Below are 114,509 nucleotides of genomic sequence, written 5' to 3' on the forward strand. Positions count from 1 at the left end.
AGGTGGACACGAACAGGGCGTTGCCCAGGCCCCAGCCGGCCCGGAAGCCGACGAGTTCGCCGACCGAGCCCGACGTCCCGGACAGGGCGGCGAAGACGACGACCAGGGCGAGGCCGAGGAGCAGGGTCTTCTTGCCGCCGATGCGGCTGGAGACGAAGCCGGTGACCAGCATGGCCACGGCGGTGATCAGGAAGTACGAGGTGAAGAGCAGCGACACCTGGCTCGGCGTGGCGTGCAGTCCGCTGGCGATGGACGGCAGGATCGGGTCCACCAGGCCGATGCCCATGAAGGCCACGACGGACGCGCCGGCCGTGGCCCAGACGGCCTTGGGCTGGCGCAGGATGCTGCGTGCCCCTTCGTCGAAGGGGTCCTCTCCGCTCATGTCGATCGCTCTCCTCTTCGAGCTCTCCAGATGGTTGCGTTATACACAAGATAAGTTAGGGACGCTAATGAATGCAAGTTACATCTAGTTTTGCCCGGTGAATGGGCATGCTCACTGGCGGACGGGTGATCGTCCTTGACGCGGCACCGACCGGAGAGGACCGTTGAGCGCTATGAGGGGCGAACCCAGTTGTCCGAAGTGCGGAGGGCGGGTCAGGGCGCCCGGACTCTTCGCCGACACCTGGCAGTGCGACGTGCACGGCGCCGTGCACCCGCTCCAGCCGGTCGTCCCGCCCAGCGTCGAGGCGCTGGGCGTCGTCGTGCACCGGTCCGAGGTGCCCGTCTGGATGCCCTGGCCGCTGCCGGTCGGCTGGCTGTACACCGGCGTGGCCTACGCGGGCGACGACCGCAGCGGCGGCCGGGCCACCGCCGTCGCCTGCTCGGGCCCCGGGCCGCTGGGCGGCATCGGCGAGCTGCTGCTGGTCGCCGAGGAGCTCGGCGTGGGGCTCGGCGCGCGCTACGCGGGCATCGCGGGACCCGACCCCGGAGCGTCCCTGCGCATGGACCGGGCCCCGGCCGTCAAGGTCCTCGCCGCCGGCCGCCCCACCCCGCTGTGGCACGTCGGCGACACCCCCGACGACCGCGCGGTCTTCGCGGGCGAGGCGCGCGGCCTGTGGCTGTGGGCGATCGTCTGGCCGGAGCGCTCCGGGCTGCTGATGTACGACGAGCTGGTCCTCACCGACCTGCGCGACGCGGGCGCCGAGGTGGAACTGCTGCCCTGCGGCGCGCTCACCCCGCGGCTGCTGACCAGGGAGCCCTGAGGGGAGCCCGGGCAGGGGAGGCCTGAGCGGGGGAGGCCTGAGTGGGCGGGCCGGAGCGGGCGGGTTCGCCCGTTAGGATGGAATGTCCCCCGTCCACCCCGAGCCCCCGGAGTCCGCGTGCGCATCGACCTGCACACCCACTCCACGGCCTCGGACGGTACGGACACCCCCGCCGAGCTGGTGCGCGCCGCCGCCGCGGCCGGGCTCGACGTCGTGGCGCTCACCGACCACGACACCACCCGCGGCCACGCCGAGGCGGTCGCCGCGCTCCCCGCGGGCCTGACCCTGGTCACCGGCGCCGAGCTGTCCTGCCGGATCGACGGCGTCGGGCTGCACATGCTCGCCTACCTCTTCGACCCGGACGAGCCGGAGCTGGCGCGCGAGCGCGAGCTGGTGCGCGACGACCGGGTGCCCCGCGCCCGCGCCATGGTCGCCAGGCTCCAGGAGCTGGGCGTCCCGGTCACCTGGGAGCAGGTCGCCCGGATCGCCGGGGACGGCTCGGTGGGCCGCCCGCACGTGGCCACCGCGCTGGTCGAGCTCGGGGTCGTGCCCGACGTCTCCGCCGCCTTCACGCCCCAGTGGCTGGCCGACGGGGGCCGCGCCTACGCGGACAAGCACGAGCTGGACCCCTTCGACGCGATCCGGCTGGTCAAGGCCGCCGGCGGCGTCACCGTCTTCGCGCACCCGCTCGCCGTCAAGCGCGGCCGGGTCGTGCCCGAGGACGTCATAGCGCGGCTCGCCGCCGCCGGCCTGGACGGCATCGAGGTGGACCACATGGACCACGACGAGCCGACCCGCGCCCGGCTGCGCGCGCTCGCCGGGGACCTCGGCCTGCTCGCCACCGGCTCCAGCGACTACCACGGCAGCCGCAAGACCTGCCGGCTCGGCGAGTACACCACCGACCCGGAGATCTACGGCGAGATCACGCGCCGCGCCACGGGCGCCTTCCCGGTGCCCGGCGCCGGCGGACCGCTCGCCTGAGCCCCGCCCCACCCCGCTTCCCGGGTCCTCCCGGGCCTCCCCTCCTCACGGCGCGCCCGAGCGGGCCCGCCCCCGGTCCCGTACGTCCGTACCTCCCGCGCAAGGCCTCACCGTGTTCGACTTCGCCCTTTTCGGCTCCCTGTTCCTCACCCTGTTCGTCATCATGGACCCGCCCGGGATCACCCCGATCTTCCTGGCGCTGACCGCGGGCCGCCCCGCCAAGATCCAGAAGAAGATGGCCTTCCAGGCGGTCTGCGTCGCCTTCGGCGTGATCGCCGTCTTCGGCCTCGTGGGCCAGCAGATCCTGGACTACCTGCACGTCTCCACCCAGGCGCTGATGATCGCGGGCGGCGTGCTGCTGCTGCTGATCGCGCTGGACCTGCTCACCGGCAAGAACGACGAGCCGCAGCAGTCCAAGAAGGACGTCAACGTCGCGCTCGTCCCGCTCGGCATGCCGCTGCTCGCCGGACCCGGCGCGATCGTGCAGGTCATCCTGGCCGTGCAGCACGCGAGCGCGCTGCAGCAGGTGTCGGTCTGGGCGGCGATCCTCGCCATCCACGTGGTGCTGTTCCTGGCGATGCGCTTCTCGCTGGTGATCATCCGGCTGATCAAGGACGGCGGTGTCGTCCTGGTGACCCGGCTCGCGGGCATGATGCTCTCCGCGATCGCCGTGCAGCAGATCATCAACGGCGTCACCCAGGTGATCCAGGGCGCCTGACCCGCGCCCTCCCCGCCGTACGCACCACTGCGCCCCCGTACTGATTCCGGTCGAGCCGGAGTCGGTGCGGGGGCGCGGTGTGTGTGGGGGCCGGCGGCGTTACGACGCCGTGGTGTCGGCCGGCCGGATCATGATGCGCTGGCCGATCGCTGCGGCCTGTTGCACGATCCGGTTGACGGAGGCGGCGTCCACGACGGTGCTGTCCACGGCGGAGCCGTCGACGTCGTCGAGTCGCAGGATTTCGAAGCGCATGGGCTTCTCCCTTCGTCCGGAGTTGATCCTCCTGGTGGAGAACTGAGAACTGCTGCGTGCCGGAGCACCTGGGTGCCGCGGTACACCAGTCACAACGACATGCACCCTGCAAACATTCCCTACGCTAAAGAAAATTTTCGGGTGACTAATTACTGACTGGTAAGACGCTGCCGTGCTAGCGGTCCGGCGGGCGCCGTCGGACAATGGGCGCCGTATGAACAACGACCACGACCCCCAGGGGCACACGCCCGGCCTCGGCACCGTCGCCGCCCGCCTGGAGCGCACCAACGAACTCCTCCAGCGCATGCTCGCCGAGGTGGCCAAGACCCCCTCGACACACGCCATCTTCGTCGACGCGGGTTACGTCTATGCTTCGGCCGGGTTGCTGGTCGCGGGCACCGAGGACCGGCGCAACTTCGACCTCGACGCCGAGGGGCTCATCGAGGCCTTCATCGACAAGGCCCGCACCATCTTCGCCGACAGCAGACTGCTCCGCGTGTACTGGTACGACGGCGCCCGGCGCCGCATCCACACCGCCGAACAGCAGTCCATCGCCGAGCTCCCCGACGTCAAGGTCCGGCTCGGCAACCTCAACGCCAACAACCAGCAGAAGGGCGTCGACTCCCTGATCCGCACGGACCTGGAGTCCCTCGCCCGCCACCGCGCCATCAGCGACGCCGCCCTGGTCGGCGGCGACGAGGACCTGGTCTCCGCCGTCGAGGCCGCCCAGGGCTACGGCGCCCGCGTCCACCTGTGGGGCATCGAGGCCGCCGAGGGCCGCAACCAGGCGGAGCCGCTGCTGTGGGAGGTGGACAGCCAGCGCACCTTCGACCTGGACTTCTGCCGTCCGTACGTCACCCGCCGCCCGGTCACGATGTACGAGAACGAGGGCGAGCCGCTGCCCTCGCGCGACGAGGTCCGCTTCCTCGGCGCCCGGATCGCGGCCACCTGGCTGGGGGAGCGGGGCCGCGACCAGCTCGCCGAGCTGCTGCCGGGCCACCCCTACCTGCCCGGCCCGGTGGACCAGGACCTGCTGAACCAGGCGGAGAAGGAGCTGGGCCGCTCGCTGCGCGGCCACGCCGGACTGCGCCGGGTCCTGCGCGACGGCTTCTGGCAGCAGCTCCAGGCCCAGTTCTAGAACACGGCCCTGGTCCCGGGCGCCGGGCCGTGTTCTAGCCTCGGCACATGAGCAGGCCTCCCACCTTCACCCCTCCGCCGTGCGCCCGGGCCGGTCAGCTGGACACCGACCGGGGCCCCTTCGCCGTGCTGGACGCCCGGCCCGGCGGCGCGCGGCGCGGCACCGCCCTCCTGCTGCCCGGGTTCACCGGCAGCAAGGAGGACTTCATCGCCCTGCTCGAACCCCTCGCCGACGCCGGCTACCGGGTGGTCGCGGTCGACGGGCGCGGGCAGTACGAGTCCGCGCCCCCGGCCGACCCCACCGGCTACGACCGGCGCGAGCTGGCCCTGGACGTACTGGCCCAGGCCCGCGCCCTGGACGCCCCGGTCCACCTGGTCGGGCACTCGCTGGGCGGCCAGATCGCCCGCGCGGCCGTGCTGACCGACCCCTCGCCCTTCGCCTCGCTCACCCTGATCGCCTCGGGACCGGCCGCCCCCGCCCCCGTACAGCTCCAGAAGATCAAGCTGCTGAGCGACGCGCTGGCGGTCATGGGGATGGCCGAGGTGTGGGCCGCGATGCAGGCCATGGACCCGCCGGAGGAGACCGCCACCGACGGCCCGGCCCTGCGGGCCCGCTGGCTGCGCCACGACCCGGCCCAGCTGCTGGCCACCGGCGCCCAGCTGACCGCAGAGCCGGACCGGGTCGCGGCGCTGGCCGCCGTGCCGCTGCCCACGCACGTGCTCTCCGGGGTGCGGGACGACACCTGGCCGGTACCGCTGCTCGACGACATGGCGCGGCGGCTCGGTGCCGAGCGCACGGTGATCGACGGCGCCGAGCACTCGCCCAACACCGACCGCCCCGCCGAGACCGCCCGGGCCCTGGCGGCCTTCTGGGACCGCTGAGCGCATACGGGAAGGGCCCGTACCCCGGCTGGGGTACGGGCCCTTCCCGTCGGGCGGGGGTGCGGATCACGCCTCGGGGGCGACCGCCTTCTTGGTGGCGCGGCGGCGGCGCGGCGCGGGGGCCTCGCCGTCGGTGGCGGCCTCGGCGACCGGGGCCGCCTCGGCCGTCTTCTTGGTGGCGCGGCGACGCGTCTTGGGCGCCTCGGCGCCCTCGGCGGTCTCCACCGCCTCCACGGCCTCCACGGCCTTCTTGGTGGTGCGACGGCGCGTCTTCGGCGCCTCGGCCTCGACGGCCTCGGCGACCGGGGCGGCCTCGACGACCGCGGCGGCCTTCTTGGCCGTACGACGACGGGGCTTGGCCTCGACGGCCTCGGCCGTGTCCACCGCCTCCACGGCGGCGGCAGGCGCCTCGGCGGCCTTCTTGACGGTCCGGCGGCGGCGCGGCTTGGCCTCCTCGACGGCCTCGGCCGGCTCGGCGACCGCGACCGGGGCGGCCTCGACCACCGCGGCGGCCTCGACGGCCTCCGCGGCCTTCTTCGCCGGGCGGCGGCGACGCGGCTTCTTCGGCTCCTCGGCGGCCTCGGCCGGCGCCTCGACGACCGGGACCTCCACGACCGGGGCCGGGGCGACCGGGGTGACCGGCGCGGCCTCGACGACCGCGGCCGGGGCGCCCGAGCGGGTGCGGCGGCGACGGCGCGGCGTGCGCGGCCCGTCCTCCGCCGGGGTCTGCTCGACGGCGGCCGGGGCGTCCGTCACGACCTCGTCCGACGAGGACCCGCCACGGGTGCGGCGGCGCTGGCGCGGCGTCCGGGTGCGCTCGGGGCGCTCCTCGGTACGCACCGGGGTACGGCCGCCGCGGGCGCGGCGCCCACCGGGCTCGCCCAGGTCCTCGAGCTCCTCCGCGTCCAGACCGGCGCGGGTGCGCTCGGCCCGGGGCAGGACGCCCTTGGTGCCCGCCGGGATGTCCAGCTCCTCGAACAGGTGCGGGGAGGTGGAGTAGGTCTCGGCCGGGTCGTTGAAGCCCAGGTCCAGCGCCTTGTTGATCAGCTGCCAGCGCGGGATGTCGTCCCAGTCGACCAGCGTGATCGCGGTGCCCTTGGCGCCCGCGCGGCCGGTGCGGCCGATGCGGTGCAGATAGGTCTTCTCGTCCTCGGGGGACTGGTAGTTGATGACGTGCGTCACGCCCTCGACGTCGATGCCGCGCGCGGCCACGTCGGTGCAGACCAGCACGTCCACCTTGCCGTTGCGGAACGCGCGCAGCGCCTGCTCGCGGGCGCCCTGGCCCAGGTCGCCGTGGACCGCGCCGGAGGCGAAGCCGCGCCGCTCCAGCTGCTCGGCGATGTCGGCCGCCGTGCGCTTGGTGCGGCAGAAGATCATCGCGAGCCCGCGGCCGTTGGCCTGCAGGATGCGGGAGACCAGCTCCGGCTTGTCCATGGAGTGCGCGCGGTAGATCCGCTGCGTGATGTTCGCGACGGTCGCGCCCGTGTCGTCCGGCGCGGTGGCGCGGATGTGGGTGGGCTGCGACATGTAGCGACGGGCCAGGCCGATCACGGCGCCCGGCATGGTCGCCGAGAACAGCATGGTCTGGCGCTTGGCCGGGAGCAGCTGGATGATCTTCTCGACGTCGGGCAGGAAGCCCAGGTCGAGCATCTCGTCCGCCTCGTCCAGGACCAGGGCCTTGACGTGGGACAGGTCCAGCTTCTTCTGGCCCGCGAGGTCGAGCAGCCGGCCGGGCGTGCCGACGATCACGTCGACGCCCTTGCGGAGGGCCTCGACCTGCGGCTCGTAGGCGCGGCCGCCGTAGATGGCGGTCACGCGGACGTTGCGGACCTTGCCGGCGGTCAGCAGGTCGTTGGTGACCTGGGTGCACAGCTCACGGGTGGGGACGACCACCAGCGCCTGCGGGGTGTCGGTCAGCTGCTCGGGCTTGGCCCGGCCGGCCTCGACGTCCGCGGGGACGGTGACGCGCTCCAGCAGCGGGAGGCCGAAACCGAGCGTCTTGCCGGTGCCGGTCTTGGCCTGCCCGATGACGTCGGTGCCCGAGAGCGCGACGGGGAGGGTCATCTCCTGGATGGGGAACGGGGAAACGATGCCGACGGCTTCGAGCGCCTCGGCGGTCTCGGGAAGGATTCCGAGATCCCGGAAAGTCGTAGTCAGGGTGCTGCCTCTTCTGTGAGACGCGGCGCGAGGCGAACGTCGGGGGTCGTACCGTGCCGGAAGCCTCCGGCCGATCGAAAGATCACAACCGGGTGGCGCGGGACCACTGCCGTCGCTCGAGCGTCGTGCCGCTGAGGGCCCCTCCTGCGCGTGGAGCACACGGAGGGCTGTCGGGTCGGAGCCGATCGGGCCACCGACCGGGCATCCTCATTCGGATGGCCCGCGAAGCGGAGGGACGCGATCGAATCGAACGTGTCCGAATACTCAGCGGGCGCATTACCACTGTACCCCGGAATCGCGCAGGTGTGTCGGGCGAATTCCCGAGGGGGATGGTGCGGGGGACGTGGCCACGGTGACTGACCAGGGCCTTACGCCGTGCGCGGAGCGGGCTATTGTGCGCTCCATGGAGACGTCTGACAACGCTGCTGAACACACCGGGATCGCCGCCCAGGACTGGTCCGCGGCCGCGGCCCACCCGCAGTACCGCGCCGCCGTCGTGGACCTGCTCGGCGCCCTCGCGTACGGCGAGCTCGCGGCCTTCGAGCGGCTCGCCGAGGACGCGAAGCTCGCGCCCACGCTGGGCGACAAGGCGGAGCTGGCGAAGATGGCCTCCGCCGAGTTCCAGCACTTCGAGCGGCTGCGCGGACGTCTCGCCGCGATCGGCGAGGAGCCGACCGCCGCGATGGAGCCGTTCGCCCGGGCGCTGGACGACTTCCACCAGCAGACGGCCCCGTCGGACTGGCTGGAGGGCCTGGTCAAGGCGTACGTGGGCGACTCGATCGCCTCCGACTTCTACCGCGAGGTCGCGGCTCGGCTGGATTCGGACACCCGCGGCCTGGTGCTCGGCGTGCTCGACGACACCGGCCACGGGAACTTCGCCGTCGAGAAGGTGCGCGCCGCGATCGACGCGGACCCGCGGGTGGGCGGACGGCTCGCGCTGTGGGCGCGCCGGCTGATGGGCGAGGCGCTGTCGCAGGCGCAGCGCGTGGTCGCGGACCGCGACGCCCTGTCGACGATGCTGGTGGGCGGCGTGGCCGACGGCTTCGACCTCGCCGAGGTGGGGCGGATGTTCTCCCGGATCACCGAGGCGCACACCAAGCGGATGGCGGCCCTGGGCCTCGCGGCCTAGGGGTCGTGCCCGTCAGGCCCGGGCCGCCGATCGGCGCAGCCGGGCCGCCGGGCGGAGCAGCAGGGACAGCAGGACGGCTCCGACCGCGACCGCGCCCACCAGGGTGGCGAGCGGGTGGCCGGGGCCGAGTGCCGCGTGGGCCAGGTAGGCCCCGAAGAGCGTGCCGACGGCGCCGGCCGCGAGGACCGTGCGCCGGGCCGGGAGTCGGTGCGGCAGGCGGTGGGCGGCGGCCCAGCCGAGGGCCAGGCCGAGCAGGGCGGAACCGAGGGCTTCCAGGAACACCGGGGGTCACCTCGCAGACGGCGGGGCGGGCAAATCGGTCGTAGGCGGTACTACCCGGAGCCCGCGGAAGGCAACCCTCCCGTACTGCCAACGAGTCATCCCGCACGGCTGTACGGGAACGGTGTCCGCATGCGAGTGGGGCCCGGCCGGTGTCTCCACCGGCCGGGCCCCACTCGTACGCGTCCCGGTCGCCCTAGAGGGCGCCGAAGCCCACCCGGCGCTGGGCGGTCTCGCCGAGCTCCACGTAGGCGATCTTGTCGGCCGGGACGAGGATCCTGCGACCCTTCTCGTCCGTGAGGCTGAGGAGCTGGGCCTTGCCCGCCAGCGCGTCGGCGACGGCGCGCTCGACGTCCTCGGCGGACTCCCCGCTCTCCAGAACGATCTCCCGGGGCGCGTGCTGCACGCCGATCTTGACCTCCACGGCTATGTCCCTCCGAACGGTCAGCGATGCGCGGCCACCCGCGCCGTACGCTGCACACATTAGCCCGGAGAGGGGACGCCCCAGGCCCGCCCCGGCAACGCCAGGAGCGAACACGCCGGGGTCAGTGGCCGTCGGTGCCGTGCAGCGGGAAGCCCGCGATGCCGCGCCAGGCCAGCGAGGTGAGCAGCTCCACCGCCTTGTCGCGGGGCACCGGGGACGAGCTGGAGAGCCAGTAGCGGGCCACCACCTGGGAGACCCCGCCCAGGCCCACGGCCAGCAGCATCGACTCGTCCTTGGACAGGCCGGTGTCCTCGGCGATGACGTCCGAGATCGCCTCGGCGCACTGCAGGCTGACCCGGTCCACGCGCTCGCGCACGGCGGGCTCGTTGGTCAGGTCCGACTCGAAGACCAGCCGGAAGGCGCCGCCCTCGTCCTCCACGTACGCGAAGTAGGCGTCCATGGTGGCCGCCACCCGCAGCTTGTTGTCCGAGGTGGACGCCAGCGCGGTGCGCACCGCCTGGAGCAGCGCCTCGCAGTGCTGGTCGAGGAGGGCCAGGTAGAGGTCGAGCTTGCCGGGGAAGTGCTGGTAGAGCACCGGCTTGCTGACGCCCGCGCGCTCGGCGATGTCGTCCATCGCGGCCGCGTGGTACCCCTGGGCGACGAACACCTCCTGGGCCGCGCCGAGGAGCTGGTTGCGTCGGGCACGGCGCGGCAGGCGCGTGCCCCGCGGGCGTGCCGCCTCTGTCTGCTCGATGGCTGTCACGCCGCCTCCCAATGTCGATCCGTGCGCGCTGTGCGCCGCGGTCGCCATCGTACTTTTGGGTAACCGGCTCGTGCGCGGTGCGGACGCAGAATTTCACGGACCGGACGCTTGCGGTAGCCGGAGATTGCACGGTAAAGCGAACAAATCAGCGGTAGTCGTCCTCGTCGAGCGCGACCACCCTCGCCTGTTCCGTCAGGTCGCCCACGTCGGCCGTGGCCGGATCGAGGCCGGTCAGCGGCTCGTCGGTGGCCGGCACCAGGTCGGCCTGCTGTTCGGCGGCGTCCGCCTCGGGGGTTTCCACGTCGGTCGCGTCCACGGGCTGTTCCGGTCCGCCGAACGTCTCGGGCTCCGTCGGGTCCACTGTCATCACCGGCTCCCCTCCTACGGGGTTCTGGGCTGCACTTACGAGCCTAGGAGGTACCCGGGTACCCCGCTACGCGATCCTGTGACGGCGAACACACGAGCTGCTGCGTGATCGTCTCGTAACATTGCCCCCATGTCTTCGACCGAGCTGCCGGAAACCCGCACCCAGGACCCGGCTCCCCGGGTCCGCGCGGTCCGGGTCGCCAAGGGCGAGCGGCTGCGCTCCGTCTCCCTGCCCGGGCTGACGCTCTCCGTGCGCTCCCGGCCCCCGGCCGCGACCGGGCTGCCGCCCGCGCTCTACGTGCACGGCCTCGGCGGCTCCTCGCTGAACTGGTCGGCCCTGATGCCGCTGCTCGCGGACACCGTCGACGGCGAGGCCCTGGACCTGCCCGGCTTCGGGGACTCCCCGCCGCCGGACGACGGCGACTACTCGGTCACCGGCCACGCCCGCGCGGTGATCCGGCTGCTCGACTCCGGCGGGCGCGGCCCGGTCCACCTGCTCGGCAACTCGCTGGGCGGCGCGGTGGCCACCCGGGTCGCCGCGGTCCGCCCCGACCTGGTGCGCACCCTGACCCTGGTCTCCCCGGCGCTGCCGGAGATCCGGGCGCAGCGCTCGGCCTGGCCGACCGCGGTGCTCGCGGTGCCCGGGGTGGCGCGGCTGTTCGCCCGCGTCAGCCGGGACTGGACGCCGGAGCAGCGGGTGCGCGGCGTGATGTCGCTCTGCTACGGGGACCCGGCGCGGGTCACCGACGAGGGGCTGCGCGAGGCGGTCGAGGAGATGGAGCGCCGCCTGGAACTTCCCTACTTCTGGGACGCCATGGCACGCTCGGCGCGCGGCATCGTGGACGCCTACACGCTGGGCGGGCAGCACGGCCTGTGGCGCCAGGCGCAGCGCGTCCTCGCACCCACGCTGCTGGTGTACGGGGGACGGGACCAGCTCGTCTCGTACCGCATGGCGGGCAGGGCCGCCGCGGCCTTCCGGGACTCCCGGCTGCTCACGCTCCCGAACGCCGGGCACGTGGCGATGATGGAGTACCCGGAGACGGTCGCCCAGGCCTTCCGGGAACTGATCGACGACAGCGGCAGGAGCTGATCCGGGGCGTGGGACGACACAGCCGAAAGGGCCCCGTGCCCCAGGGTCCGCCATCCGGTCCCGACACCGGACCGGTGCCCGGCATACCCGACGGCGCCGCCGCGGCGCCGCAGCTGCCCGGGACGGGCCGCAGGCGCCGGGCGCCGGGCGCGCAGGACGACCCCGGGGCGCGCGAGCGGGTGCGCGGCGGACACCCCGAGCACCACGAGCCCGGCGGCGGCTGGGGCGCACCGCCCCGCGAGCACCAGCAGCGCTACGGCGACTGGCACGGCACGCCCCGCCCGGCTCCCGGCCAGGGCGAGCGGCCCCGCGTCCCCGGCCAGCGACAGGCCCCGCACGCGGGCCCCGTCCACCAGGTCCCGGCGCCCGTCCCCGCCCCCCGGCGCGAGGCCGGGTCCGGGGAGACGGCCCCGGAGGCCGTGGACGTCAAGGACGCCGAGGACGCCAAGGACAAGGAGCGGGGCAAGGGCGGCAAGGGCCGCACCCTGACCGGCATCGCGGCCGCCGCCGTCACCACCGTGCTCGCGGTCGTGGTGGCCGGGCAGGTCGCCGCCGACGACCCGGACACCACGACGGCCTCGCGGGCGGCCGGGGACGCCCCGGACCGCGCGGGCGCCGGGCCCGCCTCCCGCTCGGACGACCGCAAGACCCCGCAGGGCGAGAGCAAGCCGGCCGTTCCGGCCACGTACGAGCAGCTGATGGCCGCGCAGTTCCCGATCGACCCGAAGCTGAAGGCGTCGGGGCAGTTCGAGACCGTGCCCGGCTTCGAGAAGGCGCCCGGCAAGGGCGAGCGGATCGCCTACCGGATCGACGTGGAGAAGGGGCTCGGCCTGGACGGCGCGCTGTTCGCCAAGGCGGTCCAGCGCACCCTGAACGACCCGCGCAGCTGGGCGCACGGCGGGGCGCGCACCTTCGAGCGGGTCTCCTCCGGCGACGCCCGGTTCGTGATCACGCTGGCCAGTCCCGGCACCACCGCGGTGTGGTGCGCCAAGTCCGGCCTGGACACCTCCGAGGACAACGTCTCCTGCGACTCGGCGGCCACCCCGCGCGTGATGATCAACGCGTTCCGCTGGGCCCAGGGCTCGCCGACGTACGGGGCGAAGGCGATGTTCACCTACCGGCAGATGCTCATCAACCACGAGGTCGGGCACCGGCTCGGGCACGGGCACGTGAACTGCCGCACGCCCGGCGCGCTGGCCCCGGTCATGCAGCAGCAGACCAAGTCCCTGGACATCGACGGGATCACGTGCAAGCCCAACCCCTGGGTGTACCCCACCGGTTGAGACCGCTCCCGGCCGCATTCGGGACACCCGTCCACATAGTGGGACGGGTGTCTCAGGAATGCGTGATCGCGCGTTGACATCGCGCAGGCGTTCGTTCATATTTCTCGGCATGTCGCCCCGTCACACCACCTCCGAGCGCGCCGCCATCGAGCTGGCGCTCATCGGTGTGACCGCGCACAGCGTGGCCGACATCCACTGTCGCTGACGCCGCCCGAGCGCGCGTCGGCCCTTCGTGCCGTCCCCTTTTCCCGCGCCCGGTTCCTCCCGTTCGCAGGCGCGGCCCCCTCGTGGCGTTCACGTGACTTCCCTGTCGTACGACCGGATCCTCCGGTGTCGACGTCTGCGCGGAATCGAATCTGTCGAGTTCCCGTCTTCCGCCCGCAGCAGTACACCGAGAGGCTTTCCCGATGCGTCAACCGTCCGCGATAACCCGCCGCCTGGCAGCGGCCGCCGTCACCCTCGCCGTGGCCTCGGGCGCCGTCGCCTGCGGCCCCGAGGACAAGGACGCCAAGGGAGCAGCCGGCGCCGAGGGCGCGCCCCGGAAGGGCGGCACCCTGCGCATCCTCAACAGCGAGCCGCAGAGCGACTTCGACCCCGCGCGCCTCTACACCTCCGGCGGCGGCAACGTCCCCTCGCTGGTCTTCCGCACGCTGACCACCCGCAACCGGGAGGACGGCGCCGAGGGCACCAAGGTCGTCCCCGACCTCGCCACCGACACCGGCCGTCCCAACAAGGACGCCACCGAGTGGACGTTCACCCTCAAGGAGGGCCTGAAGTACGAGGACGGCACGCCGATCACCACCGCCGACGTCAAGTACGGCATCGAGCGCTCCTTCGCCGCCGAACTCTCCGGCGGCGCCCCCTACATGCGCGACTGGCTGGTCGGCGGCGACGCCTACCAGGGCTCCTACAAGGACCCCAAGGGCCTGGCCTCCATCGTCACGCCCGACGCCAGGACGATCGTCTTCAAGCTGAAGAAGCCCGAGGGCGAGTTCCCGTTCGTCGCCACCCAGACGCAGTTCGCGCCGGTGCCCAAGGCCAAGGACAAGGGCGCCAAGTACGAGGAGCACCCGGTCTCCTCGGGCCCGTACAAGGTCGTCAAGAACGAGAACGACGGCGAGCACCTGGTCCTGGAGCGCAACCCGAACTGGGACCCCAAGACCGACGAGGAGCGCAAGGCCTACCCCGACCGGGTCGAGGTCACCTCCGGCCTGGACGCCGCCGTCATCAACCAGCGGCTGACCACCTCCTCGGGCGCCGACGCCGCCGCCGTCACCACCGACACCAACCTCGGCCCGGCCGAGCTGGCGCAGATCGGCTCCGACAAGTCGCTGGAGAAGCGCGTCGGCACCGGCCACTTCGGCTACACCAACTACCTGGCGTTCAACCCGACGGTGAAGCCCTTCGACAACGCCAAGGTCCGCCAGGCCATCTCGTACGCGATCAACCGCACCAGCGTGGTCAACGCGGCGGGCGGCTCCGCGCTCGCCGAGCCCGCCACCACCTTCCTGCCCGACCAGAAGGCGTTCGGCTACACGCCCTACGACCACTTCCCGGCGGGCAAGTCCGGCGACCCGGCCAAGGCCAAGGCCCTGCTGAAGGAGGCCGGTTACCCCAGCGGCCTGAGCATCACGCTGACCCACTCCACCGCGCAGAACCGCGAGACCGGCCCCGACACCGCCACCGCCGTGCAGGAGGCGCTCAAGCAGGCCGGGATCACCGTGAAGCTGGAGGGCCTTGAGCCCAACGCGTACAACGAGAAGCGCTGGGCCGGCAAGGGCTCCCCGGGCTTCTTCATCTCCCGCTGGGGCGCCGACTGGCCGGCCGGCGGCCCCTTCCTCGCGCCGATCTTCGACGGCCGCCAGATCGTCACCAACGGCTCCAACTACAACCACGCGCTCCTGAACGACCCCGCGGTCAACAAGGAGATCGACGAGATCAACAAGCTCACCGACCTCAAGGCCGCCGCCGTCCGCTGGGGCGCCCTGGACAAGAAGATCGGCGAGCAGGCGCTCGACGTCCCGCTGTTCCACCCGGTCTACAAGCGCCTGGTCGGCAAGCAGGTCAAGAACGTCGTCATCAGCGACTGGACCGGTGTCCTCGACGTCTCGCAGGTCGCGGTCAAGTGACCGCGCTGCAGGAGACCCTGGCGCCCGCGACGGGAGTTCCCGCCGCGGGCGCCGCCCGCCAGGTCTGGCGACGGCTGCGCACCCGGCCCGCCGCGCTCGCCGCGGCCGCCGTACTGGCGCTGCTCGTCGTCCTCGCCGTCGCCGCGCCGCTGCTCGCGGCGCTGGAGGGCCAGGACCCGGACACGTACCACGACGCCCTCGTCGACTCCGCGCGCGGCGGCGTCCCGCTCGGCTCCTTCGGCGGGGTCGGCGCCGAGCACTGGCTCGGCGTCGAACCGGGCACCGGCCGCGACCTGTTCGTCCGGCTGCTGTACGGCGCCCGCGTCTCGCTGCTCATCGCCCTCGGCGCGACCGTCGCCCAGGTCCTGGTCGGCATCGTCATCGGGCTGGCCGGCGGGCTCGGCGGACGCTGGCTCGACGCCGTCCTCGGACGCGCCACCGACGTGATGCTCGCCCTGCCCATGCTGGTCGTCGCCATCGCCCTGACCGCCGTGGTGCCCGCCGACTTCCCCCGGCCGCTGCTGCTCATCCTGGTCATCGGCCTGCTCGGCTGGGGCGGCACCTCGCGCATCGTGCGCGCCCAGACGCTCAGCCTCAAACGGCTCGACTTCGTCGCCGCCGCCCGGCTCGGCGGCAGCGGGCCCTGGCGGGTGGCGCGCCGCGAACTGCTGCCGTCGCTGGCCGCGCCCGTCATCACGTACGCCTCGATCCTGGTACCCACCAACATCGTGGTCGAGGCGTCGCTGTCCTTCCTCGGCGTCGGCGTGAAGCCGCCCACGCCGTCCTGGGGGCAGATGCTGTCCACGGCGCAGATCTGGTTCCGCGCCGACCCCATGTACGTCCTGCTCCCCTCCGGGTTCCTGTTCGTGACCGTGCTCGCCTTCACCGTCCTCGGTGACGCGGTGCGCACCGCGCTGGACCCGCGCGAGGCGAGCCGGCTGCGCGTCGGCACGCGCAAGGAGAAGAAGGTGTCATGACGCGCTTCGTACTGAAGCGGCTGATCGGCGCGGTGCTGGTGCTGTTCGCGCTCTCGGTCCTGGTCTACGGACTGTTCTACGTCCTGCCCGGCAACCCCGCCCAGATCGCCTGCGGGGAGAAGTGCACCCCCGCCCAGGTGGCGCAGGTGCGCGAGCGGCTCGGCCTGGACGAGGGGGTGTGGGCCCAGTACGCCCACTTCCTGGGCGGCCTGTTCACCGGCCGCGACTACAGCGCCGGCGTCGGCGTGCTGCACTGCGACGCCCCCTGCCTGGGCCTCTCGTACAAGAACGGCCAGCCGGTCACCGCGATGATCGTGGAGAAGCTGCCCGCCACCGCCTCGCTGGCCCTCGGCGCGCTCGTCGTCTGGACGGTCGTCGGCGTCGGCACCGGACTGCTCTCCGCGGTCCGCCGCGGCGGCCTGACCGAGCGCGCGCTGACCGTGGTCACGCTCGCCGCGACCGGCATGCCGGTCTTCATCCTGGGCCTGCTGCTGATGATGGCCGTCTGCGCCTACCTGGAGTGGCTGCCCTTCCCCTCCTACGTCGGGCTCACCGAGGACCCCGAGCAGTGGGCCTGGAACATGCTGCTGCCCTGGGTCACCCTGGGCTTCTTCGAGTCCGCCAAGTACGCCCGGCTGACCCGGAGTTCGACGCTGGAGACGCTGGCCGAGGACCACATCCGCACCTTCCGCGCCTACGGCGTGGGGGAGCGGGCCGTGGTGGCCCGGCACGCGCTGCGCGGGGCCTTCCCGCCGGTGATCGCGCTCAGCGCCTACGACCTGGGCACCATGTTCGGCGGCGCGGTGCTCACCGAGCGGCTGTTCAACATCCCCGGCCTCGGCAACGCCCTGATCACCGGCGTGCGCCAGGTCGACCTGCCCGTCGTGGTCGGCGTGGTGATGCTCCTGGGCGTGGCCGTGGTGCTCGCCAACGTGCTCGCGGACGTGCTGTACGCCGTGGCCGACCGAAGGGTGGTGCTGGCGTGACGACGCCCCTGGTGGAGGTCGACGGCCTCACCATCGAGTTCCCGGCCGAGGACGGCGCGCTGCGCGCCGTGGACGACCTGTCCTTCACCCTCGCGCCCGGCGCCGCGCTCGCCCTGGTCGGCGAGTCCGGCAGCGGCAAGTCCACCGTCGCGGGCGCCCTGCTCGGCCTGCACGCCGGCACCGGCGCTCGGGTCACCGGGACGGTACGGGTCGACGGCACCGACCTCGCCACCGCCACGCCCGCCGCGCTGCGCCGGCTGCGCGGCGCCACCGCGGCCATGGTCTTCCAGGACCCGCTGTCCTCGCTCGACCCCTACTACGCCGTCGGCGACCAGATCGCCGAGGTCTACCGGGTGCACACGGACGCCTCCAGGAAGGCCGCCCGCGCCCGGGCCGTGGAGGTCCTGGACCGGGTCGGCATCCCCGACGCGGCCCGGCGCGCCCGGCTGCGCCCGCACGAGTTCAGCGGCGGCATGCGCCAGCGCGCCCTGATCGCCATGGCGCTCTCGCTGCGGCCCAGGCTGCTGGTCGCCGACGAGCCGACCACCGCCCTCGACGTCACCGTCCAGGCCCAGATCCTGGACCTGTTGCACGAGCTGCGCCAGGAGAGCGGCATGGGCCTGCTCCTGGTCACCCACGACGTGGGCGTCGCCGCCGAGAGCGCCGACGAGGTCCTGGTGATGCGCGGCGGGCGGGCGGTGGAGCGCGGACCGGTGGGCCGGGTACTGGCCGGGCCCACGCACGCCTACACCAAGGAGCTGCTCGCCGCCGTGCCCCGGCTCGACGCGCCGCGCGCCGCCACCGCGCCGGTCACCGGCGAGCCGCTGCTCGAAGCGGTGGACCTGCGCCGCGAGTTCGGCCGCGGCAAGGCCCGTACCGCCGCCGTCGACGGGGTCTCGCTGAGCGTGCGGGCCGGCGAGACGCTCGGCGTGGTCGGCGAGTCCGGCAGCGGCAAGACCACCCTGGGCCGGATGCTGGTGCGGCTGCTCGACCCGAGCTCCGGCCGGATCCGTTACGAGGGACGGGAGATCGGCTCACTGTCGGAGAAGGCCCTGCGGGCGCGCCGCCGCGAGCTCCAGATGGTCTTCCAGGACCCGGTGTCCTCGCTCAACCCGCGCCGCACGGTCGGCGAGTCGGTCGCCGACCCGCTGCGGGCCGCCGGGGTCCTCGACGACCGCGCGGTCCGCGCCCGGGTGCAGGCGCTCCTGGAGCGGGTCGGCCTCGACCCGGACCGCGCCGACCGCTACCCGCACGAGTTCAGCGGCGGCCAGCGCCAGCGCGTCGGCATCGCCCGGGCCCTCGCCGCCGAACCGCGGCTGATCGTCTGCGACGAGCCGGTCTCCGCGCTGGACGTGACGACCCAGGCGCAGGTGATCGAGCTGCTCTCCTCGCTCCAGCGCGAACTCGGCCTGGCGCTGGTCTTCATCGCCCACGACCTCGCCGTCGTGCGCCAGGTCAGCGACCGGGTCGCGGTGATGCGCCGGGGCCGGATCGTGGAGCAGGGCACCGTCGAGGAGGTGTACGGCGCGCCGTCCGACCCGTACACCCGCAAGCTGCTCGCCGCCGTGCCCGCGCTCGACCCGGAACTGGCCGCCGAGCGGCGCGGCGCCCGCAGGGCCCTGCGCGACGAACTGGCCGCAGCCTGACCGAGCGTAATCAAAACTCCCCCTAGCGCGACGGAACGCGACCAGGGAGCGAAAGTTACGTGCATTCACCCCTTCTGGTGGCGCGACGGACAACCGTCCATCGCGCCACCTGCATCTCCGCTTACGTTCTTCCCGCTGCGGGTGGCCCGGTGCGAACGGCCCCCGCCCACGAGGAGGATCGGGGGTGTGCTCGTGCGGATCGGACTGCTCACCGACGGCGGATATCCGTACGCGGCGGGAGAGGCCGGAGTCTGGTGCGACCGGCTGGTGCGCGGGCTCTCGGGCCACGAGTTCGACGTCTACGCGCTCGGCCGGGGCCCCCGCCAGGAGGCGGCGTCCCGCGTCCCGCTGCCGCCCAACGTGCGCAGAGTGCGCACCGCCCCGCCGGGGGAGCCCGGGCACGACACCCGCACCCTCGGCCGCCGCGAACGCCGCAGCTTCGCCCGGCACTTCGCCGCACTGGCCGGCGCCGTCTGCCGCCCCGGTGCCGACGGCTTCGCCGACGCGCTGCACGGCCTCGCCGAACTCGCCCGCGACCACGGCGGCCTGCCCGCCGCGCTGCGCTCCGAGGACGCCGTGCGCGCCGTGGAGTCCGCCTGCCGCGCGCCCGGCGCGCACCGCGGCGTCCAGGGCGCTGCCGTCCCCGACTACCTCGCCTTCACCGAGCACCTGGAGCGCGCCCTGCGCCCCCTCTCGCTCGACTGGTACGACGAGGACGGACTCGGCGGCGCCGACCTCTGCCACGCCGCGACCGGCGGGACGGCGGCCCTGCCCGGCCTGTTGGCCAAACGCTTCTTCGGAGTCCCGCTGCTGGTCACCGAGTACGGCGTCCAGCTGCGCGCCCACTACCTGAAGGACTCCGGCGAGAACCCCCGGGTGCGCGCCCTGCTCGCCGCCTTCCACGGCGCCCTCGCCGCCGAGGTCTACGCGAGCGCCGACACCGTCACCCCCGGCAACGTGCACGCGCGGCGCTGGCAGGAGCGGTGCGGCGCCGACCGGGCCAAGCTGCGCACCGTCTACCCCGGCATGGCCGCCGACCGGTTCGCCGCCGTCGGCGAGGGCCCCGACGCCGCCGACCCCGCCACCCTCGTCTGGGTCGGCCGGATCGAGCCCGCCAAGGACCTCGTCGCCCTGCTGCACGCCTTCGCCGAGGTCCGCAAGGAGGAGCCCGCCGCCCGGCTGCGGCTCATCGGCGCGCCCGTGCGGGACGCCGGGTCCGAGGCGTACCTCACCCACTGCCGCGCCCTGGCCGCCCAGCTCTTCCCCGACGAGGCCGCCGACGCCCACGCCGTCGGCGACAACCCGGTCTCCTTCGAGGAGATCGGCGGGCCCGAGGCTCCCGAACTCGCCGACGCCTACGCCGCCGGGGCCGTCGTCGTCCTCTCCAGCGTCGTCGAGGGCTTCCCGGTCAGCCTGGTCGAGGCCATGTTCTGCGGGCGCGCCACCGTCTCCACCGACGTCGGCGCGGTCGTCGAGGTCATCGGCGGCACCGGCCTGGTCGTCCCGCCGCGCAACCCGCGCGCCCTCGCCGACGCCTGCCTGGCCCTGCTGCGCGACCCCGAGCGGCGCGGCCGGCTCGGCGCGGCCGCCCGCGCCCGGGCCCTGGAACTCTTCACGGTGGAGCAGAACCTGGCGGCGTTCCGCGGCATCTACCTGGAGGTCATCTCGCGCGCCCCGGTCCGCCGCGAGGCCGAGGGCCTGGACGCCGACGGCGCCCCGCTGCCCTTCGCCCACCCCGCCGAGGCCCACGTCCCGGGCCGCTGGGCGTCCCCGGGACGCGCCCACGGCCGGTTCGACCGGCCCGTCGCCGCCGCAGTGGGAGAGACCGATGGCTGAGCCCGCGCAGGACACCCGGGAGGCGCCCGCCGCGCCCCGCACCCCCCGGCGGGGGCCCGCCGACCCGGTCAAGGCCCTGCTGCACCGCCACCGCGAGCTGTGCGAACGGGCCGTGGACCCGCTGGAGATCGCCGCGGGGCTGGAGGCCCACGGCGTCACCGACCGCACCGCCGCCCGCTTCCGCCACCGCGACGTCTTCTCCCTCGCCGAGGAGCTGTACGCCCGCGTGCCGCGCGGAAACGAACCGGCACCCCGGACCCCGGCCCCGCCCGGGCGGCAGCGGCCCGGCGCCTGGGCCGCGCTCACCCTGCTGCCCGGAGCCGTCTGCGCCCTCACCGTGCTGGCCCTGCGCACCACCACCGGCGGCCCCCGCGTCGCCCTCGCCACCACCGGGGTCCTGGCCCTCGCCGCCGCCCTGGCCGCGAGCGTCCGGCGCGGCCCGCTGCGCGCGCCCGGCCGCGCCGTCCCCGCCGCCTGGCTGTGGACCGGCTGGCTGCTCGGCTACGCGCTGGCCGGGGACGGACTGCTGCGCGCCCTGCTCAGCGGCGGGCCCGACACGCTCTGGCCGCTCACCCCCGCACCGGTCCTCGCCCTGGCCCTCGCCGTCGCCCCCGCCGCCTGGAGCGCCCGGCTGTTCGCCGCCCGGGCCCGGCGCAGGCTGCTCGCCAGCCGTGGCCTGGACGACTTCGCCTCCGGGGTCCGCCCGCTGCTCCTGGCCACCGTCGCCCTCCAACTCGGCTGCACCGCCGGGCTGCTCGCCCTGGTGGCCCTGGTCCTCGGCCCGGTCGCCGCGCTGCCGGCCGGAGCGCTGGGCGCCCTGCTCTTCACCGCCCGGCTGCTGACCGTGCACGGCTCCGCGCGGGCCGCCGCCACCGGGCTCGCCGCCGCCTGCGCCGCCGAGGCGCTGTCCCTGGCCGCGGTGCTCGCCGGACGGCTGCCCGGCTGCCACGCCCTGGCCGCCCCGGTGCGGGCCGCCGTCGAGGCCCTCGGCGCCGGGGCCGTCCCCGCGCTCGCCTGCGGCGGCGCGGCGCTCGGCCTGCTCGTCCACGCGACCGCCGCGCTGTCACGGGCCTCGGCCCATGCCACGTAAGCCCCCTTCCCGGCCTTTCCCACCGGGCACCCGCGGAGCCGACGCCGCGGGCGCCCCCGAACCCCGCCGCCACGGCACCCCTCACAAGGAGACGAGAGAAATGACCACCCCACCCGCAGCACCGGCCCGTCGGTACCCAGGGGGTGCGCGATGAGGGTGCTGCTGCTCGGAGCCAACGGATTCCTCGGCCGCTTCGTGGCCGACCGGCTGCTCGCCGACCCCGCGGTCCACCTGACCGCGCTGGGCCGCGGCGACGACGCCGACGTGCGGTTCGACCTCGCGGGCGGCAGCCCCGGCGCCCTCACCCGGTTCCTGGACGCCGTCCACCCCGGCGTCGTCGTCAACTGCGCCGGAGCCACCCGCGGCGGCGCCCGCGACCTCACCCGGCACAACACGGTCGCCGTCGCCACCGTCTGCGAGGCGCTGCGCCGCAGCGGCTGCGGCGCCCGGCTGGTCCAGCTGGGCTGCGCCTCCGAGTACGGGCCCTCCCAGCCCGGCTCGTCCACCGCCGAGGACGCCGTGCCGCGCCCCGGCGGGCCCTACGGCGTCTCCAAGCTCGCCGCCACCGAACTGGTCCTGGGCTCCGGCCTGGACGCGGTCGTCCTGCGGGTCTTCTCGCCGGTCGGCCCCGGCACCCCGGCCGGGTCCCCGCTGGGCCGGCTCGCCGAGGCGATGCGGCGCGCCATGCAGGCCGGCGACGGCGAGCTGAAGCTCGGCGGCCTGGGCGTGCAGCGGGACTTCGTCGACGTGCGGGACGTGGCCAGGGCCGTGCACGCCGCGTCCCTCTCGGCCGCCCAGGGCGTGGTCAACATCGGCACCGGGCGCGCGGTGCGGCTGCGCGACGCGGCCTCGGTGCTCGCCCGGGTCGCGGGCTACGCGGGCACCCTGCACGAACTGGACGGCCCGCCCGCCCGCCCGGTCATCGGGGCGCCCCGCTCCGAGACCATGGCCGAACACCTGGCGGCGGCCCCGTTCCCGTACCCGGACGGGTGCGGCAGCTGGCAGCAGGCGGACGTGCGCACCGCCCGCGACCGGCTCGGCTGGCGGCCCCGGATCAACCTTGAGGAGTCGCTGGCCGACATCTGGATGGAGGCGGCGTGCCGCATCTGACCTCGGACAAGGCGCAGTCGGCCACCGGCCGCGCGCGCCTCGGCTTCGGTGTCCCCGGCTACGCCCATCCGCTGCTCGCACCCCTGGAGTGGGCCGAACTGGCCCGCCCCGGCACGCCGTTGCACTGGGCCGTCCTCAACGTCGCGGACGGCCCGGGCGCCCGGCCCGACCCGCACTGCCTGGAGGCCGCGGGGCGGCTGCGCAACGCGGGCGTGCGGGTCCTCGGGCACCTGGACCTCACCTACGGGGCCCGGGCGTTCGGCGAGGTCGTCGCGGACGCCCACCGGTTCCTGGACTGGTACCGGGTGGACGGCTTCCTGCTGGACCGCTGTCCCACGGACCGGGACGACCTGCCCCAGGTGCGGCGCACCACCGCCACCCTGGAGGCGGTGGTGGAGGGCGCCCACCTGGTGCTCGGGCACGGCACGCACCCGTACCCCGGCTACGCCGAGGTGGCCGACCAGCTGGTCACCTTCTCCGGGCCGTGGACGGACTACCGCTGGTCACAGGTGGCGGAGTGGACGGCGGACCTGCCGCCGGAGCGGTTCGTGCACCTGGTCCACGGGGTGCCGCGCACGCACCTGGAGGAGGCGATGCGGATCGCGCGCTGGCAGGGCGCGGGGACGGTCTTCTTCACCGACCGCAGTGACCGGGGAGCGGGACAGAACAGCCCGTTCGAAGCCCTGCCCGGGTACTGGGACGAAATCGTCTCGCGCATTGGACCGGGTGTCTCGGAATGAAGGGGGGCGTGGCAGTGTTACAGACGGAACACCCGTACGTAGATACCGACCAACGGAGTCCCCGTGTCGCTGCCACCCCTGGTAGAGCCAGCAGCTGAGCTCACCGTAGACGAGGTCCGCAGGTACTCCCGCCACCTGATCATCCCCGACGTGGGGATGGACGGGCAGAAGCGGCTCAAGAACGCCAAGGTGCTCTGCGTGGGCGCCGGCGGCCTCGGGTCCCCGGCCCTGATGTACCTGGCCGCCGCGGGCGTGGGCACGCTCGGCATCGTGGAGTTCGACGAGGTCGACGAGTCGAACCTGCAGCGCCAGATCATCCACAGCCAGGCGGACATCGGCCGTTCCAAGGCGGCGTCCGCGAAGGACTCGGTCCTCGGCATCAACCCGTACGTGAACGTGATCCTCCACGAAGAGCGGCTCGAGGCCGAGAACGTGATGGAGATCTTCGGCCAGTACGACCTGATCGTCGACGGCACGGACAACTTCGCCACGCGCTACCTGGTCAACGACGCCTGCGTGCTGCTGAACAAGCCGTACGTGTGGGGCTCGATCTACCGCTTCGACGGCCAGGCGTCGGTGTTCTGGTCCGAGCACGGCCCCTGCTACCGCTGCCTCTACCCGGAGCCCCCGCCGCCGGGCATGGTGCCCTCCTGCGCCGAGGGCGGCGTCCTGGGCGTGCTGTGCGCGTCCATCGGCTCCATCCAGGTCACCGAGGCCATCAAGGTCCTCGCGGGCGTCGGCGACCCGCTGGTCGGCCGCCTGATGATCTACGACGCCCTGGAGATGCAGTACCGCCAGGTCAAGGTGCGCAAGGACCCCGACTGCGCGGTCTGCGGCAGCAACCCGACCGTCACCGAGCTCATCGACTACGAGGCCTTCTGCGGCGTCGTGTCCGAGGAGGCCCAGCAGGCGGCCGCCGGTTCGACGATCACTCCCAAGCAGCTCAAGGAGTGGATCGACGACGGCGAGAACATCGAGATCATCGACGTCCGCGAGCCGAACGAGTACGAGATCGTCTCGATCCCGGGCGCCAAGCTGATCCCCAAGAACGAGTTCCTGATGGGCACCGCCCTGGCGACCCTGCCGCAGGACCGGAAGATCGTCCTGCACTGCAAGACGGGCGTCCGCTCCGCGGAGGTCCTCGCGGTGCTGAAGTCCGCGGGCTTCTCGGACGCGGTCCACGTCGGCGGCGGCGTGATCGGCTGGGTCAACCAGATCGAGCCGGAGAAGCCGATCTACTGACGGTCCGCACGTGACGGTGCCCCGGAGCCGACGGCTCCGGGGCACTTCCGTGTCGGCGTCGGGCTACGGACCGGGCTCACGGACAAGTCGTCCCGTTCGCCGGGACCTTCCCGTCCAGCAGGTACGCGTCGACCGTGCGGGTCACGCAGGCCGCCGTGCCGTACGCGCCGTGCCCCTCGCCCTTGTTGGTGAGCAGCACCCCCACGCCCGCGCCCAGTTCGTCCGCCATCTTCTTCGCGCCCTCGTACGGCGTGGCCGGGTCGCCGGTGGTGCCCACCACCAGGACCGGGCCCGCGCCCGGGGCGCTGGCCTCCGGGGTGTCGCGCTCGCCCGGTACCGGCCAGTTCGCGCACCAGCCCGCGGTGTCCCAGGCCAGGAACTCGCCGAACACCGGGGAGATCCGGCGGAACTCCGGCAGCAGCGCCCGCGCCTGCGCCGCCGTCGGACGGGCCTTGGAGTCCGCGCAGGAGATCGCCCGCTGGGAGTGGCTCTGCGTGCTGTAGTGCCCGTCGCGGTCACGGTCGTTGTACGCGTCCGCCAGGCGCAGCAGCTCGCTGCCGACGCCGCGCTCGGCCTGGGCGAGCGCGCTGGTCAGCAGCGGCCAGTTGCCCTGCGAGTACAGCGGCAGCACGATCCCGGTCAGCGCCAGGCCGTCGGTCAGCTTCCGCCCGCTGTCGGTGGGCAGCGGCTTCGCGTCGATCGACCGCAGCAGCCGGGTGATCCGGGCGGTGCCCTTCGCCGGGTCCTCGCCGGTGCTGCGCAGGTAGTTGTCCAGCGCCCGCTGGAAGCCGGTGGTCTGGTTGCGGGCGTGACCCACGGTGTCGGCGGTGGGGTCGACGACCGCGTCGAGCACCGTGCGGCCCACCTTCGCGGGGAACAAGTGGGCGTAGGTGCCGCCCAGTTGGGTGCCGTAGGAGATGCCGAAGTAGTTGAGCTTCGCGTCCCCGAGGACCTGGCGCACCAGGTCCAGGTCGCGGGCCGCGTCACTGGTGCCGACGTGGGGGAGCAGCCGGCCCGAGCGGCGCGCGCAGCCCGCGCCGAAGTCCGCGCCGTCCTTCAGGTACGCCGCCTCCTCGGCCGGGGTGTCCGGGGTCAGGTCGACCCGGGACTCGGCGGCGGCCTGCTCCGCGTCGTCGCGGCAGACCACGCCCGCGCTGCGGGACACCCCGCGCGGGTCGAAACTCACCAGGTCGTAGCGCTCGTTGAGCCTTCCGTACTCGTCGGCGGCGCGCGGCAGGGTGTCCACGCCGGAGCCGCCGGGCCCGCCGAAGTTGAAGAGCAGCGAGCCGATCCGCCGGTCCCCGTCGCGGGCCTCCTTGCGGATCAGCGCGAGCGGGATCGTCGTACCGGACGGCTTCGCGTAGTCCAGCGGCACCCTGACGGTGGCGCAGCGCCACTCCCCGCCCGGGGCGCTGCCGCCCGCCGGGGCGGAGCAGGCGCGCCAGTCGGGCCGCTGGCCGGTCAGCGCGGCGGGCAGGCCGCCGCCCGCGGGGGACGGCGCGCGGGACGACGCGGCGGGCGGGGCGCTCCCGGTGCGCTTGGCGTCGTCCACCGAGGCGGGCGCGCCGGGGGAGCTGTCGCACCCGGCCAGGGCGGTGGCCAGGACCAGGACGGAGGCCGCGGCCCCGGCCCGTACGCGCACGGACATGTGTTCCCCCGCTCTGAGGATGGAACGGCCATCCTAGGCAGGGGAGTCACGGGTGCCGTCAGGGGCACACGGTGTTCGCCGCGGGGACCTTCCCCTCCAGCAGGTACGCGTCCACCGCGCCCTGCACGCACCGGTCGCCGCTGTTGTACGCGCCGTGCCCCTGGCCCTTGAACGTCAGCTCCACGCCGACCCCCGCGCCCAGCGCGTCCGCCATCTTCTTCGCGCCCTCGTACGGCGTGGCCGGGTCGCCCGTGTTGCCGACGACCAGGATCGGCGCGGCGCCAGGGGCGCTCACGTCGGGGTGCTGCCAGGCGCCGGGCACCGGCCACTCGCCGCACCCCATCAGGCCCCAGCCGAGGAAGTCGCCGAAGACCTTGGAGGCGGCGCGGAACTCCGGGAGCCGCTCCTTGGTCTGCTCCAGCGTGTAGCGGTCCTTGGAGTCCGCGCAGTTGATGGCCGCGTTGGCCGCCTGGATGTTGCTGTACTTCCCGTCCTCGCCGCGCCCGTTCATCGAGTCCGACAGGGCGAGCAGCAGGGCGCCGTTGCCGCCGTCCGCCTCGTCCAGGCCCTGTTCGAGCAGCGGCCAGTACTCCTTGGAGTACAGCGTCTGGGCGATGCCGTTGGTGGCCTGGGTCTGGGTCAGCTCGCGGTCCCCGATGCCCTTGACCGGCTTGGCGTCCAGGCGCCCCAGCAGGCCCGTGACGAAGTCCTCGATCTCGGCGGTGCTGGTGCCGGGCAGCCGGCACCGGTCGCCGCGCCGCACGCAGTCCTGGGCGAAGTTGTCCAGGGCGAGCTGGAAGCCCTTGGCCTGCCCGAGCGCGCCCTGGGCCGCGTCGTTCGTCGGGTCGACGACCGCGTCGAACAGCGCCCGGCCCACGTTCTTCGGGAACAGGTGCGCGTAGACGCCGCCCAGCTCGGTGCCGTACGAGATGCCGAAGTAGTACAGCTTGTCGTCGCCGAGGACCCGGCGCATCAGGTCCATGTCGCGGGCGGCGTTGGTGGTGCCAACGTGCGGGAGCTGCTTGCCGGAGTTCTTCTCGCAGGCGTCCGCGTACTGCTTCAGCCCGTCGGTGAGCGCCTTCTCCTCGGCGGCGTCGTCCGGGGTGGCGTCCTGCGCGTAGTAGGCGTCCAGCCGCTTGTCGTCCTCGCAGCGCACGCCCTCGCTGCGGCCCACTCCGCGCGGGTCGAAGCTCACCAGGTCGTAGCGGGCGCGCAGCCGCTCGTAGTCCTTGCCGAACGAGGGCAGTCCGGTGACGCCGGAGCCGCCGGGCCCGCCGAAGTTGAAGACCAGCGACCCGATCCGGTCCCCGGACCCCTTGGCTTTCGCCCGGATCAGCGCCAGGTCCAGGGTGTCGCCGTCCGGCTTCGCGTAGTCCAGCGGCGCCTTGAGCGTGGCGCACTGCCAGGCGGTCCCGTCGGGCAGCGGGGCGGGGGCCGCGCCGCCGCCCTCCGCGGTGTCCGGAGCGGGGCAGTCGGCCCAGGCCGGCTTCTGCGCGGCGAGGTCGTCGGGCCGGTCCTCGCCCTGGTCGCCCCGGCCGCCGCCGGAGCAGCCGGTGGCGATCAGTACGACGACGGCGGTGGCGGCGAGGACGCTGGCGCGCCGGGAGCGGGAAGAGATCGGCATGCCCCCATGCTCCCCGCCTCCCCCCACCCCCGCTCGGGACGGGGGGCCATGCGGGGGTCACCCGCACCCCTCCGGAGCCGCTAGCGGGATTCCGCGATCCGGTGGCCCGCCGACAGGCCCGTGGCGACGCAGGCCGCCACACCGACTCCCTCGTAGCTCGCCCCGCAGACCTCCAGGCCGGGGAGGGCCTCGACCGCCTCGCGGATGCGGGCCACCCGGGCCGCGTGGCCGACGCCGTACTGCGGCAGTGCCTGCGGCCAGCGGGTGACGCGTGCGGCGACCGGGTCGCCGATCGGGCCGATCGCGTGGTGCAGCTCGGCCAGCGCGGTGCGCACCAGGTGGCGGTCGGGCAGCGAAAGCCGGTGCTCCTCGCCGAGGCGCCCGATGGAGGCCCGCAGCACGAACACCCCGGGTGCCGCGTCCGCCTGCCACGCCCACTTGTTGGACAGGAACGTCGCGGCCTTCACCGCGTGCCCGTCCACCGGCGGCACCAGGAACCCGTTGCCCTCCGGCAGCCGGGTCGCGCGGTCGCGGGCGAAGGCCATGGTCACCACGGCCGACCCGGCGTGCTGGATCGCGGCCAGTTCGACCTCGGCGGCCGTGGAGTGCGGACGCAGCAGCGGCGCGGCGGCGTACGCGGGCAGGCCGAGCACCACCGCGTCCGCCTCGATCAGCAGCGGCCCGTCGCCGGTGCGGGCCTCCACCCGCCAGCGTCCCGACGCGGTCCGCTCCAGCGAGGTGGCCGTGGTGCCGGTCAGGATCCGCGCCCCGGAGGCCTCGGCGACGGCGGCGGGCAGCCGTCCGGTGCCGCCGACGACACCGCGCACGAACGCGGGCCTCGGCGTGCCCGGGGCGGGCTTGGGCCGGTCGCGCAGCGCGGCGAGCAGCGAGCCGCCGCGCGCCGCGAGGGCGGCCACCGGGGGCATCGCCGAGCGCAGCGAGAGGCGGTCGGTGCTGCCCGCGTACACCCCGCCGAGCATCGGCTCGACCAGCCGGTCCACCGCCTCCCGGCCCAGGCGCTGCTCCAGGTAGGAGGCGACCGTGACGTCCTCGGTGACCGGCGGCGCGGGCAGCAGCTCCTCCTGGCGCAGCCGGTCCAGGCCCGCGTCGGTCAGCAGCCCGGTGCCGGCCAGCGCCTCCGGGTCGGCCGGAATGCCCATCACGTGGCCGGGCGGCAGCGGGCGCAGCGCGCCGTTCGTCCACACGGTGACCGGGGCGACGGCCGGGTCGACCAGCGACGGGCCCAGACCGACCGCCTCGGCGAGCTCGACCGCCTCGGGCCGCATCGCCATGATCGACTCGGCGCCCTCGTCGACGGGGACGCCGGCCAGGGTGCCGGTGCGCAGCTTCCCGCCGACCCGGGTGTGGGCCTCCAGGACGGTGACGTCGGCGCGCCCCCGCAGCTGCCAGGCGGCGGCCAGTCCGCTGATGCCGCCGCCGATCACGATCACAGAGCGCACGGTGCCACCTCGCGCAGTTCGTCCTGGTAGGGGAAGCTGCCGGGCTCGTAGGAGCACCACGGGTCGGCGGCGAGGAAGTCTCCGGTGGCGCCGTAGGCGCGCGAGCGGGAGCCCCCGCAGACGGCGCGGAACTCGCAGCGGCCGCACTTGCCGCGCAGCAGCCCCGGTTCGCGCAGCGTCGTGAAGAGCGCCGAGCCCCGGTAGACGTCGGTCAGCGGGTGGTGGCGGACGTTGCCCGCCGACACCGGGAGGAAGCCGCTGGGGTGCACCTCGCCGGTGTGCGAGACGAAGACGAACCCGCGGCCGGAGGACACGTCCATCGGCGGGCGCCGCGCGGAGCGCGTCTCGCCCTCGTACAGGCCCAGTTCGGCGGCCCGGGCGCTCAGCCGCGCGTGCAGCGGGCCGAGTCCGGGCCGCTCGCCGTGCCGCTCCAGGATCGTGCGCTGGAGCACGACCCGGCGGAAGTGGTGGCCCTCGGTGGTCTTGGTCGCGACGACCGACCCCATGTCGTACAGGAAGTGCAGGACGTCCTCGGTCTCCTCCGGCGTCAGCGCGTCCAGGTCCGCGCCGCGCCCGGTGGGCACCAGCAGGAAGCCGGACCAGAGCATCGCGCCCTCGCGCCGCACCAGCGCGGCGATGTCCGCGAGGTCGGGCAGGCTGTGCCGGGTGACGGTGGTGTTGATCTGCACCTTCAGGCCCAGCTCGCGGGCGGTCCGCCAGCCGTCCAGGGTCCAGTCGTAGACCCCGTCGACCCCGCGGAACGCGTCGTGGCGCTCCGCGGTGGAGCCGTCCAGGGACAGCGACAGGGCGACGGCGCCCGCGTTGCGCACGGCCACCAGGTTCTCCCTGGTCAGGGTGGGGGTGCCGGAGGGGGAGACGGCGACGCGCAGGCCGAGCGAGGTGCCGTACGCGATGAGCTCTTCCAGGTCGGTGCGCTGGAACGGGTCGCCGCCGGTGATCACGAACAGCGGCGCGGGCTTGCCGAACGCGGCCACCTGCTCCATCAGCCGGAACGCGTCGGCCCCGGTCAGCTCGCGCGGGTCGCGCGCGGGCTGGGCCTCGGCACGGCAGTGCAGACAGGCCAGCGGGCAGGCGCGGGTGGACTCCCAGATGACGATGAACGGCCGGTCGTCGACCGCGTGCCGGGGCCGGCGGACCGCTGTCCGCGCGGGCCTCACGAGACCCGCTCCCAGCCGCGCTTGTTCTCCCGGTTGGCCAGGTCCTTCGGGTCGCGGGCGCGGTAGACGACGTACGGCCGGAAGAGGTACTTCACCGGGGCGGCGAACATGTGCACCAGACGGGAGTACGGGATCAGCGCGAACAGCGTGAAGCCGAACAGGATGTGCAGCTTGAACGCCAGCGGCGCGCCCGCCATCAGGTGCCAGTCGGGCTGCAGGGTGAACAGCGAGCGGAACCAGACGGAGATGCCCTCGCGGTAGTTGTAACCGTCCGTCGCCCCCGTGGAGTTGAGGACGGTCGCGAGGAGCCCGAGCACCATCGCGCCGAGCAGCACCGTGTACATCAGGTGGTCGCTGCGCAGTGTCGCCCTGCGCACGCCCGGCACCTTGAACCGCCGGTAGACCAGGATGCCGATGCCGGCCGCGGCGGCCACGCCCGCGACCGCTCCGGTGGAGACGGCGATCAGGTGGTACGCGTGGTCGCTGACGCCCAGCGCGTCCGTCCAGCCCATCGGGACCAGCAGGCCCACCACGTGGCCCAGGACCACGAAGACCATGCCGAAGTGGAAGAGCGGGGAGCCGATCCGCAGCAGCCGCGACTCGAGCAGCTGCGAGGAGTGCGTGGTCATCCCGAACTTGTCGTAGCGCGCCCGCCAGACGGTGCCCGACACCAGGAGTGCGATCGAGACGTAGGGCAGGACGCCCCACAACAGCAGGTCCATCAGGCGGTGGTCCTTTCCGGGACGACGGGCCAGGGCAGTTCCACGCCGGGGCCGAACGGTTCGAGGCCGACGAGCTCGCGCGGCGGGCCCGACCGGGCCAGCGCCTTCGCCTCGGCCTTGGTCTGCGGGGACGCGCCCGGCAGCGTGGCGCACACGGCGGCGAGGACCCCGGCGTACGGCGTGCCCGCCTGGGCCACCCCGATCCGCAGCAGCTCCAGGCCCGAGCGGTGCTCCTGGAGCAGCTCGGTGCCGGGCTCCACGTGCTGCCCGGCGAACTCCAGGGCCACCGGCAGGAAGTCCGGCAGCTCCTCGCCCGCGTACTCCAGGCCGTGGTCGCGGTAGATCCGCTTGATCCGCACCAGGGACAGGCCCCGGCGCCGGGTGTCGCCGTCCGCCCACCAGGTCAGGTACAGGCAGCGGCGGTTGCGGGTGTCGAAGGTCTCCGTGTAGTGCGCGGCCAGGTCGAGCGGGTCGGTGGCCTCCACGTGGTCGAGGAAGGAGTGGAGCAGGCCGGCCGCCTCGCCCCCGGACTCGTCCAGCGCGGCGCGCAGCAGCGGGAGTTCGGCGTACAGCAGCTCGCCGGGGTACTCCAGGCAGCGCCCGGCGACCAGCCGGATCACGGCGGTGTTCACGCGGAACGCCTCCTCGTCGGGCCGAGGTTGAGCATCACGCGGTCGGCGGCGATCTCGCTCACCGGGCAGCCGTCGTCCAGCGGATGGGTGTCGGCGAGCGCGTCGGCGTCGGCGCGCGCGGCCGTCGGGATCACGTACCGGTCCTCGTACTTGGCGATGGCGAGCAGCCGGAACATGTCCCGCAGCTCCTCGCCGGTCAGCCCGACCGCCGTGGCGATCGACTCGTCCTCCTCCTCGCCCAGGTTGACGCGGCGCATGTACGCGCGCATGGCGGCCATCCGCCGCAGCACCGCCTCGACGGGGTAGGCGTCCCCGGCGGTCAGCAGCTCGGCCAGGTACTCCACCGGGATGCGCATCGCGTCGATGGCGCCGAACAGGTTGCCCGCGTCCTCGCCGTCCCGGCCGCTCGCGGCGACCGCCTCGACGACCGGGGAGAGCGGCGGCACGTACCAGACCATCGGCATCGTGCGGTACTCCGGGTGCAGCGGCAGCGCCACCTGGTAGGTCGCGATCAGGTCGTACACCGGCGAGCGGCGCGCCGCGTCCAGCCACTCCCCGGTGATCCCCGCGGCCCGCGCCGCGGCGGCGACCGCCGGGTCGTGCGGGTCGAGGAACGCCTCCAGCTGGGCCGGGTACAGGTCGTGCTCGTCCTCCACCGCGGCGGCCTCGGCGACCTTGTCGGCGTCGTACAGCATCACGCCCAGGTAGCGCATGCGGCCCACGCAGGTCTCCGAGCAGACGGTCGGCATGCCGACCTCCACGCGCGGGAAGCAGAAGGTGCACTTCTCGGCCTTGCCGGTCGAGTGGTTGAAGTAGACCTTCTTGTACGGGCAGCTGCTCACGCACATCCGCCAGCCCCGGCACTGGTCCTGGTCGACCAGCACGATCCCGTCCTCGTCGCGCTTGTACATCGCGCCGGACGGACAGGCCGACACGCAGGCCGGGTTGAGGCAGTGCTCGCACACGCGCGGCAGGTAGAACATGAAGCTCTGCTCGAACTCCATGCGGATCTTCTCGCCGACCTCGTCGCGGATCTTCTCCACGATCGGGTCCTTGACCGCGTGCTCGGGCGCGCCGCCCAGGTTGTCGTCCCAGTTGGGGCCCCACTCGATGGTGTCGAGCGGTTCGCCGGTGAGCGCCGAGACCGGCCGGGCCACCGGCAGGTCGTCGCCCGCCGGGGCCTGGGTGAGGTTCTTGTACTCGTACGTCCAGGGCTGGTAGTAGTCCTCGATCTCCGGCATCTGCGGATTGGCGAAGATCTGCCCCAGGCGCTTGGCGCGCCCGCCCGCGCGCAGCCGCAGCCGGCCCGAGCGGGTCCGCACCCAGCCGCCCTTCCAGCGCTCCTGGTCCTCCCAGCGGCGCGGGTAGCCCTGGCCGGGCAGGGTCTCGACGTTGTTGAACCAGACGTACTCGGTGCCCTGCCGGTTGGTCCACGCCTGCTTGCAGGTGACCGAACAGGTGTGGCAGCCGATGCACTTGTCGAGGTTCATCACCATGGCGACCTGCGCCATCACGCGCATCTCAGAACTCCACCTTCTGCGAGCGGCGGCGGACGACCGTCACCTCGTCGCGCTGGTTGCCGGTCGGGCCGAGGTAGTTGAAGGCCCAGGTCAACTGGGCGTACCCGCCCACCAGATGGGTCGGCTTGAGCATCACCCGGGTCAGCGAGTTGTGGATGCCGCCGCGCCGCCCGGTCTTCTCCGTCCTGGGCACGCCGACCGTGCGCTCCTGCGCGTGGTTCATGTAGACCGTGCCGGCGGGCATCTTGTGCGAGACGATGGCGCGCGCGGTCACCACGCCGTTGCGGTTGACCGCCTCGACCCAGTCGTTGTCGGCGACGCCGATCGCGTCGGCGTCCTGCGGCGACATCCAGATCGTCTGGCCGCCGCGGCCGAGCGTCATCATGTACAGGTTGTCCTGGTACTGCGAGTGGATCGCCCACTTGTTGTGCGGGGTGAGGTAGCGGACCGCGACCTGCTTGCCGTCGGTGGAGCCGAGTTCCGGCTCCCCGTACAGCCGGTGCATGTCCAGCGGCGGCTTGTACACCGGCAGCGACTCGCCCACCTCGTGGATCCAGTCGTGGTCCAGGAAGAAGTGCTGGCGGCCGGTGAGGGTGTGCCAGGGCTTGAGGTGCTCGGTGTTCACGGTGAACGCCGTGTAGCGGCGCCCGCCGGACTCGCTGCCCGACCACTCCGGCGAGGTGATCACCGGTACGGGCCTGGCCTGGGTGTCCGCGAACGTGATCCGCTTGCCCTCGGCCTCCGCCGCCAGGTGCGCCATCTCCTGTCCCGTGCGGGCCTCCAGCTTCTCGAAGCCCTGGGTGGCCAGCCGGCCGTTGGAGGTGCCGGACAGCGACAGGATCGCCTCGCAGGCGTGCTGGGCGGTCCCCAGGCGCGGGCGGCCGTCGGCGACCCCGCCGCGCACCCGGCCGTTCTTCTCGCCGAGGTACGCGACCTCCTCGGCCACGTCGAAGGTGATCGCCTTCGTGGTCACGCCCAGCTTGTCCACCAGCGGCCCCAGCGCGGCGAACTTCTCGCCCACCGCGCCGTAGTCGCGCTCCACGACCGCCAGGTTGTACATGGTGCGGCCGGGCACCGGCTCGCACTCGCCCTTCGACCAGTCCAGCGCCACGCCGCCGGGCTGGGCCATCTCGCCGCCCGGGGTGTCGTGCTGCAGCGCGGTGGCGACCACGTCGCGGCGGGTGCCCAGGTGCTCCTCCGCCAGCTCGCCGAAGCGTTCGGCCAGCGCCAGGAACGCGTCGTAGTCGGAGCGGGCCTGCCACGGCGGGTCCACCGCCGGGGTGAACGCGTGCAGGAACGGATGCATGTCCGTGGAGGACAGGTCGTGCTTCTCGTACCAGGTCGCGGCCGGCAGCACCACGTCGGACAGCAGCGTCGTCGACGTCATCCGGAAGTCCATCGAGAGCAGCAGGTCGAGCTTGCCCTCCACGTCCTCCTCGCGCCACGTCACGTCGCGCGGCTCGCAACGCGGCCCGTCCTCGGGCAGGTTGGAGTGGGTGCCGAGCAGGTGCTTGAGGAAGTACTCGTTGCCCTTGGACGAGGAGCCCAGCAGGTTCGCCCGCCACACGTTGAGCACCCGCGGCCAGTTCCCCGGCGCGTCCGGGTCCTCGCCCGCGAACCCCAGCCGCCCGGCCTTCAGTTCGTCCACGGTGTACGCGACCGGGTCCCCGGCCTCGCCGAGCTCCAGCGGGTTGCGGTCGAAGGTCGGGTACGACGGCATCCAGCCCATCCGGGCCGACGCGGCCAGGCAGTCGGCGCCGGTCATCCCCTCGAACCGGCCGTCGGCCAGCGGCGAGGCCAGCGCCCCGGCGGGCAGCGTGTCGTAGCGCCACTGGTCGGTGTGCAGGTAGAACCAGCCCGCGCCGATCATGTGGCGCGGCGGGCGGCCCCAGTCGGAGGCGCTGGCCAGGGTCGCCCAGCCGGTGACCGGGCGGCACTTCTCCTGGCCCACGTAGTGGCCCCAGCCGCCGCCGTTGCGGCCCTGGCAGCCGGTCAGGGTGAGCAGCGCGAGGAACGCGCGGTAGATGGTCTCGGAGTGGAACCAGTGGTTGGTGCCGGCGCCCATCAGGATCATGCAGCGGCCCCGGGACTTCTCCGCCGTCTCGGCGAACTCCCGCGCCACGCGGGCCGCCTGGGCCGCCGGGACCGAGGTGAGGGTCTCCTGCCAGCCCGGGGTGCCGGGCGCGGACGCGTCCTCGTACGACTCGGGCCAGGCGCCCGGGAGCCCGTCGCGGCCCACGCCGTACTGGGCGAGCATCAGGTCGTAGACGGTGGTCACCAGCGTCCCGCCGAGCCGGCGCACGGGCACGCCGCGCCGCACGACCTCGCCCTCCTCGTCGAAGCGCGGCAGCGTGACTTCCGCCGCGTCCCCGCCGTCCTCGCCGAGCAGGCTGAGGCGCGGCACGGTGTCGCCGAGGTCCAGGTTCCACTCGGGCTTCTCGCCGGTGCCCCAGCGGTGGCCGAGGGTGCCGTTGGGAACGACGCACTCACCGGTCGCGTCATCGACCAGGACGGTCTTCCACTCGGCGTTCTCGGTGTCCTCTCCGAGGTCCTTGGCGGTGATGAACTTCCCCGGGACGAGCCCCTTCTCCGTCTCCTTCAGGGAAACCAGGAAAGGCAGGTCCGTGTACGTGCGCACGTAATCGAGGAAGAAAGGAGTCTGCTTCTCGACGAAGAACTCCTTCAGGATCACATGACCCATCGCGAGCGCCAGCGCGCCGTCCGTACCGGGGTGCGGGTGCATCCACTCGTCGGCGAACTTGGTGTTGTCCGCGAAGTCGGGGGAGACGGTGACGACCTTCTGGCCCCGGTAGCGGGCCTCGGTCATCCAGTGGGCGTCCGGGGTGCGGGTGACGGGGACGTTGGAGCCCCACATCATCAGGTACGCCGCGTCCCACCAGTCGCCGGACTCCGGCACGTCGGTCTGGTCGCCGAAGACCTGCGGGGAGGCCACCGGGAGGTCCGCGTACCAGTCGTAGAACGACAGCATGGGCGCGCCGATGAGCGAGTGGAACCGGGCGCCGGCGGCGTGCGAGGCCATCGACATCGCCGGGATCGGCGAGAAGCCCGCCACCCGGTCCGGGCCGTGCCGCTTGATGGTGTGCACGTGCGCGGCGGCGGCTATCTCCACAGCCTCGTCCCAACTCGCCCGCACCAGGCCGCCCTTGCCGCGGGCCCGCTGGTAGGCGCGGCGCCGCTCGGGGTCGTCCTGGATGTCGGCCCAGGCCAGCACCGGGTCGCCCAGGCGCGCCTTGGCCTCGCGGTACATCTTCAGCAGCGCGCCGCGCACGTACGGGTAGCGCACCCGGGTCGGCGAGTAGCTGTACCAGGAGAAGGACGCGCCCCGGGGGCAGCCGCGCGGCTCGTACTCGGGCCGGTCCGGGCCCACGCTGGGGTAGTCCGTGGACTGGGTCTCCCAGGTGATGATGCCGTCCTTGACGTACACCTTCCAGCGGCACGAACCGGTGCAGTTCACGCCGTGGGTGGAGTACACGACCTTGTCGTGGCTCCAGCGGTCCCGGTAGAAGGCCTCGCCCTCACGGCCGCCGGTGCGGTGCACCGTGCGCAGATCCTCGGACACCTCGGACCGGGTGAAGAACTTTCCCGCTTTGACGAGCGTCTCCGCGGCGCCCGGATTCTGCTGCAACGCGCACTCCTTGCGAAAGAGGAGGGAATGCGGGCCGCACTGAACCCGCGAAACGAGCCTATTCCCGGAATTCGCCCGCACCCCGGGGGCTTTGGTCCCGTCAGGCCGTGACCAAATCCCGGACTTTTCCCGGGAGGGGGGTGCGAGCCTGGACGGATGACGCGCGCAAGAGGCCCCGTCCGACACCGGGGCGCATCGACATGAGCGGACGGAGACGGAGCCGCTGGCTGCCGAACCAGCACGGGGCGTGGGCGATGCTGGCGGTCCCGTTCGCGGCGGGGACCTTCCTGGGCGGGCCCCGCTGGTCCCATCTCGCCCTGCTGGCGGCCTGGTTGCTGGGCTACCTGGCGGCCTACCACGCCCAGCAGTGGCTCCGGCTGCGGCGCCTCTCGCGCAACCCGCGGGCCGCGGCCCGGCACGCCCGCCCGGCCCTGGCCTTCACGGCGGCCCTGGCCGCCACCGGACTCCCGCTCGCCGTGTACGAGCCGTGGCTGCTCCTCGCCGCCGCGGCGGCGGTGCCCTTCGTGGCGGTCAACACCTACTTCGCCCGCCGCAACCGCGAGCGCGACCTGCTCAACGGCCTGGCCGCGGTGGTGCCCGCCTGCGGGATGCTGCTGGTGGCGCTGCGGCTGGGGGGCGGTTCGGTGGCGGAGGGGTGGCGTCCGGCGCTGGCCTGCCTGCTGTACTTCGGCGGGACGGTCCCGTACGTCAAGACCATGATCCGCGAGCGGAACTCCCGTACGTACTACCGGGCTTCGGTCGCCTTCCACGCGGCGGCCCTGGTCCTGGCCACCCTGCTGAGCCCGTGGCTCGCGCTCCCCTTCGCCCTGTACCTGACCCGCGCGACGGTGCTGCCGGGGAGGGGGCTGAAGGTGGGGGTGGTGGGGGCGGTGGAGCTGGTCTGCTCGGCGCTCCTGCTGGCCACACTCCTGGGGACTTTCTGAGGCGGGCCGCACTCCCGGCACCTAGCGCGTCCCCGGGAAACCCAGCCCGTCCGGCGCTTGAGGGCGGACTTGCACCGGGCCCACCCGAGGCTTCCGGCGCTCGGGTCCACCCCGGTGAAACCCAGCCCGTCCGGCGCTTGAGGACGGCCCCGGGGCACGACCTGCCGAGGTCAACTCCCCGCCCCCTCTGGCCGCCGGAGGCTTTCGGGAAGGGGCGGGTAGGGGACTCCAAGGCCCGCACCCCGGGTGCCCTCAGGTCCTCGTGGGCCGGGCCCAAGACACGTACCCCACCCCACCCCTTCCCGAAAGCCTCCGGCGGGTACGGCGAAACCGGTCGGCCAGGGCCAACGGGCCCGGGTCCTGGGGGCCAGCCCCCAGACCCCCGCTCCTCAAACGCCGGAGGGGCTGGATTTCGTCAGGCGGCACCGGGGGAGACGGGTGACGCGGGGGTCGGCCGCGTCGGGATCGGTGGGCTCGGCGGAGCCGCAAGGGTCCCGGCACCCAGGTCACCCCCCCTACAGCGCCCCCCTCCGCGTCAAATGGTTGAAGCAGATCCACCCCGGCAACACCGGCAACCACAACGTCATCAGCCGGTACAGCAGCACCGCCGGCGTCGCCACCTCGAACGGCAGCCCCACCGCCACGAGCCCCACCGTCAGCGCACCCTCCACCGCGCCCACGCCGCCGGGCGTCGGCGCCGCCGAGCCCAGCGCGTTGCCCGCGAGGAACACCACCGCGATGGACGCGTAGCTCAGCTGCTGGTTGCCGTGGTCGAAGGCCCGGATCGACGCGTCGAGGCACAGTACGAACAGCACGGTCAGCATCAGTATGCCGACGGTCCCGGTGACCAGCTTCATCGGCCGCTGGAGCACGTCCAGCATGCGCGGCACCACGCCCGCGAACAGCGACCGCAGCCGGGTCGAGACGAACTTGCGCAGGAACGGGATGGCCGTGACCACCAGGACAAGCACCGCGACCGTGAGCAGCCCCGCGATGACGGTGCGGGACGGGGTCAGCGAGGACGTCTTCTCCGTACCGGTCAGGTAGCCGAAGGAGAGCAGCAGCACGATGTGCGCGCCCAGGCCGAACAGCTGCGAGGCGCCGACGCTGGCCACCGCCAGGCCCGGGCGCACGCCCGAGCGCTGCAGGAAGCGCGTGTTCAGGGCCACGCCGCCGACCGCCGCCGGGGCGACGATCTTCACGAAGGACCCGGCGACCTGCGCGAACACGGCCCGCTTGAACGGCACCCGCTCCGGCACGAACCCGAGCAGCTGCATCGCGGCGGCCACGTAGCTCAGCCCGGAGAAGACGACCGCGGCCGCCACCCAGTACCAGTCGGCCTGCGCCACCGTGGACAGCGGCGTCTTGGCGATCTGCGAGAGCAGGAAGTACGCGCCGATGGCCCCGGCGATCAGGCTGACCAGGGTCCGCGGCTTGATCCGCTCCAGGCGGACCGGCTCGACCGGCGCCTGCGGCCGGATCAGCAGCACCTGGCGGCGGATCTGCGAGAGCAGGTCCTCCTCGCGGGCCTCGTCCAGCGCCTCGTCTATGGCCCGCTTCTCGGCCTGCTTCTCCAGCCGCAGCGACTTGCGCGCCGCCTTCTTGTCGATGGCCTCCGCGACCCGCGCCTGCTTGGACGCCTCGGAGGCCTCAAGGACCGCCTCGCGCTCGCGCTGCGAGCGCTCGCGGGCCAGCCGGCGCAGCGTCGCCCGGGTGGAGCGGCTGAGCGCGATCGGCTGGAGCAGCGGCAGGCAGTCGGCGACCGTGTCGGGACCGAGCACCTCCACGGCCCCGGCCACCGAGCGCTCGGCGCCGATCCGCAGGCCCAGGGTGGTCAGCAGCTGGGCCACGTCCATGCGCAGCACCAGGTCGCCCGCGGCGATCTCGCCGCCGCGCAGGTCGGTGAGGATCACCTTGCCGGAACGATCCACCAGAATCGCGTCACCGGTGAGCCTGCGGTGGGCGATCCGGCGGGACTGCAGGGACTTCACCTGGTGCCAGGCGTCCCGGACCACCTGGTCGGTGATCTCCTCGTCCGCCAGCGAGTCCAGCGAGCGCCCGCCCAGGTGCTCGTACACCAGCATGACCGCGTCCGGGCCCAGTTCGGAGGTGGCGATCAGCTTGGGGGCGTTGGCCCCGGCCGCGATCGCCGCGTACGCAAGCAGCGCCTCCTGCTCCAGCGCCTGGCGCAGCGACTGGATGGAGCGCCGGGTGGTGATGCCGCGCAGCGTGAGGCGGCGCCAGACCCGGTAGAAGAAGCCCTGGGCCTGCTGTTCGCGGTCGACGACCGTGACGTCCAGCGGCGGCCCGTCCTCCAGGGTGACCAGGTAGCGCCGGCCGCGGTCGCCCTGCTCGGAGGAGTCGGCCGCGTCCTCGGCGCGCATTGCGGTGACCGGCCGGAAGCCGACGTGGCGCAGGCCCGCCAGCAGGGTCTGGCCGGTCGGCCGGACGTTGGGCGAGCCGACCGCGTACAGCGTTCCGTACGCGACGGTCCAGCCGATCAGCACGGTCAGCACGATGGAGAGCGGCGTGGTGTACCCGGCGACCAGCATCGCGAAGGCGTCGAGCAGCAGCACCACCCACAGCACCACGCGCCAGCGCGGCCTGCGCGCCATGCCGACGGCCGTCATGTACGCGATGACGGGTGCCAGGTAGCCGTGCACCGGGTCGGTGAGGCCGCCATTGGTCTGCAGCTGGGTCAGCGCCTCCTGCACCGAGTCCGGCGCCGAGCGGGAGACCCACAGGTCGGTGGCGAGGGTGACGCCGTGCGCGAGGACGGCCGCGAGCACGCCGTCGGCGATCCGCAGGCCGTCGCGCTTGATCAGCCGCTCGATCGCGAAGGCGACCGGCACGAGCAGGACCGCGATGCTGGAGATCAGGCCGGCGATCTTCACGAAGAAGTCGGGGGTCTGGTTCGTCCCCTCGCGGATGTCGTGCTCCAGGCCCGTGGTGGTGCCCTGGGCGAACGCCGCGATGGCGATCACCAGCGCGATCGCGAGCACGCCGATCAGCAGGCGCATCAGGTCCGACGGCCGGTGCACGCGCGCGGCGAGCAGCGGCTCGTCGCCGGAGACCCGGTCCACGTGCCCGGCGGAACCGGCGCACGGGTCCTCGCCGTCCTCCGCCTCGACGTCCTCAGCCTCGACGGCGCGCGCGCCGTCCGCTGTCAGGCCCGCCGTCCGGTCTGCTGTCCGGTCCTTCGCCGGGCCGGTCGCCGTGTCCTCGCGGAGCACGCCCCCCGGCCGCTGCGCGGCGCTGTCCGGGCGTGGCTCGGCGTCAGGTGTGCCCGCTGCCTCGGGAGGCTGCACTACCTGCTCCTTCGCCGTTTCCGTCTCTTCTTGATCTCGTATCACCAGTCACCGCCCGGATGATGGTGGCATGACCAGGCCGCCCACGGGGGCATCAGGGGGTCGGTGTCAGCCTGCCCGCGTTGTCGGTCCCGTGGTGCAGGATGGACCGGATGAGCGCTGAGGAGCTTCCGGAGTACGCCGAGCGGGTCCTTGAGGTCGCCGAGCTGATCCCGCCGGGCCGCGTCATGACGTACGGCGACGTGGCGGAGTGGCTGGAGGAGGGCGGCCCGCGCCAGGTCGGCCGGGTGATGTCCCTGTACGGCTCCGCGGTGCCCTGGTGGCGCGTGGTGCGCGCGGACGGGCAGCTGCTGCCCGGGCACGAGCTGCGCGCCCTCGGCCACTACCGCGAGGAGGGCACGCCGCTGCGCGAGGCGGGGAGCACGGCCGAGGGCCACCTGCCCCGCCTGGACGTGCGACGGGCCCGCTGGGACGGCGGCGACGGCGGGGAGAGTGCGCGGGGTCACAGGTGACAGCTTCGGCCATCGCGCACCGGCGCGGGCGCCGCGAGGACCGTACGGAGTACCGGAACAACCGCTTCCGGGGGCTCCGGGCGCGCCGCCCCTGCCGCCCGGCCGACTCCCTGCGTCCCGGGCGCCCACTGGCGTAGCGTCGACAGCGCGCGGCACGCGCCGCACCCCCGTCACCAGCACACCCACCAGGACCGGCGATCCACGTGAGCTCCTCCTCCACCACCCGGCGCACGCCGTACCAGGAACAGGTACGGCACGGGGGTCCCCCGTACCCGCAAGGGCGCCGGGGGAGCTCGCCGCGCGCGTACCGGCTGGTGCGCAGCCGTCCGGGCCCGGTGAACCCCCCTCTCCTGGACGCCGCGCAGCGCGCGGTGGTTGACCACGGCGAGGGACCGCTCCTGGTCCTCGCCGGACCCGGTACCGGCAAGACGACCACCCTGGTCGAGGCGGTCGCGAGCCGCGTGGAGCGGGGCGCCGACCCCGAGCGGCTGCTGGTGCTCACCTTCAGCCGCAAGGCCGCCGTGGAGGTGCGCGACCGGCTCGCGGCCCGCCTGCGGGGCCTGCGCGCCCCCCAGGCCACCACCTTCCACTCGCTCTGCTACGCCCTGGTCCGCGCCCACCAGGACGCCGACCTGTTCGCCGAGCCGCTGCGCCTGCTGTCCGGACCCGAGCAGGACGTGGCCGTACGCGACCTGCTCGCCGGCCAGCTCGACCTGGAGCGGCACGGACTCGCCAAGATCCACTGGCCCGACGAGCTGCGCGCCTGCCTGACCACCCGCGGCTTCGCCGACGAGGTCCGCGCGGTGCTCGCCCGCAGCCGCGAGCTCGGCCTCGGGCCCGACTCCCTGGCCCGGTTCGCGCGGGGCGCCGGACGGCCCGACTGGGGGGCCGCCGCCGCCTTCCTCGCCGAGTACCTGGACGTCCTCGACATGCAGGGCGTGCTCGACTACGCCGAACTGGTGCACAGGGCGGTACTGCTGGCGGAGCAGGTGGACCTCGCCTCGTACGACGCCGTCTTCGTCGACGAGTACCAGGACACCGACCCCGCCCAGGTGCGGCTGCTGCGGGCGCTCGCGGGCGGCGGCCGGACCCTGGTCGCCCTCGGCGACCCGGACCAGTCGATCTACGCCTTCCGGGGCGCCGACGTGAACGGCATCCTCGACTTCCCGCGCGCCTTCCCGCGCACCGACGGCAGCCCCGCCCCGGTCGCCGTGCTGACCACCTCGCGCCGCTCCGGCAGCGCCCTGCTCGACGCCACCCGGCTGCTCACCCAGCGGATGCCGCTGCCCCGGCTGCCCGCCCGCCAGGCCCGCGCCCACCGGGAGCTGTCGCCCACGCGCGCGGGGGGCCGCGTCGAGGCATACACCTTCCCCACCGCCTCCACCGAGACCGACAACATCGCCGACGTCCTGCGCCGCGCCCACCTGGAGGAGGGCGTGCCGTGGAGCGAGATGGCCGTCCTGGTCCGCGCGGGCGGCCGCACCATCCCCACCCTGCGCCGCGCCCTGACCTCGGCCGGGGTGCCGCTGGAGACGGACGGCGCGGACGTCGCCCTGCGCCACGAGCCCGCGGTGACACCGCTGCTCACGGCGCTGCGGGCGGTGGCGGAGGGGGCGCTGGGGGGTACGGGGGACGAGCCGGGAGGCTCCGAGAGCCTTGAGGCCGAGGGCCCCGAGGAGGACGAGGCTTACGAAACAGAGGGCCGCGAAACGGAGGGCTCCGAAACGGACAGCGCCCCCGTCTCCCTCTCCTGGATCGACGTCGAGACCGCCCTCACCCTCCTCGCCTCCCCCCTCGGCGGCATGGACGCCGCCGACCTGCGCCGCCTGGGACGCGCCCTGCGCGACGAGGAGCGGGCCGGCGGCAACCCGCTGCCTGCGCCCTCCGACGTGCTGCTCGCCCGGGCCCTCGCCGAACCCGAGCGCCTCGCCGCGCAGGACCCCGCCCACGCGCGCGGTGCCCAGCGGCTCGGCGGGCTGCTCAGGGACGCGCGCGTGCTCCTGGAGGAGGGCGGCACCGCCGAGGAGGCCCTGTGGCTGCTGTGGGACGGCACGCCCTGGCCCGGGCGGCTCCAGCGCGCCGCCCTGCGCGGCGGCCCCGCCGGGCGCAACGCCGACCGGGACCTGGACGCGGTGTGCGCGCTGTTCGACACGGCCGCGCGCGCGGAGGAGCGCGGCGGCGGGCGCGGCGCGCTGAACTTCCTGGAGGAGGTCGACGCCCAGGACATCGCCGCCGACACCCTCTCCCGGCGTGCCGTCCGCCCCGACGCCGTACGCCTGATGACCGCCCACCGAGCCAAGGGCCTGGAGTGGAGCCTGGTCGTCGTCGCGGGCGTCCAGGAGGGCCTCTGGCCCGACCTGCGCCGCCGCGGCTCGCTCCTGGAGGCCGACCGGATCGGCCGCGACGGGCTCGCCGAGCCGCTGGCGCCGGGCGCCCTGCTCGCCGAGGAGCGCAGGCTCTTCTACGTCGCGGCGACCCGCGCCCGCGACCGCCTGGTCGTCACCGCGGTGAAGGCCCCGGCCGACGACGGCGACCAGCCCTCCCGCTTCCTGGCCGAGCTCGGCGTCGAGCCCCGCGACATAACGGGCCGCCCGCGCCGCCCGCTCGCCGTGGCCGCCCTGGTCGCCGAGCTGCGCGCCACCACCGTCGACCCGGACGCCTCCCCGGAGCTGCGCGACGCCGCCGCCCAGCGGCTCGCCCGGCTGGCCGCGCTGACCGACGACGAGGGCCAGCCGCTCGTCCCGGCCGCCCACCCGTACCGCTGGTGGGGGCTGTACGACCCGACCGAGAGCAAAGTCCCGCTGCGCGACCCCGACCGGCCCGTCGCGCTCTCCGGCAGCGCCCTGGACCAGCTCGCCAACACCTGCGCCCTCCAGTGGTTCCTGGGCCGCGAGGTCAAGGCCGACGCCCCCGCCACCGCGGCACAGGGCTTCGGCAACGTGGTCCACGTGCTGGCCGACGAGGTCGCCTCCGGGCGCACCCCCGCCGACCTGGCCGTCCTCATGGAGCGGCTGGACACGGTGTGGGAGTCGCTGGCCTTCGACGCGCCCTGGAAGTCGCGCCAGGAGAAGGACAACGCGCGCGTGGCGCTCGAACGCTTCCTGAGCTGGCACGTCATGGACCGCGGCGGCCGCACCCCCGCCGCCACCGAGCACGACTTCGACGTGACGCTGGGGGCCGGGGAGTACGAGGTACGGGTACGCGGCTCGATGGACCGCGTGGAGCGCGACGAGCACGGTCGCGCGTACGTCGTCGACTTCAAGACGGGCAAGTCCGCGCCCACCCGGGACGAGGTCGCCCACCACCCGCAGCTCGCCGTCTACCAGCTCGCCGTGCGCGAGGGCGCCGTCGACGAGGTCTTCGACGGGCTGCGCCCCGAGCCCGGCGGCGCCGAGCTGGTCCAGCTGCGCCAGGCCGCCGCCCAGAAGGAGGGCGGCGACGCGCTGCCCAAGGTCCAGGCGCAGGAGCCGCTGGCGGGCGAGTGGGTCGGCGAGCTGCTGGCCACGGCGGCCGGTCGGGTCCTCGACGAGCGCTTCACCCCGAGCACCGGCCAGCACTGCGCCCACTGCTCCTTCCGCGCCGCGTGCAGCGCCCAGCCGGAGGGACGCCAGGTGGTGGAGTGATCCGCGGCACCGCGCGGGGCGCCGGGGGCCGGGGACGCGGCCGGACGGGTCCTGGCTGTCAGTGGGGCCCGTTAGCCTCTTTGAGGTGACCCCGCGCCTCACCGACCCCGAGCAGCTCAAGGAGCTCCTCGGCATCCCGTTCACCCCGGAGCAGACGGCCTGCATCACCGCGCCGCCCGCCCCGCAGGTCATCGTGGCCGGAGCCGGTTCGGGCAAGACGACGGTGATGGCCGCGCGCGTGGTGTGGCTGGTCGGCACCGGCCAGGTGGCGCCCGAGCAGGTGCTCGGCCTCACCTTCACCAACAAGGCGGCCGGCGAACTGGCCGAGCGCGTGCGCACGGCGCTGGTGCGCGCCGGCGTGACCGACCCCGACGCCATCGACCCGGACGACCCGCCGGGCGAGCCGCGCATCTCCACTTACCACGCCTTCGCCGGGCAGCTGCTCACCGACCACGGCCTGCGCATAGGGCTCGAACCCACCGCCCGGCTGCTCGCCGACGCCACCCGCTACCAGCTCGCCGCGCGCGTGCTGCGCGAGGCCCCCGGCCCGTACCCGGCGCTCACCCGCTCCTTCCCGGTCCTCGTCGGCGACCTGCTCGCCCTCGACGGGGAGCTCTCCGAGCACCTGACGCGCCCCGCCGACCTGCTCGCCCACGACACCGCCCTGCTGCGCGCCCTGGAGTCCGCCAAGCTCTCCAACCCGGACCTGCGCAAGGTCCCCGAGGCCGCCACCGCGCGCCGTGAACTGCTCGACCTGGTCGTGCGCTACCGGCAGGCCAAGGGCGCCCGCGACCTGCTGGACTTCGGCGACCAGATCGCGCTCTCCGCCGAGCTGGCCACCACCCGCCCCGAGGTCGGCGCGATCCTGCGCGAGGAGTTCCGGGTCGTCCTGCTCGACGAGTACCAGGACACCTCGGTGGCCCAGCGGCTGCTGCTCTCCGGCCTGTTCGGACAGGGCACCGGGCACGCGGTGACCGCGGTCGGCGACCCCTGCCAGGCCATCTACGGCTGGCGCGGCGCGTCCGTGGCCAACCTCGACGACTTCCCCCGCCACTTCGCGCACGCCGACGGCAGCCCCGCCACCCGCTTCTCGCTCAGCGAGAACCGGCGCAGCGGCGGCCGGCTGCTCGACCTCGCCAACGGGCTGGCCGCGCCGCTGCGGGCCCGGCACGCGGGCGTGGAGGCGCTGCGCCCCGCGCCCGGCGCCGAGCGCGACGGCACCGTCCGGATCGCCCTGCTGCCCACCCACCGCGAGGAGGTCGACTGGCTCGCGGACTCCATCGCCCACCTGGTGCGCACCGGCAAGGAGCCGGGCGAGATCGCCGTCCTGTGCCGTACGGCCACGGACTTCCCGGAGATCCAGGGCGCCCTGGTCGCGCGCGACGTCCCGGTCGAGGTGGTCGGCCTGTCCGGCCTGCTGCACCTGCCCGAGGTCGCCGACCTGGTGGCCGTCTGCGAGGTCCTCCAGGACCCGGGGGCCAACGCCCCGCTGGTCCGCCTGCTCACCGGCCCCCGCTGGCGCATCGGCCCGCGCGACCTGGCCCTGCTGGGCCGCCGCGCCCGGCTGCTGGTGCACCGCGAGCGGGCCGGCGACGACGCCGACCCGGACCGGCGCCTGGCCGCCGCCGTCGAGGGCGTCGACCCGGCCGAGGTGATCTCGCTGGCCGACGCGCTGGACACCTTCCTGGAGACCGGCGGGGACGACGACGGGCTGCCGTTCTCCGGCGACGCCCGGGTCCGCTTCGCGCACCTGGCGGCCGAACTGCGCGACCTGCGCCGCTCGCTGGCCGATCCGCTGATGGACGTCCTGCACCGGGTCCTGGCCACCACCGGCCTGGAGGTCGAGCTCTCCGCGTCCCCGCACGCGCTGGCCGCCCGCCGCCGCGAGACCCTGTCGAACTTCCTGGACGTCGCGGCGGGGTTCGCCTCCCTGGACGGCGAGGCGACGCTGCTCGCCTTCCTGGGCTTCCTGCGCACGGCCGCGCAGTACGAGAAGGGCCTGGACAACGCGCTGCCGGGCGGCGAGAACACGGTGAAGGTGCTCACCGCGCACAAGTCCAAGGGCCTGGAGTGGGACGTGGTCGCGGTCCCCGGGCTTGTGACCGGACAGTTCCCCAGCACCCGCGCCCGCGAGTCCTGGACCGCCCAGCCCCAGGTCCTGCCGCACCCGCTGCGCGGCGACGCGGAGACCCTGCCGGGGATCGAGGACTGGACGGCCCCCGCGATGAAGGCCTTCAAGGCCGACATGAAGGAGCACCAGCACACCGAGGAACTGCGCCTGGGGTACGTGACGTTCACCCGCCCCCGCAGCCTGCTGCTCGCCTCCGCGCACTGGTGGGGGCCCTCGCAGAAGCGCCGTCGCGGCCCCTCGGACTTCATGACCGCGCTGTACGACCACTGCGCGCGCGGGCACGGCGAGATCGAGGCCTGGGAGGAGGAGCCGCCCCCGGACGCGGAGAACCCGTGCCTGCGGGAGGCCGCCGGGGACCAGGCCTGGCCGCTTCCGCTGGACGAGCTCTCCCTGGCCCGCCGCCGCCGCGCCGCGGACACGGTCCTGCGCCACCTGAGGGAGCTGGAGGACCGGCCGCAGGCGCCGGACGCGCCGGACGTCCACGCGCGCGTGGAGGACCCCTACGCCTGGGACGAGGAGGCCCCGCCGGAGGACGCGGACGACGCCCCGTGGCCGGACGACGAGGACGCCCCCTGGCCGGACGAAGGACCGGCAGGGGAAGCGGGCGAGGAACCAGAGGGCGGACCGTACGAAGGGCCGGAGGGCGGACCGTACGAGGGGCCGCACGAGGGCCCCATGGAGCACCCGCAGGCGCCGGACGGGCCGCTCGCCGACGCCCCGGAGGGGCCCGTGCTCCGGGACACCGTGCTCCGGGACACCCCGGACGCCCCCGCGCGCGAGGACGCTCCGCACGCCCCCGTCCCCCGGGACGGCGTGGACGCCGGGCCCCCGCGCGCCCGTCCGCACCCCGCCCCCGGGGCCGACGCCCCGCGCCCGCCCGCCCCCGCGCGCGTGCGGCTCGTCCCCGAGGACGCCCGCACCGTCGCGTCCTGGGACCGCGACCTGGAGGCGCTCACCGGCGAGCTCCGGCGCACCCGCGCCACCACCCGCGACGTCCCGCTGCCCGGCGCCCTCACCACCTCCCAGCTGATCCGGATGGCCGCCGACCCGGACGGCTTCGCCGAGGAGCTGGCCCGCCCCATGCCGCGCCCGCCGCAGCCCGCCGCCCGCCGGGGCACCCGCTTCCACGCGTGGGTGGAGTCCCGCTTCGAGGAGCTGCCCCTGCCGCTGCTCGGCCCCGACGAGCTGCCCGGCGGCGAGGACTTCGCCGACGAGCCGGAGATCGCCGACGAGCGCGACCTGGCCGTCCTGAAGGAGGCCTTCGAGCGCACCCCGTACGCCCGCCGCACCCCCGTCGGGGTGGAGGTGCTGGTCCAGCTCACCCTGGCCGGACGGGTGGTCCGTGGCCGCATCGACGCGGTCTACCGGGACGAGGCCACCGGGGCGTACGAGATCGTCGACTGGAAGACCAGCCACCGCCGCACCGCCGACCCGCTGCAGCTGGCCGTCTACCGCCTCGCCTGGGCCGAGCGGCACCGCGTCCCGCTCGACGAGGTCGCCGCCGCGTTCGTCTACGTGCGCACCGGCGAGGTCGTGCGCCCGCCGCGGCTGCCGGACCGCCCCGCCCTGGAGCGGCTGCTGCGCGACGGAGCACCCGGCCCGGCGCCCGGGGGACCGGCCGCGCCCCGTGCGGGCCGCCCGCGCCCCGCCCCACCCTCCGGCGCCGGATAGGCTCGGGAGCATGAGCGACACCCCGGACAGCGCCGTCCAGACCGTGCGTACGTACATCGAGCAGCACCGCGCCGCCTTCCTCGACGACCTGGTCGAGTGGCTGCGCATCCCCTCGGTGTCGGCGCAGCCCGACCACGCGCCGGACGTGCGGCGCAGTGCCGACTGGCTGGCCGCGAAGCTGAAGGACACCGGCTTCACCACGGCCGAGGTCTGGGAGACGGACGGCGGTCCCGCGGTGTTCGGCGAGTGGCGCTCGGCCGACGCGGACGCGCCCACCGTGCTGGTCTACGGCCACCACGACGTGCAGCCCGCCGCCCGCGAGGACGGCTGGCACACCGAGCCGTTCGAGCCGCACCTGGCCGACGGGCGCATCTACGCGCGCGGTGCCGCCGACGACAAGGGGCAGGTGTTCTTCCACACCCTCGGCGTGCGCGCGCACCTGGCCGCCACCGGCCGCACCACCCCGGCCGTCCACCTCAAGCTCCTGATCGAGGGCGAGGAGGAGTCCGGCTCGGAGCACTTCCGGGAGCTGGTCGAGGCGCACGCGGACCGGCTGGCGGCCGACGCGGTGATCGTCTCCGACACCGGCATGTGGTCCGAGGACGTGCCCACGGTCTGCACCGGCATGCGCGGCGTCGCCGACTGCGAGATCGAGCTGCACGGCCCCGACCAGGACATCCACTCCGGTTCGTTCGGCGGCGCGGTGCCCAACCCGGCCACCGTCGCCGCCCGGCTGGTCGCCGCGCTGCACGACGAGGACGAGCACGTCACGATCCCGGGCTTCTACGACGACATCGCCGAGCTCACCGACGAGGAGCGCGCGCTCGTCGCCGAGCTGCCCTTCGACGAGGCCGCCTGGCTGCGCACCGCCACGTCGCACGGCACCCTCGGGGAGGCCGGCTACTCCACCCTTGAGCGCGTCTGGGCCCGCCCGACGGCCGAGCTCAACGGCATCGGCGGCGGCTACCAGGGCCCCGGCGGCAAGACGATCATCCCGGCCTCCGCGATGCTGAAGCTCTCCTTCCGGCTGGTCGGCGGCCAGGACCCGGACCGGATCGAGGAGGCCGTGCGCGCCTGGGTCGCCGAGCGCGTGCCCGACGGCATCCGCCACGAGATCGTCTTCGGCGCCCCCACCCGCCCCTGCCTGACCCCGCTGGACCACCCGGCGCTGCGTTCCGTGGCGCGCGCGATGAGCCTCGCCTTCGACGGGCAGAAGGTCAGGTACACCCGCGAGGGCGGCTCCGGGCCCGCCGCCGACCTGAGGGACGTGCTGGACGTGCCGGTGCTGTTCCTGGGCGTCTCCGTGCCGTCCGACGGCTGGCACGCGCCCAACGAGAAGGTCGAGGTGGACCTGCTCCTCAAGGGCGTCGAGGCGAGCGCCCACCTCTGGGGCGAGCTGGCCGGCTCCCTGTCCACGGCCGTCGCCCCGCGCTGAACATCCAACCGATCTGGGGGAGTTGTAAGCACCTTGAGCACCATGAGCAACGAGTCCGACCAGCCGATCGGGCTCACCGCGCCGAGCGGGATCGACCGCGCCGCGCACCACCGCCTCGACGAGGCCTGGCTCGCCGCCGCCTGGAGCCACCCCACCACCCGCGTCTTCGTGGTCTCCGGCGGCCAGGCCCTGGTCGACGACACCCCCGACGGGCGTACGGAACTGGTGATGACCCCGGCCTTCGAGGCCCCGGTCACCGAGACCCACCGCTACTTCCTGGGCACCGACGACGACGGCGTGAGCTACTTCGCGCTCCAGAAGGACGCGCTGCCCGGCCGCATGGACCAGTCGGCGCGCCCGGCGGGCCTGCGCGAGGCGGGCCTGCTGCTGTCCCCGCGCGACGCGGGCCTGCTGGTGCACGCGGTGGCCCTGGAGAACTGGCAGCGGCTGCACCGCTTCTGCTCGCGCTGCGGCGAGCGCACGGTCATCGCGGCGGCGGGCCACATCCGGCGCTGCCCGGCCTGCGGCGCCGAGCACTACCCGCGCACCGACCCGGCGGTGATCATGCTGGTCGCCGACGACGAGGACCGCGCGCTGCTGGGCCGCCAGGTGCACTGGCCCGAGGGTCGCTTCTCGACGCTCGCCGGGTTCGTGGAGCCGGGCGAGTCCATCGAGCAGTCGGTGCGCCGCGAGGTCTGGGAGGAGGCGGGCGTCACGGTCGGCGAGGTGGAGTACGTCGCCAGCCAGCCCTGGCCCTTCCCGTCCAGCCTGATGCTGGGCTTCATGGCCCGCGCCACGTCCTCGGAGATCAACGTGGACGGCGAGGAGATCCACGAGGCGCGCTGGTTCTCCCGGGAGGACCTGCGCGCGGCGATCGAGTCGGGCGAGGTGCTGCCGCCCTCCGGCATCTCGATCGCGGCCCGCCTGGTGGAGCTCTGGTACGGCAAGCCCCTGCCGAAGCCGCTGGCGTAGCAGTACGGGTACGCGCGAGGGCCCCCGCCAGTCCGACCGGCGGGGGCCCTCGCGCGTACGGCGTCAGGCGCCGAGCGCCTGCTTCACCTGGGCCAGGCTCGGGTTGGTCATGACCGACTCGGTGCCCGCCTCGGAGCGCACCAGGACCGTCGGCACCGTCTGGTTGCCGCCGTTGGCCTTCTCGACGAACGCGGCCGAGTCCGTGTCCTGCTCGATGTTGATCTCGTCGTAGGCGATGCCCTCGCGGTCCATCTGGCTCTTCAGCCGACGGCAGTAGCCGCACCACGTGGTGCTGTACATCGTCACAGTGCCCGGCATGGTCTCTCGCACTCCTCTGGTTCGCTCGGTGCGCGTCGCGCCCGGATTGGCTCGGTGCGTGCCCGCACCCGCAAGAACGTACGGGCCCGCGCGACCATTCCCGGCACCGGGTCCGCAGGTGGTGGCGAGCGCGCCCGCCACCACCTGCGGCATTAGTACGACCACGACCCCGTCCCTGTGGACAACGGCCGCATCCGCCCCGGGCGACCTGGCAGCATGGCGGGGTGACATCAGCAACGCACTCCACTCTCTTCCCGCAGGTGCCGGACTCGGCGGACGCCGTGCTGGACGGGCTCGACCCCGAGCAGCGCGAGGTCGCCACCGCCCTGCACGGCCCGGTGTGCGTGCTGGCCGGAGCCGGTACGGGCAAGACGCGCGCGATCACCCACCGCATCGCGTACGGAGTGCGGGCGGGCATCCTCCAGCCCGCCAGCGTGCTGGCCGTCACGTTCACCAACCGGGCCGCCGGGGAGATGCGCGGCCGGCTGCGCCAGCTGGGCGCGGGCGGCGTCCAGGCGCGCACCTTCCACTCCGCCGCCCTGCGCCAGCTGCAGTACTTCTGGCCCAAGGCGGTCGGCGGCGAGATGCCGCGCCTGCTGGAGCGCAAGGTGCAGCTGGTCGCCGAGGCGGGCGCCCGCTGCCGGGTCCGGCTGGACCGCAACGAGCTGCGGGACGTCACCGGCGAGATCGAGTGGGCCAAGGTCACCCAGACCGTCCCCGCCGACTACCCGGCCGCCGCGGCCAAGGCGCTGCGCGACGCCCCCCGCGACCCCGCCGAGATCGCCCAGATCTACGGGGCGTACGAACAGCTCAAGCGCGACCGCGGCTCGATCGACTTCGAGGACGTGCTGCTGCTCACCGTCGGCATCCTCCAGGACCGGCACGACATCGCGGACCAGATCCGCCGCCAGTACCAGCACTTCGTGGTCGACGAGTACCAGGACGTCTCCCCGCTCCAGCAGCGGCTGCTCGACCTGTGGCTGGGCGAGCGGGACACCCTGTGCGTGGTCGGCGACGCCAGCCAGACGATCTACTCCTTCACCGGTGCCACCCCCGACCACCTGCTGAACTTCCGCACCCGCCACCCCGGCGCCACGGTGGTCAAGCTGATCCGCGACTACCGCTCCACGCCCCAGGTCGTCCACCTGGCCAACGGGCTGCTGGGCCAGGCCCGCGGCCGGGCCGCCGAGCACCGCCTGGAGCTGGTCTCCCAGCGCGAGGCGGGCCCCGAGCCGCTCTACCGGGAGTACCCGGACGAGCCGTCGGAGGCCGAGGGCACCGCCCGCCGGGTGCGCGACCTGATCGCCTCCGGCGTCCCGGCCGGCGAGATCGCCGTGCTCTACCGGATCAACGCCCAGTCCGAGGTGTACGAGCAGGCCCTGGCCGACGTCGGCGTGCCCTACCAGCTGCGCGGCGCCGAGCGGTTCTTCGAGCGCCAGGAGGTCAAGGAGGCCGGCGCGGCCCTGCGCAGCGCGGCCCGCTTCGGCGGGAACGACTCCCTGCTCGACGACGTGGTCGACCTGCCCTCCCAGGTCAGGGCGGTGCTCTCGACGAAGAACTGGACCCCGCAGCCGCCCGCGGGCTCCGGCGCGGTGCGCGACCGCTGGGAGTCGCTGGCGGCGCTGGTGCGCCTCGCCGAGGACTTCGCGGCGGCCCGCCCGGGGGCGACGCTGGCCGACCTGGTGGCCGAGCTGGACGAGCGGGCCGCCGCCCAGCACGCCCCGACCGTCCAGGGCGTCACGCTCGCCTCGCTGCACGCGGCCAAGGGCCTGGAGTGGGACGCGGTGTTCCTGGTCGGCCTGACCGAGGGCATGCTGCCGATCACGTACGCCAAGACGGACGAGCAGGTCGAGGAGGAGCGCCGCCTGCTGTACGTGGGCGTCACCCGGGCCCGGGTCCACCTGACGCTCTCCTGGTCGCTCTCGCGCTCCCCGGGCGGCCGGGCCTCCCGCAGGCCCAGCCGCTTCCTGCAGGGCCTGCGGCCGGGCAGCGGGGCGCTCGGCGGCCGGTCCGCCGCGGGCTCCGGGGGAGTGGAGCGCGGCGCGGGACCGGGCGGTGGAGCGGAGGCCCGTCCGCGCAAGCGGCGCGGTCCGGTGCGCTGCCGGGTCTGCGGCACCTCGCTCACCGAGGCGGGCGAGGTCAAGCTGATGCGCTGCGAGGACTGCCCCTCCGACATGGACGAGGGGCTGTACGAGCGGCTGCGGGACTGGCGCGCCGAGCAGGCGGGGCTCCTGGGGCAGCCCGCGTTCTGTGTGTTCACGGACAAGACGCTGATGGCGATCGCCGAGGCCTCGCCGGCCACGGACGGGGAGCTGGCGACCATCCCCGGCGTCGGCGCCCGCAAGCTCGATCGGTTCGGCGCCGATGTGCTGGCCATCTGTGCAGGTCAGGAGCGTGCAAGCGCTTCCGGTGAGGACTGATGCAAACTCATCGAAAAAATAGTTTGCGCCCGCCCCACGAATCCCCATAGGTTCTTAACCACGGAAACGGCGGCTTCTCCGAAGCCCCGTCCCCGTGCTCTACTTATCCGAATACGCGCGGTACCGGCCTGGCCGGTGCCCCCCGAGACGCCGAGAGGAGGCGATTCCAGTGATCAGCAACAACACCAGCTTCATCAGCACCGTGAAAATGACCGATCGCTCGGTCGTCTCCGCCTGCTCGCTCGGCTTCTCCGGTTCGGCTCTCATTGGCACCGCTCTGTCCGGCTCCGGTTTCGCCGGCTCCGGTCTGCCCGGTACCGGTCTGCTCGGCTTCACCGCCGGCCGGACCGCCTCCCTGACGGCTCTCCCCGTCCTGGAGCGCAATGAGCGACCGACCAAGGCACTGGAAGCAGGAGTAGCAGCGGCGCAGGCCCAGGCCTATGCCTTTGCGGCGACCAGTGCCGAAACGAAGCAGCACGACACGCAGCACCACACGATGTGGGCCTTCCGTGGGCTCGAACCCTGGAGTGATCCAGCCTGATCGACGATCAGGCCGGCGCCTTCAGGGCCGCGGAACCCCACCCGGGATCCGCGGCCCTTCTGTTTTGCCCAACGGCGAAACAGGCCGAAGGGGCCTCGGGACAGCAGAACCCGGTACCAGCCGACCACCGGCCGACCCAGGCCGGAACGACCAGACGAGGAAAGACACCCGTGCAACTCGAAGCGCACGCCCCGTCCGTACCGCCTTCCGAAACGCTCCCCCCGCCCGGTCTCACGGAGGACTCCACCTTGACCCCGCTCGCTCCGCTCACCGCGCTCACCGCGCTCGACGACGCCATCGAGAACCTCGGCGTACCCGTCCCCTGCCGTTCGTACGACCCGGAGGTCTTCTTCGCCGAGTCCCCGGCCGACGTCGAGTACGCCAAGTCGCTCTGCCGCACCTGCCCGCTGATGGAGGCCTGCCTCGCCGGCGCCAAGGAGCGGCGCGAGCCCTGGGGCGTCTGGGGTGGCGAACTGTTCGTCCAGGGCGTGGTCGTCGCCCGCAAGCGGCCGCGTGGCCGCCCGCGCAAGAACCCGGTCGCGGCATGAACGTCACCGGAACCATCGACCGACCCCATACGCACGATCCCCAGAAGCAGGCCCCGATGACCTCTTCCGCAGGCGAGCCCTTCGGCTCCGCCAACCCAGTCTTCAGCACCACTGCCGACGCGAACGCCTCGCGTCAGAACAGGACCCGCGAGATGCAACTGCTCCAAGAAGCCCTGGCACGCGCGCATATGAACGAGCGCATGCGGGAAGTCGACGCGGAACGCCAGGCCGTGCGCCTGGTCGCCGCGCGACGCATGCAGCGCAGGGCCGAGCGCGTGTCGCTGCGCGCCCGCCGTGCGCTGGCCATGGCCGTCATGCACTGATCCACGTGCACTGCCCGCGCCGCCCGGCGTGAAATCCCCCGCAGGGGCCGGTCCGTCAGGACCGGCCCCTGCGGTGCGTTGCGGTCCTGACGGGACGGCACGGGTCTATCGTCTCTGGGATGGACGAGCGGACCCCTGCCACCGCGCGGCCGGACGACCGGGACACGGTCTGTTCCCGCTGCGGCACGATCTCGGACGGCATGCCGTTGACCTGGACCTGCTCCGTGGAGAACGGCGAGCGCCACTACTTCTGCGACACCTGCGCGCGCACCCATCTCCGCGCGATCGAGGGCAGGTTGGACTCCGCCTGGTGGTGAGGCGGGCGGTCCGGCGGGCCCGGCACCGGGGTGGACGGTGCGGGCGGACGACCGCCCGGCTCAGGCCCGCCCGGCTCAGGCCCCCGCCGCGTCCTCCCGCTCCTGGTCCCGCTCCTCCTCGGCCACGAACCCCGGCAGCCACTCCCGCAGTTCGTCACGCAGCCGCACCGTCGCGTTCAGCTGGCACAGCACCCCGATGGTGCTCAGCGTCACCCGGTGGATCAGCAGGTACGACGGCGGCAGGTTGAGCTGCTTGCCCAACTGGTGCGCGGGCGAGCGGGGGTCCGCGATCCGGGCCGCCTGGGTGCGGATCCAGCCGCGGCTGAAGGTGAACTCCTCCGCCTTCGCCGGCTCGATGATCGGCAGCAGGTACTCCAGGACCGCGTCGGGGTCCAGTGCGATGGACTCCTTCACGAACCCCTCGGAGCACAGCAGCGCGTAGACCTCCTCGGCCTCCCCGTCCAGGGTCATCCGCAGCGCGGGACCGATGGTGTCGGGCAGGCCCCCGGGCAGCCGGTCCACCGTGCCGAAGTCGAGCACGCCCAGCCGCCAGGCCGACACGTCCTCCGCGTCCTCCCCGGGCAGCAGCCGGAAGTTGCCCGGGTGCGGGTCCGCGTGCAGCAGCCCGGTGCGCGCCGGCCCGGAGAAGAGGAACCTGGCCAGCAGCTGCCCCGCCCGGTCCCGCTGCTCCGGCGTACCGTCCGCGATCACCTCCGCCAGCGGCACCCCGTCGATCCACTCCGTGACCAGCACCTGGTCGGACTGGTGCACCACGGCCGGGACCACCACGTCCGGGTCGTCCCGGAAGACCCGCTCGTGCTCGCCCTGCGCCTGCGCCTCCAGCCCGTAGTCCAGCTCCTCGGAGACCCGGTCGCGCAACTCCGTGATCAGCGGCTTGACGTCCATGCCCGGGATCAGCGGCCCCAGCAGCCGGGCGAACCGGCTCAGCTGGGTCAGGTCCGACAGCAGCGCCTCGCCCGCCCCCGGGTACTGCACCTTCACCGCGACCTCGCGCCCGTCGTGCCACACCGCCCGGTGCACCTGGCCGATGGACGCCGCCGCGGACGGCTTGTCCTCGAACTCGGCGAACAGCTCCCGCCAGTCCTCGCCCAGCCGCTCCGCCAGCACCGAGTGCACCGTGCGCGTCGGCATCGGCGGCGCCGCTTCCTGGAGCTTGGTGAGCGCCGCCCGGTAGGGCCCGGCGACCTCCTCGGGCAGCGCCGACTCGAAGACCGACAGGGCCTGCCCGAACTTCATCGCACCGCCCTTCAGCTCCCCGAGGACCTTGAACAGCTGCTCCGCCGTGCGCTGCTGCAGCTCGCGGGCCACGATCTCCGCGGACTTGCCGCCGATCCGCTTGCCCAGGCCCCAGGTGGCCCGGCCGGCGAACCCCAGGGGCAGCGCGGCCAGCTTGGCGGTACGGGTGACCGCCTTCCGGGGAAGATCAGACATACGCCCCTCCAAATCCCAGACCGCCGCGCGCTCGCGCTCGTGGCACCCTCCGTCGCCGCTACCCGGCCATTGTGTCGTGCGGCGCCCCGGCCCTCGACGTGCCCTCCCTCCCAGTCTGCCCGGCGGCACCACAGGCGCAGTCGCGGTGCGGTGCAACGGCTTCCCTCCGCCAGTCGAGCAGCGGCAGCGCGGCCTCCCAGCGGGCCCCCACGGTGTCCGGCAGGTCCCCGTCCAGGAAGGCCAGGGCGTGCGCCGCGGCCGTCCCCGCCACCGTGCTCGCCAGCGCCAGGTCGCACGCGGGCACCGACCGCCGCCGCCCCGAGCGCCACTGGGCCCGCAGCACCGGCCACACCGGCTCCCGCTCGGCCCGCGCCCGCTCCACGCACTCCGCGCACCCCGTCCCGCCCGGCAGCACCAGCGGACCCACCACCCCCGTGGCCTCCACCACCCCCGCGTACAGATGGGGCGTCCCCGACGCGATCCAGGGCTCGGCCTGCCCCGGGTCGGGCGCATAGGCGTCCAGACCGTCCCGCGGCGCGAACACCACCAGGTCCAGCGGCCGCTCCGGCTCCCCGCGCTCCCCGGCCCTGCTCCGCGGCCGCCGCCCGGGAGCCGCCCGCGCCACCACCCGCCGGGCCGCCACCGAGCGCCGCTCGCCCACCGCCTCGCCCGGCAGCCCGCCCGGCGCCACGTCCCAGGGCTCCGCCGTGCCCCCGTCCAGCACCTCCACCTCGCCGACCCCGGAGCCGGACAGCAGCGCCGCGATCGCCGCGCCCACCCGCCCGGCGCCCCGCACCTGCACCCGCAGCGCGCCCCGTGCCCCCAGCCGCCGCAGCCCGGCCCCCGGCTCCGGATGGACCACGGCCAGCGACGCCAGGTCCGCGCGGAGCCGGTCCAGCACCCCCTCCCGGGCCCGCAGCGCCTCCACCTCGGGCCCGCCGCACGCCGGGTCGTCCAGCAGTCCGGCCCGGGCCAGCCGCCCCACCAGCGCGTCCACCGTCTCCTCGGGCACCCCGAGCGCCCTGGCCTCCGCCCGCAGCAGCGGCATCCCGCGGGTCCCGTCGAACAGGTCGATCAAGCTGCCCGTCGTCGTGTCGACCGGGCCCAGCACCACCGCGTGGGCCGGGGCCACCCCGAACTGGACGTGCTGGAGGTCCCGCCAGGCCCTCGTCAGCGCGGGCTTCACCATCGGATGCACGTACCGTCCCCCTTCTTCCGTCCCCTGCGGACTTCTCGCGTCCCCTTCGGACCCGATCCCGAGCCCCGAGCCCTGTCCGAGCCCGGCCCGGACCGGACCCATCGGAGCCCAGCCCAGCCCAGCCCGGCCCGATCAGGCCGCCCGGACCCGGCCCCGACCGGAATCCCGCTCCGGCCGGAAGCCCGTGACGCAAGAATGCGGAATCCCGGCCGAAGCCGCACAAAGTTGTCCACAGGCAAGGGGATAAGTCATACGGATCGCCGCGGCCTGGCCCGGGAGAGGGGCCGATCACAGCCGAACCGTCCCGGGGGCGGGACTTCCCGTGCTGACAGCGGGTAACGTCGGGGCGTGCCCGTCGACCCACAGCGCACCGCCGACCCGCAGCGCAGCGTGAACAGCGACCCGCCCAGGGGTCCCGCGACGAGCGCGGTCGAGGTCCGCAGGAGTTCGCGGCGGATCAGGACCGTCTCCGCCTACCGCGAGGGCGACCGCACCATCGTGCTGATCCCGGCCCGGATGTCCCAGGCCGAGGAGAAGCGCTGGGTCACCGTGATGCTGGACAAGCTCGCCGCCCAGGAGAACAAGCGGGCGCTGGGCGACACGGACCTGGCCGAGCGGGCCGAGCGCCTGTCGGAGCAGTACTTCGGGGGCCGGGCACGGCCCACCTCGGTGCGCTGGGTCACCAACCAGAACACCCGCTGGGGCTCCTGCACCCCGGCCGAGGGCAGCATCCGCCTCTCCCACCGCCTCCAGGGCATGCCCGAGTACGTCATCGACTACGTGCTGGTCCACGAGCTGGCGCACCTGCTGGTGCCGGGCCACGGGCCGAACTTCTGGCGGCTGCTCGACGCCTATCCGCGCACCGAGCGCGCCCGCGGCTACCTGGAGGGCGTGGTCGCGGCGGAGCGGCTGCCGCACCTGCCGCCCGCTCGCGGAGAGTGACCGCGACGGTCTCGTACCGAACGCGTACCGACTTGGCTCAATCGCGCGGGGAGCCGTTAGCCTGGCGCGACGCAAGCACATCGTCGGGATGGGGGACGGTCGTTACGCATGGCCAGGGAATTCCAACGAGGCCACAAGGCCAAGATCAGCGATCTGACAGCGGGGACCGACCTGTACGTGGGCGTGCAGATCGCCGCCCCGGGGCTGACCTTCGACATCAGCTGCTTCGGCCTCGACGCCGACGAGCGGCTCTCGGACGACCGGTACTTCGTCTTCTTCAACCAGCCCAAGTCGCCCGAGGAGTCCGTCCAGCTGCTCGGCGCGCAGGCCGGTGACACCGAGTCCTTCCGGGTCACCCTGGACCGGGTCCCGCCGCAGATCCACAAGCTCGCCTTCACCGCGACCATCGACGGCGACGGCCAGATGTCCCACGTCGGGCCCGGCTACCTGCGCATCGTCGCGGGTGGCGAGGAGGTCGCCCGCTACTCGTTCACCGGCGCGGAGTTCAGCACCGAGCGCGCGGTGATGCTCGGCGACTTCTACCTCAAGGACGTGTGGCGCTTCGCCGCCGTGGGCCAGGGCTTCGACGGCGGACTCGCCGCGCTGCTCAAGAACTTCGGCGGAGAGGTCCTGGAGGAGGAGCCCGCGGCGCCGCAGCCGCAGGCCGGCGCCCCCTCCTTCGCGCCGCCCGCCCAGGCCCCCGCCCCGTCGTTCGGCGCCCCGGTCGTGCCCGCGGCGCCGCAGCCGCCGCAGCCCGCGCCGTCCTTCGGCGCGCCCGCCCCGCACGCGCCCCCGCCGGCGCCCGTCCCGCAGGTGCACTCCGCGCCGACGATCGTGGCGCCGATGACCCCGCCGGGCGGTACGGTGCCGCCGCCGGCCGCCCCCGCGCCGTACGGACAGCCGCCGCAACAGCCCCAGCAGCCGCAGTTCGGACAGGTACCCGGGCAGCCGCAGCCGTACGGACAGCCGCAGGGCGCCCCGTACGGACAGCAGCCGCAGGCCCCCTTCGGGCAGACCCCGCCGCCGTACGGGCAGCAGCCCGGCGTCCCGCAGGGTGCCCCGCAGGCGGGCGCCGGACTGCAGGCGGCCCTCCAGCCGTACCGCGAGACGGCCACCGGAGCCCGCTGGACGCCGCAGAACCAGCAGCTGATGCGGGTCGACCTGTCCATGGGCGGCACCCCCGTCCTGGCCCGTCAGGGCAGCATGGTGATGTACCAGGGCAAGGTCGAGTTCGGCTACAAGGGCGCCGGGTTCGCCGGGCGCATCGTCGGCAACGCCACCGGCCAGGAGATGCAGCTGATGCGCTGCACCGGCCGCGGCCAGGTCTTCCTCGCCGAGGAGGGCGCCCACCTGCACCCGATCGAGCTGCAGGGCGACGGGATCTGCGTCTCCGCGGAGAACGTCCTCGCCTTCGACGAGACGCTCCAGTACGAGGTGCGCCGCATCGAGGGCCACGGCATCCCCGGCGGGGCGCTGTTCACCATGCAGTTCCAGGGCAGCGGCACGGTCGTCGTCAAGACGCACGGCATCCCCGTGGTCCTGCCGGTCACGCCGACCACGTTCGCCGACTGCAACGCGGTCGTCGCCTGGTCGGCCGCCTCGCAGGTGATCCTCTCCAGCCAGGTCAGGCTGCGCCGCAACGCCTATCCCGGCCACAGCGGAGAGACCGTGAACCTCCAGTTCCGGGGCGCCCCCGGCAACTTCATCGTCGTCCAGCCGTACGAGGTCTGAGGGAGCCCGAAGACATGGACCAGCAGCTCGCGGGCTACGCCCCGACCCCCGTCACGGCCCGCATGGAGAACCACGGGCGCACGATGCTCAAGGTCGCCATGGCCACCGGCCAGGACCTGTACGCGCGCACCGGCTCGATGGTCGCCTACGAGGGCTTCGTGCAGTACGAGCCCAACCCGCCGGCCGTCCGCCAGATCGCCTCGTCCTGGGTGACCGGAGAGGGCGCGCCGATCATGAAGTGCTCCGGCGACGGCCTGCTCTACCTGGCCGACTACGGCGCGGACGTCGTGGTGATCAACCTCAACAACGACTCGATCTCCGTCAACGGCACCAACCTGCTCGCCTTCGACGCGCACCTGCAGTGGGGCGTCGAGCGGGTCAAGGGCCTGGCCAAGTTCGCCGGCCAGGGCCTGTGGAACGTCGAGGTCCGCGGCACCGGCTGGGTCGCCCTGACCTCGCGCGGCACGCCCATCGTGGTCGACTGCGGCCGCGGCGAGGACGAGACGTACGTCGACCCGGACGCGCTCGTCGCCTGGTCGCCCAACCTCAAGGTCAAGGGCAAGCGCAGCTTCAAGGCCTCGTCGCTGATCGGGCGGGGCAGCGGAGAGGCGTACCAGATGGCCTTCTCCGGCCAGGGCATCGTCGTCGTACAGCCGAGCGAGGACAGTACCGACCGCCTGCGGATCCGGAACTGAGGGGGAGCGAGAACACACCATGCAGAGCCCGCTTTTCAGTCTCACCGAACAGCAGTCCCAGGAGCGGTACGCCGTGCAGAACCCGCAGCTGCTGCGGGTGGCCCTGACCGGGCACGACGACGTCCTCGCGCGCAAGGGCGCGATGGTCGCCTACCAGGGCCTGATCGACTTCGACGGCGAGTACCAGTCCCACTCCCAGCGCAACGCACGCGCACGCACCGGCGAGGGCCTGGACCTGATGCGCTGCTCCGGGCAGGGCACCGTCTACCTCGCCAACCTCGCCCAGTACATCCACGTCGTCGATGTCGACCAGGAGGGCATGACGGTCGACAGCGCGTACGTGCTGGCGCTGGACTCCACGCTGCACACCGAGGTCATCGCGGTGGACAGCCAGTACGGCATCTCCGGCTCCGGCAAGTACCAGCTCAACATCTCGGGGCGGGGCAAGGTCGCGCTGATGACCTCCGGCCAGCCGCTGATGATGCGGATCACGCCGGACAAGTACGTCAACGTGGACGCCGACGCGATCGTCGCCTGGTCCTCCGGGCTGCGCGTGCAGATGCAGGCGCAGACGCACTCCACGGGCGTGTGGCGGCGCCGGGGCAACACCGGAGAGGGCTGGGAGCTCAGCTTCCTGGGCCAGGGCTTCGCGCTCGTCCAGCCCAGCGAGGTGCTGCCGCCGCAGAACGCCGTGATCGGACAGGGCGCCCGCGCCCAGTTCGGCATGGGCCAGCAGGGCGCCCACGGGCAGAACCAGAACAACGCCTGGAACTGACGCCCCCGGACACGGGTAAGGGGCGGACACCCGGTGCCCGCCCCTTACCGCTGCCGTCTACCCCAGCCGCTCCAGGGTGCGCTCCACCAGCCGCGCCACCGAGGCGTCGGCCACGGCGGGCACCTCGTCGTACGCGAACCAGCGCAGGTCCAGCGACTCGTCGCTGATCGCCTCCACGGAGCCCTCCGGGGCCAGCGCCGCGTACTGCACGTCCAGGTGCCAGTTGCAGGGCGCCGGGATGGGGTGCCGGTCGAGCCGCACCGGGCCGCCGTCCAGCAGCACCAGGCCCTCGATGCCGGACTCCTCCGTCGCCTCGCGCAGCGCGGCGCCGGCCACCGTGGCGTCACCGGGCTCGCAGTGGCCGCCCATCTGCAGCCACATGCCCAGCTTCTTGTGCAGCGTCAGCAGCACCCGCCCCCGCGAGGGGTCGACCACCAGCGCGCTGGCCGTGAGGTGCCCGGCCCCGCAGGCCTTCCACATCGCGTCCTCGTGCGCCGCCAGGTGGTCCAGGTACGCCGTGCGCAGCTCCTCCTGGTCCCCGTACTCCTTCAGGACCAGGGTCGCGTCGTCGTGCAGGCTCACTTGTCGCCGTCGTCCTTGCCGTCGTCCGTGCGGTCCTTGGGGGCCGCCTCGCCGAGCATCTTGTCGATCTCCGAGAAGTCCAGCTGCTCCCGGTGCACGAACCCGTCCGGGTCGTCCAGGTCGGTCGCCGTCGGCAGCATGTCCGGGTGCTCCCACAGGCCGTCGCGGCCGTCCACCCCGCGCGCGTCCGTGAGTGAGGCCCACAGCCGCGAGGCGTCGCGCAGCCGGCGCGGGCGCAGCTGCAGCCCGATCAGCGTGGCGAAGGTCTGCTCGGCGGGACCCCCGGTCGCCCGGCGCCGGCGCAGCGTCTCGCGCAGCGCGTCCGCCGAGGTCAGCCGGGACTTGGCGGCCTCGTGGACCACCGCGTCGACCCAGCCCTCCACCAGCGCCAGGGCCGTCTCCAGACGGGCCAGCGCGGCCTTCTGCTCCGGGGTGTCCTCCGGCTGGAACATGCCCTGCTGGAGGGCCTCCTGCAGCTGCTCGGGGTTGGACGGGTCCAGGTTGCCGACCGCGTCCTCCAGCTTGGAGGTGTCGACCTTGATCCCGCGCGCGTACCCCTCGACCGCGCCGAACAGGTGCTGGCGCAGCCACGGCACGTGCGCGAACAGGCGCTGGTGCGCCGCCTCGCGCAGCGCCAGGTACAGCCGCACCTCGTCCTTGGGCACGCCCAGGTCCTTGCCGAACGTCTCGATGTTCAGCGGGAGCAGCGCGGCCTTGCCGGCCGGGCCCAGCGGCAGGCCGATGTCGGTGGACCCGACGACCTCGCCCGCCAGCACGCCCACGGCCTGCCCGATCTGCTGGCCGAACATGGCGCCGCCCATCGAGCGCATCATGCCGATCAGCGGGCCCGCCATGGCCTGCATCTCCTCCGGCAACACGTCGCCCATGGCGTTGCCCACGCGCTCGGCCACCGGGTCGACCAGCTGCTGCCAGGCCGGGAGGGTCGCCTCGACCCACTCGGCGCGGCTCCACGCGACGGCGGAGGCGGCCCCGGAGGGCAGCGAGGTCACGCCGTCCAGCCACAGGTCCGCCAGGCGCACGGCCTCCTGGACGGCGCTCTTCTCGGCGGGGCCGACGCTCTCGTCCTTGACGCCGTCCGCGGTGCCCTGGGCGACCGTCTGGCGGGCGATCTGCTTGGCCATGTCCCAGTTCACGGGACCGCCCTCGTAGCTCAGCATCTGGCCGAGCTGCTGGAAGGCGGCGCCCAGGTCGTTGGGGTTCATCGACCCGAACATGGCGGCGAACGGGTTGTCCGCGCCACCGGGCAGCCCGCCCGGCCCGAACCCGAGGGGGTTGCCGCCCTGGCCACCACCCTGGGGGTCCTTCTTCTTGCCGTCGCCGTCCTCCGGCTCCTCCGGCGGAAGGCCGAATCCGAATGGGGTGTCACTCACGGGTTTCCTCGGCTCGTAGGGCCGCCGGCTCTCCTGCCGGCGGCGGCTGCCCGACAACACCACCCAGCGTAGACATCGCGGCCCGATCGGGCCTCGGTGCTCCGCCGACGCTTGGCCTGCGGCAGGATGGACGCCACCTGGTCCGTACGCGTCATGCGCGCACGTACTGAAGACAACCGCTGGAGACGCCCGGTGAGTTCCCCAGATCCACAGGTTCGCGCAGCGCGAAACCCTTCCACCCGCACCGCGGGACGCGGCCCCGTCGTCGCGGTCACCGGCGCCGCCTCCGGCGTCGGCGACCTGCTCACCCGGCGCCTGGCGGCCTCCGAGGAGGTCAAGCAGGTCATCGCCATCGACGAGCGACGGGGCGAGGTGACCGAGGCGCAGTGGCACGTCCTGGACGTGCGCGACCCGGCCATCGCCGAGAAGCTGCGCGGCGCGGACGTGGTGGTCCACCTGGCGCTCGACCTGGACCTGGAGACCGACGCGGCCGCCCGTACCGCGTACAACGTGCGCGGTACGCAGACGGTCCTCACGGCCGCCGCGGCCGCGGGCGTCCACCGGGTGGTCCTGTGCACCTCGGCGATGGTCTACGGAGCGCTGCCGGACAACGACGTACCGCTGTCGGAGGACGCCGAGCTGCGCGCCACCGCCGAGGCCACCGGCGTCGGCGACCTCCTGGAGATCGAGCGCCTGGGCCGCCGGGCGCCCCGCGCGCACCCCGGCCTGAACGTCACCGTGGTGCGGCCCGCCGTGCTGGTCGGCGGCACGGACACGGCGCTCACCCGCTACTTCGAGTCGCCGCGCCTGCTGGTGGTGGCGGGCTCCCGCCCGACCTGGCAGTTCTGCCACGTCGAGGACCTGGTCAGCGCGCTGGAGTACGCGGCGCTGGAGAAGGTCGACGGAGAGTTCGCGGTCGGCTGCGACGGGTGGCTCGAACAGGAGGAGGTCGAGGAGCTCAGCGGCATCCGCCGGATGGAGCTGCCCTCGGCGGTCGCCCTGGGCGCCGCGGCCCGGCTGCACCGCATCGGCCTGACGCCGTCCCCGGCCGGGGACCTCGCCTACACGATGCACCCCTGGGTGGTCAGCGTCGGACGGCTGCACGACGCGGGCTGGCGGCCGGGCTGGACGAACGAGGAGGTGCTGGCCGCGCTCCTGGAGGAGGCGTCGGGACGCCACACCGTCGCCGGGCGCAGGCTGGGCCGCAAGGACGCCACGGCGGCCGGTGCCGCGGGCGCCACGGTGGCCCTGCTGGGCACCGCGGCCCTGGTGCGCCGGGCCCGTCGGCGCCGCGGCCTGTAGGCCCCCGCTGGCCCGGATCACGGTGGTCGCGGCGGCCCTCCTGTAGGAGGCTCCAAGGCGGCACGCGCGCGTGCCGGTCGAAAGCGCTATTCCGGGTTCGCCGTGCCGTACGGCACGATGGAAGGCATGGCACCCACGTACGACCACCCCGGCGAGCAGGCCGCCCACGACCCGATCCGGCTGCTCGCCGTCCGCGACGCCCCGCTCTCCCTCGACGAGGTCTTCCGGGCCGTCGGCGACGACGCGGCGGGCGGCACGACGCTGTTCGTGGGGACGGTGCGCAACCACGACGGGGGCTCGGACGTCGAGGGGCTCGGCTACTCCAGCCACCCCTCCGCCGAGGACGAGATGCGGCGCGTCGCCGAGAAGGTCGTCGCCGACTTCCCGGTCCGCGCGCTGGCGGCCGTCCACCGGGTGGGTGACCTCCGAGTGGGGGACATCGCGGTCGTCGTCGCGGTCTCCTGCCCGCACCGCGCGGAGGCCTTCCAGGCGTGCCGCAAGCTCATCGACGACCTCAAGCACGAGGTCCCCATCTGGAAGCACCAGACGTTCTCGGACGGGACCGAGGAGTGGGTCGGCGCCTGCTGACTTTCCTGACGGCCCGTCGGGTGACTCGGGGGCCGCTCGAAACCCGGACGGCCCCCATGCGCCCCGATTTGCGTAACCCCACCCCTGCCACGAGCGTTGAACCGGCGGATGGTTAATCTGCTGATCGGTCAGTTTGCGTTCGCTCATGGGGTCGGGAGGTCGCGATGGCAGCACTCGCCTGGTTGCTGATTCCGCTCTTCGCCGCCGTCGGGGCCGCGATATGGGGAAGCTGGGCTTCACGGAACCGGACCACCGGTGACGTCGCCGAGCTCGCCGGATACGCGCGGTTCCGCGACGCGATGGAGAAGACACACTCCGGCGCGGGGTCCGCGTGAGGCCCCCCGAACGGTCCGCGGTCGCCGGGTGACCCCGTACGGACCGGCCCCGGCGGTGCGGTGAGGGACCCGTCCCGTACTGTCGTTCTCATGCCACGCCGCACCGCGACGATGCTCGCCGCCACCCTGGTCCTCATCGCGCTGCTGTGCGCGGGTGTGCTCATCAAGGTCCCGTACGCGGAGATGAGCCCCGGCCCCACGGTGAACACGCTGGGCGAGGTCAAGGGCGAGCCGGTGCTCCAGATCTCGGGGCACGAGACGTACCCCACGACCGGGAACCTCAACATGACGACGGTCCGCGTCACCGGCGCGGACTACAACATGAACCTGGTCGAAGCGGTCTACGGATGGCTGGCGCACGACAGCGTCGTCGTCCCGCACGACACCCTGTACCCGGACGGCAAGACCGCCGAGCAGTCCGACCAGGAGAACGCCGAGGAGTTCAGCCAGTCGCAGGAGAGCGCCAAGGTCGCCGCCCTGAACGAGCTGGGCGTCAAGGGCGTGAAGTCGTGGGTCATCGTCTCCTCGGTGCAGAAGGACAGCCCCGCCGAGGGCACCCTGCACGCCGGTGACGTGATCAGGGCCGTGGACGGCACCGAGGTCAAGGAGCCGGGCGACGTCGCCAAGCTGGTGACCAAGCACAAGCCCGGGCAGAAGGTCGTCTTCACCATCGTCCCGGCCAAGGACGCGGCCGCCGCCGAGAAGGCCCGCAAGGAGCCGGCCGGCGGCAAGGAGGTCGCGATCACCACGAGGAAGTCCCCCGAGGGCGACCGGGCGATCGTCGGCATCCAGGCCGGCACGGACCACACGTTCCCGTTCGACATCGACATCAAGCTGGCCGACGTGGGCGGGCCCAGCGCGGGCCTGATGTTCTCCCTGGGCATCGTCGACAAGCTGACGCCCGAGCAGCTGACGGGCGGCAAGTTCATCGCGGGCACCGGCACCATCGACGACAAGGGCAAGGTCGGCCCGATCGGCGGCATCGAGATGAAGCTGGTCGGCGCGCGCAACGCGGGCGCGCGCTACTTCCTCACCCCGGCCGACAACTGCGCGTCCGCGGCCTCGGACATCCCGTCCGGCCTCACGCTCATCAAGGTGGACACCATCCACGACGCCCGGCAGTCGCTGGAGAAGCTCAGGAAGGGCGATACGGCGGGCCTGCCGAGCTGCTCGGCCAAGTGACCGCCACGCGCGCGTACCCGGCGGGGCCCGGACCCGACCGGGTCCGGGCCCCGCTGCGTACGCCTGTCTCAGTCCTCGAAGGTCGCCGCGAGCGCGTCCGCGAGACCGGGCACCAGGTCCGAGCCGGTCAGCACCTCGGTCGGCGAGTCCTTCTCGCGCAGCCGCAGCGCCGACTCGCGGGCCCCGTCGCGCAGCACGGCCACGGTCATCCGCACCTCCTGGCGCTTCGGGTGGCGGGCCACCCACTTGGCCAGCGCGGCCTCGTCGAGCCCGTCCGGCACGGACGCCTCGGCGGACGGCGGCAGCATGAGCCGCTCGACGGTCAGCGCGCAGCCGGTGACCGAGTCCGGCCAGGCCACGGTGCCGAGGTACTCGTCGAGCGGCTTGCCCGCCGGGATCTCCTTCTGCTGGAGCGCGGTGAAGCCGTCTCCCGCGAAGCGGTCGGCCTGGCCCGGCTCCAGGGCGCGCAGGGTCGCGTTGTCGATGAGGGCGTACAGCACGGACGGACGGTCCCAGCCGAGCCCGGAGGCGTACTCGTCGATCTCGAGCACCGCGCGGGTGAGCGGGCTCGCGGCCATCGGGGGGCCGGAGGGGGAATCGTTGGACATGCCCGCCATCCTGCCTCCTCCCGCCCTCCGGAAGGGAACGCGGAGCCGGGAAAGCACCCCGGGAAGGGAACGGGGCCGCCGGGCGGGAACTAGGTAAAGCCTCAGTAAGTTGCATGAGTGGGCTCTACGATCGCTGGGCCCGCACCACTCGCACCAAGCAGCACATCCCAACCTCAAGGGGAGCACGTTGGCTTTCCAGATGCCGGACCGCGGCGGAGGCCCGACAGGGCCAAGGATCAGAGTCGGTCGGCCGTCCCGGCGCGCCCGGACCCTGCTCATGACGTTGGGGGTCCTGGCCGTACTGGCCATGGTCTTCGTCATGTTCGCGGGGTTCTGGACGGACTGGCTCTGGTACCGGTCGGTCAAGTTCTCGTCCGTCTTCACCACCACCCTGTGGACCAAGATCGGCCTGTTCGCCGTCTTCGGCCTGCTGATGGCCGCGGCCGTCGGCGTGAACATCTGGCTCGCGCACCGGCTGCGGCCGCCGCTGAGCGCGATGTCGCTGGAGCAGCAGAGCCTGGACCGCTACCGGATGGGCGTGGCGCCCTACAAGAAGTGGGTGCTCCTGGCGATCACGGCCCTGGTCGGGCTGATCGCGGGCGCGTCCGCCTCCGGGCAGTGGCGCACCTGGCTCATGTGGGTCAACGGAGTGCCGTTCGGGCAGAAGGACCCGCAGTTCGACCTCGACGTGTCGTTCTACGCGTTCGACCTGCCCTGGTACCGCTTCATGCTCGGCTTCGGCTTCGCGGCGGCGGTGCTCTCGCTGATCGCCGCCGCGCTGACGCACTACCTGTACGGCGGGCTGCGCGTGACCAGCCCCGGCGCGCGGGCCACGGCCGCGGCCACCGGGCACCTGTCGGTGCTGCTGGGGCTGTTCGTGGCGCTGAAGGCGGTGGCGTACTGGCTCGACCGGTACGGCCTGGCGGTGAAGTCCAGCGACTTCAAGGCCACGGACAGCTGGACGGGCCTGCGGTACGTCGACGCGAACGCGTACCTGCCCGCGAAGACGATCCTGTTCTGCATCGCGGTGATCTGCGCGCTGCTGTTCTTCGCCACGCTGTGGCGCCGCACCTGGCAGCTGCCGGTGATCGGCTTCGGCCTGATGGTGCTGTCGGCGATCCTGATCGGCGGCCTCTACCCGGCGATCGTGCAGAAGTTCCAGGTCCAGCCGAACGAGCAGGCCAAGGAGTCGCGCTACATCGAGCGCAACATCGAGGCCACCCGCAAGGCGTACGGCATCGACGGGGTCAAGCCCAACGACTACGCCGGCTCGGCGCAGGTCACGGACGCGGCCAAACAGCGCAAGGACGCCGACGCGGCGGCCAGCTACCGGCTGAACGACCCGAACATCGTCTCGCCGACGTTCCAGCAGCTGGAGCAGGAGCGCAAGTACTACCAGTTCCCCAAGACGCTGGACGTGGACCGGTACAACGGCCAGGACACCGTCATCGGCCTGCGCGAGCTGAACATCCAGGGCGTCGACAAGCACAACTGGATCAACGACCACTTCACCTACACCCACGGCTACGGCGCGGTGACGGCGAAGGGCACGGAGACCAGCTCGTCGCCGCAGGGCGCGCCCGCGTTCACCGAGTCGGGCCTGCCGTCCAAGGGCCAGTTCGACGCGCAGAAGTACGAGCAGCGGATCTACTACGGCGAGAAGACGACGCAGTACTCGATCGTCGGCGGTCCGCAGAAGGAGCTCGACTACGAGCAGGACGGCGGCGGCCAGAAGACGTACAGCTACCGCGGCAAGGGCGGCATCGACCTGGAGAGCCCGCTGAACCGCGCCGCGTACGCGGTGGCCTTCAGCGAGCCGCAGATCCTGTACTCGGGCGCCATCGGCAAGGACTCCAAGATCCTGTACAACCGGACGCCGAAGGAGCGCGTCGAGGCGGTCGCCCCCTGGCTGACCATCGACGGCGACGCCTACCCGGCGGTGGTCGGCGGACGGATCCAGTGGATCGTGGACGCCTACACGACGACGAACGGGTACCCCTACGCATCGCGTACCACGCTCGGCGACACCACGGCCGACTCGCTGACCGACCGCCAGCGCGCGGTGGTGGCGCAGGAGAACCAGGTCAACTACATCCGCAACTCGGTGAAGGCCACCGTCGACGCGTACGACGGCACCGTCTCGCTGTACGAGTGGGACGAGAAGGACCCGGTCCTGAAGACCTGGAAGAAGGCGTTCCCGGGCACGGTGAAGGCCAAGAGCGAGATCCCGGCCGAGCTCAAGGCGCACATGCGCTACCCGCAGGACATGTTCAAGGTCCAGCGCGAGCTGCTCTCGCTGTACCACGTGCAGGACCCCGCGCAGTTCTACAACGCCTCCGACGCCTGGCAGGTCCCCAACGACCCGACCAAGCCGGACGACCACGCGGTGCCGCCGTACTACCTGTCCCTGAAGACGCCGGGGGAGTCGCAGCAGCAGTTCTCGCTGACCACGACGTTCACCCCGAGCGGCCGCCCCAACCTGCGGGCCTTCATGACGGTCGACGCGGACGCCACGAGCGGGACCTACGGCAAGATCAACCTGATGCGTGTGACGGACGACAAGGTCGACGGCCCCGAACAGGTGCAGAACAGACTCAACCAGTACCAGCCGGTGGCCGACTTCGTCCGGGTGCTCAAGGGCGCCGACTCGACGATCAAGTACGGCAACCTGCTGACCGTGCCACTGGACAAGGGCTTCCTGTACATGGAGCCCATCTACGCCCAGGGCCGTGGCTCGGAGTACCCGCTGCTGAGCAAGGTCGCGGTGGTGTACGGCGAGAAGATCGGCTTCGCGGACAGCCTGGGGGCCGCGCTCAACCAGGCCTTCGGCGTGGCGGGCGAGGACGGCGGCACCCAGCCGCCGCCGACGACCACCCCGCCGACCACGACGCCACCGGCCACCGGTGACGCCGAGGCGCAGCTGAAGCAGGCGGTCGCGGACGCGCAGAAGGCGTTCGCGGACGGTGAGGCGGCGCGCCAGAAGGGCGACTGGACGGGCTACGGCAAGGCGCAGGACGCGCTGAAGGCGGCGCTCCAGCGGGCCGTGGAGGCCGAGGGCAAGATCAAGCCCAAGGCCGCTCCGGAGAAGAAGGGCTGATCCGGGGACGGACCGCCGGGAGCACCCGGCGGTCCGGCACCCCTCCGCAACCGTGATACGGTCGTCCTACCGACGCGGGGTGGAGCAGCTCGGTAGCTCGCTGGGCTCATAACCCAGAGGTCGCAGGTTCAAATCCTGTCCCCGCTACTGAACGACGAGGGCCCGGATCCTGATCAGGATCCGGGCCCTCGTCGCGTGGTGCACGACCCGGTTCCGGCGGCCCGTCCGCCCTCCGTACGGGGCGGGTTGGGGTGACGGGCGTTTGAGTTGTCTCTCTGTGGGCATGTCGACAAAACGCTGAAGTGACCTCACTGGCTGCGGTATACCAGGTGTACGCGGGTTGCGGGTGGTGCAACGATGGGATTCATGGGGGACAGGGCAACTCTGTTGGAGACAGGGCGGTTTGTGCAACGGCATACCGGTTCGGCCACCGTCGGGCAGACGGGCGCACCCTCGGAGACCGAGGACGCCGCCCGGGCCGTCCGCGCCGACCGTACAGCCGAAGCCGCCGCCCAGGGCGACGACGCCGCCGAGGCGGTGGAGGGCCTGGAGGCCGAGGCCCGCAACCGGCGCGCCGCCGAGGAGGGCGACACCGCCGCCATGAGCGTGCTCGGCGCGCTGCTGCTGCGCCGCGGCGACCTCGACGGCGCGGAGCCCCACCTGCGCGCCGCCACCGCCGAGGGCGACCGGGCCGCCGCCAACAACCTCGGTGTGCTGCTGCTCCAGCGCGGCTACCCCGACGAGGCGGCCGGCTGGTGGCGCATCGCCGCCGTCGCCGGGTCCGCCCCCGCCGCCCACGCGCTGGGCCGTCACTACCGCGAGCGCGGCGACGAGCCCGCCGCCGAGTACTGGCTGCGCCAGTCCGCCGAGCAGGGCCACGCCCTGGGCGCCTACGCGCTGGCCGACCTCCTGGAGCACCGCGGCGACGTGGGCGCCGAGCGCTGGATGCGCGGCGCCGCCGAGCAGGGCCACCGCGAGGCCGCCTACCGGATCGCCCGCACCCTGGAGCGGCGCGCCGCGCGGGAGATCCGCGCCCGCGGCGAGCTGTACGAGACCGGGGTCGGCCGCCCGCCGGTCCCGCGCCGCCCGGCCGTCCCCGAGCAGCGCGACGGCGCCGAGGAGGCGCCCACCCTGCTCGGCGAGGCCGAGCAGTGGTACCGCCAGGCCTCCGCGCGCGGCCACCGCCGCGCCGCGCTGCACCTGGGCGCGCTCCTGGAGCGGCGCGGGGAGGCCAAGGAGGCCGGCCGCTGGTACCTGACGGCCGCCAAGGACGGCGAGGCCAGGGCCGCCTGCGCGCTGGGCTTCCTGCTCAAGGACGCCGGGGACGACGAGAGCGCCGCCGTGTGGTGGCTGCGCGCCGCCCAGGACGGCGACGGCAACGCCGCCAACGCCCTGGGCGCGCTGCACGCGGCCCGCGGCGAGCAGCAGAGCGCCGAGCGCTGGTACCGCGCGGCGATGGACGCGGGCGACATCAACGGCGCCTACAACCTGGGGCTGCTGTGCGCCGCCCAGGACCGCACCGCGCAGGCGGAGCAGTGGTACCGCCGCGCCGCCTACGCGGGCCACCGTGAGGCCGCCAACGCGCTGGCGGTGCTGCTGCTCCAGGCCGACGACCCCAACGGCGCCGAGCCGTGGTTCTCCAAGGCCGCCGAGGCGGGCAGCGTGGACGCCGCGTTCAACCTCGGCATCCTGCACGCGGGCCGGGACGACGACGTGACCGCCCTGGTCTGGTACGAGCGCGCCGCCGCGGCCGGGCACACCGAGGCGGCCCTCCAGGTCGGCATCGCCTACCTGCGCGACGGCGAGGAGCAGGAGGCCGAGCGGCACCTGCGGTGCGCGGCGGGCGGGGGCAGCGCGGAGGCCGCCTTCCGGCTCGCCACCGTGCTGGACGCGCGCCAGCCGCCGCCCGGGCCGCCCGCGCTGGGCGAGCCGCAGGCGCCCAAGACGGAGTGCGAGGAGTGGTACGAGCGGGCGGCCGAGCAGGGCCACCGCCGCGCCCAGGTGCGCGTCGGCATGCTCGCCGCGGCCCGGGGCGACATCGAGCAGGCCGCCCACTGGTACCGGGAGGCCGCCGAGGCGGGCAGCCGCAACGGCGCCTTCAACCTGGGGCTGCTGCTGGCCCGGGAGGGCAACGAGCGGGAGGCCGCGCTGTGGTGGGCCCGCGCCGCCCGCGCCGGGCACGGCCGGGCCGCGCTGCGGCTCGGGCTGCTGGCGGCCCGCAAGGGCGAGCTGACCGAGGGCCGCCGCTGGTGCGCGCGCGCCGTGGAGCTCGGGCCGACCGAGGTGGCCGAGCGCGCGGCCCGGCTGAGCGAGGCCCTGCACCAGGAGCTGACGGCCTGACCCCGGCCCCGGGGCGGACCGGCGCGGAACGGATTTGCGCTGGTCCGCAGGCTGACGTAATGTTGTGTTCACCGACGCGGGGTGGAGCAGCTCGGTAGCTCGCTGGGCTCATAACCCAGAGGTCGCAGGTTCAAATCCTGTCCCCGCTACTCAAGCCCGAAGGGCCCGGATCCTGGGATCCGGGCCCTTCGGCGTGTCCGGGGACCCAACGGCTCCCGGACACGTGAAAGGGCCCCGACCACCCTGGTGGTCGGGGCCCTTTCGTCCGTACGGAACCGGGTCAGGCGCAGTCCGGGCACAGGCCCCGGTAGGTGACCTCGACGGCGGAGACCGTGAAGCCGAAGCGCTCGGCCGCCGGCAGGTCGGACAGCGGGTCGCCCGAGGGGTGCACGTCGCGGATGGTGCCGCAGGCGCCGCAGACCAGGTGCTGGTGGGGGCGGTGCGCGTTCGGGTCGTACCGCTTGGCGCGGCGGCCGGTGGAGACCTCGAGGATCTCACCGAGGGTCACCAGCTCGCCCAGGGTGTTGTAGACGGTCGCGCGCGAGATCTCGGGCAGTCGCACCACGGCGCGCGCGTGCACCTCGTCGGCGGTCAGGTGGACGTGGTCGCCGTCCAGGACCTCGGCCACCACGCGCCGCTGCGCCGTCATGCGCCAGCCGCGTCCGCGCAGTCGTTCCAGCAGGTCACTCATACGGCCAGCCTAACAGGAAGAGGGCTTTAGTCCCGAGCGGGTGTGACTTTAGAACCTTACTTGACTTAGACATTGTCCATTGTAGGATCGGTGGAGTAGGAAGCAAGGGACAGGACTTGCAGGCGATACGCAGGAGGCGCACGTGACCCAGGGACCGCTGACGACCGAGGCCGGAGCCCCGGTCGCCGACAACCAGAACAGCGAGACCGCGGGGATCGGCGGGCCGGTCCTGGTCCAGGACCAGCTGCTGATGGAGAAGCTGGCCCACTTCAACCGCGAGCGCATCCCGGAGCGCGTGGTCCACGCGCGCGGTGCGGGCGCCTACGGCACCTTCACGGTGACGGCCGACGTCACCCGGTACACCCGCGCGAAGTTCCTCTCCGAGGTGGGCAAGCAGACCGAGACGTTCCTGCGGTTCTCCACCGTGGCGGGCAACCTCGGGGCGGCCGACGCGGTGCGCGACCCGCGCGGCTTCGCGCTGAAGTTCTACACCGAGGACGGCAACTACGACCTCGTCGGCAACAACACCCCGGTGTTCTTCATCAAGGACGCCATCAAGTTCCCGGACTTCATCCACACCCAGAAGCGCGACCCGTACACCGGCTCGCAGGAGGCGGACAACGTCTGGGACTTCTGGGGGCTGAGCCCGGAGAGCACCCACCAGGTCACCTGGCTCTTCGGCGACCGCGGCATCCCGGCCTCGTACCGGCACATGGACGGCTTCGGCTCGCACACGTACCAGTGGAACAACGAGGCGGGCGAGGTCTTCTGGGTCAAGTACCACTTCAAGACCGACCAGGGGATCAGGACCCTCACCCAGGCCGAGGCCAACACGCTGGCCGGTGAGGACCCCGACAGCCACCAGCGCGACCTGCGCGAGTCGATCGAGCGCGGCGAGTTCCCGAGCTGGACCGTGCAGGTGCAGATCATGCCCGCGGCCGAGGCGGCGGCCTACCGCTTCAACCCGTTCGACCTCACCAAGGTGTGGCCGCACGCGGACTACCCGCCGATCGAGATCGGCAAGCTGGAGCTCAACCGCAACCCGGAGAACGTCTTCGCCGAGGTCGAGCAGTCGATCTTCAGCCCGGCGCACTTCGTGCCCGGCATCGGCCCGTCCCCGGACAAGATGCTCCAGGGCCGGCTCTTCGCGTACGGCGACGCGCACCGCTACCGCGTCGGCATCAACGCCGACCACCTGCCGGTGAACCGCCCGCACGCCACCGAGGCGCGCACGCACTCCCGCGACGGCTTCCTCTACGACGGCCGCCACAAGGGCGCGAAGAACTACGAGCCGAACAGCTTCGGCGGCCCGGCGCAGACGGACCGGCCGCTGTGGCAGCCGACCGCCGTCACCGGCCCCACCGGCGACCACGCGGCCCCGGCGCACGCCGAGGACGACGACTTCGTGCAGGCCGGGAACCTCTACCGGCTGATGTCCGAGGCCGAGAAGGAGCGCCTGGTGGAGAACCTGTCGGGCTTCATCGCCAAGGTGTCGCGCGACGACATCGCCGAGCGCGCCATCGGGAACTTCCGCAAGGCGGACGAGGACTTCGGCAAGCGGCTGGACGCCGCGGTCCAGGCCCTGCGCGGCTGACGGACGCTCGCCGGAGCGAGGAGGGGGGCCGGATTCCCGTCAGGGGGTCCGGCCCCCCTTCCGTCGTGCCCGGTGGGTCAGAGGGCGGCCGAGGCCGCGTGCCTGCGCGCGGGTGCCCAGCAGCGGATGATGTCGCGCACGGAGACGATGCCGACGGGGCCGTCGCCGTCGAGCACGATCAGGTGCCGGAAGCCGCCGTGGGCCATCGCCCCCGCCGCCTCCTCCAGGGTCCACGCCGGGGCGGCGAAGACCACGTCGTTGGTGGTGTGGATGCCGGCCGTCTCGCGGTCGGGATCCTGGCCCGCGCCGACGGAGTTGAGGACGTCGCGCTCGGTCAGGATGCCGAGGCCGCTGGTGTCGGGGTCGAGCACGATGGCGGCGCCGACGCGCCGGGCGGACATCAGCCGCGCGGCCTGGCGCAGGGTGTGGGCGGGACCGATGGTGAGGACCACCGTGCTCATGGCGTCACGGACGAGCATGGATGGGGCCACCTCCTTGGCGAACCGCTCAACGAGAAGCGATTCACAAGTTCACAAGTGGGGGAACCCTCAGAGTGGCAGGTAAAGGGATTCCCAACAAGGGGGCGCGCGACGTGAGCCGAGGGGCGCCCGGAACCACCGGAGCCCGGCGCCGCACTACTCGCGCGGCTGCCCCAGGTACCCCAGCAGCTCCTCGTGGAGCAGCCCGTTCGAGGCCGCGCCGTTGCCGCTGTGCGGACCGTGCCGCCCGTCCAGGCCGGTGAAGACGCCGCCCGCCTCCTGCACCACGATCACGTTCGCCGCCATGTCCCACAGCGACAGCTCCGGCTCGGCGCAGAAGTCCACCGCGCCCTCCGCGACCAGCATGTACGGCCAGAAGTCGCCGTACGCGCGAGTGCGCCAGCACGCGCGCGTGAGGTCCAGGAAGCCCTCCAGCTGCCCGCGCTCCTCCCAGCCGCTCAGCGAGGAGTACGCGAACGAGGCGTCGGCCAGGTCCGACACCTGCGAGACGTGGATCCGGGAGGCGTTCAGCAGATTGCGGCCGGTGTAGGCGCCCAGGCCCTTCGCCGCCCACCAGCGCCGCCCCAGCGCGGGCGCCGACACCACGCCCACCACCGGCTGGTAGCCGTGCTCGCCCGCCTCCATCAGGGAGATGAGCGTCGCCCAGACCGGCACGCCCCGCACGTAGTTCTTGGTGCCGTCGATCGGGTCGACCACCCAGCGGCGCGGGCCCGAGCCCTCCAGGCCGTACTCCTCGCCGAGCACCGCGTCGCGCGGCCTGGCCCGCTTCAGCTGGCTGCGGATCAGCTCCTCCGCCGCCTTGTCGGCCTCGCTCACCGGGGTCATGTCCGGCTTCGTCTCGACCTTCAGGTCCAGGGCCTTGAAGCGCTCCATCGTCGTGGCGTCCGCGGCGTCCGCGAGGACGTGGGCCAGACGCAGATCATCGTGGTAGTCGACCATGACCGGCACCCTATCCCGCACCCCCGTGCCGACTCGAAGGGACTATTGACACACCGTGGCGACCCGTCAACTCTGAGCGCAGGGCTCCGCTCGCGGAGCCACGCGATCCGCCGGGCGCGCGGGAGTGCCCGGCCCGGGAGGCGATGATGCCTACAGCGCGAGAAGCCTTGCTGAGCGCCGCCCTCGCCGCGCTCTCCGGACTGCCCTGGTCCGGGGTGCGGATGGTCGACGTCGCCTCGGCGGCCGGGGTGTCCCGGCAGACGCTCTACAACGAGTTCGGCAGTAAGGACGGCCTCGCCCGCGCGCTCGTGCGGCGCGAGGCCGACGCCTATCTGCACGGGGTGGAACGGGTCCTTGCGCACCGCGCGGACCCCGCCGACCGCCTGGTGTCCGTCGCCGAGTGGACCGTCGGCGAGGCCCGTACGAGACCGCTGCTGCGGGCCCTGCTCACCGGCTGCTGGGGCGACCGCCTCCCGGCCCCGCGCCCGGCGCACCGCGCCGGCGCCGCCGCGGTGCCCGCCCAGCGCCGTGCCGACGCCGGTCCGCCGGGCCCCGCGGACCTGCTGGCGGCGGTGCGCGACCGCTCGCTGGCGGCCCTGGAGCAGGCCAGGACGGGGGCGCGGACGAGGGAGGAGAGCCAGGAGCTCGCCCAGCGCTGCGAACTGGCCGTACGGCTCGCGCTGTCCTGGGTGGTGGCCCCGGCGGGCGACGGCGTGGCGGCGCTGGTGCGCTCGGCCGTCAGTGCGCCGAGCCCGACAGCTGGAGGCCGATGACGCCGATGATGACCAGCGAGATCGAGACGATCTTCAGGACCGAGACCAGGTCGTCGAGGAAGATCATGCCGTAGATCGCGGTCCCCGCGGCGCCGATGCCGGTCCACACCGCGTACGCCGGGCCGACGTCGAGCTTCTTCAGGGCCAGGGTCAGCAGGCCGAAGCTGCCGAGGGCGAAGCAGGCGAAGGCGATGGTGGGCCAGAGGCGGGTGAAGCCGTGCGAGAGCTTGAGGCACACCGCGAACCCGGTCTCCAGGATCCCCGCGACCACCACCAGCAGCCACGCCATCGTCTGTGCCTCCCGCGTCGGTGACTGCTTCGTCTCGCTTGGTGCGATTATGCACTTACCAGATCACGGGGATCGCAAACGTGCGCGGGTCAGTCGCCCTCGCGCCGCTCCCGGGTGGCGAGCAGCCGCCGCAGCGAGTAGAGCCGCTGCGGATCCGCGTGGCCCTCCGCCACCCAGGCGTCCAGGGCGCACTCGGCCTCGTCGTGGGAGCAGGCCCGCGGGCAGTTCTCGGTCCCCGGCTCCAGATCGGGGAACGCGTGGATCACCCGGGAGGGGTCCACGTGGTGCAGGCCGAACGAGCGAACGCCCGGGGTGTCGATCACCCAGCCCGCGTCGTCCGGCAGCGGCAGCGCGAGCGCGGACGTCGTGGTGTGCCGGCCGCGCCCGGTGACGGCGTTGACGTGACCGGTGGAGCGCCGACGGTCCTCCGGCACCAGCGCGTTCACCAGGGTCGTCTTGCCGACTCCGGAGTGGCCGACGAAGGCGGTGACCCGGCCGTGCAGCTGCTCGCGGACCCGGTCGGCGGCGTCCCCGTTGTACAGGTCCTCGCGGTTGACCACGACGTGCGGGATGTCCAGCGCCCCGTACAGGTCGAGCAGTTCCTTCGGAGGGGCCAGGTCCGACTTGGTGAGCACCAGGAACGGCTCCAGACCGCCGTCGTACGCGGCGACCAGGCAGCGGTCGATCAGCCGGGGGCGCGGCTCGGGGTCGGCCAGCGCCGTGACGATGGCCAGCTGGTCGGCGTTGGCGACGACCACCCGCTCGAACGGGTCGTCGTCGTCCGCGGTGCGGCGCAGCACCGAGCTGCGCCCCTCGATGCGCACGATCCGCGCGAGGGTGTCCTTGTCGCCCGACAGGTCGCCGACGAGGGCGACCCGGTCGCCCACCACCGCGGCCTTGCGGCCCAGCTCGCGCGCCTTCATCGCCATCACCACCCGGTCGTCGACCAGGCAGGTCAGCCGGCCGCGGTCGACGGTGAGGACCATGCCCCTGGCCGCGTCCTCGTGCTTGGGGCGGATGGTGGTCCGCGGCCGGTTGCCCTTGCGGTTGGGACGGGAGCGGATGTCGTCCTCGTCGGTGTGCTTGCCGTAGCGCCGCATGTCGTCAGGCCCCGAGCATTTCGGTCCACATCCTCGGGAAGTCGGGCAAGGTCTTGGCGGTCGTCGCCACGTTCTCGATCTCCACGCCCGGCACGGCCAGGCCGATGATCGAGCCCGCGGTCGCCATGCGGTGGTCGTCGTACGTGTGGAAGACGCCGCCGTGCAGCGGGCGCGGGCGGATGTGCAGGCCGTCGGCGGTCTCCGTGACGTCGCCGCCCAGGCCGTTGATCTCCTTGGTGAGCGCGGCCAGCCGGTCGGTCTCGTGCAGCCGCAGGTGGGCCACCCCGCGCAGGGTCGAGGGGGAGTCGGCCAGCGCGGCGACGGCGGCGATGCCGGGGGTCAGCTCGCCGACCTCGCCCAGGTCCACGTCGACGCCGTGGATCCGGCCGGTGCCGCGGAAGGTCAGGCCGTGCTCGGTCAGCTCGCAGGAGCCGCCCATCGCCGTGAAGATCTCGCGCAGCGCGTCACCGGGCTGGGTGGTGCGGGCGGGCCAGTCCGGGACGGTCACGCGGCCGCCGGTGACCAGGGCCGCGGCCAGGAAGGGCTGGGCGTTGGACAGGTCGGGCTCCACGGTCAGGTCGCGGCCGAGCAGCGCGGAGGGGGAGACCCGCCAGACGTCCGCCTCGCCCCCGGACTCGGGGGTGTCGACCTGGGCGCCGACCACCCGGAGCATGTCCACGGTCATCCGGATGTGCGGCATCGACGGCAGCTTGCCGCCCACGTGCCGCACCTCCACGCCCTGGTTGAAGCGGGGCGCGGACAGCAGCAGCGCGGAGACGAACTGCGAGGACGAGGAGGCGTCGATCTCCACCGTGCCGCCGTCCAGGGCGCCGCCGCCGTGCACGGTCATCGGCAGCGCGCCGCGGCCGTCGTCGTCGATCCGGGCGCCGAGCACGCGCAGCGCGCCGATCACGCCGCCCAGCGGGCGCTCGTACGAACGCGGGTCGCCGTCGAAGCGCACCGGGCCGTCCGCCAGCGCGGCCACCGGCGGCAGGAAGCGCATGACCGTACCGGCGTTGCCGACGTCCACCGCGGCCGGGCCGCGCAGCGCGGCCGGGATGACCCGCCAGGCCTCGCCGGTGCCGTCGGGGCCCACGCCCTCCTCGATGCCGACGCCCAGGGTGCGCAGGGCCTCGGCCATCAGCAGGGTGTCGCGCGAGCGCAGCGGCCGGCGCAGCCAGCCCGGCTCGGCGGCCAGCGCGGCCAGCACCAGGGCGCGGTTGGTGACCGACTTGGATCCGGGCACGGTGACCGTCGCGTCGACGGCTCCGCTCGCGTGGGGGGCGGGCCAGAGGGCGGGGTGCACGGTGCTTTCGGTCATGGCCATCACTTTAGTGCGGGCCGTGGGCGGAGCCCGCCTAGGACCTGTCCGGTCGCTCACGCCTGGGCCGCGGCGCCTGGCACGCACGCTCGCGGCGTTCTCGTCGGTCGACAACGCTCCGCGTTGCGCTCCCTCCTCCGCCTTGCGATCGCACGCACCAGCCACCGCTCACCCGGACCAGAAGCCACCCGGCACCGATGCCGGCACGATCGACCGGACAGGTCCTACAGTCCGAGCAGCCAGCGGCCGCCCCCGATCAGGGCGCACAGCGAGACGGCGTGGAAGAGGAAGAGCCAGAGCGCCGGGGGCACGTGGGTGAGGCGGGCGAGCTGGTCGGCGTCCGAGTCGGGGGCCCCGCCGTGGCGCCGCTTGGCCTGGAGCTCGAAGGCCGGCCGCACCCCGCCGAGCAGGAGGAACCAGACGGCGGTGTACGCGAACGCCGACTGCACCTCGGGACCGGTGAGCCAGGACACCAGCAGGAACGCGGCGCCCGTGAGGACCACGGTGAGCACCCCGTACGCGTTGCGGATCATCACCAGCATGGCCAGCAGCAGCGCGGTGGCCACCCACAGGAAGAGCGTCACGCGGTGCGCGGAGAGCAGCCAGGCGCCGCCCAGGCCGAGCAGCGGGGGCGCGGTGTAGCCGGCGGCGGCGGTGAGGATCATGCCGGGGCCGGTGGGCCTGCCCCGGCTGACCGTGAGGCCGCTGGTGTCGGAGTGCAGCCGGATGCCGTCGAGCCGGCGGCCGGTGAGCAGGGCGACCAGTCCGTGGCCGCCCTCGTGGGCGATGGTGACGGCGTTGCGGGACAGCCGCCAGAGCCCGCGCGGGACGACGACGGCCAGCGCGGCGGCGGCCGTGGCCCAGACGAGCCAGTCCTGCGGCGCGGGCTGGACGGAGGTCAGGTCGGCGAAGCTGGCCATTTCTCGGGCGGCTCCTCGTGGCGTGGGCGGGTCGTGGCAGTGTGGCACTCATGTGCGGACGTTTTGCGGCGAGTCGTAGGCCCGAGGACCTCGTGGGAGTCTTCGAGATCGAGAAGTGGGAGCCGGAGGAGACCCTGGCGCCCGACTGGAACGTGGCCCCCACGAAGGAGGTCTACGCGGTCCTGGAGCGTCCTCTGAAAGACGCGGAATCTCCCCGTCCGGTTCGCCAGCTGCGCAGATTGAAGTGGGGACTGGTGCCGTCCTGGGCCAAGTCGCCGGACGGCGCGGCCCGGATGATCAACGCCCGCTCCGAGACCCTGCACGAGAAGCCGTCCTTCAAGCGGGCCTTCGCCACCCGGCGCTGCATCCTGCCCGCCGACGGCTACTACGAGTGGGTCACCGGGGCCGGGGAGCGGGACCTGGAGGTGGAGGGCAAGAAGAAGCGGCCGCGCAAGCAGCCGTACTTCGTCACGCCCGCGGACGGGTCGGTGTTCGCCATGGCGGGCCTGTACGAGTTCTGGCGCGACCGCACGCTCCCCGACGACCACCCCTCGGCCTGGTGGGCCACCTGCTCCGTGGTGACCCTGGAGGCGGAGACCGGGCCGCTGGGGGTGGCCCCCGCCGAGGGGCCCTCGTCGCTGGCCGAGATCCACCCGCGGATGCCGCTGATGCTCACTCCGGACCGCTGGGCGTCCTGGCTCGACCCGGCGCTCACCGACCCGGAGGAGGCCCGGTCCCTGCTGCACGCGCCGCCGGAGGGGCTGATGCGGGCGTACCCGGTGGGGACCGCGGTGAGCAACGTGCGCAACAACGGCCCCGAGCTGCTCACCGAGCTGGAGGGGCCGGAGGAGGCGACGCTCTTCTAGGGGCGTCGTGCGGGCCGTGGGGGTGCCGGGCGTCACAATGGCCCGCGTGAGCGAGATCGTCGACACCCCGCACGGGGACGCCCGTATCACCTTCTTCCCCGCGTCCGAGCCCCGACTGCTGCTCGCCGCCTCGCACGGCGCGGGCGGCGGCATCGAGGCGCGCGACCTCCAGGCCCTGGCCCGGGCGCTGCCGCCGCTCGGGGTGAGCGTCGCCCTGGTCGAGCAGCCCTGGCGGGTGGCCGGGAAGAAGGTGGCCTCCCCGCCGAAGACCCTGGACGCCGCCTGGCGGGCGCTGTGGCCCGCGCTGCTCGCCCCCGGGCTCCCGGTGGTGGCCGGCGGGCGCAGCGCCGGGGCCAGGGTCGCCTGCCGCACCGGGGCCGCGCTCGGCGCCGTGGGCGTGCTCGCGCTGAGCTTCCCGCTGCACCCGCCCGGCAAGCCGGAGAAGTCCCGCGCGGACGAACTGCTCGGCGCGGGGCTGCCCACGCTGGTCGTGCAGGGCGGCAACGACCCGTTCGGCAAGCCCGCCGAGTTCCCCGAAGGGGCGTACCGGCTGGTGGAGGTTCCGTACGGCGACCACGGCTTCGCCGTGCCGAAGCGGGCGGAGCTCTCCCAGGAGGAGGCGCTCGACGTGCTCACCGAGGGCGTCGGCGGCTGGATCTCCGGGCTCCTCCCCGCTCCCGGGGAATAGTCGACCGGACGGCCACCGTTGTCACGGGCGTATCTGAAGCACGTGTCAGGAGAGGGAGTCCGTCGCATGGGTTCGACCATCTGCCCGAGCCGGTCGCGCGCCGCTGACCTGGAGTGGTCCGTGCTCTCGGCGCCCAGGACCGCGCCCATTCGGGCGGCGGGCGAAGCGGATCGTCGTCTATCCTCCGAAACGAGCGGGTCCGCACTCGGGCTCGCAACTGCGTTCGAGGAGGTGGGTCCGGTCACTGGGACCGACACTGGGACCGAAGACGGCCCCGAGGAGACGACTGCCGAGCGCAACGCGCGCTTCGAGCGGGACGCCCTGGGCTACCTCGACCAGATGTACTCGGCGGCGCTGCGCATGACGCGCAACCCGGCCGACGCGGAGGATCTGGTGCAGGAGACCTACGCCAAGGCGTACGGCTCCTTCCACCAGTTCCGCGAGGGTACGAATCTGAAGGCCTGGCTGTACCGGATCCTCACCAACACGTTCATCAACTCGTACCGCAAGAAGCAGCGCGAGCCGCAGCGCAGCGCCGCCGAGGAGATCGAGGACTGGCAGCTCGCGCGCGCCGAGTCGCACATGTCCACCGGTCTGCGCTCGGCCGAGTCGCAGGCGCTCGACCACCTGCCGGACTCCGACGTGAAGTCCGCGCTCCAGGCCATCCCGGAGGAGTTCCGCATCGCCGTGTATCTCGCCGACGTAGAGGGCTTTGCGTACAAGGAGATCGCGGACATCATGGGAACCCCCATCGGTACGGTGATGTCCCGACTGCACCGGGGCCGCCGCCAGTTGCGCGGCATGCTGGAGGACTACGCCCGTGAGCGCGGGCTGGTCCCGGCGGGCGCCGGCGAGTCGACGAACGATCGGAAAGGCTCGGGCTCATGAGCTGCGGAGAGCCGCACGAGACGGACTGCTCTGAGGTCCTGGATCATCTCTACGAGTTCCTCGACCACGAGATGCCCGACAGTGACTGCACGAAGTTCGAGGTGCACTTCGAGGAGTGCTCCCCGTGCCTGGAGAAGTACGGGCTCGAACAGGCCGTGAAGAAGCTGGTCAAGCGCTGCTGCGGCCAGGACGACGTGCCCAGCGACCTGCGCGCCAAGGTCATGGGCCGGATCGACCTGATCCGGGCCGGACAGGTCGTGCCGGACGACGACGTCAGCCGGGCCGTCACCGAGTAGCCGTACGCGGGACGCCCGCGAAGGGGCGCGCCACGGACCACCGTGGCGCGCCCCTTCGCCGTCCCCGGAGGCCGTCCCGCAGGCGCTCGCACTCCCTGTGCACGCCCCTTTATCAGGCCCCTGCGCCCCTCGTCACTCAAAGGTGCTAATCGGCGACTTCACGCCACCGAATCCCACCCGACTCGCTAGCGTGTCCGTCGATTTGGCGACACGGCGGTGGTACGGGAACGGGAGCGGGGAGGCTCGGTGAGGTCTCGATGACGGCGACTCCGGCGGCGGCACGCGTCTACATCGGCGGCGCCGTGCTCGGCGCCGCCCTGTGCGCCCTGCCCGCGCCCCGCTCCGGCGCCCCCTGGGCGACCGCCGCGCTGCTCGCCGCCGTGTACGCGGCCTGCGAGGTGCCGGCCCGCGGACGCTTCCCCGGCCGGGACCCGGACGGCGCGGGTCCCGTCGGCGCCGGGTCCTTCTTCCCCGTACTGCTCACCGCCGCCCTGCTGCTGCCGCCCGCCCTCGCCGCCCTGGTCGCGGTGCCCGGGGCGCTGGTCGCGCGGGTGGACGAGCGGCCCGTGGCGCTGCGTCGGACCTGGCGCACCGCCCGGCTCGCCCTCGCCACCTGGGCCGCCGCCACCGCCGCCCGGGCCCTCGGCGGCCCCGGCGCCGTGGCCGCGCCCGACCTCCCGTACGCCCTGCTGCCCGCCCTCGGCGCCGGACTCGCCCTCACCCTCGCCCTCGCCGCGCTCGACGGGGGCGTCCTCGCCACCGCCGAACGGGTCCCGCCGCGCACCGCCTGGCGCGGGCTGCTCGGCCACACCCTCGCCCCGCACGCGGTGCACGCGCTGGCCGGGCTGATGATGGCCGTGCTCTGGCGCAGCCCGTACGGACCGGCCGCCGCGCTGCTCGTCCTGCTGCCCGTGTACGTCTCCTGCTGGGCCTTCGGCCGGTACCACCGCGAGCGCGCCGCCCACCAGGCCACCATCCGCGCCCTCGTCCAGGCCGTCGAGCTCAAGGACGAGTACACCCGCGGCCACAGCGAGCGCGTCGGCCACGCCTCCGTCCTCATCGCCCGTGAACTGGGCATGCCGGAGGAGAAGGTGGAGGCGCTGCGGTTCGCCGGGATCCTGCACGACATCGGCAAACTCGGCGTGCCCACCCGGGTGTTGCGCAAGGACGGGCCGCTGACCCCGCAGGAGCGGGCGGTCATCGAACTGCACCCGGAGTACGGGCACGAGATCGTGCGCGGCATCGGGTTCCTGGGGGAGGCGCGGGGGGCGATCCTGCACCACCACGAGCGGATGGACGGGAGCGGGTACCCGTACGGGCTGAAGGGCAGTCAGATCCCGGAGTTCGCGCGGGTGGTGGCGGTGGCGGACGCGTTCGACGCGATGACGACCACGCGGTCCTACCGGGCGGGGCGGCCGGCGGGGGAGGCGTTGGAGGAGCTGGAGAGGTGTGCGGGGGCGCAGTTCGATCCGCGGATGGTACGGGGGTTGGTGCGGGCGCTCGAGCGGTACGGGCCGCCGGCGCGGTGGAACGTTTCGGCGGAGCCGGTGCGGGAGCGGGTCCGGGCGAGGGCGCCGTGAGCGAGGGCCGGTTCACGGCTCGCGGCACCGGTGGCCGTGCCCACCCGTTCCGCCCCGGCGGAACAGTCGCCCACAGCGGCGTGGGGTTGCTCCTCGCCGTATGGGCCGTCGTCCACACCGTGCGAGCTGGAATCTTCCAACCCCAACTCGCCCTCCTCTTCGGGGTGTTCATCCTCTTCGGTGAGTTCCTCCGGTTCGGGCGGGGGGTGGAGCCCGCGCCGCTCGGGGGTGCCGTCGGGCTCGCGTACGCGCTCGTCGGCGGTACCGGTGCCCCGCAGGCCGTCGCCGTCGTGGTCGCCGCCGGGCTCGTCGGGGCCGTGCCGCACATCGCGCGCGGCCGGGGGAGGGTCCTGGACCACCTCGCCCGGCGCGTGCTCACCGTCTCCTTCGCCGCGCTCTGCTTCCAGTCGCTGGACCGGGCCGGCCAGGTCGAGCGGTGGGCCGGGACCGGGGCCGGGTACGTGGTCTTCCTGGTCCTCGTGCTCGCGCTCACCGGGCTGTGCGACGCGGTGCTCGGGGCACACCGGGCGAAGGCCCGCACCGGATACCCGTACGGCCCCCTGCTGAGGGACCAGCTGCGCTCGCTGTCCGGCACGGGCTCCGCCGTCTGCGCCACCGCGGCCGTCCTGGCGCTCGCGGTGGAGGTCGCCGGACCGTGGGCGCTGCCCGTCTTCTGCGTACCGCTGCTCCTCACCCAGCTGTCGGTGCGGCGCTACGCGGGGGTGCGCGCCACCTACCGGCAGACCATCGCCTCGCTGGCCCGGGCCACCGAGATCGCCGGCTACACCCCGCCGGGGCACGCCCGCCGGGTCGCCGACCTCAGCCGGGCCGTCGGGCGGGAGCTGGGGCTCTCCGGGGCCGAGCTCACCGTCCTGGAGTACGCGGCCCTGATGCACGACATCGGGCAGCTCTCGCTGGTCGACCCGGTCCCCGAGGGGGCCACCACGCGGCTCCCGGCCGAGGAGCAGCGCAGGATCGCCCTGCTCGGGGGCGCCGTGGTGCGCAGGACCGGGGTACCCGCGGCCGTGGCGGTGGTGGTGGAGCGGCAGGCCGACCCCTACCGGGAGCAGCCGCCGCAGGCCCGGATCGTGCGCACCGTCAACGCGTACGACGACCTGGCGGGGGACAGTGCCGCGGGGGCCCTGGCGGCCCTGGAGCGGCTGCGGCTGGCCACCGCGCACGAGCATCACCCCGAGGTCGTGGAAGCGCTGGCGAGGGTGCTGGTGCGGGGCGGTCTGAGTCCCGTCCCGCCTGGGTAACCCATGGGTAATGAGCGAGCCTCCGACCCGGCATGGTTGGATGCAGTGAGAGCCATCAAGAGGGTGTCGGGGGCAAGGACCCGAGCGACCGGCAGGCGGGAATCGTGAGGATCTTCGGGAAGGTACGGCATCGGCCCTCCGCCTCGTGGCGGCAGGCCACCGACCGCGCGTTCACGCTGATCGGCGACGGCCGGTACGAGGACGCGGGGGCGCTGCTGACGCGCGCGGCGGACCTGGAGCCCTGGCTTTCCGAGTCCTGGTTCAACCTGGCCCTGCTGCACAAGTTCCGGCACGACTGGGAGCAGGCGCGGGCCGCGGGCCTGCGGGCCGTCGCGCTGCTCGACAAGGACACCGGGGCCCCCGACTGGTGGAACGTGGGCATCGCGGCCACCGCGCTGCAGGACTGGCCGCTGGCGCGGCGGGCCTGGCAGGCGTACGGCCTGCGGGTGCCCGGCGCCTCCTCCGGGACCGGCGAGCCCGCCGGGATGGAGCTGGGCAGCGCGGCCGTGCGGCTCTCCCCCGAGGGCGAGGCCGAGGTGGTGTGGGGCCGCAGGCTCGACCCGGCCCGCATCGAGGTCCTTTCCATCCCGCTGCCCTCCTCCGGGCGGCGCTGGGGCGAGGTCGTGCTGCACGACGGCGTGCCCAACGGGGAGCGGGTCACCTCCGCGGGTCCCTCGTACCCCGTGTTCGACGAGATCGAGCTCTGGGCGCCCTCTCCCGTACCCACCTGGGTGGTCCTCCTGGAGGCCGCCACCGAGGCCGACCGGGACGCCCTGGAGCAGCTGGCCTCGGACGCCGGGTTCGCCGCCGAGGACTGGTCCTCGTCGGTGCGGCTGCTGTGCCGGGCCTGCTCGGAGTCGCGGATGCCCAGCGCCGAGGGCGAGGGCGAGCACCTGGACCCGCACGACCACAGCGAGCCGGGGCACCCCGGGCCGCTGGGGCACCGCTCGCCGGGCGAGCTGTGGGTGCCCGAGCGCGAGTGCGGGATCGCCGCCCCGGCCGGCCTGGTGCGCGGGCTGCTCGACGGATGGGTCGCGGACAGCCCGGACAGCCGTGAGTGGCGGGATCTCGAAGAGGTCTGCTGAGCGGGGGCCGTAGTCTGTACGCGAACACGACACGGCATTCAGGAAGGCGTACGGCGGACATGGCGCAGCAGGACACCGAGCAGGAGCGGGGCGGCGTGCTCCCCGTGGACGACGAGGGCTTCGTCATCGACAGCGGGGACGCCGAGGAGCGCGAGACCGCGTTCCGCGAGCGCGGCACCTCCCGTCCGATCACCGTCGTCGGCAACCCCGTGCTGCACCGGGAGTGCAAGGACGTCACCGAGTTCGGCGACGAGCTGGCCGCCCTGGTCGACGACATGTTCGCCAGCCAGCGCACCGCGCAGGGCGTGGGGCTCGCGGCCAACCAGATCGGCGTGGACCTGAAGGTCTTCGTCTACGACTGCCAGGACGACGAGGGCGTGCGCCACGTGGGCGTGGTCTGCAACCCGGTGCTCCAGGAGCTGCCGGCCGACCGCCGCCTGCTCGACGAGTCCAACGAGGGCTGCCTGTCGGTGCCGACCGCCTACGCGGAGCTGGCCCGCCCGGACTACGCCGAGGTGGCGGGGCAGGACGAGAAGGGCAACCCGATCAAGGTGCGGGGCACCGGGTACTTCGCCCGCTGCCTCCAGCACGAGACGGACCACCTCTACGGGCGCCTGTACATCGACCGGCTGTCGAAGCGGGAGCGCAAGGACGCGCTGCGGCAGATGGAGGAGGGTACGCCCAGGTACCCGGTCGTCCCGAACGACTGACCTCGCGCACGAGAAGGGGCCCCGCTCGGGAGAGCGGGGCCCCTTCCTCGTACCGGCTAGAAGTCCTCGTCCAGGTCGACCGTGCCCTCGACCGCCACCTGGTAGGCCGACGGGCGGCGCTCGAAGAAGTTGGTCAGTTCCTGGACGCCCTGGAGCTCCATGAACGAGAACGGGTTCTCCGAGCCGTACACCGGGGCGAAGCCCAGGCGCACCAGGCGCTGGTCGGCGACGCACTGGAGGTACTCGCGCATCGACTCGGTGTTCATGCCCGGCAGGCCGTCGCCGCACAGGTCGCGGCCGAACTGCAGCTCGGCCTCCACGGCCTCCCTGAGCATGTCCGTGACCTGCTGCTCCAGCTGGTCGTCGAAGAGCTCGGGCTCCTCCTTGCGGACGGTGTCCACGACCTCGAAGGCGAAGTTCATGTGCATCGTCTCGTCGCGGAACACCCAGTTGGTGCCGGTCGCCAGGCCGTGCAGCAGGCCGCGGCTGCGGAACCAGTACACGTACGCGAAGGCGCCGTAGAAGAACAGCCCCTCGATGCACGCCGCGAAGCAGATCAGGTTCAGCAGGAAGCGGCGGCGGTCGGCGGCCGTCTCCAGCTGGTCGATCTTCTCGACCGAGTCCATCCACTTGAAGCAGAACTGCGCCTTCTCGCGGATGGAGGGGATGTTCTCCACCGCCGCGAAGGCCGCGGTGCGGTCCTCCGGGTCGGGCAGGTAGGTGTCGAGCAGCGTCAGGTAGAACTGGACGTGCACGGCCTCCTCGAAGAGCTGGCGGCTCAGGTAGAGCCGGGCCTCCGGGGAGTTGATGTGCTTGTACAGCGTCAGCACCAGGTTGTTCGCCACGATCGAGTCGCCGGTCGCGAAGAACGCGACCAGACGGCCGATCATGTGCTGCTCGCCCGGGGTGAGCTTGGCGAGGTCGGCGACGTCGGAGTGGAGGTCGACCTCCTCCACGGTCCAGGTGTTCTTGATCGCGTCGCGGTAGCGCTCGTAGAAGTCCGGGTAGCGCATCGGACGCAGGGTCAGCTCGAAGCCCGGGTCGAGCAGGTTGGTGTTGCGGGTGGAACTCATTACTGGCATGCCTCGCAGGACTCGGGGTTCTCCAGGGAGCAGGCGATCGCGTCCGCGTCGGGGGTGGCCTGCTGGACCGGGATGGTAGCGGCGGCGCGGGCGGCCCGGGCGATCTTGGTGGCCGGGCGCGACCGCAGGTAGTACGTGGTCTTCAGGCCCTGCTTCCAGGCGTACGCGTACATCGACGACAGCTTGCCGATGGTGGGCGTCTCCAGGAACAGGTTGAGCGACTGCGACTGGTCGAGGAACGGGGTGCGGGCCGCCGCCATGTCGATCAGACCGCGCTGCGGGATCTCCCACGCGGTGCGGTAGAGCGCGCGCACGTCCTCGGGGACCCAGCTGAAGCCCTGCACCGAGCCGTTGGCCTCGCGCAGCGCCTCACGCGTCTGCGCGTCCCACACGCCCAGCTCCTTGAGCTCGCGCACCAGGTACGAGTTGACCTGGAGGAACTCGCCGGACAGCGTCTCGCGCTTGAACAGGTTGGAGACCTGCGGCTCGATGCACTCGTACACGCCCGCGATCGAGGCGATCGTCGCGGTCGGGGCGATGGCGAGCAGCAGCGAGTTGCGCATGCCGGTCTTCGCGACCCGGGCGCGCAGGGCGTCCCAGCGCTCGGGCCAGCTCAGCTCGACGTCGTAGTGGTCGGGGTGCAGCACGCCGCGGGCGGCGCGGGTCTTCTCCCAGGCCGGCACCGGGCCGTTGCGCTCGGCCAGGTCGGCGGAGGCCTCGTAGGCGGCCAGCATGATCCGCTCGGCGATGCGGGTGGAGAGCGCGCGCGCCTCGGGGGAGTCGAACGGCAGCTTCAGCTGGAAGAAGACGTCCTGCAGGCCCATCGCGCCCAGGCCCACCGGGCGCCAGCGGGCGTTGGAGTTGCCGGCCTGCTCGGTCGGGTAGAAGTTGATGTCGACGACCCGGTCGAGGAAGGTGACGGCGGTGCGGACCGTCTCGTCCAGGCGCTCCCAGTCGATGTCGCCACCGCTGACGAAGGCGCCCAGGTTGACCGAGCCGAGGTTGCAGACGGCGGTCTCGTCGTCGTTGGTGACCTCGATGATCTCGGTGCACAGGTTGGAGGAGTGGACGACCGTGCCCGGCTCCGCCGTCTGGTTGGCGGTGCGGTTGGAGGCGTCCTTGAAGGTCATCCAGCCCTGGCCGGTCTGCGCCAGGGTGCGCATCATGCGGCCGTACAGCTCACGGGCGGGCATCGTCTTGCGGGCCAGGCCCCTGGCCTCGGCGGCGCGGTAGGCGGCGTCGAAGTCGTCGCCCCACAGGTCCACCAGCTCGGGCACGTCGGCGGGGGAGAACAGCGACCAGTCGGCGTCCGCGTTGACGCGGCGCATGAACTCGTCCGGCACCCAGTGCGCCAGGTTGAGGTTGTGCGTGCGGCGCTGGTCCTCGCCCGTGTTGTCGCGGAGCTCCAGGAACTCCTCGATGTCCGCGTGCCAGGTCTCCAGGTAGACGGCGGCGGCGCCCTTGCGGCGGCCGCCCTGGTTCACCGCGGCGACCGAGGCGTCCAGCGTCTTCAGGAACGGCACGATGCCGTTGGAGTGGCCGTTGGTGCCGCGGATGAGCGAGCCGCGGGCACGGATGCGGGAGTAGGAGAGGCCGATGCCGCCGGCGTGCTTCGACAGGCGCGCCACCTGGTGGTAGCGGTCGTAGATGGAGTCCAGCTCGTCCAGCGGCGAGTCGAGCAGGTAGCAGGACGACATCTGCGGGTGGCGGGTGCCGGAGTTGAAGAGCGTGGGGGAGGACGGCAGGTAGTCCAGGCGGCTCATCAGGCCGTAGAGCGCGGAGACCTCGTCCACGGCGCGGGTGGTCTCGTTCTCGGCCAGGCCGCAGGCCACCCGGAGCATGAAGTGCTGCGGGGTCTCGATGACCTTGCGGGTGATCGGGTGGCGCAGCAGGTAGCGCGAGTACAGGGTGCGCAGGCCGAAGTAGCCGAAGCGGTCGTCGGCGGCGCGGTCGACCAGCGCGTCCAGCCGGGCCGAGTGCAGCCGGACGAAGTCGGCGGTGCGGTCCGCGATCAGGCCCTCGCGGTGGCCGACCTCGACGGAGGCGGTGAAGCCGGTCGAGCCCTGGGTCGCGGCCTCCTCGGCGATGGTGCGGGTGAGCAGCCGGGCGGCGAGCCTGGAGTAGGCCGGGTCCTCGGAGATCAGGCCCGCGGCGGCCTCGGTCGCGAGCTCGCGCAGCTCCGCCTCGTCGGCGCGGGCGCTGCGGCCGCGCAGCGCGGCGGCGGCGACGCGGCCGGGGTCGGCGTCGGGGAGGTCCGCGGTGAGTTCGGTCAGGGTGCGCAGCAGCGCCGTGCCGGGGGCGTCGGCGTCGGCGGCGGCGATCTCTGAAGCCGGATCGGCGGGCGCGATGGTCACGTGGGGGCTCTCCCTCGCTCGGCTCGGGGCCGGCGCGGGGGGTGGCGTACGCGTGCGAGGGCAGGGCCGTGCGCCGCGTCCACCGGCCCACTCCGCGAGGCCCGGACGTCGTCGGCACCCGGGCCGGTCGGACCGGGTGCGCTGCCGGCAGGTCCTCGGACTCGTCGTCGTACAAATGGGTACGGGACACACCGTTGCGGGACAGTTCCGGATTCGAACCGGATTCCCCTGCGGCGACAGCGAGCACGAGCATACATGTGGGGGGCGCCGTCTGCGGCACCCCCCATATGTTGTGTCGCGCCGTCAGCGCGCGACTACGCGAACGGTTCGTCCGCCGTCGTTCGTCAGTGCGAGGAGCCCGCCGTGGCCGGGGGCAGTTCGGTCTGCACGCCGGGGTCTCCGGCGTCCGCCGTGTAGTCCTCCGGGGAGGTCTCGTCGACGCCCTCGGGGGCCTTGGCGGCCTTCAGGACGAAGGTGAGGACGACGGTGACCACCACGTTGAGCACGAAGGCGGTGAGGCCGATGTAGCCGATCTCGCCGATGCCGGGGATCTCGGCGGAGGAGCCGCCGAAGTGCTTCTGGGTGGGGGAGGCCACGCCGTACGCGGCGAGCGTGCCGTAGACCATGCCGACGGCCCAGCCGGCGAGCAGCGCCCAGCGGTGGAACCAGCGGGTGAACAGGCCGCCGACCAGGGCCGGGAAGGTCTGCAGGATCCAGATGCCGCCGAGCAGCTGGAAGTTGATGGCGACGGTCTTGTCCATGGTGAGGACGAAGACCAGGGCGCCGACCTTCACGAGCAGCGAGACCAGCTTGGAGACCTTGGTCTCCTGGGCCGGGGTGGCGTCGGGCCTGATGAAGTCCTTGTAGATGTTGCGGGTGAAGAGGTTGGCCGCGGCGATGGACATGATGGCCGCCGGGACCAGCGCGCCGATGCCGATGGCGGCGAAGGCCACGCCCGCGAACCAGTCGGGGAACATCGTCTCGAACAGCTGCGGGATCGCCAGCTGGCCGTTCTGCACCTTGATCCCGGCCGCGATCGCCATGAACCCCAGCAGCGCCAGCAGGCCCAGCATCAGCGAGTACAGCGGCAGGATCGTGGTGTTGCGCCGGATGACCTCGCGGCTGCGCGAGGACAGGGTCGCGGTGATCGAGTGCGGGTACATGAAGAGCGCGAGCGCCGAGCCGAGCGCCAGCGTGGCGTACGTCCACTGGCCCGCCTCGCCGGGTGCCAGCGCGCCGCGCGGCTTGCCGGTGGCCGGGTTGGTCTGGGCGAACGCCTCGCCCGCCTTGGCGAAGATGTCGTCGAAGCCGCCGAGCTTGATCGGGATGTAGATGATCGCGACCGCGATCACGATGTAGATCAGCGTGTCCTTGACGAACGCGATCAGCGCCGGGGCGCGCAGGCCCGAGGAGTAGGTGTAGGCCGCGAGGACGCCGAAGGCGATGAGCAGCGGCAGGTCCTTGACGAACCAGTTGGTGTCCTCGCCGCCGCCGACGCCCATCACGTCCAGGACGGCCTGGATGCCGACCAGCTGGAGCGCGATGTAGGGCATGGTGGCGAGGATGCCGGTGACCGCGACGGCCAGGGACAGGCCCTTGGAGCCGAAGCGCCCGCGCACGAAGTCCGAGGTGGTCACGTACCCGTGCTTGTGCGACACAGACCAGAGCCGGGGCAGGAAGGTGAAGATCAGCGGGTAGACCAGGATGGTGTACGGGACGGCGAAGAAGCCCGCCGCGCCCGCCGCGTAGATCGCCGCCGGGACGGCGACGAAGGTGTACGCGGTGTAGAGGTCGCCGCCCAGCAGGAACCAGGTGACCCAGGTGCCGAAGGACCGGCCGCCCAGGCCCCACTCGTCGAGGCTCTCGTTCTCGGCCTTGCGCCAGCGCGCGGCCAGGAAGCCCATGACCGTGACGGCCAGGAAGAAGAAGATGAAGACGGCGAGTGCCACGCCGTTCACGCCGTCCTTCACCGCGACGCACCTCCCTGACGGGCGCGCTGGTCACGCTTCCACAGCTGGTAGGCGACCATCGTGAGCACGGTCGAGACCAGCACCCAGAGCATCTGGTACCAGTAGAAGAACGGGATCCCGATGAAGGCCGGGTCCGTCTTCGCGTAACTGCCGACCCAGAGCATCGCGACGAACGGCGCGACCAGGCAGAGCCCCACCACCACCCTCAGTGGTGTGACGGTCGGTTGTTTCTCCTGTGGCATGCGGTGACTCCGTCCCCTCGCTGATCACCTGCGTAATGTGCGGGAAATCTAGGGGACGGGTCCGCTCCATGGAACCCCCGTCCGCATAACGGACGGGACACGCGGCACTCCGCAGGGTGATGAACCGGGAGCAACCGGAAGGATCAGTCGGTGGGGCGGCGCAGGCGCGCGACGAACTTGTAGCGGTCGCCGCGGTACACCGAGCGCACCCACTCCACCGGCTCGCCCTGGGCGTCCAGCGAGTGCCGGGAGAGCATCAGCATCGGCAGGCCCACGTCCGTACCGAGCAGGCCGGCCTCGCGCGGGGTGGCCAGGGACGTCTCGATGGTCTCCTCGGCCTCGGCCAGGTGCACGTCGTACACCTCGGCGAGGGCGGTGTAGAGGGACGTGTACTTGACCAGCGAGCGGCGCAGCGCGGGGAAGCGCTTGGCCGACAGGTGGGTGGTCTCGATGGCCATCGGCTCGCCGCTGGCCAGCCGCAGCCGCTCGATGCGCAGCACGCGCCCGCCGGGGGTGATGTCCAGCAGTCCGGCGAGGGTGTCGTCGGCCGTGACGTACCCGATGTCCAGGAGCTGGGAGGTGGGTTCGAGGCCCTGGGCGCGCATGTCCTCGGTGTACGAGGTCAGTTGGAGCGCCTGGGAGACCTTGGGCTTGGCCACGAAGGTGCCCTTGCCCTGGATGCGCTCCAGGCGGCCCTCGACGACCAGCTCCTGCAGGGCCTGGCGCACCGTGGTGCGGGAGGTGTCGAACTCGGCGGCCAGGGTGCGCTCCGGGGGCACCGGGGTGCCGGGCGGTAGCGTCTCTGTCATGTCGAGCAAGTGCCGCTTGAGGCGGTAGTACTTGGGCACGCGCGCGGTACGGGTGGCAGCCCCGCCCTCGGTCTCCGTGCCGCCCCCGTCCGTGGCCATAACCCGCCTTCCCGACTCCTGTGCTGCTGCCGTCACCGGCTCCTCCGTCTGTCGCGGCTCACATGGTGGCACGGTCCGGTCACGGGTCGTCGCCCCTCCTCAGGTGTCGGTCCGATAACGGACACGACTGCCCTTCTTATACACCCTTGACACCCCTAAAGGTCTAGGCCAAGCTCCGGGTACTGGTCTAAACCATTAAAGACCAGGTCCCAGCCCCACGAGCAGTACCACGAGCTGTTCTCGGCGTATGTCTTGGCGGTGGGCGGGGGGTTGCAGGCATCCCTGAGGAGGGTGGCGTGAAGCGCAAGCTCATCGCGGCGATCGGCGTCGCGGGCATGATGGTCAGCATTGCGGCCTGTGGAGGCTCGGACAAGGGTGGTGACAGCGCCGGCGGCGACGCCAAGGAGCTCACCGTCTGGCTGACGGTCGACGCGCAGAACAACTGGCCGGACCTGGTCAAGGCGGCCGACGACGCGGTGACCAAGAAGCACCCCGGCATCAAGATCAAGCACGAGTACTACGGCTGGCCGGACAAGAACACCAAGCTCGACGCCGTCCTCGCCACGGACAAGGCCCCCGACGTCGTCGAGATGGGCAACTCCGAGATGATCGGCTACATGGCCAAGGGCGCCTTCGCCGAGGTCGACCCGTCCAAGTACGACAACTCGGACAAGTGGCTGGACGCCCTCAAGGACTCCGTCACCTACAACGGCAAGACCTACGGCGTCCCCTACTACGCCGGTGGCCGCGTGGGCACCTGGCGCAAGGACATCGCCGCCGAGGCCGGCGTCACCGCCGCCCCCAAGACCTGGGCCGAGCTGACCTCCGCGCTCGACAAGATCCAGGCCAAGAAGGGCGCCAAGTTCAGCTCCTGGTACCAGCCCTCGCCGGACTGGTACGCCGCGATGTCGTTCGTCTACGGCGAGGGCGGCTCGATCGCCAAGCAGGACGGCGACCAGTGGAAGGCCAACCTCTCCTCCCCCGAGTCCCTCAAGGGCCTCAACGAGTACAAGTCGGTCATCGACAAGTACATGCACGGTGACAAGACCAAGGACGAGTCCGACCGTCCGGTCGTCTTCGGCCAGGGCAACGCGGCCACCATGTTCGCCGCCGCCTGGGAGGGCGCCACCTCCGCCGACCCGAAGAACGACAAGGTCGGCAAGCTCGGCGACAAGCTCGAGAACTTCGTGATGCCCGGCCCGTCCGGCAAGAACCTCCCGGTCTTCCTCGGTGGCTCGGACCTGGCCATCCCGGTCAAGTCCAAGGCGCAGGGCGTCGCGGCCGAGTGGATCGCCGCCTTCACGGGCAAGGACGGCCAGAAGGGCCTCGTCGCCAAGGGCAACCTGCCCAACAACAAGGCGGACCTCGCCCCGCTGAAGTCCGACCCGAAGACCCAGGTCCCGGCCACCGCGGCCGAGTCCTCCTGGTTCGTCCCGACCGCCCCCGGCTGGGGCCAGGTCGAGAAGGCCCAGACCCTGAAGACGATGCTCATCCAGATCGGCACCGGCAAGAAGACGGTGGAGGCCGCCGCGAAGGAAGCGGACGCCGCCATCGACAAGGTCATCAACACCAAGTGACCTATGGGCAGGGCCCCGTCGCCGAGTCGACGGGGCCCTGCCGCCCGTAAGCAGGAGAGGGACCGCAGGGGAGCACGGGATGAGTGCCGCAGACACAAAGACCGCGAAGGTGCCGCCGACGCGGCAATCGCCACCATCGGGCACGGGGAAGGACTCCCAGGGCCGTCCCGGCAAGAAGCGAACGACCGACGGCGGGGGAGTGCCCTGGCTGCTGCTCGCCCCCTGCCTGCTGATCCTGCTGCTGGTCCTCGGCTACCCCGTCGTCCGCCTGGTCACCCTGGCCTTCCAGAAGTTCGGCCAGCCGCAGCTCTGGGGCTTCCAGCCCGCCGAGTGGATCGGCTTCGACAACTTCTCGAACATCCTGGGCGACGCCGAGTTCTGGACCGTCACCCTGCGCACCGTGGTCTTCGCGGTCGGCGCGGTGGTCCTGACCATGGTCCTCGGCATGCTGATCGCGCTGCTGCTGCAGCGCGTCTCCGGCTGGGTCAAGGTCCTCATCAACATCGTGCTCGTGGCGAGCTGGGGCATGCCCATCATCGTCGCGACCGCCATCTTCAAGTGGCTCTTCGACGCCGACTACGGCGTGCTGAACTACCTGCTCTCCAAGCTGCCCGGCGTCGACATGGTCGGCCACAACTGGTTCGCCAGCGGCCCCCAGGGCCTCGCCGTGATCATGCTGCTCGTGGTCTGGGGCGCCGTGCCCTTCGTGGTCATCACGCTGGGCGCCGGCCTCACCCAGGTGCCCAAGGAGCTGGAGGAGGCCGCGCGCCTCGACGGCGCCGGGGCCTGGGGCGTCTTCCGCTTCGTGACGCTGCCGATCCTCAAGCCCATCATCGTGATGCTGACGACCCTCTCCGTCATCTGGGACATGGGCGTCTTCCCGCAGGTGTACGTGATGCGCAACGGTCACCCGGAGCCGGAGTTCCAGCTCCTGACCACGTACTCGTTCGACAAGGCGTTCGTCGTCAACGACTACGGCACCGGCTCCGCGATCGCCCTCGTCACGGTGATCCTGCTGCTCGGCGTGGTCGCCGCCTACATGCGCCAGATGCTCAAGATCGGAGAGGTGGAGTGACCACGACCACCGCGGCCGCGGCCGCCACGCGCTCCCAGAAGCCCCGCAAGCCGCGCAAGTCGAAGTTCGGCTGGAACGTCATCGGCCTGCTGGTCGTCGTCGTCGCGGGCTTCCCCTTCTACTGGATGCTGAACACCGCGTTCAAGCCGGAGAAGGACGCGATCGACCCGAACCCGCACTTCTTCCCGCACACGTTCACGCTGTCCAACTTCAAGCGTGCGCTGGAGATCGCCGACTTCTGGGGACCGGTCGGGCGCAGCCTGATCGTCTCCGGCGTCGTGGTGGTCGTCGGCATCGTGGTGGGCATGCTGGCCGCCCTGGCCATCTCGCGGTTCGCCTTCCGCGGCCGCAAGGTCGTCATCGTGGGCATCCTCGCGGTGCAGATGGTCCCGCTGGTCGCCATGATCATCCCGGTCTTCCTGCTGCTGAACGACCTCGGTCAGTACGACAAGCTGACCGGCCTGATCATCACGTACCTCACCTTCATCCTCCCGTTCACGGTCTGGACCCTGCGCGGGTTCATCGTGAACATCCCCAAGGAGCTGGAGGAGGCGGCCCAGGTCGACGGCTGCACCCGCACCGGTGCCTTCGTCCGCGTCGTCTTCCCGCTGCTCGCCCCGGGCATGGTCGCCACCTCGGTCTACGGCTTCATCCAGGCCTGGAACGAGTACCTGTACGCGCTGATGCTCATGAGCCAGCAGAACCAGACCGCCACCGTCTGGCTCGCCAACTTCTCCACGAAGAACGGCACCGAGTACGCCCCGATGATGGCCGGCTCCACCATGATGGCCGTCCCCATCGTGATCCTCTTCCTCATCGTCCAGCGCAAGATGGCCGCAGGTCTGACGGCCGGCGCAGTGAAGGGATGACGCCCTCAGATGACGACCCTCGTACGCAGCACCGACACGCTGACCCGCGACGCCCTCGCCGTACTGCAGCCGGGCTTCATCGGCACCACCGCGCCGGAGTGGCTGCTGCGCCGCATCGGTGAGGGGCTGTCCGCGGTCGGCCTGTTCGGCCGGAACATCGAGTCGCCCGAGCAGCTCGCCGCCCTCACCGCCCAGCTGCGCGCCGAGCGCGACGACGTCCTCGTCGCGATCGACGAGGAGGGCGGCGACGTCACCCGGCTCGAGGTGCGCACCGGCTCCTCGTTCCCGGGCAACTACGCCCTCGGCTCCGTGGACGACGTGGACCTGACCCGCGCCGTCACCCACGAGCTGGGCCGCCGGCTCGCCGCCTGCGGCGTGGACCTCAACTGGGCCCCGTCCGCCGACATCAACTCCAACGCCGACAACCCGGTGATCGGCGTGCGCTCCTTCGGCGCCGACACCGCCCTGGTCGCCCGGCACACCGTCGCCGCGATCGAGGGCTTCCAGGCCGCCGGAGTGGCCGCCTGCGTCAAGCACTTCCCCGGGCACGGCGACACCAACGTGGACTCGCACCACGCGATGCCGCGCATCGACGTGGACCTGGAGACCCTGCACGCCCGCGAGCTGGTGCCGTTCCGCGCCGCCGTCGCGGCCGGCACCAAGGCGGTGATGAGCGCGCACATCCTGCTGCCCGCGCTCGACCCGGACCGCCCGGGCACCCTCAGCCCGCAGATCCTGACCGGACTGCTGCGCGAGGAGCTGGGCTTCGAGGGCCTGATCGTCACCGACGGCATGGAGATGCAGGCCATCGCGGCGACGTACGGCATCGAGCGCGGCTCGGTGCTCGCCATCGCCGCGGGCGCCGACGCGATCTGCGTCGGCGGCGGCCTGGCCGACGAGGACACCGTGCTGCGGCTGCGCGACGCGCTGGTCGAGGCGGTGCGCAGTGGTGAGCTGCCCGAGGAGCGACTGGCCGACGCGGCCGCGCGGGTGCGCGCGCTGGCGTCCTGGACCCAGGCGCACCGGGCCGGGGGGGCTTCGACGGAGCCGGGCGCGGCAGTGCAGGAGGGGACCGCGCCCGGCACCGACATCGGCCTGGTGGCGGCGCGGCGCGCGCTGACGCTGACCGGTGAGCGGGTGGCGCTGACCGAGCCCGCGTACGTCGCGGCGTTCAGCCCGGTCGCCAACATCGCCGTCGGCGACGAGACCCCCTGGGGCATCGCGGCCGAACTGGCGGCGCTGCTGCCGGGCACGGAGACGGCCTCGTACGGCGAGGAGGACCGCACCGAGGACGTCCTTGCGGCCGCCGGGGACCGGCGCGTGGTCGCCGTCGTCCGCGACGAGCACCGCCACCCGTGGATGTCCCGGGCCCTGGACGGCCTGCTGGCCGCCCGCCCGGACACCGTCGTGGTGGAGATGGGCCTGGACCAGGCGGGGCCGCGCGGCGCCCTGCACATCGCCACGCACGGGGCCGCGCGGGTCTGCGCGCGCGCCGCGGCGGAGGCCCTGACCGGGGCCTGACGGCGAGCGGTACGCGAAGGGGCCCGGCACTCCCAGGAGGGGGTGCCGGGCCCCTGTCGTGCGGGCCGGGCGGGGCTCAGATGCCCTGCCAGTCCGGCTTGTTGACGAAGGTGTGGCGGAAGTAGTCCGCGAGCTTCAGCTTGGAGGCGGCGGCCTCGTCGACCACCACCGTGGCGTGCGGGTGCAGCTGGAGCGCGGAGGCCGGCACCAGGGCGGCGACCGGGCCCTCCACGGTCTGCGCGACGGCCTCGGCCTTGCCCTCGCCGGTGGCGAGGAGCACCAGGTGGCGGGCCTCCAGGATGGTGCCGATGCCCTGGGTGATGACGTGGCGCGGGACCTGGGCGGTGTCGCCGTCGAAGAAGCGCGCGTTGTCGTCGATGGTCTGCTGGGTCAGCGTCTTGATCCGGGTGCGCGAGGCGAGCGAGGAGCAGGGCTCGTTGAAGCCGATGTGCCCGTCGGTGCCGATGCCCAGGATCTGCAGGTCCACGCCGCCGGCGTCCACCAGCGCCTTGTCGTACGCCTCGCAGGCCGCCTGGACGTCCGCCGCGGAGCCGTCGGGGCCCAGGAAGGACTCCTCGGACAGCCCCAGCGGCTCCACGACCTGGCGCAGCACGGTGGCGCGGTAGGACTCGGGGTGGCCGGTGGGCAGGCCGACGTACTCGTCCAGCTGGGCGATGCGGGCGCGCGAGGCGTCCACGGAGCCCGCGTCGACCTTGGCCTTCAGGGCCTCGTAGATGGGCAGCGGGGTCGAGCCGGTGGCGACACCGAGCAGGGCGTCGGGCTTGCGGCGCAGGAGGTCGGCGATGCCCTCCGCGATCAGCTCGCCGCCTGCCTTGGCGTCCGGGACGATGACAACTTCCACGCTGGGCCTGCCGATCTGGTGAGTGACGGGGAGAAGTCTCCTATGGTATAGACCAATCTAGCAGAGACGCTCCTTCCCGGACGCGGCGTTCCGGTGGCTGGACGGTGACGCTCCGCCGACGGCCGGGCACCCTCCCATGGTCGGCCCGCCGCCCGCGAGCGGCCACCCGGGGCACTTTCCGTAGCGCCCGCTATAAAATAGGCGCCATGACCACGAAGCAGCGCGGCAGGCCGCGCTCGTTCGACCGGGACGCGGCGCTCCAGCGGGCCGTCCTGGTGTTCTGGGAGCACGGCTACGAGAACACCTCCGTCGCCGACCTCACCCGCGCCCTGGGCATCGCCGCGCCCAGCCTGTACGCCGCCTTCGGCGACAAGCGGGCCCTGTTCGCCGAGGTCGTCGAGGCCTACGCGGCCGGCTACGGGTCCTACGGGGGCGCCGCCTTCGACCAGGAGCCGACCGCCCGCGCCGCCTTCGCCCGGATGCTGCGCGAGGCGGCGGAGGTCTTCACCGTCCCCGGCCGCCCGCACGGCTGCCTGATGATCACCGCCGCGGTGAACTGCGGCACCCCCGAGGTCCGCGACGCCCTGCGCGAGCGCCGCAACGCCAATCTCGCGCTGTTCGAGGAGCGGCTGCGCCGGGGCGTCGCGGAGGGCGACCTGGCCCCGGGGAACGACCTGTGCGCGCTCGCCCGCTTCTACGGCGCCGTACTCCAGGGAATGTCCCAACAGTCGCGCGACGGGGCCGAATTGGCGGACCTGGAGGCCATTGCGGAAACGGCCATGAAGGCCTGGCCGCAATAGCGCCGGCATTACGGCGGTGAGGCGGCGCGAGGCGCGTGGAAGGGGACGCGGAAAAGCGCCCGGAAATACCCGCGGGCCGCGGCGCCCGACGGGACCCTCAGCCCGTCCGGCACCGCAGCCCGGAGTTGCCCGGCCTCCGGGTGTGCGGTCCCGGGGCCGTGGGGGAGGCCTCGGCGCGGTCAGGGCAGAGAGCGCCGGGTACCTCGTCCGCCTTCCTGTGCGGGGAGGGCGGAGGCTTTACTCCTGCATTGTGGACTAGACCATTCTGGTCTGTCCATCCATACGCAGGACCGAATTCCCGGCCCATCCTCCAACACGCACCCGAGCGCCACCGGGTTCGATCCGCGGGTACGCTCGCACACGTGCCCTCCATGAACGACCTCGTACGCCAGCACACCGCCCTGAGCGAGTCGGACCTCGAATGGCTCCACCTGCTGGTCTCGGAGTGGCAGCTGCTCTCCGACCTGTCCTTCGCCGACCTGGTGCTCTGGGTGCCCACCCTCGACGGCACCCGGTACGTCTCGGTGGCCCAGATGCGGCCCAACACCGGCCCCACCTCCTACCACGACGACATGGTCGGCCACCTGGTGCCGCGCGGCCGCCGCCCGCTGCTCGACGCCGCCCTGGACGAGGGCCGGATCGTGCGCGAGGGCGACCCCGAGTGGCGCGAGGAGGTCCCGGTCCGGGTGGAGTCCATCCCGGTGCGCCGCGAGGGCCGGGTACTCGGAGTGATCGCCCGCAACACCAACCTGCTCACCGTGCGCACCCCCTCCCGCCTTGAGCTCACCTACCTCCAGTCGGCCTCCGACCTGGCCCAGATGATCGCGGCCGGCACCTTCCCCTTCCCGGGCCAGCAGGTCGACATGGACGCCTCGCCGCGGGCCGGTGACGGGCTGATCCGGCTGGACGCGGACGGCGTCGTGCAGTACGCGTCCCCCAACGCCCTCTCCGCCTACCACCGGCTCGGCCTCGCCGCCGACCTGGTCGGCCAGCACCTGGGCCAGATCACCGCCGAACTGGCGCCCTCCCGCGGCCCGGTGGACGAGGCCCTGGTCAAACTGGCCAGCGGCTACGCCCCCCGGGAGACCGAGGTCGAGGGCAGCGGCGGCGTCATCCAGCTGCGCGCCATCCCGCTCAAGCCCAAGGGCAGCCGCATCGGCTCCCTGGTGCTGCTGCGCGACGTCACCGAACTGCGCCGCCGCGAGCGCGAGTTGATCACCAAGGACGCCACCATCCGGGAGATCCACCACCGGGTGAAGAACAACCTCCAGACGGTCGCCGCGCTGTTGCGCCTGCAGGCCCGCAGGATGGACTCCGACCGGGGCCGCGAGGCCCTCAACGAGGCCGTGCGGCGCGTCGGTTCGATCGCGATCGTGCACGAGACGCTCTCGCAGAACCTGGACGAGCGGGTGGAGTTCGACGAGATCGCCGACCGGGTGATCTCGATGGTCGCGGAGATCTCGCCCGGCAAGGTCACCTGCCGGCGCACCGGCCGCTTCGGCATCCTGGACGCGGAGGTCGCCACCCCGCTCTCGATGGTCCTCACCGAGGTCCTGCAGAACGCCCTGGAGCACGCATTCGCCCCCGGTGAGCAGGGGACCGTCGAGGTCGCGGCGGTGCGCGGCGACGCCCGCGCCGATGACGCCCGGCTGCTCATCACGGTCCTGGACGACGGCCGGGGCCTGCCCGAGGGGTTCGACCCGCAGCGCGCGGGCAACCTGGGCCTGCAGATCGTACGGACGCTGGTGGAGGGGGAGTTGGGCGGTACGTTCGACATGCAGCCCGGCCCCGAGCGCGGCACCCGGGTGGTGCTCGACATACCGGTACGCCCGCAGAAGTAGCGGCCCCCGCACCCGGCGGCGGCCCCCGGGTCCCGCGCCCGGCCCCGCACAGCAGCGAGCCCCGGACCGATCGGAATCGGTCCGGGGCTCGAACGCTTGGTGTGTTACTGCTGCGCGCTGCGGCTCGGGAGGCGGGTCAGTGCGTACGCTGCGTACGCGCCGCCTGGCTCGGGCTCGTCGCGGTGGCGGTTCAGGCGCTGGCGTTGCGCGCCCGGTTGCGAGCGGCGCGGCGCTTCATCGCACGGCGCTCGTCCTCGCTGAGGCCACCCCAGACGCCGGAGTCCTGGCCGGACTCGAGCGCCCACTGCAGGCACTGCTCCATGACGGGGCAGCGACGGCAGACGGCCTTCGCTTCCTCGATCTGCAGCAGCGCAGGACCGGTGTTGCCGATGGGGAAGAACAGCTCGGGGTCTTCCTCGCGGCAAACGGCGTTGTGACGCCAGTCCATGTCTGCTCCATCTCCTAGGTATTGCTGGCAGGTTGCTTGTGAATGTGAACGCTTTCACGAATCCCCCCGCAAGGGAAGGGCCGACTGCCAGTCGCAAAACTGGTGTGGTCCTTGAATGAGGAGGGGTTCTGGTTCTCAGGGAGGCCGGTGCTGCGGGCCGTCCCGATCGCCAAGAAGAGACTCGCAAACCTCGGCGGCGGATACAACCCCTTCCGGAAAGTTTTTTTTGATTCCTCGGTGTCGACTGCGTCACAGCCGTACTTCCATGGGGTGGATGCCAGCCTAAACGTTCGACTGAAAGGACTTTAGGCCCTTCCACTCACACAATCACACGCAGTGCACGGCGAACGCCTGTGAACGTCACGCTGGTGCGCAGTCCGAGGTGGTCTCCGTCCATCTGGAAGGGGAGGGGGACCTTCGAATGCAAGGTGAAGTCGGTCTGGTCGTGCAGGGAAACGGCGTGCTTCCCGTGCGGGCCGCGCTCCGGCGTGGAGGTCAGCAGCTGGGTCGCATACCGGGCCACCGCAGGGGTCGAGAGGCGGGTCAGCCCCAGCACGTCCAGGGCGGTCTCGAAGGACGCCTCGGGGGACGCGTACACCGGGCGGTTGCCCAGGTAGGTCCAGGGGGAGGTGTTGCAGACTATCGACATCACCAGCTCCTGGACGGCCTCCTCGCCCAGGCGCTCCAGCGAGATCGTGCCGTGTCTGCGGTGCGGCTCCTCCATCAGCTGACGCACCACCTGGCGGAGGTAGAGCGCGTGCGTGGAGCGCTTGCCGCGCTCCCGCTGCTGTTCGACCCGGCCGATCACGCCCGCGTCGAACCCGTACCCCGCGCAGAACGTGAACCAGCGCGCGGGCACCGCCTCGTCCTCGGTGCCCGGCGTCCCCGACGCCAGGCCGAGGCTGATGGTCCGCTCCCGGCGCGACTCCAGGGCGTCCAGGATCGCGCCGGTCGCCTCGACCGGGTCGTTGGGCAGCCCGAGGGCGCGGGCGAAGACGTTGGTGGAACCCCCCGGGACCACCGCGAGGCGGGGCAGGCCCTCCGGATCGGGTCCGTCGTGCAGCAGTCCGTTGACGACCTCGTTGACGGTCCCGTCGCCACCGAGCGCCACCACCAGCTCGATGTCCCGCGACTCGGCGGCCCGGCGGCCCAGGTCACGGGCGTGGCCGCGGTACTCGGTGGTCACCGCCTCCAGCTTCATCTCGCTGGCGAGCGCGTGGATCAGTACGTCACGTACGCGGGCACTGGTGGTGGTTGCTGCCGGGTTGACCACGAGGAGTGCGCGCATGGGCGCCAGATTACCTACCGAGCGGTACCGGGCACAGTCCCGCCCCGGGCGCCCGGCGGCCGAGGGCTACCCTGCAAGGGTGAGCAGCACAGAGCAGAACCGCCCCGCCCGAGTGACCGCCGCCGCGGCGGTGTGCGCCCTGGAGGCCCTGGCCCTCTTCGCCGGCGGCCTCTACATGCTGGTGTCCGGACTCACCGGGAGCCCGGACGACACCGTCCAGGCCGAGACCGGCGGCGTGACCATGCTGGTGCTCGGCCTCATCCCGCTGCTCGCCGCCCGCGGCCTGCTGCTGCGCCGGAGCTGGAGCCGGGGCCCGGCGCTGATCACCCAGATCATGGCGCTGCCGGTGGCGTGGACGCTGCTGCGCGCGGACGGCGCGCTGATCCCGGCCGGGATCGTGCTGGCCGTCCTCGCGGTGGCGGGCCTGGTGACGATCCTGCACCGGGAGACCACGGACGCCCTGGGCATCCGCGGCCGCGGCGGCGCGTAGCACCGGGAGGGGCTGCCGGGGAGGGGCTACTCCTCCACCAGGAGCTTCTCGCGCAGCTGGGCCAGCGTGCGGGCCAGCAGCCGGGAGACGTGCATCTGCGAGATGCCGACCTCCTGCGCGATCTGCGACTGGGTCATGTTCCCGAAGAAGCGCAGCAGCAGGATCCGCTTCTCGCGGGGCGGCAGGTCCTCCAGGAGCGGCTTGAGCGACTCGCGGTACTCGACGCCCTCCAGCGCCTCGTCCTCCGCGCCCAGGGTGTCCGCGACCGCCGGGGACTCGTCGTCCGTGTCCGGCACGTCCAGCGACAGCGTGGAGTAGGCGTTCGCCGACTCCAGGCCCTCCAGGACCTCCTCCTCGGAGATCCCCAGCCGCTCCGCCAGCTCGTGCACCGTGGGCGAGCGCCCGTGCAGCTGGGACAGCTCGGCGGTGGCCGTGGTCAGCGCCAGGCGCAGCTCCTGCAGCCGCCGCGGCACCCGCACCGCCCAGCCCTTGTCGCGGAAGTGCCGCTTGATCTCGCCGACGACCGTCGGGGTGGCGTACGTGGAGAACTCCACGCCGCGCTCCGGGTCGAACCGGTCCACCGACTTGATCAGGCCGATCGTCGCGACCTGGGTCAGGTCGTCCAGCGGCTCGCCGCGGTTGCGGAACCGCCGCGCCAGGTGCTCCACCAGCGGCAGGTGCATCCGTACCAGCTGGTTGCGCAGCTCCGCCCGCTCCGGCGAGCCCTGCGGGAGGTCCCGCAGCTCGACGAACATCGCCCGCGCCCCGCTGCGATCGTGCGGGTCGTGCTGGTGGTGCCGTTCGTGCTCGCTCATATCGGCCGCCCGCTCCACGTGCTCCGCCGCGTCCACCGTCGGGTGCGGCCGTGCCTGCTGTTCCGGGATGCCGGCCGGCGGTCGTAGCTCGTTCCGCACGGGACCCTCCCCGCTGCTTCTCACGCCGGCCCGGGTCCCGCGCCGCGCTTCTTGTAGAGGCTGATGGAGACCGTGCGGTCCTCAGCGACCGAGGAGTCGACCTGTCCGGCCAGCGCCGACAGCACCGTCCAGGCGAAGGTGTCGCGCTCCGGGGCGCGGCCGTCGGTGGTGGGCGCCGAGACGGTCACCTCCAGCGAGTCGTCGACCAGCCGGAACACACAGCTCAGTACGGAGCCGGGCACGGCCTGCTGGAGCAGGATCGCGCAGGCCTCGTCGACCGCGATGCGCAAGTCCTCGATCTCGTCGAGGGTGAAGTCCAAGCGCGCCGCGAGACCGGCCGTGGCCGTACGCAGCACGGACAGGTAGGCACCCGCAGCGGGCAGCCGGACTTCCACGAAGTCCTGGGTCCCGGGCTCGCCTGCGATCTGGGACACCCTCACCTCCAAGGTGGCACAAGCTCGTTCGGGGCTCGGGGGAAGGGGGAGGTCCCCGGAGCCGGGCGGTGCGCGACGTCGCGCGGTCCGCCGTGACGCTATCGCGATCCATGGTGCCCTGTCGTCGGGACCCCCGGCCCCGCGACTGTCACTCAATGTAAGCCCATGAGTACGGACAGTGGCTAGGGGTCTGCGGGTCCCAATTGGGGGCGACCGGAGGCGGTTTGGCAGTGCTTCCACGACGGTCCGACGGGGTCGACCGGGGTGACGTACCCAGGCGTCAGACGATCGAACCGTCCACGAAGCACCAGCGCCAGTCCTCGCCCGGTTCGAAGGTGCGCATCACCGGGTGACCGGTGCTCTCGTGGTGCCCGGTGGCGTGCCGGCCGGCCGAGGAGTCGCAGCAGCCGACGTGCCCGCAGGTCAGGCAGAGCCGCAGCTGGACGGGGTGGGTCCCGGCGGCCAGGCACTCCGGGCAGGTGTCACCCAGCGGCGCGGGCTCGGGGCGCGGGAGTTCTGCAAGGTGCGGGCACTCGCTCATGATGGCCAGGTTACGTCGCGCACGAGACAGGGACCCGACATGGACGCATTGCCGCTGGTGGTACTGGTGGCCGCGAGCGCGGCGGTGGCCGGGGCGGCCCGGCGCACGCCCGTGCCCGCGCCGCTGCTGCTGGTGGCGGCCGGGCTCGCCGCCTCGTACGTCCCGGGCTGCCCGGACTACACGCTGGACCCGCACGTCGTGCTCCCGCTGATCCTGCCGCCGCTGCTGCACACGGCCGCGCTGGAGTCCTCCTACCTGGACCTGCGGGCCAACCTGCGGCCCGTCGCGCTGCTCTCCGTGGGCTACGTGCTCTTCGCGACGGTCACGGTGGGTTACCTCGCCTTCCTGCTGGTGCCGGACCTGCCGCTGACCGCCGCGCTGGTGCTGGGCGCCGTGGTGGCGCCGCCGGACGCGGTCGCGGCGACCGCGATCGCCCGCAGGCTGGGGCTGCCGAACCGGATCACGACCATCCTCCAGGGGGAGTCCCTGGTCAACGACGCGACCGCGATCACCGCCTACAAGGTGGCGCTGGCCGCGGTCGTCGGCGAGGGCGTCAGCTGGGCGGGCGGCATCCGCGAGTTCGGACTGGCGGCCGTCGGCGGCATCGGCGTGGGCCTGGTCCTGATGGTCCCCCTGCACTGGCTGCGCCGCTGCCTGAAGGAGGCGCTGCTGCAGAACACCCTCTCCCTGCTGGTGCCCTTCGTCGCGTACGCGGCGGCCGAGCAGGTCGGCGCCTCCGGGGTGCTCGCCGTGGTCGTCGTCGGCCTCTACCTGGGCCACCGCTCCTGGCAGGTGGACTTCGCCACCCGGCTGCAGGAGGCGGCCGTCTGGAAGGTGGTCGCCTTCGTCCTGGAGTCCGCGGTGTTCGCGCTGATCGGCCTCCAGCTCCCGTACGTCGTCAGGGAGCTCGGGCCGTACGGGGCGGGCGAGCTGGCCGGGTACGCGGCCGGGGTGTTCGCCGCGGTCGTGGTGATGCGGTTCGTCTGGGTCTTCCCCGCCACCTTCCTGCCGCGTGCCCTCTCGCAGCGGGTCAGGGAGCGCGAGCCCGGGGTGAACTGGACCGCGCCGGTGGTCGTCGGCTGGGCCGGGATGCGCGGCGTCGTCTCGCTCGCCGTCGCCTTCTCCATCCCGGTCGCCACGGACGGCGAGCCGTTCCCGGCGCGCAACCTGGTCCTCTTCCTGACCTTCACCACGGTCATCGGCACCCTGGTCGTCCAGGGGCTGACGCTGCCGCCGCTGATCCGGCTGCTCAAGGTCCCCGGCCGCGACGCCCGGGCCGAGACGCTCGCCGAGGCGCAGGCCCAGAGCGAGGCGTCACGGGCCGCCGAGGCCCGGCTCGACGAGCTGCTCGCCGACGGGGCCAACGCGCTGCCTGGCCCGCTCGCCGAGCGGCTGCGCACGGTCCTGGAGCGGCGGCGCAACGCGGTGTGGGAGCGGCTCGGCACGGCCAACGCGGTCACCGGGGAGTCCGCCGACGACACCTACCGGCGGCTGTCCCGGGAGATGATCTCGGCCGAGCGCGAGGTGTTCGTACGGCTGCGCGACGAGCGGCGCATCGACGACGAGATGATGCGCACCCTGCTGCGCCGGCTGGACCTGGAGGAGGCGGCGGCCTACCGCGAGGAGGACTGACGGCCCGCGCCCGGCCAGCGCGGCTGACGGCCCGCCCCCGGCCGGGGAGCCGTCCTCAGGACGGGTCGGGGCGGCCCGTGACCACCGCGGCGAGCACCGTGCCGGGCGGGAAGGCGCCCTCCTCGGTGAGCGTGGTCAGCGCCAGCAGCATTTTGGCCACATACAACCGCTCGATGGCGACTTCATGCCGTTCGTCGAAGTCGTCCGCGAACGCGTGCAGTTCCGGGGTCGTGCGCGCGTACCCGCCGCAGTGGAAGCGCTCCTCCAGGCTCCACGCGCCGGCCGGGCCCCCGAACGCCTCCCGCTGCAGCGCGCGCACCTCCGCGCCCAGGAAGCCGCCCCTGAGCACCGGGACGCCCAGCGCCCGCCCCGAGGGCCCCAGACCGGCCGCCAGGCCCGCCAGGGTGCCGCCCGTGCCGCAGGCCACCGCCGCCACGTCGGCCTTCCCGCGCAGCTCCAGGCCCAGCTCCCGGCAGCCGCGGGCCGCCAGCGCGTTGGAGCCGCCCTCGGGGACCACGTAGGCGTCCTCGGCGCCCGCCGCGCGCAGGATCCGGGCCAGCGTCCCGGGGTCGCGCTTGGCGCGGTACGCGGCGCGGTCCACGAACTCCAGGCGCATGCCGTCCGCCGCGCACCGGGCCAGCGAGGGGTTGAGCGGGCGGCCGGCCAGCTCCTCGCCCCGTACGACGCCGACCGTGGGGAAGCCCAGGAGGCGGCCGGCGGCGGCGGTGGCCCGCAGGTGGTTGGAGTACGCGCCGCCGAAGGTGACGACCGGCCGCCCGGCGGCGGCCGCCAGGTTGGGCGCCAGCTTGCGCCACTTGTTGCCCGGCAGGTCGGGGTGGATCAGGTCGTCCCGCTTGAGCAGCAGGCGCACCCCGCGCCGGGTGAAGCGCTCGTCCTCGACCGGCTGCAGCGGGGAGGGCAGCCGGGGGGCGAGGGAGGCCGGGTCGAGCGCGTTCACCAGGTCATTGTCCCCGCTCCGCCGCCCCGCGGGCGACGGCGGGGACGGCCGGGGGACCCGGGTCACTCCGGGGGGACCCGGATCACTTCAGCCGGGCGGTGATCCTGGCCCGCATGTCGTCCATCGAGAAGCCGCGCGGATCCACCTTGCCCGGCTGCCACTCCTTGTGCCCGATCACCGAGCGCGCGGTCCAGCCGTGGTGGCGGCAGATCGCGGCGGCGGCCTTCTCGATCGCCTCAAGCTGCGCCTCGGGCCAGGGGTCCTCGCCGTCGCCGAGGTTCTCGCACTCGAAGCCGTAGAAGTGCGGATTGCCGTCCGTGTTCGCCTCGTTGACCGGCGGCAGGCCCTTCTCGGCGATCACCGCGCGCAGTACGTCGTCGTCGCCGAGCCCGGCGTGGTTGGCGCGGCCGTAGCCGACCAGGTGGACCGAGCCGTCCTTGGCGATCACGCCGTGGCAGAGCGGTCCGGGCAGGGCCTCGTAGCCGTCGTAGCAGATCCGCACCGTGGTGTCGGTGCCGCGGGTGACCGTGTGGTGGACCATCACGCCGTTGACCGGGCCCCAGGGCCCCTTGTGGTTGCGGTTGTGGGTGCGCCACTCGCCGACCTGGACCACCGTCAGGCCCTCGGCGCGCAGGGCGTCCAGGAAGCCGCCCGCGGACATGGGTGAGGCCATGGCCGCCTCCTCTGTGTGCGTAGGAACGTGTACGCAGCTTGTATCGGAGGGAGTGCGTCCGAGGTGATTCGTTCGGTTGTCGTGCGAGCCGATCCGGACAGGTGGGACGGGGTTTTCGGCCGTACGCCAGTCGAGTGAAACAGAGTGCAGAAACGATGTTTTCTGCCCCACTGGAGTCACTTCAGTCCCACTCCTTCGTGTAATGGCGCGAGCACGTGGAGCACTGGAAAGCTCTCGTCCCGTTCAGCTCATGATCGGGAGGAAGTGCCCATGTCGGTCGGTTCGGTTGGCGACGAGGTACGCACGGAAAACGCGGCGCCGCAGCAGTCCCTCGGCACCGCAGCCGCGCGGAACCTGGCGACCACCACCAAGTCGGCGCCGCAGATGCAGGAGATCACCTCCAGGTGGCTGCTGCGCATGCTCCCCTGGACCCAGGTCCAGGGCGGTACGTACCGGGTGAACCGGCGGCTCAGCTACTCGGTCGGGGACGGCCGGGTGACCTTCGTGCAGACCGGCGAGCGGGTCTCGGTGATCCCCGCCGAGCTCGGCGAGCTGCCGGTGCTGCGCGATTTCGACGACGAGGCGGCGCTGGCCGAGCTCGCCAACCGCTGCGTGCAGCGGGAGTACGCCGCCGGACAGGTCATCGCCGAGGAGGGGACCCCCGCCGACCGGGTCTTCCTGCTCGCGCACGGCCGCGTCGAACAGGTCGGCACCGGGCCCTACGGCGACGAGGCGGTCCTCGAAGTCCTGGCGGACGGGGCGTACTTCGGCGACCACTCGCTGGTCGAGCGGGACGCCACCTGGGAGCACACCTCCCGCGCCGCCACCGCCTGCACCGTCCTCGAACTCACCCGCGACGACGTGGTCAACCTGGCCGACCGGGCCGAGTCGCTGGCCCAGCACCTGGCCGGCCTGGCCGCGCTGCCCCACCAGCGCACCAACAACTACGGCGAGAAGGCGATCGACCTCTCCGCGGGCCACGTCGGCGAGGCCGTCGTCCCGCACACCTACGTCGACTACGACGCCTCGCCGCGCGAGTACGAACTCAGCGTCGCCCAGACCGTGCTGAAGGTGCACAGCCGCGTCGCCGACCTCTACAACCAGCCGATGAACCAGACCGAGCAGCAGCTGCGGCTCACCGTCGAGGCGCTGCGCGAGCGCCAGGAGCACGAGCTGGTCAACAACCGGGAGTTCGGCCTGCTGGCCAACTGCGACTACTCCCAGCGCCTCCAGCCGCACGACGGCGTGCCCGGCCCCGACGACATGGACGAGCTGCTCTCCCGGCGGCGCGGGTCCAAGCTGTTCCTCGCCCACCCGCGCGCCATCGCCGCCTTCGGGCGCGAGTGCAACCGGCGCGGCCTGGTGCCCGAGTCCATCGACGTCAACGGCAACCGCATCCCGACCTGGCGCGGCGTGCCGATCTTCCCGTGCAACAAGATCCCCATCTCCGAGAACCGCACCACCTCGATCCTGTGCATGCGCACCGGCGAGTCCGAGCAGGGCGTCATCGGCCTGCACCAGACCGGCCTGCCGGACGAGATCGAGCCGAGCCTCTCGGTGCGCTTCATGGGCATCGACGAGCAGGCGATCATCTCGTACCTGGTCACCGCCTACTACTCGGCCGCGATCCTCGTCCCGGACGCCCTGGGCGTCCTGGAGAACGTCGAGGTCAGCCGCTGGCGCTAGGGATTCGGGACACGGCCCCGGCCGTGTCCCGGCACCCCACCAGCGCCCCGCGTACGGTGCGGCGGGCCCGTCCCGTCCCGGCGGCCCGCCGCACCCTCCCCAGGGACGTCCGCCCGGACGTCCCCAGGCCAGGAAGGGCACCGTGACCACGACCAGTACCGACCCGGCGACGGACGGGCAGGGCGCGGCCGCGCTCCTGGACCGCACGCGCACGACGGTCGACCCGCGGCTGCGGGCCGCCGTCCAGTCACTGCCCGGCTCCATGCGGCGGGTGGCGATGTACCACTTCGGCTGGGAGCACGCCGACGGCACCCCGGCCGCCGGGCAGGCCGGCAAGGCGATCCGCCCCGCCCTGGTGCTGGCCGGCGCCCGGGCGCTCGGCGGCGAGCCGCGGCTCGCGGTGCGGGCGGCGGCGGCCGTGGAGCTCGTGCACAACTTCACGCTGCTGCACGACGACATCATCGACGACGACCGCACCCGCAGGCACCGGCCCACCGCCTGGACGGTGTTCGGGATGCCGGACGCGCTGCTCGCGGGCGACGCCATGGCCGCGCTGGCGCTGCGGCTGCTCGCCGACGACCCCCACCCGGCGTCCGCGGCGGCCGCGTCCCGGGTCTCCTCGTGCGTGATCGAGCTGTGCGCGGGCCAGCAGGCGGACGTGGCCTTCGAGCGGCGCCCGCCGCGCGAGGTCGCGCTGGACGAGGTCGTCGCCATG

At 73.1% G+C, this 114,509-nt stretch carries 101 protein-coding genes, 2 tRNA genes and 1 riboswitch (2 of these 104 cut by a window edge); of the genes, 61 read left to right on the plus strand and 42 right to left on the minus strand.

All coding sequences use genetic code 11. The features are described 5' to 3' along the window. On the minus strand, window positions 1-382 hold the beginning of the coding sequence (locus tag ABT160_RS06750; protein ID WP_351644450.1) for an MFS transporter. The gene continues 851 nt to the left of window position 1, outside the view; only the first 382 of its 1,233 coding nucleotides appear in the window; the start codon lies at window positions 380-382; its stop codon lies off the left edge, out of view. A 172-nt stretch (window positions 383-554) separates the two neighbouring features. Here ABT160_RS06750 and ABT160_RS06755 point away from each other — a divergent pair, with 172 nt between their 5' ends. The 3 genes from ABT160_RS06755 (at window position 555) to ABT160_RS06765 (ending at window position 2,901) form a co-directional block, all read left to right on the plus strand. Then, window positions 555-1,202 carry a DUF6758 family protein gene (locus ABT160_RS06755; RefSeq protein WP_351644452.1) on the plus strand — a complete coding sequence of 216 codons (648 nt, stop codon included), beginning with the start codon at window positions 555-557 and terminating at the stop codon, window positions 1,200-1,202. Between the two features lie 117 nt (window positions 1,203-1,319). Continuing rightward, window positions 1,320-2,183: a PHP domain-containing protein gene (locus ABT160_RS06760; RefSeq protein WP_351644455.1), complete on the plus strand. Its 864-nt coding sequence runs from the start codon at window positions 1,320-1,322 to the stop codon at window positions 2,181-2,183. Window positions 2,184-2,295: 112 nt separating this feature from the next. Further along, a complete protein-coding gene (locus ABT160_RS06765) occupies window positions 2,296-2,901 on the plus strand; it encodes a MarC family protein (RefSeq protein WP_351644457.1) in 606 nt (201 codons plus the stop codon). 99 nt (window positions 2,902-3,000) lie between these two features. Here the strand turns inward: ABT160_RS06765 and ABT160_RS06770 are convergent, their stop codons facing one another. Then, window positions 3,001-3,153 carry a DUF8834 family protein gene (locus ABT160_RS06770; protein ID WP_351644460.1) on the minus strand — a complete coding sequence of 51 codons (153 nt, stop codon included), beginning with the start codon at window positions 3,151-3,153 and terminating at the stop codon, window positions 3,001-3,003. A gap of 214 nt (window positions 3,154-3,367) precedes the next feature. Here ABT160_RS06770 and ABT160_RS06775 point away from each other — a divergent pair, with 214 nt between their 5' ends. Further along, window positions 3,368-4,291 (plus strand): NYN domain-containing protein, encoded by a 924-nt coding sequence (locus ABT160_RS06775; RefSeq protein WP_351644461.1) that lies wholly within the window; start codon window positions 3,368-3,370, stop codon window positions 4,289-4,291. A gap of 47 nt (window positions 4,292-4,338) precedes the next feature. Beyond that, the gene (locus ABT160_RS06780; protein WP_351644464.1) at window positions 4,339-5,172 is read left to right on the plus strand and encodes an alpha/beta fold hydrolase; all 834 of its coding nucleotides are present in this window, start codon (window positions 4,339-4,341) and stop codon (window positions 5,170-5,172) included. Between the two features lie 66 nt (window positions 5,173-5,238). Here the strand turns inward: ABT160_RS06780 and ABT160_RS06785 are convergent, their stop codons facing one another. Then, complete coding sequence (locus ABT160_RS06785) at window positions 5,239-7,236, minus strand: DEAD/DEAH box helicase (RefSeq protein WP_351644466.1); 1,998 nt, start codon at window positions 7,234-7,236, stop codon at window positions 5,239-5,241. A 496-nt stretch (window positions 7,237-7,732) separates the two neighbouring features. Between ABT160_RS06785 and ABT160_RS06790 the strand changes: the two genes are divergently transcribed. Continuing rightward, complete coding sequence (locus ABT160_RS06790; protein WP_351644468.1) at window positions 7,733-8,458, plus strand: ferritin-like fold-containing protein; 726 nt, start codon at window positions 7,733-7,735, stop codon at window positions 8,456-8,458. Between the two features lie 12 nt (window positions 8,459-8,470). Here the strand turns inward: ABT160_RS06790 and ABT160_RS06795 are convergent, their stop codons facing one another. The 4 genes from ABT160_RS06795 to ABT160_RS06810 all read right to left on the minus strand — a co-directional run bounded on the left by ABT160_RS06795 (window position 8,471) and on the right by ABT160_RS06810 (window position 10,291). After that, window positions 8,471-8,740, minus strand: coding sequence for a hypothetical protein (locus ABT160_RS06795; RefSeq protein ID WP_351644469.1), 270 nt, complete (start codon window positions 8,738-8,740; stop codon window positions 8,471-8,473). A 193-nt stretch (window positions 8,741-8,933) separates the two neighbouring features. Further along, window positions 8,934-9,161: a DUF3107 domain-containing protein gene (locus ABT160_RS06800; protein ID WP_351644472.1), complete on the minus strand. Its 228-nt coding sequence runs from the start codon at window positions 9,159-9,161 to the stop codon at window positions 8,934-8,936. Between the two features lie 121 nt (window positions 9,162-9,282). After that, entirely contained in the window at window positions 9,283-9,924 is a 642-nt protein-coding gene (locus ABT160_RS06805; protein ID WP_351644474.1) for a TetR/AcrR family transcriptional regulator, read from the minus strand. 145 nt (window positions 9,925-10,069) lie between these two features. Continuing rightward, complete coding sequence (locus ABT160_RS06810; protein WP_351644476.1) at window positions 10,070-10,291, minus strand: hypothetical protein; 222 nt, start codon at window positions 10,289-10,291, stop codon at window positions 10,070-10,072. 129 nt (window positions 10,292-10,420) lie between these two features. On the opposite strand from ABT160_RS06810, the gene ABT160_RS06815 reads away from it, so the two are divergent. The 12 genes from ABT160_RS06815 to moeZ all read left to right on the plus strand — a co-directional run bounded on the left by ABT160_RS06815 (window position 10,421) and on the right by moeZ (window position 24,419). Then, window positions 10,421-11,380: an alpha/beta fold hydrolase gene (locus tag ABT160_RS06815; protein WP_351644479.1), complete on the plus strand. Its 960-nt coding sequence runs from the start codon at window positions 10,421-10,423 to the stop codon at window positions 11,378-11,380. A gap of 8 nt (window positions 11,381-11,388) precedes the next feature. Beyond that, a complete protein-coding gene (locus ABT160_RS06820) occupies window positions 11,389-12,663 on the plus strand; it encodes a DUF3152 domain-containing protein (RefSeq protein ID WP_502984170.1) in 1,275 nt (424 codons plus the stop codon). A gap of 109 nt (window positions 12,664-12,772) precedes the next feature. Continuing rightward, window positions 12,773-12,868: an Ms4533A family Cys-rich leader peptide gene (locus tag ABT160_RS06825; protein ID WP_351644483.1), complete on the plus strand. Its 96-nt coding sequence runs from the start codon at window positions 12,773-12,775 to the stop codon at window positions 12,866-12,868. 202 nt (window positions 12,869-13,070) lie between these two features. Next, the gene (locus tag ABT160_RS06830; RefSeq protein WP_351644484.1) at window positions 13,071-14,792 is read left to right on the plus strand and encodes an ABC transporter substrate-binding protein; all 1,722 of its coding nucleotides are present in this window, start codon (window positions 13,071-13,073) and stop codon (window positions 14,790-14,792) included. Beyond that, window positions 14,789-15,769 (plus strand): ABC transporter permease, encoded by a 981-nt coding sequence (locus ABT160_RS06835; RefSeq protein ID WP_351644486.1) that lies wholly within the window; start codon window positions 14,789-14,791, stop codon window positions 15,767-15,769. The genes ABT160_RS06830 and ABT160_RS06835 overlap by 4 nt, the downstream gene beginning before the upstream one ends. Then, window positions 15,766-16,755 carry an ABC transporter permease gene (locus ABT160_RS06840; protein ID WP_351644487.1) on the plus strand — a complete coding sequence of 330 codons (990 nt, stop codon included), beginning with the start codon at window positions 15,766-15,768 and terminating at the stop codon, window positions 16,753-16,755. Before ABT160_RS06835 ends, ABT160_RS06840 begins: the two co-directional genes overlap by 4 nt. Further along, entirely contained in the window at window positions 16,752-18,401 is a 1,650-nt protein-coding gene (locus ABT160_RS06845) for an ABC transporter ATP-binding protein (RefSeq protein WP_351644488.1), read from the plus strand. The genes ABT160_RS06840 and ABT160_RS06845 overlap by 4 nt, the downstream gene beginning before the upstream one ends. A gap of 192 nt (window positions 18,402-18,593) precedes the next feature. After that, entirely contained in the window at window positions 18,594-20,237 is a 1,644-nt protein-coding gene (locus ABT160_RS06850) for a DUF3492 domain-containing protein (protein ID WP_351644690.1), read from the plus strand. Next, complete coding sequence (locus ABT160_RS06855) at window positions 20,230-21,327, plus strand: hypothetical protein (protein ID WP_351644490.1); 1,098 nt, start codon at window positions 20,230-20,232, stop codon at window positions 21,325-21,327. The genes ABT160_RS06850 and ABT160_RS06855 overlap by 8 nt, the downstream gene beginning before the upstream one ends. Window positions 21,328-21,477: 150 nt before the next feature. Continuing rightward, on the plus strand, window positions 21,478-22,437 hold the full coding sequence (locus ABT160_RS06860) for an NAD-dependent epimerase/dehydratase family protein (protein WP_351644493.1): 960 nt from the start codon (window positions 21,478-21,480) through the stop codon (window positions 22,435-22,437). Further along, window positions 22,425-23,177: a spherulation-specific family 4 protein gene (locus ABT160_RS06865; RefSeq protein ID WP_351644494.1), complete on the plus strand. Its 753-nt coding sequence runs from the start codon at window positions 22,425-22,427 to the stop codon at window positions 23,175-23,177. The genes ABT160_RS06860 and ABT160_RS06865 overlap by 13 nt, the downstream gene beginning before the upstream one ends. Before the next feature lie 63 nt (window positions 23,178-23,240). Next, entirely contained in the window at window positions 23,241-24,419 is a 1,179-nt protein-coding gene (gene moeZ, locus ABT160_RS06870; RefSeq protein WP_351644496.1) for an adenylyltransferase/sulfurtransferase MoeZ, read from the plus strand. A gap of 76 nt (window positions 24,420-24,495) precedes the next feature. Here moeZ and ABT160_RS06875 read toward each other — a convergent pair whose 3' ends face one another. The 8 genes from ABT160_RS06875 to ABT160_RS06910 all read right to left on the minus strand — a co-directional run bounded on the left by ABT160_RS06875 (window position 24,496) and on the right by ABT160_RS06910 (window position 36,849). Continuing rightward, window positions 24,496-26,067: an alpha/beta hydrolase gene (locus ABT160_RS06875; protein ID WP_351644498.1), complete on the minus strand. Its 1,572-nt coding sequence runs from the start codon at window positions 26,065-26,067 to the stop codon at window positions 24,496-24,498. A 58-nt stretch (window positions 26,068-26,125) separates the two neighbouring features. Beyond that, window positions 26,126-27,691 (minus strand): alpha/beta hydrolase, encoded by a 1,566-nt coding sequence (locus ABT160_RS06880; RefSeq protein ID WP_351644499.1) that lies wholly within the window; start codon window positions 27,689-27,691, stop codon window positions 26,126-26,128. Between the two features lie 80 nt (window positions 27,692-27,771). Continuing rightward, on the minus strand, window positions 27,772-29,151 hold the full coding sequence (hemG, locus tag ABT160_RS06885) for a protoporphyrinogen oxidase (RefSeq protein ID WP_351644501.1): 1,380 nt from the start codon (window positions 29,149-29,151) through the stop codon (window positions 27,772-27,774). Beyond that, window positions 29,139-30,329, minus strand: a complete 1,191-nt coding sequence (locus tag ABT160_RS06890; protein ID WP_351644503.1) for a TIGR04053 family radical SAM/SPASM domain-containing protein — start codon at window positions 30,327-30,329, stop codon at window positions 29,139-29,141. The genes hemG and ABT160_RS06890 overlap by 13 nt, the downstream gene beginning before the upstream one ends. Continuing rightward, window positions 30,326-31,051 carry a respiratory nitrate reductase subunit gamma gene (gene narI, locus ABT160_RS06895; RefSeq protein ID WP_351644504.1) on the minus strand — a complete coding sequence of 242 codons (726 nt, stop codon included), beginning with the start codon at window positions 31,049-31,051 and terminating at the stop codon, window positions 30,326-30,328. The genes ABT160_RS06890 and narI overlap by 4 nt, the downstream gene beginning before the upstream one ends. Next, a complete protein-coding gene (gene narJ / locus ABT160_RS06900; protein WP_351644505.1) occupies window positions 31,051-31,683 on the minus strand; it encodes a nitrate reductase molybdenum cofactor assembly chaperone in 633 nt (210 codons plus the stop codon). Before narJ ends, narI begins: the two co-directional genes overlap by 1 nt. After that, window positions 31,680-33,203, minus strand: coding sequence for a nitrate reductase subunit beta (narH, locus tag ABT160_RS06905; RefSeq protein WP_351644506.1), 1,524 nt, complete (start codon window positions 33,201-33,203; stop codon window positions 31,680-31,682). Before narH ends, narJ begins: the two co-directional genes overlap by 4 nt. Before the next feature lies 1 nt (window position 33,204). Then, window positions 33,205-36,849, minus strand: a complete 3,645-nt coding sequence (locus ABT160_RS06910) for a nitrate reductase subunit alpha (protein ID WP_351644509.1) — start codon at window positions 36,847-36,849, stop codon at window positions 33,205-33,207. A 200-nt stretch (window positions 36,850-37,049) separates the two neighbouring features. On the opposite strand from ABT160_RS06910, the gene ABT160_RS06915 reads away from it, so the two are divergent. Next, on the plus strand, window positions 37,050-37,793 hold the full coding sequence (locus tag ABT160_RS06915; protein ID WP_351644511.1) for a YwiC-like family protein: 744 nt from the start codon (window positions 37,050-37,052) through the stop codon (window positions 37,791-37,793). A 515-nt stretch (window positions 37,794-38,308) separates the two neighbouring features. On the opposite strand, the gene ABT160_RS06920 is transcribed toward ABT160_RS06915, so the two are convergent. Then, window positions 38,309-41,101 carry a flippase-like domain-containing protein gene (locus ABT160_RS06920; RefSeq protein ID WP_351644513.1) on the minus strand — a complete coding sequence of 931 codons (2,793 nt, stop codon included), beginning with the start codon at window positions 41,099-41,101 and terminating at the stop codon, window positions 38,309-38,311. A gap of 152 nt (window positions 41,102-41,253) precedes the next feature. Between ABT160_RS06920 and ABT160_RS06925 the strand changes: the two genes are divergently transcribed. The 5 genes from ABT160_RS06925 (at window position 41,254) to nudC (ending at window position 51,445) form a co-directional block, all read left to right on the plus strand. Continuing rightward, window positions 41,254-41,613, plus strand: a complete 360-nt coding sequence (locus ABT160_RS06925; protein WP_351644516.1) for an MGMT family protein — start codon at window positions 41,254-41,256, stop codon at window positions 41,611-41,613. A 203-nt stretch (window positions 41,614-41,816) separates the two neighbouring features. Continuing rightward, window positions 41,817-45,236: an ATP-dependent helicase gene (locus tag ABT160_RS06930; protein ID WP_502984171.1), complete on the plus strand. Its 3,420-nt coding sequence runs from the start codon at window positions 41,817-41,819 to the stop codon at window positions 45,234-45,236. Window positions 45,237-45,321: 85 nt separating this feature from the next. After that, a complete protein-coding gene (locus ABT160_RS06935; protein WP_351644518.1) occupies window positions 45,322-49,038 on the plus strand; it encodes an ATP-dependent helicase in 3,717 nt (1,238 codons plus the stop codon). A 10-nt stretch (window positions 49,039-49,048) separates the two neighbouring features. Beyond that, window positions 49,049-50,473 carry a dipeptidase gene (locus tag ABT160_RS06940; RefSeq protein WP_351644519.1) on the plus strand — a complete coding sequence of 475 codons (1,425 nt, stop codon included), beginning with the start codon at window positions 49,049-49,051 and terminating at the stop codon, window positions 50,471-50,473. 42 nt (window positions 50,474-50,515) lie between these two features. Further along, window positions 50,516-51,445: an NAD(+) diphosphatase gene (gene nudC, locus ABT160_RS06945; protein ID WP_502984172.1), complete on the plus strand. Its 930-nt coding sequence runs from the start codon at window positions 50,516-50,518 to the stop codon at window positions 51,443-51,445. 63 nt (window positions 51,446-51,508) lie between these two features. Here nudC and ABT160_RS06950 read toward each other — a convergent pair whose 3' ends face one another. Further along, a complete protein-coding gene (locus ABT160_RS06950; RefSeq protein WP_351644524.1) occupies window positions 51,509-51,763 on the minus strand; it encodes a mycoredoxin in 255 nt (84 codons plus the stop codon). A 224-nt stretch (window positions 51,764-51,987) separates the two neighbouring features. Between ABT160_RS06950 and ABT160_RS06955 the strand changes: the two genes are divergently transcribed. The 5 genes from ABT160_RS06955 (at window position 51,988) to ABT160_RS06975 (ending at window position 55,912) form a co-directional block, all read left to right on the plus strand. Further along, a complete protein-coding gene (locus ABT160_RS06955; protein ID WP_351644527.1) occupies window positions 51,988-54,183 on the plus strand; it encodes an ATP-dependent DNA helicase UvrD2 in 2,196 nt (731 codons plus the stop codon). Window positions 54,184-54,352: 169 nt separating this feature from the next. Beyond that, on the plus strand, window positions 54,353-54,724 hold the full coding sequence (locus ABT160_RS06960; RefSeq protein ID WP_351644530.1) for a hypothetical protein: 372 nt from the start codon (window positions 54,353-54,355) through the stop codon (window positions 54,722-54,724). Window positions 54,725-54,894: 170 nt separating this feature from the next. Continuing rightward, complete coding sequence (locus tag ABT160_RS06965) at window positions 54,895-55,272, plus strand: WhiB family transcriptional regulator (RefSeq protein WP_351644532.1); 378 nt, start codon at window positions 54,895-54,897, stop codon at window positions 55,270-55,272. Then, complete coding sequence (locus ABT160_RS06970; RefSeq protein WP_351644535.1) at window positions 55,269-55,595, plus strand: putative WhiB-interacting protein; 327 nt, start codon at window positions 55,269-55,271, stop codon at window positions 55,593-55,595. The genes ABT160_RS06965 and ABT160_RS06970 overlap by 4 nt, the downstream gene beginning before the upstream one ends. A 119-nt stretch (window positions 55,596-55,714) precedes the next feature. Next, the gene (locus ABT160_RS06975; protein ID WP_351644538.1) at window positions 55,715-55,912 is read left to right on the plus strand and encodes a hypothetical protein; all 198 of its coding nucleotides are present in this window, start codon (window positions 55,715-55,717) and stop codon (window positions 55,910-55,912) included. A gap of 75 nt (window positions 55,913-55,987) precedes the next feature. Here the strand turns inward: ABT160_RS06975 and ABT160_RS06980 are convergent, their stop codons facing one another. Together ABT160_RS06980 and ABT160_RS06985 are read right to left on the minus strand one after the other, a co-directional pair. Beyond that, a complete protein-coding gene (locus ABT160_RS06980; RefSeq protein WP_351644540.1) occupies window positions 55,988-57,364 on the minus strand; it encodes an ABC1 kinase family protein in 1,377 nt (458 codons plus the stop codon). Window positions 57,365-57,422: 58 nt separating this feature from the next. Further along, entirely contained in the window at window positions 57,423-58,562 is a 1,140-nt protein-coding gene (locus tag ABT160_RS06985) for a ThiF family adenylyltransferase (RefSeq protein ID WP_351644542.1), read from the minus strand. 348 nt (window positions 58,563-58,910) lie between these two features. Here ABT160_RS06985 and ABT160_RS06990 point away from each other — a divergent pair, with 348 nt between their 5' ends. The 4 genes from ABT160_RS06990 (at window position 58,911) to ABT160_RS07005 (ending at window position 62,705) form a co-directional block, all read left to right on the plus strand. Continuing rightward, a complete protein-coding gene (locus tag ABT160_RS06990; protein ID WP_502984173.1) occupies window positions 58,911-59,504 on the plus strand; it encodes a M48 metallopeptidase family protein in 594 nt (197 codons plus the stop codon). A 108-nt stretch (window positions 59,505-59,612) separates the two neighbouring features. Next, the gene (locus ABT160_RS06995; RefSeq protein ID WP_351644545.1) at window positions 59,613-61,235 is read left to right on the plus strand and encodes a TerD family protein; all 1,623 of its coding nucleotides are present in this window, start codon (window positions 59,613-59,615) and stop codon (window positions 61,233-61,235) included. 14 nt (window positions 61,236-61,249) lie between these two features. Beyond that, a complete protein-coding gene (locus ABT160_RS07000) occupies window positions 61,250-61,930 on the plus strand; it encodes an AIM24 family protein (protein ID WP_351644548.1) in 681 nt (226 codons plus the stop codon). Window positions 61,931-61,949: 19 nt separating this feature from the next. After that, window positions 61,950-62,705, plus strand: coding sequence for an AIM24 family protein (locus tag ABT160_RS07005; RefSeq protein WP_351644551.1), 756 nt, complete (start codon window positions 61,950-61,952; stop codon window positions 62,703-62,705). 57 nt (window positions 62,706-62,762) lie between these two features. On the opposite strand, the gene ABT160_RS07010 is transcribed toward ABT160_RS07005, so the two are convergent. Further along, window positions 62,763-63,287 carry an NUDIX hydrolase gene (locus tag ABT160_RS07010; protein ID WP_351644552.1) on the minus strand — a complete coding sequence of 175 codons (525 nt, stop codon included), beginning with the start codon at window positions 63,285-63,287 and terminating at the stop codon, window positions 62,763-62,765. Next, window positions 63,284-64,678, minus strand: coding sequence for a zinc-dependent metalloprotease (locus ABT160_RS07015; protein WP_351644554.1), 1,395 nt, complete (start codon window positions 64,676-64,678; stop codon window positions 63,284-63,286). The genes ABT160_RS07010 and ABT160_RS07015 overlap by 4 nt, the downstream gene beginning before the upstream one ends. Before the next feature lie 192 nt (window positions 64,679-64,870). On the opposite strand from ABT160_RS07015, the gene ABT160_RS07020 reads away from it, so the two are divergent. From ABT160_RS07020 to ABT160_RS07035, 4 genes are all read left to right on the plus strand, one after another. After that, the gene (locus ABT160_RS07020) at window positions 64,871-65,980 is read left to right on the plus strand and encodes an SDR family oxidoreductase (RefSeq protein ID WP_351644557.1); all 1,110 of its coding nucleotides are present in this window, start codon (window positions 64,871-64,873) and stop codon (window positions 65,978-65,980) included. 126 nt (window positions 65,981-66,106) lie between these two features. Continuing rightward, complete coding sequence (locus ABT160_RS07025; protein WP_351644560.1) at window positions 66,107-66,568, plus strand: molybdenum cofactor biosynthesis protein MoaE; 462 nt, start codon at window positions 66,107-66,109, stop codon at window positions 66,566-66,568. A 164-nt stretch (window positions 66,569-66,732) separates the two neighbouring features. Further along, a complete protein-coding gene (locus tag ABT160_RS07030) occupies window positions 66,733-66,903 on the plus strand; it encodes a hypothetical protein (protein WP_351644563.1) in 171 nt (56 codons plus the stop codon). A gap of 90 nt (window positions 66,904-66,993) precedes the next feature. Beyond that, window positions 66,994-68,085 carry a YlbL family protein gene (locus ABT160_RS07035; RefSeq protein ID WP_351644565.1) on the plus strand — a complete coding sequence of 364 codons (1,092 nt, stop codon included), beginning with the start codon at window positions 66,994-66,996 and terminating at the stop codon, window positions 68,083-68,085. Between the two features lie 68 nt (window positions 68,086-68,153). On the opposite strand, the gene ABT160_RS07040 is transcribed toward ABT160_RS07035, so the two are convergent. Continuing rightward, the gene (locus tag ABT160_RS07040) at window positions 68,154-68,693 is read right to left on the minus strand and encodes a PPA1309 family protein (RefSeq protein ID WP_351644568.1); all 540 of its coding nucleotides are present in this window, start codon (window positions 68,691-68,693) and stop codon (window positions 68,154-68,156) included. Window positions 68,694-68,892: 199 nt separating this feature from the next. Here ABT160_RS07040 and ABT160_RS07045 point away from each other — a divergent pair, with 199 nt between their 5' ends. The 4 genes from ABT160_RS07045 to ABT160_RS07060 all read left to right on the plus strand — a co-directional run bounded on the left by ABT160_RS07045 (window position 68,893) and on the right by ABT160_RS07060 (window position 74,279). Beyond that, on the plus strand, window positions 68,893-71,790 hold the full coding sequence (locus tag ABT160_RS07045; RefSeq protein WP_351644695.1) for a UPF0182 family membrane protein: 2,898 nt from the start codon (window positions 68,893-68,895) through the stop codon (window positions 71,788-71,790). 73 nt (window positions 71,791-71,863) lie between these two features. Next, window positions 71,864-71,937, plus strand: a tRNA-Met gene (locus ABT160_RS07050). A 210-nt stretch (window positions 71,938-72,147) separates the two neighbouring features. Next, window positions 72,148-74,130: a tetratricopeptide repeat protein gene (locus tag ABT160_RS07055; RefSeq protein ID WP_351644571.1), complete on the plus strand. Its 1,983-nt coding sequence runs from the start codon at window positions 72,148-72,150 to the stop codon at window positions 74,128-74,130. A gap of 75 nt (window positions 74,131-74,205) precedes the next feature. After that, window positions 74,206-74,279, plus strand: a tRNA-Met gene (locus tag ABT160_RS07060). A 131-nt stretch (window positions 74,280-74,410) separates the two neighbouring features. Here ABT160_RS07060 and ABT160_RS07065 read toward each other — a convergent pair. Beyond that, complete coding sequence (locus ABT160_RS07065) at window positions 74,411-74,821, minus strand: Fur family transcriptional regulator (protein ID WP_351644574.1); 411 nt, start codon at window positions 74,819-74,821, stop codon at window positions 74,411-74,413. Window positions 74,822-74,963: 142 nt separating this feature from the next. On the opposite strand from ABT160_RS07065, the gene ABT160_RS07070 reads away from it, so the two are divergent. Beyond that, window positions 74,964-76,415: a catalase gene (locus ABT160_RS07070; protein WP_351644576.1), complete on the plus strand. Its 1,452-nt coding sequence runs from the start codon at window positions 74,964-74,966 to the stop codon at window positions 76,413-76,415. Window positions 76,416-76,492: 77 nt separating this feature from the next. Here the strand turns inward: ABT160_RS07070 and ABT160_RS07075 are convergent, their stop codons facing one another. Next, window positions 76,493-76,894, minus strand: coding sequence for a CBS domain-containing protein (locus tag ABT160_RS07075; protein WP_351644579.1), 402 nt, complete (start codon window positions 76,892-76,894; stop codon window positions 76,493-76,495). A gap of 156 nt (window positions 76,895-77,050) precedes the next feature. Next, a complete protein-coding gene (hisN, locus tag ABT160_RS07080; RefSeq protein WP_351644580.1) occupies window positions 77,051-77,854 on the minus strand; it encodes a histidinol-phosphatase in 804 nt (267 codons plus the stop codon). Window positions 77,855-78,000: 146 nt separating this feature from the next. Here hisN and ABT160_RS07085 point away from each other — a divergent pair, with 146 nt between their 5' ends. Then, the gene (locus ABT160_RS07085; RefSeq protein WP_351644582.1) at window positions 78,001-78,627 is read left to right on the plus strand and encodes a TetR/AcrR family transcriptional regulator; all 627 of its coding nucleotides are present in this window, start codon (window positions 78,001-78,003) and stop codon (window positions 78,625-78,627) included. Here ABT160_RS07085 and ABT160_RS07090 read toward each other — a convergent pair. The 4 genes from ABT160_RS07090 to ABT160_RS07105 all read right to left on the minus strand — a co-directional run bounded on the left by ABT160_RS07090 (window position 78,593) and on the right by ABT160_RS07105 (window position 82,257). Beyond that, a complete protein-coding gene (locus ABT160_RS07090) occupies window positions 78,593-78,916 on the minus strand; it encodes a DMT family transporter (RefSeq protein ID WP_351644584.1) in 324 nt (107 codons plus the stop codon). The two genes, ABT160_RS07085 and ABT160_RS07090, sit on opposite strands and share 35 nt — an antisense overlap. Before the next feature lie 89 nt (window positions 78,917-79,005). Beyond that, window positions 79,006-80,016, minus strand: coding sequence for a ribosome small subunit-dependent GTPase A (rsgA, locus tag ABT160_RS07095; protein ID WP_351644587.1), 1,011 nt, complete (start codon window positions 80,014-80,016; stop codon window positions 79,006-79,008). A gap of 4 nt (window positions 80,017-80,020) precedes the next feature. Beyond that, window positions 80,021-81,337, minus strand: coding sequence for a 3-phosphoshikimate 1-carboxyvinyltransferase (gene aroA / locus ABT160_RS07100; protein WP_351644589.1), 1,317 nt, complete (start codon window positions 81,335-81,337; stop codon window positions 80,021-80,023). 224 nt (window positions 81,338-81,561) lie between these two features. After that, the gene (locus tag ABT160_RS07105; RefSeq protein WP_351644591.1) at window positions 81,562-82,257 is read right to left on the minus strand and encodes a M50 family metallopeptidase; all 696 of its coding nucleotides are present in this window, start codon (window positions 82,255-82,257) and stop codon (window positions 81,562-81,564) included. Between the two features lie 50 nt (window positions 82,258-82,307). Here ABT160_RS07105 and ABT160_RS07110 point away from each other — a divergent pair, with 50 nt between their 5' ends. The 8 genes from ABT160_RS07110 (at window position 82,308) to def (ending at window position 89,629) form a co-directional block, all read left to right on the plus strand. After that, complete coding sequence (locus tag ABT160_RS07110) at window positions 82,308-83,123, plus strand: SOS response-associated peptidase (protein WP_351644592.1); 816 nt, start codon at window positions 82,308-82,310, stop codon at window positions 83,121-83,123. Window positions 83,124-83,169: 46 nt separating this feature from the next. Continuing rightward, on the plus strand, window positions 83,170-83,811 hold the full coding sequence (locus ABT160_RS07115) for an alpha/beta hydrolase family protein (RefSeq protein WP_502984174.1): 642 nt from the start codon (window positions 83,170-83,172) through the stop codon (window positions 83,809-83,811). A gap of 231 nt (window positions 83,812-84,042) precedes the next feature. Beyond that, on the plus strand, window positions 84,043-84,699 hold the full coding sequence (locus ABT160_RS07120) for a sigma-70 family RNA polymerase sigma factor (protein ID WP_351644596.1): 657 nt from the start codon (window positions 84,043-84,045) through the stop codon (window positions 84,697-84,699). Next, the gene (gene rsrA, locus ABT160_RS07125; RefSeq protein ID WP_351644598.1) at window positions 84,696-84,995 is read left to right on the plus strand and encodes a mycothiol system anti-sigma-R factor; all 300 of its coding nucleotides are present in this window, start codon (window positions 84,696-84,698) and stop codon (window positions 84,993-84,995) included. Before ABT160_RS07120 ends, rsrA begins: the two co-directional genes overlap by 4 nt. A 257-nt stretch (window positions 84,996-85,252) precedes the next feature. Next, a complete protein-coding gene (locus ABT160_RS07130; RefSeq protein WP_351644601.1) occupies window positions 85,253-86,575 on the plus strand; it encodes an HD-GYP domain-containing protein in 1,323 nt (440 codons plus the stop codon). 80 nt (window positions 86,576-86,655) lie between these two features. Next, complete coding sequence (locus ABT160_RS07135; protein WP_351644698.1) at window positions 86,656-87,834, plus strand: HD-GYP domain-containing protein; 1,179 nt, start codon at window positions 86,656-86,658, stop codon at window positions 87,832-87,834. 104 nt (window positions 87,835-87,938) lie between these two features. Beyond that, complete coding sequence (locus tag ABT160_RS07140; RefSeq protein WP_351644602.1) at window positions 87,939-88,919, plus strand: tetratricopeptide repeat protein; 981 nt, start codon at window positions 87,939-87,941, stop codon at window positions 88,917-88,919. Window positions 88,920-88,978: 59 nt separating this feature from the next. Continuing rightward, a complete protein-coding gene (gene def / locus ABT160_RS07145; RefSeq protein WP_351644605.1) occupies window positions 88,979-89,629 on the plus strand; it encodes a peptide deformylase in 651 nt (216 codons plus the stop codon). A gap of 56 nt (window positions 89,630-89,685) precedes the next feature. Here def and ABT160_RS07150 read toward each other — a convergent pair whose 3' ends face one another. The 5 genes from ABT160_RS07150 to ABT160_RS07170 form a co-directional block, all read right to left on the minus strand. Further along, on the minus strand, window positions 89,686-90,711 hold the full coding sequence (locus ABT160_RS07150; RefSeq protein ID WP_351644606.1) for a ribonucleotide-diphosphate reductase subunit beta: 1,026 nt from the start codon (window positions 90,709-90,711) through the stop codon (window positions 89,686-89,688). Then, window positions 90,702-93,065 carry a ribonucleoside-diphosphate reductase subunit alpha gene (locus ABT160_RS07155; RefSeq protein ID WP_351644608.1) on the minus strand — a complete coding sequence of 788 codons (2,364 nt, stop codon included), beginning with the start codon at window positions 93,063-93,065 and terminating at the stop codon, window positions 90,702-90,704. The genes ABT160_RS07150 and ABT160_RS07155 overlap by 10 nt, the downstream gene beginning before the upstream one ends. A 129-nt stretch (window positions 93,066-93,194) precedes the next feature. Further along, window positions 93,195-93,318: riboswitch (cobalamin riboswitch) on the minus strand. Window positions 93,319-93,409: 91 nt separating this feature from the next. Next, window positions 93,410-95,035, minus strand: a complete 1,626-nt coding sequence (gene mctP, locus ABT160_RS07160) for a monocarboxylate uptake permease MctP (protein ID WP_351644611.1) — start codon at window positions 95,033-95,035, stop codon at window positions 93,410-93,412. Next, window positions 95,032-95,277, minus strand: coding sequence for a DUF3311 domain-containing protein (locus ABT160_RS07165; RefSeq protein WP_351644613.1), 246 nt, complete (start codon window positions 95,275-95,277; stop codon window positions 95,032-95,034). The genes mctP and ABT160_RS07165 overlap by 4 nt, the downstream gene beginning before the upstream one ends. Window positions 95,278-95,420: 143 nt before the next feature. Next, window positions 95,421-96,185, minus strand: coding sequence for a GntR family transcriptional regulator (locus ABT160_RS07170; RefSeq protein WP_351644615.1), 765 nt, complete (start codon window positions 96,183-96,185; stop codon window positions 95,421-95,423). A gap of 296 nt (window positions 96,186-96,481) precedes the next feature. On the opposite strand from ABT160_RS07170, the gene ABT160_RS07175 reads away from it, so the two are divergent. From ABT160_RS07175 to ABT160_RS07190, 4 genes are all read left to right on the plus strand, one after another. Beyond that, entirely contained in the window at window positions 96,482-97,762 is a 1,281-nt protein-coding gene (locus ABT160_RS07175; protein WP_351644618.1) for an extracellular solute-binding protein, read from the plus strand. A gap of 79 nt (window positions 97,763-97,841) precedes the next feature. After that, window positions 97,842-98,837 carry a carbohydrate ABC transporter permease gene (locus ABT160_RS07180; RefSeq protein WP_351644620.1) on the plus strand — a complete coding sequence of 332 codons (996 nt, stop codon included), beginning with the start codon at window positions 97,842-97,844 and terminating at the stop codon, window positions 98,835-98,837. Continuing rightward, window positions 98,834-99,706 (plus strand): carbohydrate ABC transporter permease, encoded by an 873-nt coding sequence (locus ABT160_RS07185; protein WP_351644622.1) that lies wholly within the window; start codon window positions 98,834-98,836, stop codon window positions 99,704-99,706. The genes ABT160_RS07180 and ABT160_RS07185 overlap by 4 nt, the downstream gene beginning before the upstream one ends. Window positions 99,707-99,715: 9 nt before the next feature. Further along, window positions 99,716-101,227 carry a glycoside hydrolase family 3 protein gene (locus ABT160_RS07190; RefSeq protein WP_351644625.1) on the plus strand — a complete coding sequence of 504 codons (1,512 nt, stop codon included), beginning with the start codon at window positions 99,716-99,718 and terminating at the stop codon, window positions 101,225-101,227. A gap of 76 nt (window positions 101,228-101,303) precedes the next feature. On the opposite strand, the gene nagB is transcribed toward ABT160_RS07190, so the two are convergent. Beyond that, entirely contained in the window at window positions 101,304-102,089 is a 786-nt protein-coding gene (gene nagB, locus ABT160_RS07195) for a glucosamine-6-phosphate deaminase (RefSeq protein WP_351644628.1), read from the minus strand. Between the two features lie 206 nt (window positions 102,090-102,295). Here nagB and ABT160_RS07200 point away from each other — a divergent pair, with 206 nt between their 5' ends. Continuing rightward, window positions 102,296-102,889, plus strand: coding sequence for a TetR/AcrR family transcriptional regulator (locus ABT160_RS07200; RefSeq protein ID WP_351644630.1), 594 nt, complete (start codon window positions 102,296-102,298; stop codon window positions 102,887-102,889). A gap of 371 nt (window positions 102,890-103,260) precedes the next feature. Then, window positions 103,261-104,730, plus strand: a complete 1,470-nt coding sequence (locus tag ABT160_RS07205; RefSeq protein ID WP_351644701.1) for a sensor histidine kinase — start codon at window positions 103,261-103,263, stop codon at window positions 104,728-104,730. A gap of 190 nt (window positions 104,731-104,920) precedes the next feature. On the opposite strand, the gene ABT160_RS07210 is transcribed toward ABT160_RS07205, so the two are convergent. Both ABT160_RS07210 and ABT160_RS07215 read right to left on the minus strand, forming a co-directional pair. Beyond that, window positions 104,921-105,178, minus strand: a complete 258-nt coding sequence (locus ABT160_RS07210; RefSeq protein WP_003953983.1) for a WhiB family transcriptional regulator — start codon at window positions 105,176-105,178, stop codon at window positions 104,921-104,923. 319 nt (window positions 105,179-105,497) lie between these two features. Next, entirely contained in the window at window positions 105,498-106,466 is a 969-nt protein-coding gene (locus tag ABT160_RS07215) for a diacylglycerol/lipid kinase family protein (protein WP_351644633.1), read from the minus strand. 79 nt (window positions 106,467-106,545) lie between these two features. Between ABT160_RS07215 and ABT160_RS07220 the strand changes: the two genes are divergently transcribed. Further along, on the plus strand, window positions 106,546-106,956 hold the full coding sequence (locus ABT160_RS07220) for a hypothetical protein (RefSeq protein ID WP_351644634.1): 411 nt from the start codon (window positions 106,546-106,548) through the stop codon (window positions 106,954-106,956). A 26-nt stretch (window positions 106,957-106,982) separates the two neighbouring features. Here the strand turns inward: ABT160_RS07220 and ABT160_RS07225 are convergent, their stop codons facing one another. From ABT160_RS07225 to ABT160_RS07235, 3 genes are all read right to left on the minus strand, one after another. Then, window positions 106,983-107,870 (minus strand): RNA polymerase sigma factor SigF, encoded by an 888-nt coding sequence (locus tag ABT160_RS07225; protein ID WP_351644637.1) that lies wholly within the window; start codon window positions 107,868-107,870, stop codon window positions 106,983-106,985. A 20-nt stretch (window positions 107,871-107,890) separates the two neighbouring features. Next, entirely contained in the window at window positions 107,891-108,304 is a 414-nt protein-coding gene (locus ABT160_RS07230) for an ATP-binding protein (RefSeq protein ID WP_351644638.1), read from the minus strand. A 280-nt stretch (window positions 108,305-108,584) separates the two neighbouring features. Then, a complete protein-coding gene (locus ABT160_RS07235) occupies window positions 108,585-108,845 on the minus strand; it encodes a UBP-type zinc finger domain-containing protein (protein ID WP_351644640.1) in 261 nt (86 codons plus the stop codon). 39 nt (window positions 108,846-108,884) lie between these two features. Here ABT160_RS07235 and ABT160_RS07240 point away from each other — a divergent pair, with 39 nt between their 5' ends. Further along, on the plus strand, window positions 108,885-110,477 hold the full coding sequence (locus tag ABT160_RS07240) for a Na+/H+ antiporter (RefSeq protein WP_351644641.1): 1,593 nt from the start codon (window positions 108,885-108,887) through the stop codon (window positions 110,475-110,477). A gap of 55 nt (window positions 110,478-110,532) precedes the next feature. Here ABT160_RS07240 and ABT160_RS07245 read toward each other — a convergent pair whose 3' ends face one another. Beyond that, window positions 110,533-111,435 carry a 1-aminocyclopropane-1-carboxylate deaminase/D-cysteine desulfhydrase gene (locus tag ABT160_RS07245; protein ID WP_351644643.1) on the minus strand — a complete coding sequence of 301 codons (903 nt, stop codon included), beginning with the start codon at window positions 111,433-111,435 and terminating at the stop codon, window positions 110,533-110,535. Window positions 111,436-111,517: 82 nt separating this feature from the next. Beyond that, window positions 111,518-112,108: an N-acetylmuramoyl-L-alanine amidase gene (locus tag ABT160_RS07250; RefSeq protein ID WP_351644645.1), complete on the minus strand. Its 591-nt coding sequence runs from the start codon at window positions 112,106-112,108 to the stop codon at window positions 111,518-111,520. A 270-nt stretch (window positions 112,109-112,378) separates the two neighbouring features. Here ABT160_RS07250 and ABT160_RS07255 point away from each other — a divergent pair, with 270 nt between their 5' ends. Together ABT160_RS07255 and ABT160_RS07260 are read left to right on the plus strand one after the other, a co-directional pair. Next, the gene (locus ABT160_RS07255; RefSeq protein ID WP_351644646.1) at window positions 112,379-113,794 is read left to right on the plus strand and encodes a family 2B encapsulin nanocompartment shell protein; all 1,416 of its coding nucleotides are present in this window, start codon (window positions 112,379-112,381) and stop codon (window positions 113,792-113,794) included. A gap of 142 nt (window positions 113,795-113,936) precedes the next feature. Further along, window positions 113,937-114,509: the 5' portion of a family 2 encapsulin nanocompartment cargo protein polyprenyl transferase gene (locus ABT160_RS07260; RefSeq protein WP_351644649.1), read on the plus strand. It continues 474 nt past the right edge of the window; 573 of the gene's 1,047 nt are visible here — the first part of the coding sequence; its start codon is at window positions 113,937-113,939; its stop codon lies beyond the right edge, outside the window.

It is taken from the genome of Streptomyces sp. NPDC001941 (assembly GCF_040296945.1).
Classification (GTDB): domain Bacteria; phylum Actinomycetota; class Actinomycetes; order Streptomycetales; family Streptomycetaceae; genus Streptomyces.

Excerpts from the sequence above, each read along its gene's own strand:
- ABT160_RS06925 (WP_351644516.1), top strand. The coding sequence starts at position 41,254 with ATGAGCGCTGAGGAGCTTCCGGAGTACGCCGAGCGGGTCCTTGAGGTC.
- ABT160_RS06780 (WP_351644464.1), top strand. The coding sequence starts at position 4,339 with ATGAGCAGGCCTCCCACCTTCACCCCTCCGCCGTGCGCCCGGGCCGGT.
- ABT160_RS06980 (WP_351644540.1), bottom strand. The coding sequence starts at position 57,364 with ATGTCTGATCTTCCCCGGAAGGCGGTCACCCGTACCGCCAAGCTGGCC.
- ABT160_RS07215 (WP_351644633.1), bottom strand. The coding sequence starts at position 106,466 with ATGCGCGCACTCCTCGTGGTCAACCCGGCAGCAACCACCACCAGTGCC.
- ABT160_RS07105 (WP_351644591.1), bottom strand. The coding sequence starts at position 82,257 with ATGGCCAGCTTCGCCGACCTGACCTCCGTCCAGCCCGCGCCGCAGGAC.
- ABT160_RS07055 (WP_351644571.1), top strand. The coding sequence starts at position 72,148 with ATGGGATTCATGGGGGACAGGGCAACTCTGTTGGAGACAGGGCGGTTT.
- ABT160_RS07210 (WP_003953983.1), bottom strand. The coding sequence starts at position 105,178 with ATGGACTGGCGTCACAACGCCGTTTGCCGCGAGGAAGACCCCGAGCTG.
- nudC (WP_502984172.1), top strand. The coding sequence starts at position 50,516 with ATGAGCAACGAGTCCGACCAGCCGATCGGGCTCACCGCGCCGAGCGGG.
- ABT160_RS07090 (WP_351644584.1), bottom strand. The coding sequence starts at position 78,916 with ATGGCGTGGCTGCTGGTGGTGGTCGCGGGGATCCTGGAGACCGGGTTC.
- ABT160_RS07075 (WP_351644579.1), bottom strand. The coding sequence starts at position 76,894 with ATGCTCGTCCGTGACGCCATGAGCACGGTGGTCCTCACCATCGGTCCC.
- narH (WP_351644506.1), bottom strand. The coding sequence starts at position 33,203 with ATGCGCGTGATGGCGCAGGTCGCCATGGTGATGAACCTCGACAAGTGC.
- ABT160_RS07040 (WP_351644568.1), bottom strand. The coding sequence starts at position 68,693 with ATGTCCAACGATTCCCCCTCCGGCCCCCCGATGGCCGCGAGCCCGCTC.
- ABT160_RS06950 (WP_351644524.1), bottom strand. The coding sequence starts at position 51,763 with ATGCCGGGCACTGTGACGATGTACAGCACCACGTGGTGCGGCTACTGC.
- ABT160_RS07200 (WP_351644630.1), top strand. The coding sequence starts at position 102,296 with ATGACCACGAAGCAGCGCGGCAGGCCGCGCTCGTTCGACCGGGACGCG.
- ABT160_RS06775 (WP_351644461.1), top strand. The coding sequence starts at position 3,368 with ATGAACAACGACCACGACCCCCAGGGGCACACGCCCGGCCTCGGCACC.
- ABT160_RS06815 (WP_351644479.1), top strand. The coding sequence starts at position 10,421 with ATGTCTTCGACCGAGCTGCCGGAAACCCGCACCCAGGACCCGGCTCCC.
- ABT160_RS06770 (WP_351644460.1), bottom strand. The coding sequence starts at position 3,153 with ATGCGCTTCGAAATCCTGCGACTCGACGACGTCGACGGCTCCGCCGTG.
- def (WP_351644605.1), top strand. The coding sequence starts at position 88,979 with ATGGCGCAGCAGGACACCGAGCAGGAGCGGGGCGGCGTGCTCCCCGTG.
- aroA (WP_351644589.1), bottom strand. The coding sequence starts at position 81,337 with ATGACCGAAAGCACCGTGCACCCCGCCCTCTGGCCCGCCCCCCACGCG.
- ABT160_RS07150 (WP_351644606.1), bottom strand. The coding sequence starts at position 90,711 with ATGCCAGTAATGAGTTCCACCCGCAACACCAACCTGCTCGACCCGGGC.
- ABT160_RS07205 (WP_351644701.1), top strand. The coding sequence starts at position 103,261 with ATGAACGACCTCGTACGCCAGCACACCGCCCTGAGCGAGTCGGACCTC.
- ABT160_RS06995 (WP_351644545.1), top strand. The coding sequence starts at position 59,613 with ATGGCCAGGGAATTCCAACGAGGCCACAAGGCCAAGATCAGCGATCTG.
- ABT160_RS07255 (WP_351644646.1), top strand. The coding sequence starts at position 112,379 with ATGTCGGTCGGTTCGGTTGGCGACGAGGTACGCACGGAAAACGCGGCG.
- narI (WP_351644504.1), bottom strand. The coding sequence starts at position 31,051 with ATGGACCTGCTGTTGTGGGGCGTCCTGCCCTACGTCTCGATCGCACTC.
- ABT160_RS07165 (WP_351644613.1), bottom strand. The coding sequence starts at position 95,277 with ATGCCACAGGAGAAACAACCGACCGTCACACCACTGAGGGTGGTGGTG.
- ABT160_RS07235 (WP_351644640.1), bottom strand. The coding sequence starts at position 108,845 with ATGAGCGAGTGCCCGCACCTTGCAGAACTCCCGCGCCCCGAGCCCGCG.
- ABT160_RS06840 (WP_351644487.1), top strand. The coding sequence starts at position 15,766 with ATGACGCGCTTCGTACTGAAGCGGCTGATCGGCGCGGTGCTGGTGCTG.
- ABT160_RS07190 (WP_351644625.1), top strand. The coding sequence starts at position 99,716 with ATGACGACCCTCGTACGCAGCACCGACACGCTGACCCGCGACGCCCTC.
- ABT160_RS07170 (WP_351644615.1), bottom strand. The coding sequence starts at position 96,185 with ATGGCCACGGACGGGGGCGGCACGGAGACCGAGGGCGGGGCTGCCACC.
- ABT160_RS07240 (WP_351644641.1), top strand. The coding sequence starts at position 108,885 with ATGGACGCATTGCCGCTGGTGGTACTGGTGGCCGCGAGCGCGGCGGTG.
- ABT160_RS06825 (WP_351644483.1), top strand. The coding sequence starts at position 12,773 with ATGTCGCCCCGTCACACCACCTCCGAGCGCGCCGCCATCGAGCTGGCG.
- ABT160_RS06785 (WP_351644466.1), bottom strand. The coding sequence starts at position 7,236 with ATGACCCTCCCCGTCGCGCTCTCGGGCACCGACGTCATCGGGCAGGCC.
- ABT160_RS07035 (WP_351644565.1), top strand. The coding sequence starts at position 66,994 with ATGCCACGCCGCACCGCGACGATGCTCGCCGCCACCCTGGTCCTCATC.
- ABT160_RS07130 (WP_351644601.1), top strand. The coding sequence starts at position 85,253 with ATGACGGCGACTCCGGCGGCGGCACGCGTCTACATCGGCGGCGCCGTG.
- ABT160_RS07180 (WP_351644620.1), top strand. The coding sequence starts at position 97,842 with ATGAGTGCCGCAGACACAAAGACCGCGAAGGTGCCGCCGACGCGGCAA.
- ABT160_RS07030 (WP_351644563.1), top strand. The coding sequence starts at position 66,733 with ATGGCAGCACTCGCCTGGTTGCTGATTCCGCTCTTCGCCGCCGTCGGG.
- ABT160_RS07110 (WP_351644592.1), top strand. The coding sequence starts at position 82,308 with ATGTGCGGACGTTTTGCGGCGAGTCGTAGGCCCGAGGACCTCGTGGGA.
- ABT160_RS07025 (WP_351644560.1), top strand. The coding sequence starts at position 66,107 with ATGGCACCCACGTACGACCACCCCGGCGAGCAGGCCGCCCACGACCCG.
- ABT160_RS06810 (WP_351644476.1), bottom strand. The coding sequence starts at position 10,291 with ATGACAGTGGACCCGACGGAGCCCGAGACGTTCGGCGGACCGGAACAG.
- ABT160_RS07005 (WP_351644551.1), top strand. The coding sequence starts at position 61,950 with ATGCAGAGCCCGCTTTTCAGTCTCACCGAACAGCAGTCCCAGGAGCGG.
- ABT160_RS07000 (WP_351644548.1), top strand. The coding sequence starts at position 61,250 with ATGGACCAGCAGCTCGCGGGCTACGCCCCGACCCCCGTCACGGCCCGC.
- ABT160_RS06875 (WP_351644498.1), bottom strand. The coding sequence starts at position 26,067 with ATGTCCGTGCGCGTACGGGCCGGGGCCGCGGCCTCCGTCCTGGTCCTG.
- ABT160_RS07045 (WP_351644695.1), top strand. The coding sequence starts at position 68,893 with ATGCCGGACCGCGGCGGAGGCCCGACAGGGCCAAGGATCAGAGTCGGT.
- ABT160_RS07065 (WP_351644574.1), bottom strand. The coding sequence starts at position 74,821 with ATGAGTGACCTGCTGGAACGACTGCGCGGACGCGGCTGGCGCATGACG.
- ABT160_RS06855 (WP_351644490.1), top strand. The coding sequence starts at position 20,230 with ATGGCTGAGCCCGCGCAGGACACCCGGGAGGCGCCCGCCGCGCCCCGC.
- hisN (WP_351644580.1), bottom strand. The coding sequence starts at position 77,854 with ATGGTCGACTACCACGATGATCTGCGTCTGGCCCACGTCCTCGCGGAC.
- rsrA (WP_351644598.1), top strand. The coding sequence starts at position 84,696 with ATGAGCTGCGGAGAGCCGCACGAGACGGACTGCTCTGAGGTCCTGGAT.
- ABT160_RS06830 (WP_351644484.1), top strand. The coding sequence starts at position 13,071 with ATGCGTCAACCGTCCGCGATAACCCGCCGCCTGGCAGCGGCCGCCGTC.
- ABT160_RS07085 (WP_351644582.1), top strand. The coding sequence starts at position 78,001 with ATGCCTACAGCGCGAGAAGCCTTGCTGAGCGCCGCCCTCGCCGCGCTC.
- ABT160_RS06880 (WP_351644499.1), bottom strand. The coding sequence starts at position 27,691 with ATGCCGATCTCTTCCCGCTCCCGGCGCGCCAGCGTCCTCGCCGCCACC.
- ABT160_RS06940 (WP_351644519.1), top strand. The coding sequence starts at position 49,049 with ATGAGCGACACCCCGGACAGCGCCGTCCAGACCGTGCGTACGTACATC.
- rsgA (WP_351644587.1), bottom strand. The coding sequence starts at position 80,016 with ATGCGGCGCTACGGCAAGCACACCGACGAGGACGACATCCGCTCCCGT.
- ABT160_RS06860 (WP_351644493.1), top strand. The coding sequence starts at position 21,478 with ATGAGGGTGCTGCTGCTCGGAGCCAACGGATTCCTCGGCCGCTTCGTG.
- ABT160_RS06975 (WP_351644538.1), top strand. The coding sequence starts at position 55,715 with ATGGACGAGCGGACCCCTGCCACCGCGCGGCCGGACGACCGGGACACG.
- ABT160_RS06755 (WP_351644452.1), top strand. The coding sequence starts at position 555 with ATGAGGGGCGAACCCAGTTGTCCGAAGTGCGGAGGGCGGGTCAGGGCG.
- ABT160_RS07250 (WP_351644645.1), bottom strand. The coding sequence starts at position 112,108 with ATGGCCTCACCCATGTCCGCGGGCGGCTTCCTGGACGCCCTGCGCGCC.
- ABT160_RS06970 (WP_351644535.1), top strand. The coding sequence starts at position 55,269 with ATGAACGTCACCGGAACCATCGACCGACCCCATACGCACGATCCCCAG.
- ABT160_RS06915 (WP_351644511.1), top strand. The coding sequence starts at position 37,050 with ATGAGCGGACGGAGACGGAGCCGCTGGCTGCCGAACCAGCACGGGGCG.
- ABT160_RS06790 (WP_351644468.1), top strand. The coding sequence starts at position 7,733 with ATGGAGACGTCTGACAACGCTGCTGAACACACCGGGATCGCCGCCCAG.